Origin of the sequence: Flavobacterium sp. 120 (genome assembly GCF_003633605.1) — a bacterium.
In the GTDB taxonomy this organism is placed as follows: domain Bacteria; phylum Bacteroidota; class Bacteroidia; order Flavobacteriales; family Flavobacteriaceae; genus Flavobacterium; species Flavobacterium algoritolerans.
Map to the genome: position 1 here is coordinate 1,903,162 of NZ_RBKZ01000001.1, position 115,343 is coordinate 2,018,504.

The 115,343-nt window shown below is 34.9% G+C and carries 78 protein-coding genes, 2 tRNA genes and 1 riboswitch (1 of these 81 running past the window's edge); of the genes, 42 read left to right on the forward strand and 38 right to left on the reverse strand.

What is annotated here, in order from left to right; translation table 11 throughout:
• The first annotated feature begins 91 nt into the window (after window positions 1–91).
• The 6 genes from C8C87_RS08220 (at window position 92) to C8C87_RS08245 (ending at window position 8,225) form a co-directional block, all read left to right on the forward strand.
• Window positions 92–1,813, forward strand: a complete 1,722-nt coding sequence (locus C8C87_RS08220) for a hypothetical protein (protein WP_233550018.1) — start codon at window positions 92–94, stop codon at window positions 1,811–1,813.
• A gap of 190 nt (window positions 1,814–2,003) precedes the next feature.
• Entirely contained in the window at window positions 2,004–2,321 is a 318-nt protein-coding gene (locus tag C8C87_RS08225; protein WP_121342253.1) for a hypothetical protein, read from the forward strand.
• 176 nt (window positions 2,322–2,497) lie between these two features.
• Complete coding sequence (locus C8C87_RS08230; RefSeq protein WP_121342254.1) at window positions 2,498–3,001, forward strand: hypothetical protein; 504 nt, start codon at window positions 2,498–2,500, stop codon at window positions 2,999–3,001.
• A gap of 179 nt (window positions 3,002–3,180) precedes the next feature.
• Window positions 3,181–3,708 (forward strand): hypothetical protein, encoded by a 528-nt coding sequence (locus tag C8C87_RS08235; RefSeq protein ID WP_121342255.1) that lies wholly within the window; start codon window positions 3,181–3,183, stop codon window positions 3,706–3,708.
• 138 nt (window positions 3,709–3,846) lie between these two features.
• A complete protein-coding gene (locus C8C87_RS08240) occupies window positions 3,847–6,378 on the forward strand; it encodes a PIG-L family deacetylase (protein WP_121342256.1) in 2,532 nt (843 codons plus the stop codon).
• A gap of 122 nt (window positions 6,379–6,500) precedes the next feature.
• The gene (locus C8C87_RS08245) at window positions 6,501–8,225 is read left to right on the forward strand and encodes a sodium:solute symporter (protein WP_121342257.1); all 1,725 of its coding nucleotides are present in this window, start codon (window positions 6,501–6,503) and stop codon (window positions 8,223–8,225) included.
• A gap of 308 nt (window positions 8,226–8,533) precedes the next feature.
• Here C8C87_RS08245 and C8C87_RS08250 read toward each other — a convergent pair whose 3' ends face one another.
• From C8C87_RS08250 to C8C87_RS08270, 5 genes are all read right to left on the reverse strand, one after another.
• Window positions 8,534–9,379 carry a DUF2911 domain-containing protein gene (locus tag C8C87_RS08250; RefSeq protein WP_099715261.1) on the reverse strand — a complete coding sequence of 282 codons (846 nt, stop codon included), beginning with the start codon at window positions 9,377–9,379 and terminating at the stop codon, window positions 8,534–8,536.
• A gap of 51 nt (window positions 9,380–9,430) precedes the next feature.
• Entirely contained in the window at window positions 9,431–10,105 is a 675-nt protein-coding gene (locus tag C8C87_RS08255; protein WP_099715260.1) for an HAD family phosphatase, read from the reverse strand.
• A 66-nt stretch (window positions 10,106–10,171) separates the two neighbouring features.
• A complete protein-coding gene (locus C8C87_RS08260; RefSeq protein ID WP_099715259.1) occupies window positions 10,172–10,885 on the reverse strand; it encodes a ThiF family adenylyltransferase in 714 nt (237 codons plus the stop codon).
• Window positions 10,886–10,910: 25 nt separating this feature from the next.
• The gene (locus C8C87_RS08265) at window positions 10,911–11,567 is read right to left on the reverse strand and encodes a TatD family hydrolase (RefSeq protein WP_121342258.1); all 657 of its coding nucleotides are present in this window, start codon (window positions 11,565–11,567) and stop codon (window positions 10,911–10,913) included.
• On the reverse strand, window positions 11,567–12,169 hold the full coding sequence (locus C8C87_RS08270) for a DUF1684 domain-containing protein (RefSeq protein ID WP_121342259.1): 603 nt from the start codon (window positions 12,167–12,169) through the stop codon (window positions 11,567–11,569). Before C8C87_RS08270 ends, C8C87_RS08265 begins: the two co-directional genes overlap by 1 nt.
• Before the next feature lie 282 nt (window positions 12,170–12,451).
• On the opposite strand from C8C87_RS08270, the gene C8C87_RS08275 reads away from it, so the two are divergent.
• From C8C87_RS08275 to C8C87_RS08290, 4 genes are all read left to right on the forward strand, one after another.
• Window positions 12,452–13,669 (forward strand): MFS transporter, encoded by a 1,218-nt coding sequence (locus C8C87_RS08275; RefSeq protein ID WP_121342260.1) that lies wholly within the window; start codon window positions 12,452–12,454, stop codon window positions 13,667–13,669.
• Window positions 13,670–13,814: 145 nt separating this feature from the next.
• Complete coding sequence (locus tag C8C87_RS08280) at window positions 13,815–14,183, forward strand: BlaI/MecI/CopY family transcriptional regulator (protein ID WP_099715255.1); 369 nt, start codon at window positions 13,815–13,817, stop codon at window positions 14,181–14,183.
• 43 nt (window positions 14,184–14,226) lie between these two features.
• Entirely contained in the window at window positions 14,227–15,954 is a 1,728-nt protein-coding gene (locus C8C87_RS08285; RefSeq protein WP_121342261.1) for a M56 family metallopeptidase, read from the forward strand.
• A gap of 75 nt (window positions 15,955–16,029) precedes the next feature.
• Window positions 16,030–16,170 (forward strand): SsrA-binding protein, encoded by a 141-nt coding sequence (locus C8C87_RS08290; RefSeq protein WP_091170625.1) that lies wholly within the window; start codon window positions 16,030–16,032, stop codon window positions 16,168–16,170.
• Here the strand turns inward: C8C87_RS08290 and C8C87_RS08295 are convergent.
• Window positions 16,167–16,679: an adenine phosphoribosyltransferase gene (locus C8C87_RS08295; protein WP_099715253.1), complete on the reverse strand. Its 513-nt coding sequence runs from the start codon at window positions 16,677–16,679 to the stop codon at window positions 16,167–16,169. The genes C8C87_RS08290 and C8C87_RS08295 overlap by 4 nt on opposite strands.
• Before the next feature lie 70 nt (window positions 16,680–16,749).
• Between C8C87_RS08295 and C8C87_RS08300 the strand changes: the two genes are divergently transcribed.
• Window positions 16,750–16,823, forward strand: a tRNA-Arg gene (locus tag C8C87_RS08300).
• Between the two features lie 74 nt (window positions 16,824–16,897).
• Here the strand turns inward: C8C87_RS08300 and C8C87_RS08305 are convergent.
• From C8C87_RS08305 to C8C87_RS08420, 24 genes are all read right to left on the reverse strand, one after another.
• Window positions 16,898–18,394, reverse strand: coding sequence for an aminotransferase class V-fold PLP-dependent enzyme (locus tag C8C87_RS08305; protein WP_121342262.1), 1,497 nt, complete (start codon window positions 18,392–18,394; stop codon window positions 16,898–16,900).
• 21 nt (window positions 18,395–18,415) lie between these two features.
• The gene (locus tag C8C87_RS08310) at window positions 18,416–20,590 is read right to left on the reverse strand and encodes a S9 family peptidase (protein ID WP_121342263.1); all 2,175 of its coding nucleotides are present in this window, start codon (window positions 20,588–20,590) and stop codon (window positions 18,416–18,418) included.
• 12 nt (window positions 20,591–20,602) lie between these two features.
• On the reverse strand, window positions 20,603–21,847 hold the full coding sequence (locus C8C87_RS08315; protein ID WP_121342264.1) for a M14 family metallopeptidase: 1,245 nt from the start codon (window positions 21,845–21,847) through the stop codon (window positions 20,603–20,605).
• A gap of 61 nt (window positions 21,848–21,908) precedes the next feature.
• On the reverse strand, window positions 21,909–22,895 hold the full coding sequence (locus tag C8C87_RS08320) for a TlpA disulfide reductase family protein (protein WP_121342265.1): 987 nt from the start codon (window positions 22,893–22,895) through the stop codon (window positions 21,909–21,911).
• 63 nt (window positions 22,896–22,958) lie between these two features.
• Window positions 22,959–24,416, reverse strand: a complete 1,458-nt coding sequence (locus C8C87_RS08325) for a RagB/SusD family nutrient uptake outer membrane protein (RefSeq protein WP_121342266.1) — start codon at window positions 24,414–24,416, stop codon at window positions 22,959–22,961.
• 18 nt (window positions 24,417–24,434) lie between these two features.
• Entirely contained in the window at window positions 24,435–27,605 is a 3,171-nt protein-coding gene (locus C8C87_RS08330; RefSeq protein ID WP_199716374.1) for a SusC/RagA family TonB-linked outer membrane protein, read from the reverse strand.
• Window positions 27,606–27,853: 248 nt separating this feature from the next.
• Window positions 27,854–27,953, reverse strand: a riboswitch (SAM riboswitch).
• A gap of 664 nt (window positions 27,954–28,617) precedes the next feature.
• Window positions 28,618–29,955, reverse strand: coding sequence for a vanadium-dependent haloperoxidase (locus C8C87_RS08335; RefSeq protein WP_199716375.1), 1,338 nt, complete (start codon window positions 29,953–29,955; stop codon window positions 28,618–28,620).
• An 11-nt stretch (window positions 29,956–29,966) separates the two neighbouring features.
• Window positions 29,967–33,260: a VCBS repeat-containing protein gene (locus C8C87_RS08340; RefSeq protein WP_121342268.1), complete on the reverse strand. Its 3,294-nt coding sequence runs from the start codon at window positions 33,258–33,260 to the stop codon at window positions 29,967–29,969.
• Window positions 33,261–33,431: 171 nt separating this feature from the next.
• Entirely contained in the window at window positions 33,432–34,478 is a 1,047-nt protein-coding gene (locus C8C87_RS08345; RefSeq protein ID WP_121342269.1) for an exo-alpha-sialidase, read from the reverse strand.
• A gap of 41 nt (window positions 34,479–34,519) precedes the next feature.
• A complete protein-coding gene (locus C8C87_RS08350; protein WP_121342270.1) occupies window positions 34,520–35,851 on the reverse strand; it encodes a sugar MFS transporter in 1,332 nt (443 codons plus the stop codon).
• 433 nt (window positions 35,852–36,284) lie between these two features.
• A complete protein-coding gene (locus tag C8C87_RS08355; RefSeq protein ID WP_121342271.1) occupies window positions 36,285–37,880 on the reverse strand; it encodes a SusD/RagB family nutrient-binding outer membrane lipoprotein in 1,596 nt (531 codons plus the stop codon).
• 2 nt (window positions 37,881–37,882) lie between these two features.
• Window positions 37,883–40,957, reverse strand: a complete 3,075-nt coding sequence (locus C8C87_RS08360; RefSeq protein ID WP_121342272.1) for a SusC/RagA family TonB-linked outer membrane protein — start codon at window positions 40,955–40,957, stop codon at window positions 37,883–37,885.
• A gap of 334 nt (window positions 40,958–41,291) precedes the next feature.
• Entirely contained in the window at window positions 41,292–43,937 is a 2,646-nt protein-coding gene (locus C8C87_RS08365) for a glycoside hydrolase family 3 protein (RefSeq protein WP_121342273.1), read from the reverse strand.
• Window positions 43,938–43,967: 30 nt separating this feature from the next.
• Entirely contained in the window at window positions 43,968–46,190 is a 2,223-nt protein-coding gene (locus C8C87_RS08370) for a GH92 family glycosyl hydrolase (RefSeq protein WP_233550019.1), read from the reverse strand.
• A 38-nt stretch (window positions 46,191–46,228) separates the two neighbouring features.
• On the reverse strand, window positions 46,229–47,713 hold the full coding sequence (locus tag C8C87_RS08375) for an alpha-L-fucosidase (protein ID WP_121342275.1): 1,485 nt from the start codon (window positions 47,711–47,713) through the stop codon (window positions 46,229–46,231).
• Between the two features lie 49 nt (window positions 47,714–47,762).
• Window positions 47,763–50,084, reverse strand: a complete 2,322-nt coding sequence (locus C8C87_RS08380) for a GH92 family glycosyl hydrolase (protein WP_121342276.1) — start codon at window positions 50,082–50,084, stop codon at window positions 47,763–47,765.
• 3 nt (window positions 50,085–50,087) lie between these two features.
• Window positions 50,088–52,403: a beta-N-acetylhexosaminidase gene (locus C8C87_RS08385; RefSeq protein ID WP_121342277.1), complete on the reverse strand. Its 2,316-nt coding sequence runs from the start codon at window positions 52,401–52,403 to the stop codon at window positions 50,088–50,090.
• A gap of 5 nt (window positions 52,404–52,408) precedes the next feature.
• Entirely contained in the window at window positions 52,409–55,555 is a 3,147-nt protein-coding gene (locus C8C87_RS08390; RefSeq protein ID WP_121342278.1) for a glycoside hydrolase family 2 TIM barrel-domain containing protein, read from the reverse strand.
• 9 nt (window positions 55,556–55,564) lie between these two features.
• On the reverse strand, window positions 55,565–57,808 hold the full coding sequence (locus C8C87_RS08395) for a GH92 family glycosyl hydrolase (RefSeq protein WP_121342279.1): 2,244 nt from the start codon (window positions 57,806–57,808) through the stop codon (window positions 55,565–55,567).
• 3 nt (window positions 57,809–57,811) lie between these two features.
• Entirely contained in the window at window positions 57,812–58,930 is a 1,119-nt protein-coding gene (locus C8C87_RS08400; protein WP_121343333.1) for a putative glycoside hydrolase, read from the reverse strand.
• Window positions 58,931–58,937: 7 nt separating this feature from the next.
• A complete protein-coding gene (locus tag C8C87_RS08405; RefSeq protein ID WP_121342280.1) occupies window positions 58,938–60,005 on the reverse strand; it encodes a carbohydrate-binding family 9-like protein in 1,068 nt (355 codons plus the stop codon).
• A 7-nt stretch (window positions 60,006–60,012) separates the two neighbouring features.
• Window positions 60,013–60,978, reverse strand: a complete 966-nt coding sequence (locus C8C87_RS08410) for a glycoside hydrolase family 130 protein (protein WP_121342281.1) — start codon at window positions 60,976–60,978, stop codon at window positions 60,013–60,015.
• Between the two features lie 92 nt (window positions 60,979–61,070).
• Entirely contained in the window at window positions 61,071–62,948 is a 1,878-nt protein-coding gene (locus C8C87_RS08415; RefSeq protein ID WP_121342282.1) for a sodium:solute symporter family protein, read from the reverse strand.
• 44 nt (window positions 62,949–62,992) lie between these two features.
• Window positions 62,993–65,236: a GH92 family glycosyl hydrolase gene (locus C8C87_RS08420; protein WP_121342283.1), complete on the reverse strand. Its 2,244-nt coding sequence runs from the start codon at window positions 65,234–65,236 to the stop codon at window positions 62,993–62,995.
• A 128-nt stretch (window positions 65,237–65,364) separates the two neighbouring features.
• Here C8C87_RS08420 and C8C87_RS08425 point away from each other — a divergent pair, with 128 nt between their 5' ends.
• Together C8C87_RS08425 and C8C87_RS08430 are read left to right on the forward strand one after the other, a co-directional pair.
• The gene (locus C8C87_RS08425; RefSeq protein WP_121342284.1) at window positions 65,365–66,423 is read left to right on the forward strand and encodes a sensor histidine kinase; all 1,059 of its coding nucleotides are present in this window, start codon (window positions 65,365–65,367) and stop codon (window positions 66,421–66,423) included.
• Between the two features lie 65 nt (window positions 66,424–66,488).
• Window positions 66,489–67,202, forward strand: coding sequence for a LytTR family DNA-binding domain-containing protein (locus C8C87_RS08430; protein WP_121342285.1), 714 nt, complete (start codon window positions 66,489–66,491; stop codon window positions 67,200–67,202).
• 162 nt (window positions 67,203–67,364) lie between these two features.
• Here C8C87_RS08430 and nagB read toward each other — a convergent pair whose 3' ends face one another.
• Window positions 67,365–69,278, reverse strand: a complete 1,914-nt coding sequence (gene nagB, locus C8C87_RS08435) for a glucosamine-6-phosphate deaminase (RefSeq protein WP_121342286.1) — start codon at window positions 69,276–69,278, stop codon at window positions 67,365–67,367.
• Window positions 69,279–69,430: 152 nt separating this feature from the next.
• Window positions 69,431–71,524 (reverse strand): alpha-L-fucosidase, encoded by a 2,094-nt coding sequence (locus C8C87_RS08440; RefSeq protein ID WP_121342287.1) that lies wholly within the window; start codon window positions 71,522–71,524, stop codon window positions 69,431–69,433.
• Between the two features lie 319 nt (window positions 71,525–71,843).
• Here C8C87_RS08440 and C8C87_RS08445 point away from each other — a divergent pair, with 319 nt between their 5' ends.
• Window positions 71,844–72,692: an EamA family transporter gene (locus C8C87_RS08445; RefSeq protein WP_121342288.1), complete on the forward strand. Its 849-nt coding sequence runs from the start codon at window positions 71,844–71,846 to the stop codon at window positions 72,690–72,692.
• 130 nt (window positions 72,693–72,822) lie between these two features.
• Here C8C87_RS08445 and C8C87_RS08450 read toward each other — a convergent pair whose 3' ends face one another.
• Both C8C87_RS08450 and C8C87_RS08455 read right to left on the reverse strand, forming a co-directional pair.
• Window positions 72,823–74,754, reverse strand: coding sequence for an amino acid permease (locus C8C87_RS08450; RefSeq protein ID WP_121342289.1), 1,932 nt, complete (start codon window positions 74,752–74,754; stop codon window positions 72,823–72,825).
• 274 nt (window positions 74,755–75,028) lie between these two features.
• Window positions 75,029–77,944: an FAD-binding and (Fe-S)-binding domain-containing protein gene (locus C8C87_RS08455; protein ID WP_121342290.1), complete on the reverse strand. Its 2,916-nt coding sequence runs from the start codon at window positions 77,942–77,944 to the stop codon at window positions 75,029–75,031.
• 247 nt (window positions 77,945–78,191) lie between these two features.
• Here C8C87_RS08455 and C8C87_RS08460 point away from each other — a divergent pair, with 247 nt between their 5' ends.
• The 13 genes from C8C87_RS08460 (at window position 78,192) to C8C87_RS08520 (ending at window position 91,302) form a co-directional block, all read left to right on the forward strand.
• Window positions 78,192–79,724 carry a glycoside hydrolase family 10 protein gene (locus C8C87_RS08460; RefSeq protein WP_121342291.1) on the forward strand — a complete coding sequence of 511 codons (1,533 nt, stop codon included), beginning with the start codon at window positions 78,192–78,194 and terminating at the stop codon, window positions 79,722–79,724.
• Window positions 79,725–79,751: 27 nt separating this feature from the next.
• Complete coding sequence (locus C8C87_RS08465; protein WP_121342292.1) at window positions 79,752–81,023, forward strand: MFS transporter; 1,272 nt, start codon at window positions 79,752–79,754, stop codon at window positions 81,021–81,023.
• 25 nt (window positions 81,024–81,048) lie between these two features.
• Window positions 81,049–82,659: a glycoside hydrolase family 3 protein gene (locus C8C87_RS08470; protein ID WP_121342293.1), complete on the forward strand. Its 1,611-nt coding sequence runs from the start codon at window positions 81,049–81,051 to the stop codon at window positions 82,657–82,659.
• Window positions 82,660–82,800: 141 nt separating this feature from the next.
• Complete coding sequence (locus C8C87_RS08475; protein WP_121342294.1) at window positions 82,801–83,439, forward strand: peroxiredoxin; 639 nt, start codon at window positions 82,801–82,803, stop codon at window positions 83,437–83,439.
• Between the two features lie 86 nt (window positions 83,440–83,525).
• Complete coding sequence (locus tag C8C87_RS08480) at window positions 83,526–83,834, forward strand: co-chaperone YbbN (protein WP_121342295.1); 309 nt, start codon at window positions 83,526–83,528, stop codon at window positions 83,832–83,834.
• A 151-nt stretch (window positions 83,835–83,985) separates the two neighbouring features.
• Window positions 83,986–84,243 carry a hypothetical protein gene (locus C8C87_RS08485; protein WP_091172168.1) on the forward strand — a complete coding sequence of 86 codons (258 nt, stop codon included), beginning with the start codon at window positions 83,986–83,988 and terminating at the stop codon, window positions 84,241–84,243.
• 177 nt (window positions 84,244–84,420) lie between these two features.
• Window positions 84,421–84,918 (forward strand): thiol peroxidase, encoded by a 498-nt coding sequence (gene tpx, locus C8C87_RS08490; protein WP_099715179.1) that lies wholly within the window; start codon window positions 84,421–84,423, stop codon window positions 84,916–84,918.
• A gap of 10 nt (window positions 84,919–84,928) precedes the next feature.
• Window positions 84,929–85,303, forward strand: coding sequence for a diacylglycerol kinase family protein (locus C8C87_RS08495; RefSeq protein WP_099715178.1), 375 nt, complete (start codon window positions 84,929–84,931; stop codon window positions 85,301–85,303).
• Between the two features lie 18 nt (window positions 85,304–85,321).
• Entirely contained in the window at window positions 85,322–87,769 is a 2,448-nt protein-coding gene (locus tag C8C87_RS08500) for a DNA translocase FtsK (RefSeq protein ID WP_121342296.1), read from the forward strand.
• Window positions 87,770–87,773: 4 nt separating this feature from the next.
• A complete protein-coding gene (locus tag C8C87_RS08505) occupies window positions 87,774–88,463 on the forward strand; it encodes an outer membrane lipoprotein carrier protein LolA (RefSeq protein WP_099716312.1) in 690 nt (229 codons plus the stop codon).
• Between the two features lie 8 nt (window positions 88,464–88,471).
• Window positions 88,472–89,905 carry an LptF/LptG family permease gene (locus C8C87_RS08510; protein ID WP_121342297.1) on the forward strand — a complete coding sequence of 478 codons (1,434 nt, stop codon included), beginning with the start codon at window positions 88,472–88,474 and terminating at the stop codon, window positions 89,903–89,905.
• An 8-nt stretch (window positions 89,906–89,913) separates the two neighbouring features.
• On the forward strand, window positions 89,914–91,047 hold the full coding sequence (gene ribB / locus C8C87_RS08515) for a 3,4-dihydroxy-2-butanone-4-phosphate synthase (RefSeq protein ID WP_099715175.1): 1,134 nt from the start codon (window positions 89,914–89,916) through the stop codon (window positions 91,045–91,047).
• Between the two features lie 167 nt (window positions 91,048–91,214).
• Window positions 91,215–91,302, forward strand: a tRNA-Ser gene (locus tag C8C87_RS08520).
• A gap of 320 nt (window positions 91,303–91,622) precedes the next feature.
• Here the strand turns inward: C8C87_RS08520 and C8C87_RS08525 are convergent.
• Window positions 91,623–92,534: an AraC family transcriptional regulator gene (locus C8C87_RS08525; protein WP_121342298.1), complete on the reverse strand. Its 912-nt coding sequence runs from the start codon at window positions 92,532–92,534 to the stop codon at window positions 91,623–91,625.
• Window positions 92,535–92,730: 196 nt separating this feature from the next.
• On the opposite strand from C8C87_RS08525, the gene C8C87_RS08530 reads away from it, so the two are divergent.
• The 15 genes from C8C87_RS08530 (at window position 92,731) to C8C87_RS08605 (ending at window position 110,686) form a co-directional block, all read left to right on the forward strand.
• Window positions 92,731–93,582 (forward strand): aldo/keto reductase, encoded by an 852-nt coding sequence (locus C8C87_RS08530; RefSeq protein WP_121342299.1) that lies wholly within the window; start codon window positions 92,731–92,733, stop codon window positions 93,580–93,582.
• 10 nt (window positions 93,583–93,592) lie between these two features.
• Complete coding sequence (locus C8C87_RS08535) at window positions 93,593–94,744, forward strand: aldo/keto reductase (protein ID WP_121342300.1); 1,152 nt, start codon at window positions 93,593–93,595, stop codon at window positions 94,742–94,744.
• A gap of 40 nt (window positions 94,745–94,784) precedes the next feature.
• Window positions 94,785–95,264, forward strand: coding sequence for a nuclear transport factor 2 family protein (locus C8C87_RS08540; protein WP_121342301.1), 480 nt, complete (start codon window positions 94,785–94,787; stop codon window positions 95,262–95,264).
• A gap of 40 nt (window positions 95,265–95,304) precedes the next feature.
• On the forward strand, window positions 95,305–95,751 hold the full coding sequence (locus C8C87_RS08545) for a nuclear transport factor 2 family protein (RefSeq protein ID WP_099715170.1): 447 nt from the start codon (window positions 95,305–95,307) through the stop codon (window positions 95,749–95,751).
• 10 nt (window positions 95,752–95,761) lie between these two features.
• Window positions 95,762–97,369 carry a carboxylesterase/lipase family protein gene (locus tag C8C87_RS08550; protein ID WP_121342302.1) on the forward strand — a complete coding sequence of 536 codons (1,608 nt, stop codon included), beginning with the start codon at window positions 95,762–95,764 and terminating at the stop codon, window positions 97,367–97,369.
• A gap of 47 nt (window positions 97,370–97,416) precedes the next feature.
• Complete coding sequence (locus C8C87_RS08555; RefSeq protein ID WP_121342303.1) at window positions 97,417–98,496, forward strand: alpha/beta fold hydrolase; 1,080 nt, start codon at window positions 97,417–97,419, stop codon at window positions 98,494–98,496.
• A 69-nt stretch (window positions 98,497–98,565) separates the two neighbouring features.
• Window positions 98,566–99,168, forward strand: a complete 603-nt coding sequence (locus C8C87_RS08560; RefSeq protein WP_121342304.1) for a flavodoxin — start codon at window positions 98,566–98,568, stop codon at window positions 99,166–99,168.
• Window positions 99,169–99,199: 31 nt separating this feature from the next.
• Entirely contained in the window at window positions 99,200–99,946 is a 747-nt protein-coding gene (locus C8C87_RS08565) for a carboxymuconolactone decarboxylase family protein (protein WP_121342305.1), read from the forward strand.
• An 11-nt stretch (window positions 99,947–99,957) separates the two neighbouring features.
• The gene (locus C8C87_RS08570; RefSeq protein WP_121342306.1) at window positions 99,958–101,019 is read left to right on the forward strand and encodes an alpha/beta hydrolase; all 1,062 of its coding nucleotides are present in this window, start codon (window positions 99,958–99,960) and stop codon (window positions 101,017–101,019) included.
• Window positions 101,020–101,030: 11 nt separating this feature from the next.
• Entirely contained in the window at window positions 101,031–101,513 is a 483-nt protein-coding gene (locus C8C87_RS08575; RefSeq protein ID WP_121342307.1) for a cupin domain-containing protein, read from the forward strand.
• A 235-nt stretch (window positions 101,514–101,748) separates the two neighbouring features.
• Entirely contained in the window at window positions 101,749–102,327 is a 579-nt protein-coding gene (locus C8C87_RS08580) for a TetR/AcrR family transcriptional regulator (RefSeq protein ID WP_099715164.1), read from the forward strand.
• A gap of 216 nt (window positions 102,328–102,543) precedes the next feature.
• Window positions 102,544–103,686, forward strand: a complete 1,143-nt coding sequence (locus C8C87_RS08590) for an efflux RND transporter periplasmic adaptor subunit (RefSeq protein WP_121342309.1) — start codon at window positions 102,544–102,546, stop codon at window positions 103,684–103,686.
• A 12-nt stretch (window positions 103,687–103,698) separates the two neighbouring features.
• Window positions 103,699–106,863 carry an efflux RND transporter permease subunit gene (locus tag C8C87_RS08595; RefSeq protein WP_121342310.1) on the forward strand — a complete coding sequence of 1,055 codons (3,165 nt, stop codon included), beginning with the start codon at window positions 103,699–103,701 and terminating at the stop codon, window positions 106,861–106,863.
• A gap of 130 nt (window positions 106,864–106,993) precedes the next feature.
• Window positions 106,994–108,412, forward strand: a complete 1,419-nt coding sequence (locus tag C8C87_RS08600) for a TolC family protein (protein WP_121342311.1) — start codon at window positions 106,994–106,996, stop codon at window positions 108,410–108,412.
• A gap of 354 nt (window positions 108,413–108,766) precedes the next feature.
• Window positions 108,767–110,686, forward strand: coding sequence for a metallophosphoesterase (locus tag C8C87_RS08605; protein ID WP_121342312.1), 1,920 nt, complete (start codon window positions 108,767–108,769; stop codon window positions 110,684–110,686).
• A 68-nt stretch (window positions 110,687–110,754) separates the two neighbouring features.
• Here the strand turns inward: C8C87_RS08605 and C8C87_RS08610 are convergent, their stop codons facing one another.
• The 3 genes from C8C87_RS08610 to C8C87_RS08620 form a co-directional block, all read right to left on the reverse strand.
• The gene (locus C8C87_RS08610) at window positions 110,755–112,554 is read right to left on the reverse strand and encodes an alkaline phosphatase (RefSeq protein ID WP_121342313.1); all 1,800 of its coding nucleotides are present in this window, start codon (window positions 112,552–112,554) and stop codon (window positions 110,755–110,757) included.
• Window positions 112,555–112,731: 177 nt separating this feature from the next.
• The gene (locus tag C8C87_RS08615) at window positions 112,732–114,426 is read right to left on the reverse strand and encodes a RagB/SusD family nutrient uptake outer membrane protein (RefSeq protein WP_121342314.1); all 1,695 of its coding nucleotides are present in this window, start codon (window positions 114,424–114,426) and stop codon (window positions 112,732–112,734) included.
• Between the two features lie 15 nt (window positions 114,427–114,441).
• A protein-coding gene (locus tag C8C87_RS08620; RefSeq protein WP_121342315.1) for a TonB-dependent receptor crosses the window boundary here: on the reverse strand, window positions 114,442–115,343 show its final stretch. 2,050 nt of this gene lie beyond the right edge of the window; 902 of the gene's 2,952 nt are visible here — the last part of the coding sequence; its start codon lies beyond the right edge, outside the window; the stop codon is at window positions 114,442–114,444.

Consider the following 115,343-nt stretch of genomic DNA (forward strand, 5'->3'; position numbering starts at 1 on the left):
AAAACAAAGACTGGTTCTAATTATTTTGATTTTCTGCTGCTATCAGATTTCTTTTTCTCAAGTAGACAAAAAGGAAAAAGATTCTTCAGGGATGTATAAACAAATCCAGACCTATTCCAAGAAAAATAAATTTACTAAACTTCTTCATAAATTAGTTTTCAGACCTGTTAATGTAAAAACCAAAAAGAAAAAAATAGTTCCGAAAAAATTCAAAGACTTTGAAGGGAAAATTATCCGAAACATCAATATTGTCACTTTAGACCCTTTTGGTTATTCCGAAATTGACACTACAAAAAAAGCTAGAAATTGGGCTGAGCGAACCGGAAACAGAATTCACATTAAAACGAACAGACTTGCCATTAAGAATTTATTGCTTATCAAAAAAAACAAGCCTTTAGATTCCTTATTGGTAAAAGAATCTGAGCGTTTAATACGAACACAACGCTATATCAGCCGTGTGGATGTAAGCCCGCAATTGATTCAAAACAATAAGGATTCCGTAGATATTTACATTCGGGTTTTAGATTCTTGGAGTATAATTCCAAAAGGTTCCATATCAAGTTCCAGAAGCAGTTTTGAACTGAACGACAGAAACATTCTGGGTTCCGGTCATGAATTTAATAATGAATTCAGAAACAGATTCAGTGATGGAAAAAATGCTTATCGCGTAGCCTACACGATTCCAAATTTCAAAAATACATTCATTAAAACCACTGTAAATTATCGTATAGATTTCGACGATTATTATGGTAAAAGTATCAATATTGAACGCCTGTTCTATTCTCCATTTACAAAATGGGCTGGCGGAATCTATTTTGACAAACAGTTTAGAAAAGATACACTTCCTGATAGTAATGCCGCTTTTGCTTACCAAAATTTCAAATACAACTCACAGGATGTATGGTTTGGTCGTGCCTTTAGGATTTTTAAAAGTAATACGGAGAGTGACAGAACTACAAATTTAGTAGTTGCCGGTCGGTTTTTGAATGTAAAATATCTGGAGAGTCCAACAATTGATTACGATCCCAATGATTTTTATTCTGATGAAAAATTTTCGCTAATCGGAATTGGAATCACCTCCCGAAAGTTCGTTCAAGACAGCTATATTTTCAAGAATGGAATTATAGAAGATGTACCCATTGGAAAAATATTTGGAATAACTTCGGGCTATCAACATAAAAACAATCAAGGACGTTACTATCTAGGAGCTCGGGCAGCTTTTGGAAATTTTTACAAATGGGGATTTCTAAGTGCCAATTTTGAACTGGGTACTTTTTTTGAAAAATCAAACACGAAACAGAATGCTTTTTCTTTTCAAGCTAATTACTTTACTAATTTGATGAGCATTGGGAAATGGAAATTGCGACAATTTGTTAAACCTCAATTAATTATTGGTTCCAATCGCGTAAATGTTATAGGTGACCAACTTAATATTAATGAAAATTACGGAATTCAAGGATTTAATAGTGCAAATTATGGAACTGAAAAAGCAATCCTAACGTTGCAAACTCAAGCCTATGCACCATGGAATCTTTGGGGATTTCGATTAAACCCTTATTTTAACTATTCAATTGCTATGCTGGGAAATCCTGAAAAAGGATTATTGGAAAATAAAGCATATTCCAAAATTGGGATTGGGTTAATAATAAACAATGATTTTTTAGTATTTAGCTCTTTCCAAATTTCACTTTCGTACTATCCCTCCATACCGGGTAATGGTGAAAATATTTTCAAAACCAACTCTTTTGAAACTACTGATTTTGGCTTTCAGGATTTTGAATTAGGCAAGCCACGTACGGTTATTTTCAAATAACAAACGTTAATCCGGTAATCTTAATTTTGAACAAAACCAATCTAAAGGCTTAACTTTAAAAACATTAAAGTAAAAAAATAATTCAATAGTGTAAATTATATAATTTAATATCATAATTATATAAGATTACATCTGTTAATTTTACTTACTTTTATATTATAATAAATTAATAACTAAAACTCTAAAAGAAATGAAAAAAGTCACCTTTTATTTAATGATGATGGTATTATCATTAAGTGTTGTTCCAACTCAAATGTTAGCTGTAGAAAAAAATCCAACTTCGGTTTCAAACAACCCAAAAGAAGTTCCTGCTGAAGTTAAAGTATTGCTTAATCGTCTAGACGAAATAAAAGCAATGGATAAATCTTCTTTGAATTCTTCAGAGAAAAAAGAATTAAGAAAAGAAGTACGTGCCATTAAAGCCGAATTAAAATCTACAGGAAATGGTGTATACTTATCTGTAGGTGCAATTATAATAGTTATCCTTTTATTGATCCTTTTATTGTAAATAAATTTATAACTGTAGAAAAAGGAAACGAGCCTTCGTTTCCTTTTTTTATGAAGTAAAATAACACAATAAAATGTTAAATATATGATATTGGCACAATTGTTGGCTTTATCATAAAGAGATAAAATAGTAACTAAAAATTACTATCTATTAATTACTAATTAAAATTTTGAAAAATGAAAACATTAAAATTAATCATCGCAGGAATTATACTTTTTGCATCCACAAATACGATGCAAGCACAAGTTTCGGTAAATGTAAATATAGGTACTCCACCAGCTTGGGGTCCCGCTGGTTATTCAGCTGTAGATTATTATTATTTACCGGATATTCAAGCTTATTATGATATCAGAGCCACACAGTTTATTTATTTTGGTGGAGGAAAATGGATTCGTTCCAGAAATCTACCTAATCAATACAGAAACTATAACTTGTACAATGGTTACAAAGTAGTCTTAAACGATTATCATGGTTCAAGACCATACAGTAACTTTAATACCCATAAAGTAAAATATTACAAAGGATACAAAGGTAAACCACAAAAATCTATCGGTTCTAATCGTGGGAATAATAACAAAGTATACCAAAGTAACTGGAATAAAGGGAACGGAAACGGAAATAATGGGAACGGAAACGGGAACAAAGGTGGAAAAGGGAATAATGGAAATGGAAAACATTAATACCGATTTCATATCATTAATAAAGAGAGTCTCAGCAATGAGGCTCTCTTTTTTTTAGCACGTTAATCCTTAATTAAATGTTAACTTTTTCGTTTTGGCACAGTTGTTGATTTTATTCAAAAAGCATCGTAATAACGAGCTATTATAAAAAAATTATTACTAATTAAATATTTGAAAAAATGAGAACATTAAAACTAATCGCCGTAGGAATTATCCTTTTTGCATCAAGTACTATACATGCACAAGTCTCAGTAAGTTTAAACATAGGCACAGCTCCATCTTGGGGACCGGTAGGATATGCAGAAGCAGAATATTATTATTTACCAGATGTAGAAGCTTATTATGACGTAAGAGCCACACAGTTTATTTATTTTGGTGGAGGAAGATGGATACGTTCAAGATACCTACCAAACCAATATAGAAACTATGATTTATATGGTGGATACAAAGTAGTATTAAACGATTATCATGGTTCAAGACCTTACAACCATTTCAAAAGTCATAAAGTAAAATATTACAGAGGATATCATGGAAGAGAACAAAGAAATATAGGATATAACAATAACCGTAGAGTATATGTAAACCAAAGAGGAAATGATAATCATAGAAGATATGATAATGATAACCGTAGAGAATATAAAAAACATGATAACCGAAATGGACATGGAAATGGTCGTGGTAACGGAAACGGACGTGATAGAGATTAATCACAATATTATTTAAAAGAGAGAGGGAACCTAAATGGGTTTTCTCTCTTTTTTTTATTATTAAAGAAAACCCAAAACATTTCAGAAGAAATTATTTAATTCCTACATTTGAAGTTACTGCAAATTAAATTTTAAAAAATGCAAAAAAAATACGTATCAGCTATTCTAATCTTTCTTTTATGTTGCCAAATAACAATTGCGCAACAACCCCAAAAACCAAATTCTGTTGAAATTTACAATCAAATCCAAAAGCTTAATTTTCTTGGTTCGGTACTTTATATAGCAGCACATCCTGATGATGAAAATACCCGATTAATTTCTTATTTATCCAATGAGCAAAAAGCCCGAACGGGATATTTGTCTTTGACTCGCGGTGATGGTGGTCAAAACTTAATAGGCACACAATTGCGGGAATTATTAGGTGTAATAAGAACCCAAGAACTTATTGAAGCTAGAAAAGTTGATGGAGGAGAACAATTTTTTTCTCGTGCCAATGATTTTGGATTTTCGAAAAACCCAACAGAAACATTAGCCATTTGGGATAAAGAAAAAGTATTGGCAGACGTTATTTGGGCCATCCGAAAATTTCAACCCGATGTAATTGTCAACAGGTTTGATCATCGATCTCCAGGAACTACACACGGTCATCATACTTCATCGGCAATGTTGAGTGTAGAAAGCTTTGAACTGGCCAACGATCCAACTATTTTTCCGGAACAATTACAATTTGTAAAACCTTGGCAAACCAAACGCCAGTTTTTTAATACTTCTTGGTGGTTTTATGGAACTATCGAAAAATTTAATGCTGCCGATAAAAAGAATTTAATTGCCCTGCAAACTGGAGTTTATTATGCCGGATTAGGAAAATCAAATCAAGAAATAGCAGCATTAAGCCGCAGCCGTCATCAATCGCAAGGTTTTGGAAGCACAGGAGCGCGTGGTGAAGAAACAGAATATTTAGAGTTTATAAATGGAGATGCTTTAAAAGAAAAAAAATCTCTTTTTGAAGGAATTGACACCTCTTGGAACCGAGTAAAAGGAGGAAAAGCTATAGGAGAATTATTAACAACTATTGCAGCGGAGTTCAACCACAATAATCCTTCGGCAAGTATTCCAAATTTGGCGAAAGCCTACGCTATGATGAAAGCTTTGGATGAAAATCACTGGGCACCATTGAAATCCGCAGCCATAAAAGAAATTATAGCAGCCTGTTCCGGTTTGTATCTTGAAGCCGTAGCCCAAAATCAGGAAGCGACTCCCGGTAGCACTATAAAACTGAAACTTGAAGCCATTAACCGAAGTTCAGCGCCAATACAATTAGTGAGTGTGACCACTTTACCCGAACAAATAAGCACTCCTCAAAACCGCGAATTAAAAAATAATGTTCTAAACAACATCAACTTAGATTTAAAGTTACCCGAATCAATTAACTACACACAACCGTATTGGTTAAGAGAAAACGGAACCGTGGGAATGTATGCCGTAAATCAGCAACAAAATATAGGAATTCCGGATATTATTCGGGAAGCTAAAGTGGTCTTTAACGTTCAAATCAACGGAATAGAAATACCATTTGAGCGAACTGTAATTTATAAATACAATGATGATGTAAAAGGCGAAGTGTATAATTATCTCGACATCGTTCCTGATGTTACCACTTCAATTCTGGACAAAGTATTGCTTTTTAAAGATACCAAAATCAAGTATGTAGGTGTAAAAATCAAAGCTGGTAAAGATGCCGTAAAGGGAAATCTGCAGCTTGAACTTCCTCAAAACTGGGGTGTTTCTCCAAAATCGATTCCTTTTAACATCCAAAAAAAGGGAACGGAACAAGTTGTTTATTTTGAGGTAACTGCGCCAAATAAATCTGAAGAAGCCGTGGCCAAAAGCGTGGCGATAATTGACAATAAACGATTTGACAAAGAACAAATCATCATTAATTATGACCACATCACCAAACAGCAAGTTTTAAAATCAGCTGAAGCCAAATGCATCAAAACAGATTTAAAAACGAATGAAGAACGAATTGCATATATTATGGGTGCCGGAGACGAAGTTCCTAGTAGCTTGACTCAGTTGGGATACACCGTTACACTGCTTAAACCTGAAGAAATAACTCCTGAGAAATTAGAAAATTTTGATGTAGTTATGACTGGTGTTCGTGCTTATAATACCGTTGCTGCATTAGCGAATAAGCAAAATATTCTTTTTGATTTTGTAAAAGGAGGAAAAACAATGCTCGTTCAATACAATACTGCTGGTGATCTCGTAACCGAAAATATCGCGCCTTATCCATTAAAACTGTCCCGCGACCGTGTAACGGAAGAAGATGCCGAAGTCCGATTTTTAGCACCAAACCATCCCGTTTTGAATTTTCCTAACAAAATCACTTCTAAAGATTTTCAAGGTTGGAAACAAGAGCAAGGATTGTATTACCCAAGTGAATATGACAAAGCCTTCACTCCTATTCTATCATCCAATGATAAAGGAGAAACTCCAAAAAATGGGGCTTTACTAATTGCTCCTTACGGAAAAGGACACTATATTTATACGGGCTTAAGCTTTTTTAGAGAATTACCCGAAGGCGTTACCGGTGCGTATAAATTAATTTCCAATATCATTTCACTAAAATCATCTGAAACTATTCCTCCACAAAAAATCAAGCCTTAACCCAATCTAAAATGGAAACAAAAAAAATAAAAACCTGGAAGAAAAATTATACCTGGGTACTTGTAGCCAATGCAATATACATCCTGATCTTTTGTCTCATCATGAAATTATACTCTTAAATTATGCAATTATTTGATTGGGTTATACTCATAGTTACTTTATTGTTCATCGTAATTTACGGTGCTTGGAAAACTAAAGGAAGTAAAAATGTTGAAGACTTTATTCTGGGTAGTAATGAAACACCTTGGCACATTGTGGGACTTTCTGTTATGGCAACACAAGCCAGTGCAATTACATTTCTTTCCACTCCAGGACAAGCCTATCATGACGGAATGGGATTTGTACAATTCTACTTTGGATTGCCAATTGCTATGGTGGTAATTTGCGTCACCTTTATCCCTTTATACCACAAATACAAAGTATATACGGCTTATGAATACCTCGAAAAAAGATTTGATTTAAAAACCCGTTCCCTTGCTGCCATTCTTTTCTTGTTCCAAAGAGGTTTAGGAACTGGATTGACCATTTATGCGCCAGCAATTATTTTGTCAGCAATATTAGGTTGGAATCTTACGTACATGAATATTATTATTGGTGTATTGGTTATCATTTATACTTTTTCGGGAGGAACAAAAGCGGTCAATGTAACTCAGAAACAACAAATGTTTGTGATTATGTCGGGAATGCTAATCACCTTTTTTCTGATATTGCATTATTTACCTAATGATATGACATTTACCAGTGCGTTGCATATCGCTGGCGCAAATGACAAAATGAATATTGTCAATTTTTCTTTTGATCCGGAAGAAAAATATACTTTTTGGAGCGGAATTACAGGAGGTTTTTTCCTAGCATTAGCTTATTTTGGAACTGACCAATCGCAGGTAGGGCGTTATTTATCAGGGAAATCAGTTCGGGAAAGTCAAATGGGGCTAATTATGAACGGACTTTTAAAAGTACCAATGCAGTTTTTCATATTACTTACCGGAGTTATGGTTTTTGTTTTTTTCCAATTCAATCCTGTTCCGTTAAATTTTAATCCAAACAACAAAGCCATGATTGAAAAATCGGCTTACAAAGGTGAATACAATGCTTTGGAGAAAAAATTAGGCGATTTATCCGAAGATAAAAAAGTAATTAATCTGTTGTATATTGATCAGCTCAATCAAGATTATGACAATCCAATCCTTCGAAAAGAATTAGTGGCTTTGTCCAATAAAGAAAAAGATTTAAGAGATCGGGCTAAAGAAATAATCCTGAAAGCCGATAGCAACAGTGAAACCAATGATAAAGATTATGTGTTTTTCCATTTTATCCTTAATTATTTACCCAAAGGACTTATTGGTTTGTTGTTGGCCGTTATCATTTCAGCCGCCATGTCTTCTACCGCTTCAGGACTGAATGCATTGGCATCTACAACCGCAATTGATATTTACAAACGGAATGTAAAAGAAGAAAAATCAGAAAGACATTATCTGTATGCTACAAAATTCTTCACCTTATTGTGGGGAGTTATTGCAATACTTTTTGCGTGTATTGGAACGTTGTTTGAAAATTTAATTCAATTGGTAAACATCATTGGATCCATATTTTACGGAACTGTATTGGGAATCTTTTTAGTTGGTTTTTACATACACAAGGTACAATCCAAAGCTATTTTTTACAGTGCCGTAGTAAGTCAGATTACTATTTTCATCATATATTATTACGCCATTTATATTTTCCCAAGCGGAGAAGAAAAATTGGGTTATTTATGGCTTAATTTCATTGGAGCAATGTTAACGATTGTTATTTCGTTGCTGTTACAATGGACTATTTTCAGAAAACAGAAAGCAATTGCAGCCTAAATAAAAATTGTAAAACAAATTATTGTTTTAGTTTTTAAAAACTATTAACCTCAGATTCACAGACTTTTATATTGATAATCTGTGATTCTGCGGTTATTTTTTTAGCTTATGAATGTTGCTTATTTAACTTCTTCTATTGAGAAAATGTCACCTACCTCGGAAACGAGCGATAGCGAACTGGCGAAGCAATGATAATTCTATGAATACTTTATTCGCAACCATTTAATAAATTATACAGTCCAAAAATTTCAAAAAAAATCCCGTCTCGATAATCAAGACGGGATTTTTTTGTAAAACAGTTAGAATAATTAGTTTTTACTCCACTCTGCAATACTGTCTTTATTCATTTTTACGTAATCTTGGTTTTTAGCAATTTCAGCCGCTGCAAGAGATAATTTAGCCGTTTCGATAGCGCCTTTTTTATCTCCAAGTTTTGCTTGAATCAGTGACTTCAATCTGTTGTACCAAAATGGTTTGTCTTTAGACATATCCAACGCTTTGTTTACATAAACCAATGCTTTTGCATTGTCACCATTTGATTGAAACAAAAATTGAGCAGCAGAAAAATAATCTGCTCCAGTTGGTCCCGCTAATGCTTTCTCGATATTAGCCGTTGCTTTTTGTTGTGTAGGTACTTCAAATTTTACAGCTGCATATGAGTTCTCCCAGTATATTTCTAAAAATGCAAAATTGTTGTCTAAACCTCCAATTCCAATAGTGAAAGTTTCCACACTTTTATTCAAAGTTTCTGGTTTAACAGTAGCTCTAAGCGCCACATTTTCTTCTTTCCACTCTTCTGGATTCCCCCAGTTATCAGTAGTTTTATAAAATATTATTTCCCAGCTTTCTATTTTTGGAATAGTGTACAAAGAATATTTTCCTTTTTTCAAGGTTTTACCATCAATAACAACATCGTCGCTAAAAGATACGGTTGTATTTTCATTAGCTCCAGTTCTCCATACTTTTCCAAAAGGAATCAAGTTACCAAAAACAGCTCTTCCTTTTGCGCTTGGTCTTGAATAATTAATCTCAACATCTGTCAAACCTACGGCTTGCATGATTGTCGATTTTGGACTTGACTGAGGTGTTTTTACTTGTGCCTCAATGGTGAAATTTGCTATAATAATGGCAAATACAATGATTATTTTTTTCATGTTTTAAATTTTTATGATTTCCAAATTTACAAATTCAGTGGCTTTCAAATGTTAATTATTCCTTAATTTAGAATCAATATTCTTAACAGCATCAAAACCTAATTCATTAAAATGATTAATAACAAAATCTGCTTCTGATAAATCTTGCGCCTCAGAGTGAATACTGTTGTAACCTACACACAAAATTCCAGCAGCTTTAGCCGCTTTTATCCCATTCGTGCTGTCTTCAATGACGATACAGCTTTCTTTTGGTGCAATTGATAAACTTGCTGCATGTTCAAAAATAGCAGGATGTGGTTTCGATTTAGGAAAATCTTCCCCGCTTACCACGTGCGTAAAATAGTCATGTAACTTAAATCTGGAAAACACACGTTCAATAGTAACTTTGGATGCCGAAGAAGCCAGAATCAACTGCATGCCATTTTGATGCAATTCTTTAATAAGATTTTCAACACCTTGCAGTAATTCTAAATCAGCTTTACTATCAAAAGCATCATTAAAGATGTTCCGTTTTCTTTGAATTAAATCTTCTACTTCCTGTTCAATCACAAAAACCTCTTTCAATTTCTGAAACGTATTTCGAGTAGAAAAACCGGTAAATGAAGTATACATTTCCTCTGTAACAGTAATATTTAATTCCTCGAATTGTTTGAAATAAGCATAACGGTGTACGGGTTCAGTGTCGACAATTACACCATCCATGTCAAAAATTACGGTTTGTATCATTTTTTTTAGATTATTAAACTTTTTAGATTTTAAGACTGTTTATTTTTTAGAACTGAACACTGACCTCTATTTTTTAAGTAAATAGCGAATCACGGTTTCTGCGGCATACAAACCAAATAACCCTGGCATGTAACTATTGGTTCCATAAAATGATTTTTTAAAATTGGATCCATCAGTCATTTTCAAACTCGTTTCGTCCTGAATCTCAGAAGAAAAAACCACTTTCAATTTATCAATTTTCACTTCTTTCAATCGTCTTCTGATGGTTTTAGCAAAGTAACAATTCACGGTATTGGTAATATCCGTCACTTTCACTTTTGAAGCTTCCATTTTTCCGCCAGCGCCCATACTGCTGATGATTTTTACTCTTTTTCGCTTGGCACCAATAATCAAATTCAACTTTGGAGTCACACTATCAATGCAATCCAAAACATAATCAAATTCCTCTGAAACAATCTCGAAAGCACGCTCAGGCGAAAGAAATTCCTGTACGCGAGTCAATTTTAATTCTGGATTGATGTCCATTAATCGATCACCGACAATAGTCACTTTGGGTTGCCCTACTGTCGAATGTAAAGCGGGCAATTGTCGGTTTATGTTTGTAATATCAACTACATCGCCATCAACAATAGTCATGGTACCCACTCCTGCTCTTGCCAAAAATTCGGCAGCGAAAGAACCAACACCGCCCAATCCTACAACCAATACATTTGCATTTTTCAAATTATCTAAACCTTCTTTTTTGAATAAAAGTTCGGCTCTTTCTGTCCACTCTGCCATAATAAAAGTTTATTTGTTTATTTGGTTATCTGTTTATTTGATTAAAAACAGTGTTAAAATTACTACTCACTAGTTTCTGTATTTCTTTGACTGAAATTCCTTTGTATTTTGCTGCCAATTCATAAACTGCCTCAATTCCCTCTTCAACCGTATCCGTTTCCAGAAAAAATCGATTATCAGGAACGCTTTTAAAAACCGTTTCTAATTCCTTATTTAGCAATAAATATTTTCCAAACGAAATATAAAATCCATTGTCCAGTAATTGTTTAGCAACTTGAGCATTTTTTGAAAACCCATGAATCAGCATTGGAACCGTAATATTCATCTTTTTCTTAATGGCAATCAATTCCTGAAAAGCCGCAACACAATGTATCACCACTGGTTTTTGATATTGCTGCGCCAAAAGCAAATGCTTTTCGAAAACCATTTGTTGCAATTCCATTGGAATATCGATGCGTTTATCCAATCCACATTCGCCTACAGCGAGACAATTTGCCTCTTGTAATTTACTTTCGATTATAGCCAAATCAGCTTCTAGTCGTTCTTCAACGATAAACCACGGATGAATCCCGATAGAATAATACGGAATTGTGGCATCAAATTCCTGTGGATATTGATTCACTAATTCCAACACATTGGGCTGATTAGTCCATTTATGCGTATGCAGATTAAAGAATTCCATTAGTCGTGAAACTTTTTAACCCCAGCTTTTATTTCAATATTCAAATCGTTTTCCAATGGTACTTTTGGACAGGAATATTTATGATTATAAGCGCAATACGGATTGTATGATGTATTGAAATCAATCACAATCGTATCTCCTTTTGGGATTCTTAAATCGATATATTTACCGCCAATGTAGCTTTCCTTGCCTGAAGTCAAATCTGAAAACGGCAGAAATAAATAGTCTTTATATTCTTCTTTTTTCGAAAGCTCGATATTCTTGTACACATTCAGTTTCAAATCCCGACCATCAATTGTAAAAGAAAGTTCGCCATATTTTACATACAATGGTTTTCTGTCTGTTGACGTTTTCATTTCAAAAGGTTTCTCGTTTTCTGTTCTAACAAATGTAGCTGTCACAAAAAACTTCCCGTCAACAGGATAAAAATCAAGTGTTTTGAATTCCGCTAAATCTTCTGCAGTCAAAGGACTTGTCTTTGCATCCGCATATTCTGTATTTAATTCCTTTTGAAATTTGGCCACAGCCGAAACGTCAAATTGTTCTTGGCCAAAGCCAAAATTCAATTGTACCAAAAGCAATAAAGTAAATAGCGTTCTCATATTTATAATTTTTTGACTATCCGTTATTAATAACAATCGAAATTTTGTTGGTCTTAAAAAAATAAAGTTATTTTCTCTTGAACCATTAAGAAGTTAAGCTTCATTAAGGATAAAAAACTTAATTTTCTTAATCTCTTAATGGTTAAAAAAATAAAATAAAAATTTTTGTCTGCTTAGCGGACAATCATATATAATTTTATGCAAAAATAGTTTAAAAGTTACTAGGACACAAAGACGCATCGGTACAAAGTTTTCTACCTTTGTGAAATTATAACTTTAGATATGCTCAAAACTGCTTTTCAACGCTACATAAATAATTTCAGAGGATTTACAAGAGAAGTTTGGATTCTTACGCTGATTACATTTATCAATCGTGCCGGTACGATGGTTTTGCCTTTTTTATCCAAATATTTAAAAGAAGATTTAAATTTTTCCTATGCACAAGTCGGATGGATTATGGTCGCTTTTGGTTTTGGTTCTATGTTAGGATCTTGGCTTGGCGGGAAATTATCCGATAAAATAGGTTTTTATAGAATCATGGTTTTCAGCTTATTCACCAGCGGAATATTGCTGTTTTTAGTACAATACGTACGAACTTTTTGGGGATTGTGCTTTGCAATGTTCTTCATTATGACCGTTGCCGATATGTTTCGTCCCGCCATGTTTGTATCTCTGGGCACGTATGCGAAACCTGAAAACCGTACCAGAGCATTGACTTTAGTTCGATTAGCAGTTAATTTAGGATTTACTGCAGGACCAGCTTTGGGAGGATTAATCATTATGAATTTAGGCTACAGCGGATTATTTTGGGTAGATGGAAGTTCCTGTATTGTATCTATTTTGATTTTTACATTATTCGTAAAAGAACGCAAAAAACCAGCCGATTTGAATACGGCAGATAGCGAAACCGAAATACCTGCTTCCGTTTTCAAAGACAAGATATTCTGGATTTTTCTCTTTATCTGTTTTATAACGGCAATGCTTTTCTTTCAACTTTTTACCACTTTACCATTGTATCACAATGAAAAATTTGGACTGACTGAATTTCAAAGCGGACTTTTATTATCATTAAACGGAATGTTGATTTTCTTTTTGGAAATGCCAATCGTGAGTATCAGCCAAAGAAAAAACATCGATAAACTCAAAATTATTCTTTGGGGTTCGCTGCTAATGTCTATTAGTTTCTATGTTTTAATGATTAATATTTGGGCTGGAATATTAATTGTGAGTATACTTTTTATCACTTTTGGAGAAATGTTCATCTTCCCTTTTTCCAATTCTTTCGCTTTAAGCCGAGCACCAAAAGGTCACGAAGGTCGCTATATGGCTTTGTTTACAATGAGTTTCAGCTTAGCGCATATTGCGAGTTCCAAAACCGGACTGGAAATCATTGCAGTATTTGGCTACCAAACCAATTGGTTTGTCATGGGAAGTTTAGGAATTCTTTCGGTTGTCGGTTGCATTTGGTTGCAAAAATTAATCCAACAGGAAAACAAATAGTTTCCTATTTACAGGTATGATTTTGATGATTTTATGCTAAAAAAAATTGATTTTGGCATGAAACCTGTTTTTTTATTTAATTAACTATATTTTTAGTTGTGTAACTAAAAATATAGTTGTAAGTTTGATTCAAATAAAAAAAATCATGCAAAAACTGACGAACAAAGAAGAAGAAATCATGCACATTTTATGGAAGCTCAAAAAAGCATTCGTAAAAGAAGTCATGGCAGAAATCACAGAAGAGCAACCTCATTATAACACGCTTTCTACTATTGTGCGCAATCTGGAAGAAAAAGGTTTTGTATCTCACAATGCCTTTGGGAACACGCACCAATACTATCCTATCGTGAGTTTAGAAGACTATAGAAAACGCTTCATGAACACGGCAATCGATAATTATTTCAACAGCTCCTATAAAAACATGGTCTCCCATTTTGCCAAAGAAGAGAAAATTTCTGCGGCCGAATTACGTGAGATTTTGGCAATGATAGAAACTCAAAAAGAAGAAAAATAATCCTTCTTTAAAAAAACAACTCCAGAATAAAATCAAGAATCGTATGGAAGCATTATACATTTACCTTATCAAATCCAGTGGATTAATCGCACTGTTTTATTTGGCTTATTATTTTATGTTGCGAAAAGAAACCTTTTTCACCAGTAATCGTTGGTTTCTCTTATTGGGTTTATTCACTTCTGTGGTTTTGCCTTTAATCGTTTATACCAAAATAATAATGGTAGAATCAAGCTCCAAGAATATTGATTGGTCAAGAATTCCAATAACAAATAGCATCGAAAACGAAGCTTTTGAAATCAATTGGTATATAGTTTTTGGAATTACATACGCAATTGGAATAATTTTATTTCTGGGAAAATTTGCTTTCGATTTTTATAGTTTAAATACCGTTTTGAAAGGAAAAACGATCCAAAATCAAGCTGATTTTAAATTTATCGATACCACAGAAAACGTTGCTCCATTTTCTTATTTTAATACTATCGTTTACAACTCGTCCTTATACAGCAGCTCCGAATTAGAGAATATTTTGGAACACGAAAAAGTGCATAGCGATCAAAATCATACTGTAGACGTATTGATTTCAAGACTATTTTGTATTCTTTTTTGGTTCAATCCGTTAATTTGGTTGTATAAAAAAGCGATTTTACAAAACCTGGAATTCATTGCCGATAACGAAGCCACAAAAAATATATCCGACAAAAAAGCGTATCAGTTTACGCTTTTAAAAATAACAACACACGAGAATTGTGTTGCCATTACTAATCATTTTTATCAATCATTAATCAAAAAACGAATCGTTATGTTAAACAAAAATCAATCAAAAAAATCGAATTCTTGGAAGTACGCGCTTGTACTTCCTGCATTAATTGCCTTTGTCCTTTTATTTCAAATAAAAACTATTGCACAAGAAAAAAATGAAATTAAAATAGAAAAATATTCGGTAAAAACAGAATTTCATATTACATCAAAATCTACGACTGAAGAACTTAACTCAATAAAAAAATTCTTTAAAGATGAAAATGATTTAGAAATAAGTTTTTCAGGGATCAAAACAAACAAGAATGACGAAATTATTGCCATAAAAGTTAAACTAAAAGACAAAAAAGGATCTCAAAAAATATATCAAACTTCAGAAGAAACTCCTATAAAGTCATTTACCATTTTTGCAGAAAATGATATAAATAATAATTTAAACTTCGGTTTTAGTGCTAATCTAAAAGACAATGCACATTTAAAAAATCATTTTGATCATATAAATGCTCTCAATACTCCTAAAGATGAAGTAGCACCCAATACTGAAGTTAAAGAAATTCCAGTTCCCCCAACACCACCAAACGCAAAAGAAATATTTATCAACGGCAAAAAAGCAAGTCAAAAAGAAGTCGACGCATTAGACCCAAATAAAATTGAAAGTGTAAATGTTAAAAAAGACGACAATACGATTTCGATTGTGATTAAAAATAAAACATCGGATGCTTCTGATGATTCACAATTGATGATATCCGGAGTTAATATGACCGAATTAAACTTAGAAAAAATTGACCCTAACAATATCAATAACAAGCAAACTACAAAAACAACTAGAACTATTAAAATAATCAACAACAAAACGAGCGGAATTTCCGATGATACTGAAATTTATATCGATGGTGTAAAATCAGATAAAACAGAATTGGACAAAATAAATCCCAATTTGATTGAAAGAATGGATGTAAGTAAGTCTGCTACTGAGAAAAACACAATCAAAATAACAACAAAAAAAGAAAAATAATATCCTCATAAAACCAAAAAAGACGGTCCTAATCAAGACCGTCTTTTTTTATATCTTTGTCCAAAACAAAACGGTATGTATAAAATCCTGGCACAAATCAACAAAGTCATTTTACCTAGTTTTACCAAACAGCGGTTGGATTTGGCGAAAGCCAAGAAATGGCAAATGGCAATTATTGGTTTTAGGTATTATGTAACCACACGTGCGCTGGATTAATACGTAATCGCAGCAAAAATTTCATTCCCTTTGATTTTCGCCCTTCCATTCAAGAAAGCTAATTCCATCAGGAAATTGCATTGCACGATTTCGCCCCCCAATCGTTCCACCAATTCACAAACTGCTTTCGCTGTTCCTCCAGTTGCCAAAACATCATCGTGAATTAGAATTCGGTCTCCTTTTTGAATCGCATCGGTATGAATTTCTAAAGTATCCGTTCCATATTCCAAATCATACGTTGCCGAAATTGTTTCGTAAGGCAACTTGTTAGGTTTTCTAACAGGAATAAAACCAACATTTAATTCCTGTGCAATCAACATCCCAAAGAAAAATCCACGGCTCTCTACTCCTATTACCTTGTCAATTTTTTTATCTTTTAAGGATGAAACCAATATTTCAAGGCATTTATTCCTTGCTTCAGGCTCAATTAGCAACGGAGTTATGTCTTTAAACAAAATTCCTTCTTTAGGAAATCCCTGAATATCACGTATATAATTCTTTAGTGGCATATTTTTTTATTTTTTTATAAATTTAGACTTGCAAATTACACAATTATACCTATATTTGCACCCGCATAAAGGCCTTGTGGCGCAACTGAATAGCGCACTTGATTACGGCTCAAGAGGTTACTGGTTTGAATCCAGTCAAGGTCACAAAATTTAAAAGCCCATTTTGTAAAAACTGGGCTTTTTATTGATTTTTTCCTTCTATGGTTTTTACTTTTTTTCTATTTGATTTGAAACCACTCTTCTACATCTTTTGCTATACTTTCGCCTTTTATTAAACTTTCAAATTCATTTGTTGAACTATTATAAAGATAATCTTTCTCCCATTTTTTATGATTCATTGCAACTTTCTGTATGGCGTCACAAATAAACAAAACTTCATCATTTGTCATTATAGGATGCAATGACAAACGTACCCAGCCTGGTTTGTTACTTTGATTCTTTTGAAAAAGTTCCTCTGTTATCGCTTTGGATTTGTTCTCATCAATATGAAATAAATAATGCGCATAAGTACTGGCACAAGACCATCCTCCACGAACCTGTATTCCGAAACGGTCGTTTAGTAGCCGAACAATTAAATTGTAATGGGTATCTTCAATTATAAAAGAAACACAGCCAATTCTATCTACTTGAGTATCTTCTAAAATAGTCAGTCCTTTTATTTTTTGAAATTCATTAAAACACAAATCAAGTAATTCTTTTTCTCTGTTATGAATATTTTCAACCCCCATTTGCTCTTTCAGTTCCAAAGACAAAGCAGTCCTGATTACTTGTAAAAAACCCGGAGTTCCGCCATCTTCTCTGACTTCTGTAACATCACTGTATTGATAACCACCCCATGGATTAGTATATTTTACATTTCCACCGCCTGGATTATCAGGGAAATCAGATTTGTATAACTTCTCATTGAAAACCAAAATACCACAGGTCCCCGGACCTCCCAAAAATTTATGAGGCGAGAAGAAAATAGCATCTAATTGTTGTTCCGGATCCTGAGGATGCATATCAATTTTTACATAAGGTGCCGAAGCTGCAAAATCAACAAAACAAAAGCCATCATGCTGATGCATTATTTTTGCCAGTTCATGATAAGGCGTAATAATTCCGGTAACATTGGAACAGGCAGTAAAGGAACCAATTTTCAAGGTCCTGTCGGCATATTTTTCCATGGCTGCAGTCAATTTTTCTGGATCTACCAAATTATTTTCATCAGGGGGCAAAACTACTACATCGGCAATGGTTTCATACCATGAAACCTGATTGGAGTGATGCTCCATATGGGTAATAAAAACAACTGGGCGGTTATTATCATAATTTGGTTTAAAATTTTTATAGTTATCTGTTTTTCGTAAACCAATAATGCGCTGTAGCTTCGAAAGAACCGCAGTCATTCCTGTCCCTGAAGTTACCAAAACATCTTTTTCATTAGCATTTACATGTTTTTTGATCAATTCTCTTGCGTGATTGTAAGCATGTGTAGAAGTCTTTCCTGTCTGACTTGAATAGGAATGCGTATTGGCAATCATCGGACCTATTTTATTTAGCATAATGTCTTCGATAGGAACATATAATCTTCCGCTGGCTACCCAATCTGCATAAAGCAGTTTTTGTTTTCCATATACCGATTCAAAACTATGATTTACACCTAATGTATTTTGTCTAAATTTAGAAAAGTAACATTCTAATTCAATTGGTTTCGTTGTTTCAATAGCATTCATATCCTAATCATTTAAATTTAACTAATTTTCTTTTTGATTGAATCTTTCAAAAAATTCATACGTTCGAAGCAGCTGATCAATTCTCTGGCGATTGTCTCCGCTTCTGGTCAATTCATGGCTTGCTCCGGGCTGTCTCACATATTCTACAGGTTTCCCTAAAACTTTGAGGCTTTTGTAAAGCATTTGGCTTTGCGTAACTCCAGTACGGTTATCATTATCTCCGTGAAAAATCAAAAATGGAGTATTAATATTCTCTACATAATTAATTGGTGATTCCCGTTGCAAAATTGCCTTGGTTTTTTCTTCCCATGGGTAGCCTCCAAAATATCTTGGAACCATTCGCCAAACATTTGCCTCTCCGAAGAAAGTATTAAAATCATACACACCACGCTGACTTGATGCTGCCTTAAATCTTTGATCATGACTGATAATCCAGGTGGTTAAATATCCGGCGTAAGATCCTCCGGTAATAAAAAGTCGGTTTTGATCAGCCCAGCCTTGTGCAACAGTTTTATCTAATGCCGTAAGTACATCACTTGCAGGTCCGGTTCCCCAATCGTTGATATTTGATCGTAAGAACTTTTCACCATACCCCGAAGAACCTCTTGGATTACTATATACTACCCCGTAACCCTGAGCCGTGAAAAACTGATATTCGAGCCACATACTTCCGTCGCCCGGGCCAAACATCGAAGCCGGTCCTCCGTGAATTTCAGTCAGTAACGAGTATTTTTTGCCTTGTTCGAACTGAGTTGGTTTCATTACCCAATATTCTACTTCAAGACCTTTTTCGTTGATAAAAGTTCCTTTTTCCGGAAGGCTTATTGCTTTGTTTTTTAACCAATTGGTATTGAAATCAGATACTAATCTTGGCTCTTTTAATTTCAAATCGGAAACATATAATTCTGATGGATTTTTGATATCTGTTTTAGCAAAAACCACTACTCCATTGTTGATGTCATAATCGGTGATTCCCTGATCAAAAGAAGTAAGCGCCTGAACTTTTAAAGTATTTAACTGCACACTGCAAATTGCTGATCCTCCATTACTTGACGAAGTAAAATAAAGCTGTTTTTCATCTTTAGAAAATCGAACATTATTATTATTTCTGTCGTATTCAATTGTTTGGTTTTTCGCGGAAGGATTTTCTAAGTTGAAGATTTTCAGTACCGGAACCGATAAATTATTGATGATACTTTCCTGATAAGCCAATTGTTTTCCTGAAGGAGAAACGGCTAAAAGCTGGAAAACAAGATTTTCGGCACCCAGTAATTCGGTTACATTCGTTCCATCTGTATTAATTGTGTAAATTTTAGATTCTAAAACTCTGTCCGGATGTCTTTTTTCATTGATATTTCCGGTAAAAGCAATTTTATTGTTACCTACGAAAGACGGATTTGAATAGGAATAAAATCCTTTTGTAATAGCGCGTTCTTTTGATCCCGCTTTTGGATCAACAATAAAAATATGCGAAAAACGAAGCTCACTGCTAATTCCGGTTTCGGTTTGAAACTGCAGTTTGTCTACTACTTTTGCTTTCTTGTCTTTTTCGTTATTGTCCAAATAGGCTCTGATAGCTTCTATGTTTCCGTTTGGATCTGCTTTTGTTTTATTGACTCTCAGATTTTCATTCGCAGCAAATCCCGGTTTTTCAAAACTCCAAACTGGTAATTCTTTTTTCGGATTTAAAACAGAATCTTTTACCAGTTCGTTAATTTGTAGTGAAGCTGTAAACAAAAGCTGTTTACCGTCCGGACTCCATTTTGGGTTTCCTGCTCCGTATTTTGATTCGGTTAACTGAATGGCTTCTCCGCCTTCATCAACGGTAAAAAGAAATATTTGAGATTTTCCTTTGATGCTTCTCGTAAAAGCAATCTGTTTGCCATCCGGACTAAAAACAGGCGAACCTGAACTTTCTTTCCCGAAAGTTAATTGTCTTGGAGTACTATTTTTTGAAGTTTTAGTAATCCAAAGCTGTGTATCATAATCATAATCTGACGGGTTTTCGGTACTTTTAATGATACTTTTTACGGTAAAAACTGCATTCTGACCATCTTTACTTACTTCTACATCACCAACCGTTCTGATTTTTAAAAGATCGGTAACCTGAATTAATTCTTTTTTCTGCTGGCTGAAACAACAGACCGATGCGATCAGTGCCAGAACGATGCAAATTTTATTTTTGATTTTGTTCATCTCAATATTTTTTTAATTTTTAGTGCTTTCTAAGATCAGTTTCATGAATTCTTCTCCAGAAACTTCGCCTTTCTTTTTGATGAAATCTTTTGGTGTGTTGTCTCCAATTTCAAAAACCAACGCTTCTGTTTTATAGGTTTCAAACAAATAACTGAATAAGGTAAATGTTGGCGGTTTAAAATATAAAGGCTTTACGTGCGGAGTGTAACCCGGAATTTCCTGTTTTACTTTGTTGAGCCAATTCGGCACAAACCCCGGAATGTTTCCTTTCAGATTTGGATCTACTGTATAATAAATATCATCATGAGTGGAGTGAAAATCAATCGAAAACAATAGTTTATTGTCCTGTTTAATTTCCTTTTTCAGGAAATCACGAACTGCTCTTGTTTCCGGCTGATTGAAATCATTATAATCCCGGTTTAAATCAATTCCTCCCGAATTATGTCTCCAAAAACCCCCATCAACGCCATCGGGATTCAGAAGAGGAATGACGTACACTTCAAATTTCTTCCTGAACTTTTTTGCCAATGGCGTATCGGCTGTTAAACTTTCAACAAAAGCCTCCAGGGCATAATGTCCCGTTACTTCAGGCGGGTGGTTTCTTCCCGAAATCAGGATTTTATTTTTTGCAGCAGGATTCCCGATACTGAAAACCGGAATCTTTCGTCCTTCTGCAGTTAAACCAATGGAAGCTTCGCCAGTATTGTTTTTATTTTTTAATACCGAAATCCATTCGCTGATATCTTTTGAAGTTTTAAGTTCCTGCGCGGCAATCCAGGTTGTGTCTTTGCTGACTTTTACTTTCAAAACATAATTAGAATCTTTTTCTCTTTTTACAAAACTTCCGTTTTCAGAGGCTGTCCATTTTTTACCATCCGAACTAATTTTGGCATTGTATCGGTGTTTTACATTCTGAGGATAATCAAAACGAATTTGGATTTCCTTATCTGTTTTTGACCAGACTTTAAACGCATACCACGGACTTCCGTTTATTGGAGTATTTTCCGGCGTAATCAAAACGCTGAATGTATTGTCATCAATTTTGACAACGCCGTTTAATCTCGCTCCGGCAAAATCATTTCCGAAGAAAACTTCATCACCTGTTTTATCAAATACACCTTTCCATTGTTTCTGAACCGGGCGTGTTACGGTTGAAACTGCAGTAATGGGATCTTGCCCTTTAAAAGTACTTTTGACCTGCGCATTTGCTGAAATCGCAATTAAAGCTGCTGCTGCAAAAAATAAATTACATTTCATTTGTTACCTTTTAGAATTTACACCTGCAAGCTTTAAAATCTTGCAAGTGTAAAAAATTTATCTATTTATTTAAAAGTGTTTGAAGAGTGGTTTGAAGCTCTTCTCCGCGAAGATTTCTGGCAACGATTATTCCTTTTGAATCTACCAGATAATTCGCCGGAATTGCTCTTACCCCGTATAATTTGGCGATTTCGCTGTTCCAGTAAATTAATTCTGAAACTTGCTGCCAATCTAAATGATCGTCGTTAATTCCTTTGATCCAGTTTTCTTTCTTTTTATCCAAAGAAATTCCGAAAACATTAAATCCTTTCTCGTGAAATTCTTTGTAAGCCGCTACGATGTTTGGATTTTCTTTTCGACAAGGCGCACACCATGAAGCCCAGAAATCTACCAAAGTATAGCCTTTTAGATTTTCAGAAAAACGAACCGGTTTTCCGTCAGGATTATTTGCTACAAAATCCGGCGCTTTTTTTCCAATCACCAATCCGTTTAAAACGGTTACCAGCTCCTTTAATTCTTTCACGTAAGTGCTATTTTGCTGGCTTTTATCCAACAAAGCAATATTTTGCGTGATCTGATCCGGAGTCAGTCTGTAGGACCAGTTTCTGTATAAAACATAAGCTGAAACGATAGAAGCCGGATGTTCTGTGATGAATTTGCTGATTTCTACGTTTTTTGTTTTTCTGTAAATATCAAATAGATCCTGAGACGCAGAACCTTCAACAACCGAAGTGCTGTAATTTTTTAGCGGACTTAATTTTACCGTAATCGGGCTTTTTTCAAGGAAAATATACAGCGGAATATTAGCTGTATTTACGCTCAAACCGTACAATTCTGGTATTTTAACTTTGGTTTTAAAACTAAAATTTCCATCTGTAACTTTTACAGAATCTATGGTGGTAAACATTTTGTTGTGGAATTTCTGTAAATACACATATTTAGCAACAGTATCTGTCACTGTTCCTTTTAACTGTAAATTAGTTTCTTGTTGGGCTTGGGCGCCGGTAGCTCCAAGAAATAAAGCAAAACCTAATAGTAACTTTTTCATATTAATTAATTTTAAATTAAACTTTGTCAAAGTTTTGAAGTTTGACAAAGTTGCTTGTTGTGTTTAGTATAATTTATTTGCTGCTAATTCTGTATTTGGAGCCGGGAAAATGTAATTTGCATCTGAAGTAGAAACTGCTGGCGTCTGTAATTTACTGTCTCCTTTTGACGGAAGAGTCTGAAGATTTCTAAGCAAATCCGGTCCACGGAAACCTTCTCCTAATAATTCAATTCTGCGTTCTTTCCAGATTGCCTCAATTAATTGCGTCTGATCTGAAGTTACAGTTGTAGCAAAAGTATAAGTTGCATCAGAACGCTGGTGAACAGCTCTTAAAAGATTGGCGGCTAATGTCAGATTTCCTGTTTTGGCTGCTGCTTCTGCATAATTCAACAACACTTCAGAATATCGGATAACCGGGATATAATCCAGAAATGGTGATGGTTTTGCAAACTTTTTAAAGTATTGTTTTCCAGAAACTGTTCTCGTTAAGTCGCGTCGTTTATCAGTAGTTCTCCATTGTGCATCACCCAGAATACCGGTTGGATTTAAGTAATATTCTAAATTGGTATTGTAGATATAAGCAATAGAAGATTGTCCTGTGTAAGAATCCAAAGAACTCATCGGAATACTAAAAATAGATTCTGTAGTCGAATAATTCGAAGAAAACAGAACTGTAATATCGGCCTGTAAAGCATGTTTTACTTCTGATACGGTGGTAGAAAACGGCGCTTGTGTCTGCGGTGCTAATTTTGCAGCTTCTTCAATAACCTTTGCCCAGTTGTTCATGGAAAGATACACTCTTGTTTTTGCTGCAATAGCAGTGCTGACATGCGCTCTGGTCGTATTAAGATCTGCACTTGAGTAACTTTGCGGTAATCCGGCTTCGGCTTCATTTAAATCTTTTAAGATTTGGGCATAAATTTCTGCAACAGAGCTTCTTGCCAAATCATTATTGGCAGCACCCGTTTCTGCTTTTAAACGCAATGGAACTCCTTTCGAGGCGCCTGCATCTTTATTATAGGGCTGTCCGAAATTGATAACCAAACTGTAATACGCTAATGCTCTTACCAATTTTGCTTCGGCGATGTATTCTTTCGCTTTCTGCTCTGTAATTACGCCTTGATTTACAGCAAGTCCTGCAATTAAAATATTAGCATTATTAATAGCGGAATAGGCTGATCCCCAAAGATTATTAACATCATTTGAACCTGAACTGTAGGAGTTATTCCAGCTTTCATAACCGGTAAAATTGTTTGCCGTGATGTTGATAAAATCCTCACCTCGCTGATCCTGATATAAAAGGATACGGCCGCCATATAAACTCGCGCCTTTAAACGCTTTGTAAATTCCGTTTACCAAACCTTCGATTCTTGCCGGAGTTTTAAAAATATCCTGATCAGAAACGGTAGTTTCCGGTGCAATGTTCAAATCTTCATTATTTTCACAAGAAGTAAATAATATTCCAGAAAGCAGTAAAACGGTTGCAATTGATTTTCCGTGTGATTTTATATATGTTTTCATTGTATTTTTTATTAGTGATTAAAATCCGACGTTAAGACCAAATGTGAAAGTTCGTCCCTGTCCTACAGAGTTTTTTTCTACTCCCATAGAAGTTGTTGAATCTCCGTTTGAAGAAGTTTCCGGATCAGATCCCGTATACGAAGTAATCAGGAAAAGATTCGTTGCCTGCAGATAAAATCGAACCGATGATAATTCTGCTTTTTCCAAAATATTTTTTGGAAGTGAAAAACCAATCGCCAATTGTTGTAATCTTAAAAAATCTGCTTTTTCTGCATTATCAGAAATGGCATAACCGCTTGAACCATTCGAAATAACGTCGTTGTAAACTAATTTCGGAATATCAGTAACCTGTCCAGGCGTTGTCCAGCGGTCTAAAACCTCGGTTGAGTTATTGTAAAAACGCTGGTCTAAAAGGGTTCCTCTCGTATTATTCATCACTTTATTACCGCCAGAATAGGTTAAACCAACAGTAAAATCAAACGCTTTGTATTGAAAGTTATTCGTTAAACCTCCGTACCAAACTGGTAGCGCATTACCCAAAACCTGATAATCTGAAACTGTAATAGCAGCAGCCGTTGTTCCGTCTAAATACGTCCAATTGCTTTGTCCTGACGGAACTGCAGCACTATATTGTACTTTTTCTCCATTTTTATTGATGAAAATTCGGCGTCCGTTATCCGGGTTTACACCGTCGGTAACGGCTCCGTAGAGACTTCCGGCAGAATAACCTACTCTTGTAATATTGTTCGCTTCTGTCGTAACCTGTGTATACCCAATAATATCTGTGTTTCCTTCGGCAAGAGCCGTAACTTTATTCTTTACGTGGGTGTAATTGAAGGAAGCTTTCCATTGAAAATCTTCTGAATTTGCTATTGTCGCACTCAATCCCAATTCGATACCTCTATTGTACATTGAACCAACATTAGAAAGAATAGCATCTCCGGGAATTCCTTTTGAAGGCGCTTGAGGGGTACTTAAAATCAATCCGTTTACATCATTATTGAAATAATCAGCGGTCAATTGCAGTCTGTCTTTAAAGAAACCTGCTTCAAGACCAATATTCGTCTGATCACTGGTTTCCCATCCTAAATCCTGGTTTCCTGCCTGAGAAATTGCCCAGGTTGCAGCTGTCCCGTAAATTGAAGCACCATATAAATTTTGTGAGGCATACGCTGATGAAAGATTTCCGTTACCCACTCTTCCCCAACTTCCTTTTAATTTAAGTGAACTTATGTAATCTGTAATTTTACTGTTTTTAAAGAAAGATTCTTCACTTACCAGCCATCCAGCAGATAAACCTCCAAAATTTCCGTATTTGCTGCTAACACCCAATGCAGAATTTCCGTCTTTTCTGAAATTTCCTGTAATGAAATATTTTCCGCCGTAATCATAAGATAATCTGAAGAAAGAAGAAAGAAAAAGTCTTTCTGACAAACTGTTGCCGGATGACCTGATCGTTCCCCAAGTTCCCTGATAATTTTCAAAGAAAGGATCTGAAACGTTGGTTTGATTCGCTCCCCAGGAAGAGTTTTCGAATTTCTGAACATCATATCCTGCCAATGCTGCAATGTGATGATTTTCTCCAAAACGTTTGTCAAAAGAGAAACTATTCGTAAAATTGTAATTGTTTCTTAAAGCTGAGATATTAGTTGCAGAACCTCCTGTAGCAAATGCCGAAGATCCTAAATTTGGACTTAAATAGGTAATATTCTCTGCTCTTAATCTGTCGATTCCGTAATTACTGTCGAATTTAAAACCTTCAAAAAAGTTAATTGTTGCGTGTACATTCCCAACAAAATGATCGTTAGAACTGGTGTATTTACTGTTTTCAAACAAAGCTCCAGGATGCCATAACGTATTGGTAAATAAGTTGTTGCCTGGACTTGCTGTTCCTGTTGAACTTAAATTATAAGAACCGTCTTCTTTATAAGGAGAAACGTTTGGAGCCAGTACCAGAGCCAGACGCGCCGCACCAATTAACAGCAATCCGCTGCCACTTAATGAACCTGTACTTTGAGATTGATTGAAAGTATTGTTATACGAAAGATTACCGCCTAATTTTAACCAGCTGTTTACATCGTGATCAATGTTGAATCTTGCTCCTTTTCTTTCGAAATTATTGTCTTTTGTAATTCCTTCCTGTTTGGAATAATTGGTTGAGAAAAAATATCTTGTTTTGTCTGTTCCTCCTGAAACACTAATATTATGATTTTGAGAAACAGCATCACGATATACCTGATCCTGCCAATTGGTGTCCACTCTTGAACCATCAGCTTTAAAAGACGGAAAGAAAAGTGCCGATGCTACAGCAGTATTATTTTCGTTCCCGCTTAATATTTTACTGTTTAAAACAGCTTCATTTTTTATAGTTTCAAATTGTGTACTGTTTAGTAGATTAGGCAGTCTGGTAGCTCTTGTAATTCCAACCCAAGTGTCGTAGGTTACTTTTGCTTTTCCTGCTTTTCCTTTTTTAGTCGTGACCAAAATAACTCCTCCCGCAGCACGCGAACCGTAAATAGAAGTTGAAGCGGCATCTTTTAAAATATCAATCGATTCAATATCTGAAGGATTGATATCTGCAAGCGGATTATTTGCAACAGCACTTGTTGTGGATACATCTCCGGAATTAACCGGAATTCCGTCAATAACCACTAAAGGAGCTGTACTTAATGAAATGGAATTTACCCCGCGAATTCTAATTACCGGAGTATCATTTAAAACTCCGCTCGGAGTAGAAACATTCACTCCTGAGGCCTTACCAATTAACGCCTGCTGAAAACTCTGCACAGGAATATCCTTAATTGTTTTAGATGTTACTCTTGTAGCGGCACCGGTAAATTCTTTTTTACTTTGCGTACCATAACCTACGACAAGTACTTCTTTTAAAGTAGTATTGGAAGGAACCAGTTTAATATCATTAAAAGACGAACCTGCATTTTTTTCGAGCGTTTCGTATCCAATATAATTGACAGACACTAACTTGTCTTGTTTTGTAATGGATAATGAAAATTTTCCATTAACATCTGTAACTACAGATTTTCCGCTTTCTGCAGCAATAATTGTAGCTCCCGGTAAAGGCTCGCCGTTATCAGAACCTGTGACGGTACCGCTGATCGTTCGTTCCTGTGCGCTCAGTATTCCAGGAAGTATACTGAACATAAAAATTAATACAAGTAAGATTTTTTTCATTGAGTTTGGTTTTAAAAAATTGGACATAAATATTCCCGGGCCGATGTCGAAATGGCCTATCAATAATGCTGATAAACAGGAATTGGTTTAAAAAAGACTAACGACTTTGCATTCGGAAAACTTTGGAATGTTTTTCTTTTGAGGGCATTTTAATTTGTTCGGAATTGACATGTAATTCTAGCTCAGTTTTCATTTTTAATTATAAAAGATTTTAATACTAATGAGCTTATTCAGATTTTATGAAATCTTTCTTATCTGTCCACCGAAGCGGAAGGATTTAGCACCTTATTTGGCAACAGGTTGCTAAGACATCACAGGGCCTACTCCCTCAGTCTTTCTGGATAAGTCATGTAGAAATTTTCTACCCGACAAATATATATATATTAATTCTATATAATTAGTAGAATTTAAAATTATTTTTTAAAATTATTTATTTACAAAATAAAATTATCCATAATTAACTGTATAACAAAAACTTATTAATTGTAAAGAAATTTAAGTAATGTTGATTTTATGAAGAAAATTCATTCTTATCATTAAAAAGAACAAATTAATAAATAATTCAATCATTTTTTTTGTAATTAGTTAGTTTATTAAATTCTTCAATTGTTTATTGTTCAAAGCCGAATTCCTTCTTTTTTTATTGTACAAATTTCGATGTATTCAAAAATTTCAAGTTTCGTATTTTCTCTAAAAATTAATTTACTGCCATATACCAATTTAGTTTTTATAATTTTTCCATCAATCCCCAACAGGACATCCAAACCAAATTCATAAAGCCAATGAAAGACAGCTACTAAATGTAGTAAGCCAATTTCTTTAAATCTTCCATAAAATTTATAGAAATTTGTCCCGTAGAGGTCACAAATTTAAATAAAAAAATAACGCAATACCCAATAAATAAAGGTGTTGCGTTTTTTTATGCTTTATAAAATCCCTACTATATCCATCAAGCCAAAATGAAATCTAATCTATAATTTGATTTTGACAAAGGATATAAATAGTATACTAATTAATTTTTAAAGGTAAAACTCCCATCATTGGATTTTAATATTTTTTGACCAATGTAGTTCCCTATTTGTTCTCCCTGTAAAACGCCGTTTTCAATAGCATCCCTGTAATGAATTCCTCCATATAATCTGGAAATGGCAGCTTCTTGTGATGCTTGCAAAAAGGATTTGAATTTTCGTTCAGGTAAACCAAATTCAATCTCAGTTTTGTCTGTAAAAGAAAAATTATCACCTAAAATTTGAGTGAGTATTGTAGCGGCAGCAGTTGAGATTACGCTGTGCCCAGAAGTATATTCGGGAAAAGGAGGCGTTTGCAATAATGATCGCCATCGAATATCAATCCATTTATTGATTGCTGTTTCGGGCCTTATTCTATTACTTCTATACTTTTCATCCCAACAAGAAATAAATGCATCAGACAACGTTAAAGCAACCGCTGTATGAATAAAAACAGTTTGTTGTAAAGTGGTTTCCTTTTTTAAACAAGCAATACCGGTAATTCCTATCCAGTGTCCTCCGGGAGAAATCTTTTTCAAACCAAATTCAACATGCCCAATCTGCTGTAAAGTAAAAGGGTTACAATCCCAAAAACTGGCAATTGCTTTTTCTTTTTTTGTCAACTGGTTTACAATGGTATAAACCTCAAACATTTGTTTGTAAAAAGAAGACGTCTTGTTAATATCAAAAGCAGCGGGTGCTTTTGGCTTAAATTGCTGTGACGAATCTAGTAAAAAGGTTCTCACTCGATACCATTGTGGCTCCAAAGCCTGCATGTATCCGGGAGCTGTAGGTTGCCAATGACCATCTCCGACTAAAGGAGTGTATTTTTTATAACTGCTGAGCTTAATGAAACCATCAGCTTTTACATACTGCATCATTTGATTGACTGCAATTTGAACCAACTTAGAGGTATTTTCGACCTGAGCTTTAGGAATTCCTTTTTTTATGGCCAAATGCGTTAAAGAATCGGCATCGATAGCGAACTTAGAACCCGATGGCAACAATTTTTCCGCCATTTTAAAAACGGTAAATATGGTGGCAAAAGAAGCATTACTTTTGGCAATTAGCGTATCTGAAACTTGCAGTTTTTGATAGTGTCGGAGCGATTTAGAAAAAGAATTTGCAGGTACTTGAAACAATGACGTCACTTCATTTGAAGCAAGAGTAACATAAGCATAATACCTTGCTGCTGCTACCGGTGACGCAACATCATTGACCATCAAATCGGTTACTTTTTTTAAAGAAGAAACATAGTCTTTTGAAGTGAATTGCGCTGAATTTTGGGAATATAATATACTCCCTGTAAAAATGACAAATAGAACGATATAGATTTTTCTCATAGGGATTTGTATTAATAATTATATACCGCAGGACGCTGGTTATTTACAGAAAAAAGAACTCTTTTTTTACCTTTATAGGGTAAAGAAATAATATCCTTTACGCATCCGTTAACATTCAAACCTGAACTTAACTGTGGATTATAATTGAAATTTCCTTTTCCGTCTCCAGTCAATAAAACACCATAATTAGCGTCTATCTTGCCTATTTTTATTCTTGTTTTCTCTATATTACCACCCAATAAAATATCTGCTTTACCATCATTATTGTAATCTTCAATTCCAATGGCGTATACAGGAGCATAATTGGCCTGAACAGGCAAAATATGTTTAATAAAGACACCATTTTTATTTTCGAACCAAACCGTTTCAAACGTACTCGCTTTTAAATGCTTTGCTGACTGCATTTGATCTGGGGATAAAATTTCATTAATAGTCACTTCTGAATACGATTCGTAGTTAGGGAATCGTTGTCTCAAACTAACAATTTGGTCTGTTAATTCATCTCTGCTGGCCATAGGATATGATTTTCCCTGAACGTAACAGGAAACAAAAGGATCTATGGAACCATTTTTATCAAAATCGCCATAGCAAAGCGTTACAGGTTCTTTCGCACTGACTTGAATTTGGCTATTTGTTCCCCAATTGGCAGCAACCAAATCAAGATCTCCGTCATTATCTAAATCAGCGGCAGCCAATCGGTTCCACCAACCTTCCAAGGAATCTGGAAAATATTTTGAAGTGGCATCTGTAAGTATTCCTTTTTTATTTTCGAAACAACTCACTTTCATCCATTCGCCACAAACAATCAATTCCGGTTGACCGTCTTTGTTAATATCCATCCACAAAGCATCAGTAACCATTCCTATTTGTTGCAATGCAGGAGCTAATGTAGCGGTACGATTGGTAAAAATTCCTTTCCCGTTATTGATGAGCAACATACTCTCCGGAGTTTCAGGATATTTCCCCGGAATCACACGACTTCCTATAAATAAGTCAATATTTCCGTCTCCATTCACATCGGCAGCTTTAACACATGATCCACTTTTAGTTTCTATTGGTAATGCATCCAAACTTTTTTCAAAAACCCCATTGGTATTGATATAAAGTCGGTCTTGTAAGGCAGCATCATTTTCGTCAAAAGCATATCCGCCACTGACTACATACAAATCCGTATCGGCATCATTATCCGCATCAAAAAACAACGCATCAACATCTTCAGAAGCAAGGTCCTGCTCGAATGCTTTTTGGACAGAAGGAACAAAATCACCATTGGCTTGCTGCAGCAAAAGTTGACCTGCTTGCCCTCTGGAGCCACCAATGAAAATATCTTCCAATCCATCTTTGTTCACATCCGCTTTTGCAATATGTGGTCCGCTGTAAGAAAGCATATTGGTCATTAAAGGTTGTACCTTGAAATCATTCGTTTCTTCTTCTACATGTCGAAACGGAATCGCAGTCGTAGCCGAAGAAAAAACGGTTTTTTTACTAGCCTCTGGAGCAATTGAACCAACATTGGCTTTTTCGTACAGCACTTTAATCGATTTATTAACCGTAAGATTCTTTTTTATTATCTCCATTTTCCCATCAGGCCAATACACTGCAATCGAATCAATCGTTGCTGAAGGCAAACCAAAATGCATGGGTTGCTGCATGGAACTTTGAAAACCATGAACGGGATAATTTTCCAGAGTAACGATACCTTTAGGAGTAAATACTTTTACTTTAGCTCCCAAAGCATTTTTATTTTGTCCTGGCATTTGTAATTCCAGATTGATATAATTGCCTCCATTCCCCATCTCAACGGCATTATTCTTATAGACAGCCGCAACCTGATTCATTCGGTTGATTACCAAATCAAGATCGCCGTCATTATCCAAATCAGTATAAACAGATCCATGCGAAAAGTTTTCATCTTCGAGTCCCCAATCCATTGAAGAATCCTTAAACTGAAGATTTCCTTTGTTTTCAAAAATATAATTATGAAGTGGTGTCGAAGGAATACCCTGCAACATTGTGAACATCTTGTCTTCGGTTTCGCCACGCAAATGCTTCAATCGTTCACTAGCATAGAATTTGACAAAATCGCGATTAATCATGTCTCTTGCATACCCATTGGAAACAAATAAATCTTTGTTACCATCATTGTTAAAATCAGCAAATAAGGCAGACCAACTCCAATCCGTATTAGAGATTCCGCTTAACTGTCCGGTTTCACTAAAGGTATCGTTGCCGTTATTTACCTGCAACATATTGCGCATCAACTGATGGTAAAATCCGTTATTTAAAGTATTATTATAGAGTTCATAATTATCTGGGGCATACAATAATTTTTGTCTTTTGTTATCGGCAGGAAGCATATCAAGCGTATAAATATCAGGCCAGCCATCATTGTTAATATCCGCAATATCGGCTCCCATAGAAAAATTAGAAATATGCCCTATTTGCTCTTGTAAATTATCTGTAAAAGTTCCGTCTCCGTTATTGGTATAGAGATAATCTTCTTCGACATAATCATTAGAAACATATAAATCTGCCCAACCATCATTATTTAAATCGCTCACAATAACTGATAAACCATATCCAAGAGGATTAGAAATAATACCCGCTTGCACGGTAACATCGGTAAAATGGTTGTCATCATTGCGATAAAGACGGTCTCCCGCATCAGGATCTACCATTTTTTTTACAAAAGAAGCATCAAAATTACGAAGTGCTTTGATATTATGATTCAACACAAAAAGATCCAAGTCTCCGTCATTATCATAATCAAAAAAAGCCGATTGTGTAGAGTATCCTTCATCGGCAACTCCCATTTCCACCGCTTTATCTTTGAATGTAATTTCGCCCGATGAGGAAGGCCCATTATTAATGAACAACTGGTTTCTTCTTTTTTCTGGTTCAATATCTCCGGAATAACAAACATAAATATCCAGCCAACCATCACCATTTATGTCGACAACACTTACCCCAGTTTTCCATCCTCGACGCCCTTCTGTACCTGATTTTTTTGTGATATCTTCAAAAGCTAGGTTTCCTTTATTAAGATACAGTTTATTAGGTTGAAGATTTGAAGTAAAATACAAATCGATCAATCCGTCATTATTAAAATCCCCAGATGCCACTCCGCCACCATTATAAAAATATTCGTAAGTAATAATATTAAGCTGAGGAGATTCCGGAAGCCGATTATTGAAAGTAATTCCCGTTTTTTCAGCAGGCAGCATAGAAAATAATTTTGTCTGTTGCGAAAAAACAGGTAAAAAAACCAATAAACTCAACCCAATAAACAACCAAACTCTTTTCATATTTTTTGTGTATTAAAAATGAATTCCCATGACAGGCATCAATGTCTTCTTAAATTATAAAACTACAAAAACTAAACATAAAAGTTTAAGCCAATTTCACATTCTGCGCAATGAATCTAAAAAAGCATTTTTTTAATTGCTACTATAAATGTCTTAGAAATTCTCAATTAATTATACACTAAAAGCCACATGCTTAATGTATTTTCGATTGTAAGTATATAAAACATGAATTTTCCCGTCTAAAGTCTGAATGATAGCCGGATAACTAAATTCTCCTTCGCTTTGATTTTCAAGATCCAAAAGCTTTTCCCAATGCACTCCATCATTAGAGTGTTCTACATCCAGAACATTACGGCCATTGAACCAGTCTTTGCCTTGCGGCAATGGATTATTGACCAATAAAAAAGATTTTTTGGATAAAGATATTGCATCAATTCCTGAGTTTGAGTTGACCACATTCAGGCTGTCAGTGTGATTCCATTGTTTGCCTTTATCAGCAGACCAACTACTGATGACTTTATTATGCTTACTTCTGGATAACATTTGAATAGTATTCGCAGAATGAACAAGAAATGTGGGCTGAATGATATCAAATCCCTTTTCATTTTCAACGGCAATCTTCTCCCAGCTATCAGTTGCTTCCGTGTACATTTCTACATGTACGCGCCATTCCTTATTATCGATACTTTCAGTGCTGCTCCCGCACAAAATCACACCCGGAGTTACCTCAATAGGTTTGTTTTTTATGGGACCAAGGATTCCTTTAGGCAAGTATTTGGGAGTGCTCCAAGTAGTTCCATTATCTTTTGATACTGTCATGGCTCCAAACCATTCTCTGGGATTTTTCCCAACCTTGTAAAACAAATACAAACGCTGGCTTTTACTTTTGAACAATACCGGATTCCAGCAAGGCAACGTGTCTCCTTGAGTAACTAAGGGTTTAATAAGATTATAAGGGGCAGACCAAACTTTTCCATTGTAAACTGCTGCATAAATCCCTACATCTTTAGCGCCTTCATATTTACCGCCAAACCATGCTGCCATAAGTTGGTTTGGCTTCAACTCAACCAATGTTGCCGCATGACTACTGCTGGTTATGGGTTTGTCAATTATAAAAGCAGAAGTGATATTACTTGCTTTTGGCTTCTTTGAAACCGAAGAGCAAGAAAAACACATTAAAACCAATATAATTCCGAGATGCTTTAGTTTTAAATTCATCGTTTATTATAAATTGCTATTTAGCTTGTTTTTACAGACAATTATTTTTTCTTTAATCCTAACTTATGTCCTGCAATGGCGTAGTATAATATTATGATATAACACGGTAATAAAATCCAATATCCTTTGGTGGAAGCATTTGCTGTTGCCAATGCATCACTCATTCCTTGGGCAATATAATCTGCTTTATTAGAATCTACCAATTTCCCATATAAAGGCGGAATTACTGCTCCTCCAGAAATAGCCATAATCAACAATGCAGAAGCTGTTTTAGTAAATTTGCCTAGTCCTTTTAAAGTGAGAGGCCATATTGCCGGCCATACCAAAGCATTTGAAATACCCAACGCAGCTACAAATAAAACAGAGGTAAATCCGGAAGAAAAAACAATACAAAACGACAATACAATTCCTAAAGCCGCACTTGCTTTTAAGGCAAAGGCTTGGGTTATGTATTTTGGAATTAAAAATACTCCAAGACCATAAGTTGCTACCATTGCCATTAATGTAAATGTGGTGAAAAATTTAGCTTCGGCTACAGGAAAGTTTAGAGCAATACCATACGCTATGATGGTGTCTCCTGCAATAACTTCAACCCCAACATACATAAAAAGAGTTAGTACACCTAACCACAAATGTGGGAATTGAAAAATACTTGTTTTTGTTGTTTCACCTTCTTTTGGTACTTCAATAGGTTCAGCTTCTACGTCTGGTAAAGGTGCTTTTAGAATTAAAAGACCTAAAACAAATAAAACAATTGCCATGATTACATACGGAGCCACTACACTGTCTGCCATAGTATCTAACAATTGTACTTTTTCGGCAGCATCAACAACATCTAATTTTTCTTTAATTTCATCTATTCCAGATAATAAAAGGGCTCCAAAAATAAGAGATCCTAAAGCTCCGGCTATCTTATTAGCAATTCCCATAATTGCGATACGCTTAGCCGCACTGTCAATAGGTCCTAAAATAGTAATATACGGATTGGATGCTGTTTGCAATAAGGTCATCCCGGTTCCTTGAATAAAAATTCCGGTTAAAAACATCCAATAGGTTCTTGCCTCGGCGGCAGGTATAAAAACTAAAGCTCCTATTCCCATTATAAACAATCCCAAAGACATTCCTTTTTTATAGCCAATTTTTGCTAAAATATAAGATGCTGGCAAGGCCATTACCACAAAAGAGATATAGGATGCTGATGCTACTAAAAGCGATTGAGCCGATGTTAATTCGTTTATGGTTTTCATAAACGGAATTAATGCCCCGTTAATCCAAGTTACAAATCCGAAAATAAAAAATAGTCCTCCAATTATCATAATTGGAATTAATGTGGTGTTTTTTTCCTGTGCTACTGATTGGTTACTGCTAGCCATAATAATAATTTTATAATTTAAATTTTAGGTGTTTGATTATTTAGATTTTATTTTTCAATTCTTTAGTGCTTCCATTTTCTAAAAGAAATAGCATCATTACTGCCTGACAACCAACTCTATATATTAAAAACTGTTTTTTAATGTTTAAACAAAATAGTATGAAGATTTCATATCGCTACTACAGAACATAACTTGATACAATATGCATCTGCATTTTGTAAATGAAGAGCAGATTGATATGAAGAAGAACCTATTTATAGCTGAATATTTTTTTAAAACAATAGTAATAGACACAAATTAGTGCTATCTAATTTCCAACAGATTAAATAAAAAGAGAGTAATTGTTTATTTTTTTGACAATGAAATTGGAAAAAAAGTTAAAAGGAGAGTTTCCCCTCCTTTTAACAGAATTATTAATCAAAAAATCAATTTATTATTTATCCCACCAGATTTTTGTAATCCAAGTGTCTCCACCCATATTAGAGACTGCCGCATTATAACTAGCAGTATTATTACTTCCTTCAGTAGACGGATAAACTTGTCTTGTAGGAATTTGACCTGAACTAAAGTTTCCAGAGTAATTTACCGGAGTAAGTACAGGGAAATCAGATCTTTTCCAGTTGTTCCAAGCTTCAACCCAGTTACCGGTTAAACCAGTAGTTGCCCATATTTGCTCGTTGATCATTTTCAAAGAAGCAGTAGTTGAAGTTACATTCAAAGGATGTGCAGCAGCATAAAAAACAGCATTTGCATTAGTGATTTGTGTTCCACCAAATTTATTTAAAGTTACCATTGCTCCTACTAATCCATTGTTAAAGTATTGAGCTGCAGTTCCTGATACAGAATATCCTCTTACCGCTGCCTCAGCCATCAATAATTGTACTTGTGCATACGTAAGAATAAAAACTGGTGTCGTTCTATTTCTATACATTGGTGTAGGTCTAGAGTAATTACCGATAGCAGCAACATCACTACCTGATCCAGTTGAACCTGGATAATTAGGCTCTAAACTTACATCTCTAGCGCCTCCTTTAGTATCATACCCATTAGGGAATCCTATTTGAGCAGCTGTACTTGTATTACCACCAGTATATAAATAATTTGCAGCAAGTCCAGCACCTGGAACTTCAGCAACAACAGGCAAACGTAAATCATTGTTAGATTTTAAATAATCAATCAATGTTTTAGACCAACGTACTTCATAAACATCAGCAGAAACTGTGAATGAAGCTCCATTACCATTGTCAAAACCATTAGCATCATCAGTAGGAGAAATAGCTTCATCAGCAACCGAAGCAAAAACTCCACCTGCAGCCGCTTTTTCAGCATACTTTTTAGCATTAGCAGCATCAGCAACTGTTAATCTCATTGCCATTTTCAACATCAATGAATAACCAAAAGAACGCCATTTAGCAATATCTCCACCATAGTAAATATCACTTGTTGGTTTATCTTTAGAAGCATCTAAAGTTAATATTGCAGCATCTAAATCAGCTAACATTTGAGGATATAAATCTTGTTGTTTGTCGTATTTAGGTTGAGAAATACTTTGATCCAACATTAAAGCCTCAGAATAAGGAACATCACCATATACATCTGAAATATAAGAAATAGACATGATTTTTACAATTGTTCCAATAGCAGCTAAATTTGGCATGTTTTTTTGATTTGCCAATTTAGACATTTGATTCGCTGTTGAAGCAGCTGTGTAAACACCATTCCAAATTCTTTGAACATAATCATAAGTACCACCAGTAGTAACATATTTATCTCCACCATCATAATAATTAGCTCCTCCAGTTGAAGGCGATGCTAAAAGTTGTACCCACATACTTTGAAATAAGATTGGGCCTTCGTAACCTACAGTTCTTTGTCCATAATCATAAAGAGCTCTTGGTAAAAGTAAATTTGGATCAAATATTTCAGATCCTGCTTTAGTTGGATCGGTATTAATTTCTTCGAAATCACTATCGCATGAAATTAGCAAACCACTAACAACAACGAACAATATTTTAATATATTTAGTCATAATTATTTTATTTTAAAGTTAACATTTAGACCAAAAGACCTTGTTGAAGGTAAACTAGTCCCTTCAATTCCATAATATTTCACATTAGAACCAAAACTACTTTCTGGATCAATATTATCCGCTTTACGCATTAGGATAGCAAGATTTCTAGCTACAAATGAAATATCAATTCCTTCTAAGAATGAGATTTTACCCATTACGCTTTTAGGGAAAGAATATCCAAATGATAATTGTCTAAGTTTGATAAAATCTCCGCTAACAACACTTGTACTTGTAATGTTACGAGCTTCTGCTTGATAATAATTTTCAGCTGTAGCAGTAATTCCACTATTTGTAACACCTGTTTCTCTACCTACTAATGTAGCTTGATTCAATCCTCTTAGACGAGAATAGTATTCCGTAGCAGAAATTACTTTATTACCGTAATTAAAGTCAACTAAGAACGCAAGATTAAAGTTTTTGTATTTGAATTCATTGTTCCATCCACCATAAAAAGTTGGTAAAACAGAACCGAAGTTTTTAAACTCTCCTCTTACCGGTAAACCAGCAGCATCAACTTGAATACTTCCATCTGTATTATAAGCATAATCATATGCTCTAATTTGTGGACCAGCTTCACCTACTACATAAGCAGTAACAGCATTTCCTAAAGTTCCACGGTTACTTCCTAAAACAATTGGAGTTTCATCTGCATTGGTAGCCAATACTTTGTTTTTAAAATTTGTTGTATTTAAACTAGTTGTCCAAGTAAAATTATCCGTTTTAACAGGAATACCTGTTACAGCAATTTCTAAACCTTTATTTTGGATAGAAGCACTTGCAACAACACCTGTAGCAAACCCAGTTGATCTACTATACTCAGCATTTAAAATCTCATCATGTGATGTTTTCTCATAGTATGATAAATCAAATGTCAATCTGCTTTTGAAAAATCTAAGATCTAAACCTAATTCAACCTCGTCTACCGTAAATGGTTTTAAAAGAGTTGGAAGCGTTGAAGGAATTGAACCCGTAGCATAACTTACACCATTTCTTACTAATGAATTTCCTGAATTGAAATATAAAGAGTTTGTATAAGGAGTAGCCTCACCACTTGTTACAGCATAAGACAATCTTACTTTAGCAAAATCTAACGCATCGATATGTAATAAATCATTGAAAACAAACGCTCCAGAAACTGAAGGTGTAAATACTGCATTATCAGAAGAAGCTGCAGAAGACAATGAAGAATAAACATCGTAACGGCCTGTTGTAGATAATGTTAAGTATTTTTTATATCCAAAATCAAAAGAGTAAAATGCAGAGTGGCTTTCACTTCCTGTATAATTATACTCTCTATTGATATTAACTACATTGTTTGGAGTATATAAATAAGGTAAAACGAATGGACCACCACCTATTTTAATTCTTTCATATTTATTTTGTCTAATGTTACCACCCGCTAATGCATCTACTGAGAAATCAGTACCAATTTTAAATTTAGCTCCAAAAAGTCCATCAAGATTTAACTCAGAACGAGTTGATTGTCCTTTACTGTCTAAGCTTCCACGTTTATTAGTAGTATAATCTAATCCCCAAGGATTAACACTAAATTCTGTATCATTAGAAACATCATTTCCTAATCTTACCATTGCATAGATATCATCTGTAAAGCTATATTTAGTTGATAATACTGAAATAGTTCTTTTTCTTGTAGGATCTTCAACCCCTTGATTTACTATAAAATAAGGATTTGTAACATAATTATCATCACTGAAAACAACTTCAGCACCAGTTATAGGATCATAACCAGGAGCAAAAATATTATGGTCTACATTGGGAGCCAATAATAAAAAGTTATTTGGGTTTTTAGGACCATCACTTAAAAAAGGTCTGTTATTTGATCTTTCATCTGTGTAATTTACAGAAGCAGCCACATTTAATTTATCAGTAATATTTTGATCTGCGCTCAAATTTATCGTAGTACGTTTAAGACCGCTATTTGGCACAATCGATTTAGAATCTAAATTAGAGAATGACAAACGAAATGCTCCATCTCCAAGACCTTTAGATACAGAAACAGTATTGGTAAGGTTAGTTCCTGTTTTATAAAAATCGATGTAACTTTCTTTAGCTTTACTGTATGAATATTGTTGACCGTCAAAGCCAATTACTGAGCTACCGTCTAATTTTCCTCCCCAAGAATTTCTGTTTGTTGCTAATGCAGCACCAGTAGTTAAAGGTTTTGAACCACCTGTACCTTGACCATATTGATCTTGAAAATCAGTATAATCAACTGGTGCGTCAGCCATGAAATTAGAATTAAAAGTAATAGCGTAATCGCCACCTTTTTTACCTTTTTTAGTAGTAATAATAATAACCCCATTTACAGCTCTGGCTCCATAAAGAGCAGATGCTGACTGACCTTTAAGTACTGTCATTTTCTCAATATCGTCCGGATTGATATTACCGATACCATCACCTTGATCCGCTCCACCCCATTCTCCAGCAGAACCTCTTTGTGTATTATCAATTGGAATACCGTCAATAACAAATAATGGAGAACCTCCACTAGTAATACCAGATATACCTCTCAAAAGCACTTTTGAAGTTCCACCAGCACCACTATTAGTTCCTCTTACTACAAGACCCGAAACACGACCTGCTAAACCATTAGCTACGTTCGTTTCTCTAGCTTTGTCTAAGTTATCCCCACCTACAGTAGTTACGGCATAACCTAATTTTCTTTGATCTTTAGAAATCCCCAAAGCTGTTACTACAACTTCTCCTAACTGATTTGCATTTTCTGTCAAAGAAACATTTAAAGTAGTTGCCCCGGTAAAAGCAATTTCTTTTTCAGCATAACCTACAAAAGAAAATACTAAAATCGCTGATCGACTTGGAACATTGATACTGTACTTCCCTTCAAAATCAGTTGAAACTCCATTTGTTGTCCCCTTAACAACAACGTTTACCCCTGGTAATGACATACCAGTACTTCCATCGGTAATTTTTCCTGATACTGTGGTTTGTGCCTTAGCTAATTGAAAGCTGAATAAGCAAAACACAAACAGTAACTTAAATACTTTTTGAATCATAATTTGGTTTTTGTGTTAATAATTTATTTTTTAATTGGTTAACCTAACGTTAATAATTTCTTAAATTTAAAACTATGCCGCATTACCCGAAAATTATTTCGACCAATAACAAATTTGAATAGGTGTTTGTCAATTTTATCTTTTTTTTGACAATTATTGCTTTTTTTTAGTACGTAATTACCAATGAATTATACAAATTAGCAACTATTTAATAAGCTCCTATTCTTGTATAAAAAAAGAAAAACATCAATCTTAAATTTAAGATTAATGTTTTTCTATTATTGCTGGAATGTGATGAAAAAAATTAACAATTTCTTTTATAAAATACATTCAATTAGTCCAAAACCTTGAAATTTGTCTTAAGTAAATCAACCGAATTACCTCCAACCATTACTTCAAAATCTCCTGGCTCTACCACTCTTTTCATTTCTCGGTTCCAAATAGCCAATTCATCAGGTGTTAATGTAAACGTTACATTTTTGGTTTCGCCTTTCTTAATGAATATTCTTTTAAAACCTTTTAAAGTTTTCAATGGTGTCGTAACACTACTATAAACATCATTGATATACAATTGCACCACTTCATCACCGTCATAATTTCCTGTATTTTTAACATCTACACTAACTTTTAATTCACCGTCAGCCTTAATTGCTGCGGTACTTAAGGCTAGATTTGAATATTCAAATGTGGTATAACTCAATCCATACCCAAAAGTGTACAATGGATTTTCACTTTCAGTCACATATCTATGAATAGCAGAAGGTTTTTGGTTGTAATAAATAGGCAACTGCCCAACTGATTTAGGAAAGGTAATAGGAAGTTTTCCTCCTGGATTGTAATCCCCAAATAGAACATCGGCAACTGCTTTTCCTCCTGCTTCTCCCGGAAACCAAGCTTCAACAACAGCAGGAATATTTTCATTGATCCAATTTACAGAAAGCGGACGACCGTTTAACAACACACAAACTACAGGAGTTCCTGTTTTCTGGATGGCTTCTATCAATTCTTGTTGCATACCATGTAAATCTAAAGTAGCCACATCTCTGTTTTCTTCAACCAATTCATTCGATTCCCCTAAAACTACAATAGCAACATCAGCTTTTTTAGCAATATCAATCGCTGGTTGGAAATTTACTTTTTCTAAGTTCCAACGCAAGTGTGCTCTGGCTCCCCAGCCTCCCTCCCACATTTCTATGCGAACTTTATATTTTTTACCTGCTTCAATATTCTTTGGAGTTGTAACCATATTAGTGGCACCTTTTGTCCAATTGTCGATAACCAACTGATCGTCAATCCACATTCTGATTCCATCATCAGAACTTAAACCAAACCAACCATCAAATGCCTTGTCTGATTTTATATAACCAGTCCAACGAATAGAAAAATCATCATCACTAACTCCATCACCCGGTGACCATGGCCAATCGAATTCTAATTGACTGTCAATACGTGTCAATACTGGATTTCCTTCTACATTTCTATTGTTAAAATATTCTCCTTTTAATCCGTTTTGTGCTTCATCTGGCGTAAACAAAAATTTTGATGGAATAACCTGTCCTTTCACTATAAGAGAAACACCTTCTTCATAAAGCACATTTGTTTTTGTACCGACAACTTGTTTAATTCCTTCCAAAACTGTCGTTCCAACTTTATTTTTTACCGAATATCCGCCCAATCTTGACGCATCCGCATTTGGACCAATAACCGCAATGGTTTGAATATCTTTCTTTAAAGGCAAAATATTGTTTTCATTTTTCAATAAAACAATAGATTTATGTCCTGCTTCTAATGCTAAATCCTGATTTTCTTTGGTATGAAAACGCTCTTTAATCAAATTCTTATCGGTGTATGGATTTTCAAATAAACCCAATAAAAATTTAAGTCTCAAAACTCCGCCCGCAGCACGGTCTATTTGTTCCATTGTCAATTTTTTCTCATTCACCAATTCAATGATAGTTTGTTGCCAAAACTCATTTGTAAAATCATAAAATTGCATATCAACTCCGGCAGCAATGGCTTGTCTGATACTTTCTTTTGGAGAATCGGTAACGTAATGTGTCGTTTGAAGGTATTTAATAGCACCTAAATCCGAAACTACAATTCCTTTGAAACCCCATTCTTTTCTAAGTACATCAGTCAATAACCAATGATTGGCAGCACAAGGAATTCCATCTAATTCTGAATACGCACACATTGTTCCTAATGCGCCTCCTTTTCTAAATGCTTTTTCAAATGAAGGTAAAAAATCTTCACGCGCTGAACGCTCTCCCACCAATACCGGTGATGAGTTCCCTCCTGCTTGCGGAATACCGTGAACGGCGAAATGTTTTGGTTCAGCAATAATAGAACGATCAGAAGTTAAATCATCACCTTGCATTCCTTTAATCATCGATAAACCTAGTTCTCCCGTTAAATAAACGTCTTCGCCAAAGGTTTCTGCAACTCTTCCCCAGCGTGGTTCGCGGCCTACATCAAGATTGGGTCCTAAACCAAAATGAACACCGTGAGCTCTGGCTTCGGTTCCAATTACCTTACCCACTTTATCCATAAGATTCGTATCCCAAGTTGCACCTAAACCAATACTCATTGGGAAAGCCGTACTTTCGTCATCTAAATAACCATGAAGCATTTCGCACATGATAAGTGCAGGAATTCCCCATTTGTTCTTTTTTATAACTTCATTTTGAAGGTCATTAATCATTTTTGCCGAACGCGGATAAATGTCATGAATAGCGCCTATTCCAAGATTTCCAATTTTAACATCCGATTTCGTTTTAGAAAAATTTTCTTTTTCCTTAAAGTATTCGCCTTTGTACATATCCATTTGACGTACTTTTTCCTCCAGACTCATTCTGCTCAACAAGTCAGTTAGTCTGTCTTCGACGGGTAATTTAGGGTTTTGATACGGATATTTTTTTTGCGCAAAGCCTTGGCTAAAAAAACCAAGAAACAGTACTAAAACAAGGGTTATTTTTTTCATTCTTAAGTGGTATTTTTGGTAGTGTATTAATTAATTTTGAATCACTTTTAATGTTGTTCCGTTCACAAAATCATCATGAGAAATAAAATAACTATTAAGTGCTTTTCCGTCTAATTGTATTTGCTTGATTTTACCGTCATTGTTGACTTCGCGTTCAATTACAATACTTTTCTTTTTATAGTATTTTGGGTCTAATTGAATGGTTACTTTATCAAACATTGGTGTGGTAATGGTATAAATTGGGTCTCCGGGAGCAATAGGATATATTCCCATCATAGAATACACCAACCAAGCAGACATGGTTCCGGTGTCATCATTTCCAGGCAATCCATTTGGCTTATTTTGAAAATAGGTTCCCACTAATTTTTTAACCAATTCCTGACTTTTCCATTCGTCTCCTTTTATGTAATTAAACAAATAAGGATACGCAATATCCGGCTCGTTTGCCATATCAAATTGCTTGATATCAAATACTTTTTGTAATTGGTTTGAAAACGCTTTATCACCGCCCATGAGTTTTATAAGTCCTTTGATATCGTGAGGCGCCATAAAGGCATATTGCCAAGCATTCCCTTCGATAAAACCAACATTTTCTTCAAAGTTAGCTCCCGAAACCGGGTCGAATGGTTCGTACCATTTTCCATTAGCTAATCTCGGACGAAGTAATTTTAAATCTTTATCAAATAATTTTCGATAGGATAACGAACGGTTTTTAAAACGCAAATAATCTTCCTTTTTGCCTAAAGCTTTCGCCAAAAGTGAAATAGAGTAATCTGATGCGTTGTACTCTTGCGTTGTAGAAACTGGTCCTCGATCATTGGTTGTCAAAAACCCTTTTTCGATATAATCTTTTAATCCCGGACGCAACGGATTATTTTCGATTTGGTCCGCACCTTTCAGCATGGCTTTATAGGCTTTATGCACATCAAAATCCTGAATTCCTTTTAAATACGTATCCGCAATAACAATGCTGGCGGGATCACCAACCATTGTGAATGTTTCAGTAGAATTTAATTCCCACTTGGGTAACCAGCCGTTTTCATCATACATTTCCAACATGCTTTTAACCATATTCGATTGTTGCTGCGGATAAGCCAATGACATTAACTGATGTAAATTTCTGTACGTATCCCAAAGCGAAAATACCGTATATCGGGTTCCTGTTGTTGTACCTATTTTCCCTGTTTTTATTTCAGGATATTCTCCGTTGAAATCATTTAAGGTGTTCGGATGAATTAAAGTATGATACAAAGCTGTGTAAAAAATAGTCTTCTCTTCTTTGGAACCGCCTTCAACCAAAATTTTAGAAAGTGCTTCGTTCCATTCGTTGTAAGTCTCTTTATAAACTGCATCAAAGGTTTTGTTTCCAGTTTCTTTTTCTAAATTTTCTCGGGCATTTGCGATACTTACATAAGAAACTCCAACTTTCACTTCAACCGTTTCTTCTTTATCGAAATCATAGGAAAAATAAGTTCCAATGCTGTCACCAACAACCATTTTGGTGGAATTATCCATCATTCTGGTTTTGCCGTTATACGTCATCCATTGGGCTTCGACTCCTTCATATTTTGATGGTTTTTTCCAAACTCCAAACTTCGCTGCCGGTTTTGAAAATTTGGCAACAAAATATACCGGATAAGCCGCTTCCGGACTATTGTAACAAAACGAACCTACGGAACGCATTCCTTCAATTTCGGTTGAAGACACTATTTTTACCATAGCGCCTTCTTCATTGGTTAAACCTAAACCAAGATTTAATAAAACATTAGATTGTCCTTTTGGAAAAGTAAATTTACTAACTCCTACTCTTTTGGATGCCGTAAACGCTGCTTTTACATTATACTTATCAATATTTACACTATAATACGCCGTTTTTGCCACTTCATCAGAATAAGTGGAACCATACTTTAAATGATTGGTTTCAACAGCTCCCGTGGTTGGCATCAATAAAATAACGCCTAATTCCGGACAACCCACGCCACTTAAATTGACTTGACTAAATCCTGTTAGAAATTTATTCTCATTTACGTATGGATTCGATAACCAACGGCTGTCTTTTTCTAATGGTAAATTTTGAGGTCCCGCTACATTAAACGGACTGATACTTGCCATTCCTCTTGGTGCAATGGGACCTGGATAGGCAGCACCATAATTTGAAGTTCCAATAAACGGATTTACAAAATCTGCTGGTTGTTGCGCATACAGCATTCCTGCGCTACAAAACAGCATCAAAGAAAAAAGCGTCGCTCGCATTGTTATCCTGTTATTTAAAAACATACTTTTTAATTTTTCTATCTGTTAATCGCTTCAACTTTTAATGTCCAAGCTTCTTTTGACGGCAAATTATTTCTTAATTGTTCTGGAATTATAACTTTAAAACCGTTATCCACTTTGGTCCATTTTAATGAGGTCCCAGAACCTAACATGGTGATTTTTGTTCCTTTTTTTGGACTGATAGATTGTACAACAACTTCAGAAGGAATTTTATTTTCTCCTTTTTTAGCCAAATAAAATAAGAAAACATTCCCCGCTTTATTTTGAGTCATACAGATATTATCCTCTTTGTAAGGCGCTATTGGTTTGGTATTGTAAATAGCAGTACTATTTACTTTCATCCAAGCACCATATTCTGCCAATAAATCATAAGCGCCTTGTTGCCATTCTCCATCAGGTCCCGGAGCGACATTCAACAACAAGTTTCCTCCTTTAGCTACAACATCTACAAGCATGTGAATTCCTTGTCTGCCGGTCATGTAATTAGCATCTGGAGTGTAAGACCACCCGCCACCAGAGGTAATACAAGATTCCCAAGGATAAGGCAATGTTTTTTCAGGAACACGATTTTCCGGAGTTAAATAATTTTGATTTTTTCCATGAACAGCTCTGTCCACCACAATTAATCCGGGTTGTTTTTGACGTGCTTCTACAACCAAATCATCCATTTTAATGTCTTGGTCAACTACTCTATGCTTAATAAATCCATTCCCTGATTCATTCTCTGCAAACTTCTCATTATACCCTTTTTTTACATCACTTTGAGCTGTTTTTGCAACCCAACCACCATCTAACCATAAAATATCTACTTTACCATAATCCGTAAGCAATTCTAAGATTTGGTTGTGTGTAAAGTTTACATACTTTTTCCATTTTTCAGGATAAGCAATAGGATCGTAATTTACATTTCTGTCAAAAGGCGGAAAATAAGGATTCCAATAATTCTCATTATGCCAATCCGGTTTAGAAAAATAAGCGCCTATCCATAGTTTTTCATTTCTAAAAGCGTTGAAAACTTCTTTAGCAATATTTGCTCTCGGATTGCTGCTAAAAGCACATTCTTCATCTGTCACTTTATAATCAGAATATTTAGTATCAAACATAGAAAATCCATCATGGTGTTTTGTGGTAAATACCATGTATTTCATTCCAGCATTTTTAGCCGCTTTCGCCCATTTCTCCGGGTTGAATTTTACCGGATTGAATGTTTTTTTCAGTCCTTCGTAATCCTTTACATACTGATTATAATTAGTTGGATCGCTTCCTTGTCTTCGTTCACACCAACCATAATCTTCAGGGCAGATTGACCAAGATTCTACAATTCCCCATTGACTATAGGTTCCCCAGTGCATTAGCAAACCAAACTTTTTACCTTGCCATTCATCTATTTTTTTTAGTACTAACGGGTCTGTTTCCGGCACATAACGTTCATCTTCATAAATGGCTTGTGAAAACATTTGAACCGAAAATAATAGTGCGATTATGAATATTCCTTTTTTCATTTTAATTGATTTATAATTTTTAATATGCTTGTATTTTCTATGCTAATGCCTAATTTTTTAATTCATTACTTAAAGAATAAGGAACGTTTTCAGGTTTGCTTCCCCAATCTTTGTTTGGAGTATCTCCCAAATTAAACTCTAATTTTCCTCCTTTTTGAATGTCATCAAAATTTAAAAAACTGTTGGAATATCCTTTTCCGTTTAAGCTTGCGGATTGAATGTAAAAGTTACTTTTCGAATTGTTTTTGGCACCAATTTCAAACGTATTTCCGTTTTCTAAATGAATAGTGGCTTTTTTAAATAACGGGCTTCCTATCACATATTGATTTACTCCTGGCGTAACAGGGTAAAAACCTAACGAACTAAACACATACCAAGCCGATGTTTGTCCGTTATCCTCATCTCCACAATACCCATCTGGAGTGGCAGCATATAATTTAGTCAGTACTTCGCGTATTCTTGATTGTGCTTTATACGGTTGATTGGCATAATTGTACAAATAGATCATGTGCTGAATTGGTTGATTTCCATGTGCATAATTCCCCATGTTTGCCACTTGCATTTCTCTAATTTCATGAATGGTTTGACCGTAATAAGAATTGTCAAAAGTTGGTGGCATTTGAAATACTTCATCTAATTTTGAAGCAAATTTCTCTTTCCCACCCATCAAATCCATTAACCCTTGAATATCATGAAATACAGACCATGTGTAATGCAAACTGTTGCCTTCGGTAAAGGCATCACCCCATTTCAAAGGATTAAAAGGACTTTGAAAATCACCTTCTTTATTTTTTCCTCGCATCAAATTAGTTGATGAATCAAATACGTTTTTATAGTTTAACGACTTCTTGAGGTAAGTATCAGCGATGCTTGTTTTTCCTAATTTCTGGGCCATTTTCGCAATGGTGAAATCAGCATATGCATACTCTAAAGTTCGCGCTACATTTTCATTAACCCCAACATTATAAGGAACATAACCTAAACTATTGTAATAACTTAAACCAGCTCTACCTACAGAACTTACAGGTCTTCCCTCTTCAATAGTAGCGTTTTTCAACATGGCTTCCAATAACAATTCAGCATCTTTATTTTTAGAACCTTTCAAAAAAGCATCTGCAATTATGGGAGCCGAATTTGAACCCACCATACAATCTCTATGTCCAGGGCTTGCCCATTCCGGCAACCAACCAGATTCTTTATAGGTATTGGCAAGTCCGTCCATGATGTGACTGTTTAATTCTGGGTACATCATATTAAAAAATGGAAAAACAGCTCTAAAAGTGTCCCAAAACCCATTATCTGTAAACATATATCCAGCGCTTACTTTCCCGTTATAAGGGCTGTAATGCACCACATTATTGCTTTTGTCAAATTCATAAAACTTCCTTGGAAAAAGCAATACTCTGTATAAACTGGAATAAAAAGTTCTTAGATTGTCAACATTATCGTCTTCAACTTGAATTCGACTTAATTCTTTTTCCCAAGTTTGTTTTGCCTTTTCTTTTGTTTGTTCAAAAGAATCGGAGCCAATTTCTCTCGATAAATTTAATTGGGCTTGTTCCGGACTGATAAAAGATGACGCAATTTTTACATGTACAACTTCTCCTTTTTTAGTTTTAAAACCTATGATCGCGCCAACGTGTTTTCCTGTGCTGGAAGTTGAATTTTCTATTAATTTCCAACCATCTGTCCAAGTATGATTGATTTCAAAATCTTTATCAAACTCTGCGACAAAATAATTATGAAAATTCTCTGGAACGCCACCACTATTATTGCGACTGTATCCAATGATTTTTCGTTGCTCCGGAATAATTTTCACCATAGATCCTTTAAAAAAGGCATCCAACATGATATAGGATTTGTTTGCCTCCGGAAAAGTAAACTTAAATTGGGCCGCTCTTTCTGTTGGTGCAACTTCAGCAAGCACATCATAATCGGCTAAATATACCGAGTAATAATAGGGTTTCGCAATTTCGGCCTTATGAGAAAACCAAGATTCGCGCTCGTCTTCCTGAAACTTTAAATCACCTGTTACAGCCATCAATGAGAACGCAGCATAATCATTGATCCATGGACTTGGCTGATGCGTTTGCTTGATTCCTCTAATTTTATTGGCATCGTACTTGTATGCCCAACCATCTCCCATTTTAGAGGTCATTGGTGTCCAAAAATTCATGGCCCATGGCGTCGCAATCACTGGATAGGTATTCCCATTTGATAAACTATAATCAGAATCGGTGCCCATTAATGGATTCACATAATCAACAACATTTGTTGTTTTGTCTGCCGTTTTTATAAGTTCAATATTTTTATTGGAACACGAAAAACACAGTAGTCCCACAAAAACCAGTACAATTTTTAAATACTTCATTTCTTAATTAATTAAAATTTCATCAATAAACAACCAGGAATCTTCTCCTTTTGGGCTCTTTTTCAAATTAGTCGCGATTACTTTTACAAATCTGGTATTGAGTTTGTCAAATTTAATTTTAAAATCTTTCAACTCCGAATTTGAATTTATAGCAAATGGACGCAGCACTTGTTGCACTTCTTTATAAGTCACTCCATCAGCTGAAACCAACACTTTTACTGCCGTTGGAAAATAAATTCCGGCACCTTGATTTTCTATTGAACCAACTGTTACTTGACTTATAGTTTGCGTCTTTTCTAAATCAACAACCACTTCCATATCATTGACCAACCAAGCTTGCCATTGCCCATCATGAAAGTTTTTGCTTCCTCTGATGACATTAACCAAACTTAATGGTTCGTCACCTTTATAATTATCATCATACGGAGATTTAAACTTTAATTTACTTCCAAATGCTTTGTGAAATTGAATCGTATCTATAAACGTTTTACCTGTTGGTTTGTCATTTTCGAATAATGAAGCTTTTATAATAGTCGTTTCATTAATTGCTATAGCATCTGTAAATTTGGAAGCATTTTCAGCGACACTTTTATCACCCAAAACATAGCGAATATCTGTTTTTTGCAACTCATTGTTCAAAGCCACTTTGACTATTTTTTTATCTAAATCAGCGGTATATGAAGCCGTTACCAAGTAGGCACTTTTAGCATAATTAACTCCTAAATAATCATAACGTTCTAATAAAGAAGGTAATCTATCAATAAAATTATTCCAATTACGCGCTTCCTTTGGGCTCCATACGGCTTCCGCCAAAGCGGCTAATCTCGGGAAAATCATATACTCAGAATCATCGGGATTAGAAAGATATTCTGCCCATAAATTGGCTTGACCTCCCAAAACATGTTTGGCTTGATTAGGAGTCATCGAATCTACAATAGGATCAAAATCATATACTTTACGCAACGGAAGATAAGCGTCAAAAGCTAGAGGTTCTTCGTTTTGAGGCCCTTGATAAAAATTAAAATAACAATGAGAATCCGGAGTCATAATTACGTTGTGTCCTTGTTCTGTAGCTTCAATACCGCCTTTTGTCCCTCTCCAACTCATTACAGTTGCATCTGGAGCTAAACCGCCTTCTAAAATTTCATCCCAACCTATTACTTTTTTGCCTTTAGAATTGATATATTTTTCCATTCTTTTTACAAAATAGCTTTGCAATTCATTCACATCTTTCAAGCCTTCCTCTTTGATTCTTTTTTGACAATGAGGACATTTGCTCCAATTCGTTTTAGTGGCTTCGTCTCCTCCAATGTGAATGTATTTTGAAGGAAAGATAGTCATGACTTCATCCAATACATTTTGTAAAAATTCGAAAGTAGTTTCTTTTCCGGCACAATAAATATCAGTAATAGGCCAAACTCCGCCTGATGGCACTCCAATGCGTTGATTGAAACAAGCTAACTCAGGATAGGAAGCAATTGCAGAACTAACATGAGCAGGCATTTCTATTTCCGGAATGATTTCTATATTTTTTGATTGGGCATATTTTACAATTTCTTTCAATTCTTCTTGTGTCAAAAACCCTCCGTAAGTCCCTTTTTCATCCGGATTTACAGCAAGTCTCGAGTTCCAAATCAAGTTCTCCTGATTCACTCTCCAAGCACCAACTTCAGTCAATTTTGGGTATTTTTTAATTTCAATTCTCCAACCTTGATCGTCAACTAAATGCAAATGCAACACATTCATTTTAAGCATTGCCAAACGATCGATGGTTTCTTTTATGTAATTTTTATCGAAAAAATGACGCGATAAATCTAGCATTAATCCTCTCCATTGAAAACGAGGTTCGTCAGTGATTGTAATACTTGGAATCTCCCATTTAACATTAGACACCAGTTTTTTACTTTCAATAGCCGTAGGAAGTAATTGTCGTATGCTTTCTAATCCGTAAATAAAACCGGCATTTCCTTTGGCCGAAATCACAATACTTTTGGTTGTTACTTCCAGTTTGTAAGCTTCATTCTTAAGGCTTTCATTTACTTTGAATTGAATGTAATTACTTTTTGGAATCTTAGTAGAAATTTCCGGAATCCAACCTGCTGACTGTCCAAATTTACTGATTAAAGCAGTTGCTATTTCTTTTTGAGAATCATTATTTACTACAAATTTGGTGTTTTTAGAAAACTGAAAAACGCCTTCCTTAAGAACCAAATTTACTGGCTTTGGAAATAGATTAATATCTTTTTGTGCTACCATTTTTTGACTAAAACAGCAACTTATCAGTAAGACAGCGACAAGGATTGATTTTAATATTCTCATTTTAATTATTTTAAAGAAGGTGTTATTTTAAATTGATATTGGTAGTTTTTATCCAAAAGTCTGTATTTTTCCATAGGCCAAGACTGCCAGCTGTCAATCCCACCTACGCCCATTTGTTTGTAATCAATTTTCAGACTTGTTAAATCTCTTTCTTTGATATCAGCCGCATTTCTTTGATTTTTTTCTAATCCATCATCTAAATCTTCCGTTAGAATATGTAACGCTGTAATGCTCAATAAATCATCTGATTGAACATTTAGTTGTAGCTTTTCATTAGATAAATTCAACCATCTGACGGCTGTTTTATTTCCTGTTTCCTGCGGGCGGATATACGGATAATATTGCTCTGAAACCGTTTGATTGTAAAGACCAACTGGAGCGCTGTAATTTCTGTCAAGGTAATTTTCATGCGGTCCTTTACCATAATATTGCATCGCATTGAAGTCTTTTGGCAATACGATTTCCATTCCAAAACGGGGCAACATAGCCACTTCTTTCGTTTTATCAATGTTTAATACTTGTTGAACGCTGATTTCGCCATTGCTATTAATTTCATAGTTTAAAACCAATTCAGAAGAGACTTCGGGCAAACTATAGGTGGCTTTTACCAAAAATTTGTTGTCTTTTGTATTAGAGTAAGACCAACTTATTAATGTAGGGTTTTGCATGGCTGTTTTCCAAGGCAAAAGTCGATGCTGTAATCCAGCACCAAAATCATTATCATTTGGCGCTCTCCAAAAATTAGGACGCAATTGATACCCTTCTTTCAAAATAGGCTGATTGTGGAATGTATATCCGGATACAAAACCTGTTTTTTTATCGAAAGTGATTTCGGTATTGTCGCTTTTAAAAACAATGTTATTGGTAGATTTTTGCACCAGCATTTTGGCAACACCTTCAATTCGTATATCGTTTTTCCAATTTCCTTTATAGTGAAGTTGTTCTGTGGCAATTTCAAATCCTTGAGGCAAAAAAGGTTCTTCTTGTTTCAAATGATAACTCACATTTATAAAAGCTTCTTTATACTGTTTTCCTTCTAAATTAATCGGTAAAACATAGTTTTTAGATTGGTGAGGATTGATGTCTAAAGTATCAATCGTACCACTAATAGTTTCTACCCCATCAAGTACTAATTTCCAATGCAAGCTCACATTGTTTATATTTCTGAAGAAAAATTCGTTAAAAACTTTTATGGTTGCTGTTTCTGAAGACGCCCAAGACGTTAAAATGTTTTGATACACATTTCGCATTTCAAAAGCATGTGGATTGGGTTGTCGCTCCGGATTAAATATCCCATTATTCAAGAAGTTATTATCACTTGGGACATCTTTTGGACCAAAATCACCTCCATAGGCAAAAACAACAGTTCCGTCCTCTCTTCTCTTATAAATCGATTGGTCTATCATATCCCAAATAAAACCGCCTTGAAAATTGCCATGCGCTCTGATAACATCCCAATACTCTTTAAAATTCCCCAAAGAATTCCCCATCGCATGCGCGTATTCGCTTAGAATATAAGGTCTTTCCGGATTAGGATTGGCTTGAATATATTCTTCCATTGCAGTTGGAGCACTGTATTGTGGGTCGATAATGTCTGAATTCCAATCAAATTTTAAGTTTTTCCCATCCCATGCGGCATAAGAAGCTCTTTCATACTGAATAGGTCTGGATGCATCCCTATCTTTCAGCCATAAATACGCCCGATAAAAATTGTAGCCATTCCCGGCTTCATTCCCCATACTCCAAATAATAATCGATGGGTGATTTTTATCTCTTTCGACCATTCTGGTAATGCGTTGCAAATGTGCCAATTCCCAATTGGATTTATTACCCAATGTTTTGGCAATATCATACCCCATTCCATGCGATTCTAAATTGGCTTCATCCACAACATAAATCCCATATTTATCGCATAATTCATACATGTATTCATCATTAGGAAAGTGCGACATCCGGAGTGCATTGATGTTGTATTGCTTCATTACTTTAATATCTTCCTCCATTCGCTCTCTCGAAACCGTTTGTCCCGTGGTTGGATCTGTTTCTTGACGGTTGATGCCTTTGATATATACCGGCTGTCCGTTTACCAATAATTGTCCGCCTTTGATTTCTACTTTTCGAAAACCTACATTTTGAGGAATCACTTCTACTACATTTCCTTTTTTATCTTTTAAAATAAAATTGATTTGGTACAGATTCGGAATTTCAGCCGACCATTTTTTGGGATTATTGACAACCAAATCAAAAGCTAATTTCTTAGTCTCAGCATTAATTTTGAAACTTTTAGTGGCAATAAGTGTTTCGTTATCTTTTAGTTGTGTTTCTAAAGTATAGTTGTCTTTTTTATTTAAATCAGAAAACTGAGTTACAATTTTCAAAGTGCCATCTACATAAGAAGCATCTAAATCCGGAATGATTTCAAAATCTTTAAGATGTGCTTTATTTCTGGCATACAAATACGATTCTCTGGTAATACCGCTCATTCGCCAAAAATCCTGACATTCTAAATACGAACCATCACTCCATTTCATCACTTTTAAGGTAATGGTGTTTTTTCCCGTTTTTAAAAAAGCATTGAGGTTAAATTCCTGAGGCAATTTACCATCTTCGCCATAGCCGACATAAATGCCATTTACCCAAACGGTAAGATTTGATTTGGCCGAACCTACGTGAAGAAAAATATCTTTTCCTTCCCAACTTTTATCGATAGTGATTTCTCTTCTGTAGACTCCTGTGGGATTGTATTTTACAGGAACCAAAGGTGGATTTATCGTTATATATTTAGCAAAATCGTAAGTCGTATTGGTGTAAACCGGAAAACCATACCCGTTTACATCCCAAGTGGCAGGGATTTTAAAGGTATCCCAAGCAGTATCATCAAAAGTACTTTTCTCAAATCCGTTTGGTAAATCATTTGGGCTTTCTACATATTTAAACTTCCATAATCCATTTATATCCAGATAGTTTTCAGATTTTTTCCAATTATTTTTTGTTGCTAATGCTTCGTTTTCGAAAACAAAATAAGAAGCGTGCATTGGAACTCTGTTTTCCTCGTTGATTTTTTCATTTAACCAAAACGGAACACTTTCTTGCGCTTTAGAGGATGCTACAAAAGCCAGTATAAATGTCAATATGAATGCCGTTTTTTTCATTACTTTTTTTTAATTGAACACTTCCGAAGATAATGCCATGGTACTCTTATCCTTATTTGGAAGTTTACCCATTGTGAAAATTAAGATTCCTCCTTGTGTAATCTCTTTGTGCGTAATGTAGTTTCTGTCTATTTTTTTGCCATTCAATTCAATAGATTGGATGTACATATTCTCATTGCTGTTGTTTTTTGTTTGAACAACAAATGTTTTATTATTTTCTAAAGTAATCGTAGCTGAGTCAAATAATGGCGAGCCAAAACTATAAATTCCTTGAGCTGGATTTACGGGATAAAAACCTAAAGAACTAAAAATATACCAAGACGACATTTGTCCGCAATCTTCGTTTCCACAATGTCCATTAGGAGTATTTTTATACTGACTTTCTAAAATTTCCCTAACTAATTTTTGCGTTTTCCAAGGTTCATTAATGTAATTATACAAGTAAGCCACGTGATGACTTGGCTCGTTTCCGTGTGCATATTGCCCAATCATTCCTGTACTAAATATAGGCAGTTTGTCTTCCGGCAATGGATTTAAGGTAAACATGGTATCTAGCTTTTTTTCAAAAGTTAGATTTCCGCCAACTGCTTTTATTAAACCTTCAATGTTTTGAGGCACGGACCAAAAATATTGCCATGCATTGCTTTCGCAGAAATAAGGCGTATATTCTTTTGGAATAAAGTCTTTTATAAATTCCCCATTTTTCGATTTTGGACGCATAAATGTACTTACAGAATCGTACATATTTCTCCAGTTCTCAGAACGTTTCAAGAAATAGTCGTAATCGCTTGATTTATCTAATGCTTTGGCAAATTGTGCCAAACACCAATCATCATAAGCATATTCCAGCGTTTTTGAAACTGACCAGTTTTCATTATGCTCATCAACTGGTACATAACCTAATGTTTTATAACTGTCCAATTGTCTTGAATTAACCATAGAACTTTCTATACACGCTTTATACGCTAATGCGGTGTCAAAATGTTCAATTCCTTTAAAATAAGCATCAACAATAACAGGTATTGCGTGATTGCCTATCATCATATTCGTTTCATTTCCTTGCATTGACCAAACGGGCAATAATCCTGTTTCCTTATAATGTGCCAATAAAGAATTGATCATACTCGAAGCACGTTTTGGATGCAAAATAGTATACAATGGATGCGCCGCTCTATAGGTGTCCCATAACGAAAATGTATCGTATCGATCAAAGCCTTTGGCATTTTCTATATTGCCATTCGCGCCTTTATAATCTCCGTTAGTATCACTTAACAACGTGGGTGCTAACATCGATTGATACATCATCGTGTAAAAGATTTTCTTTTTAGTCTCGTCCGGTGTTTCAATTTGAATTTTACGCAATTCTTTTTCCCAAATAGCCGAAGCTTTTGCTTTATAATTTTCAAAATTAAAATCGGAAGTTTCTACTGCTAAAGATTTATAAGCTCCCGCAATAGTTGCTGTAGAAAGTCCTGTTTTTAAAATTATTTCTTCGTCATCAACCGTATTGTAATTTAAAACAATCTTGGTTTTAACTGCTTTTGAAGGATTCGTTGTAAGCGAATCATTTTTGAAAATCTGATAGGATTTAAACGGTTTTGAAAGTTTTATTACAAAATACACGCGTTGCTCTTTGGCCCAGCCTGTAGATTTTCTATAGCCTTCAATAGTAGTTTTATTCACAACATTGATATAGGTTTCTGTAGGTGCATCCCAATTTAAGGCATAGCCCAAATCAATGTGGATTTGTGATGCATCGTCTTTAGGAAAAGTATATTTATGAATCCCTGTTCGTGCTGTTGTAGTGAGTTCTGCTTTGATTCCAAAATCTAATAAATCTACAGCATAATATCCTGGAATTGCTGTTTCTTTATCATGTGAAAATCTGGAAAACGGTATAAAGTTATTGTCTTTAATACGTTTTGAAAATCTGCTATTGGTGGGCATTACTAAAATATCGTATAAATCACCCGCGCCAGTTCCCGATAAATGCATGTGGGAAAATCCGGAAATAATGGAATCTTTATAATAATATCCAGCAATTCTGTCCCAACCTGGTATCCCAATATCCGGACTTAATTGAACCATTCCAAAAGGCACAGTTGCTCCGGGATATGTATTTCCGGGACCAGCTGTACCAATGAATGGGTTTACATAATCAGTTAATTTAGTTAATTGAACATGATTTTTATGTAGTCCGCAATTAGACAAAAGCAATACAAATAGTATATATTTCAGATACTGTTTCTTCATTATTTATTTTAAACTTGCTTTGGTTTCTTTAATCGTTTTTAATTGATCTGCTGTTAATGCCGGGCCATCAAAAAAAGTAACTCCTTTAGCGCCGTTTTCTTTGGCTAATAAAATAGCTGCTTTCAATTCTTCTCCCGTTTGAAAAGCCGGTAAATAAACGCCGGTATTAACCTTTGTTTGTTTTCCTTTTAAATCAGTAACACCTTGTTTTGTAGCATAACCAACCCAGTCCACTTCTTCATTATAAAAACCATGGTAAATCATTGGATACACTTCATCAATATCCCATTTATCCCAACGTTGACGCACCATATGATCTGCCATTTCAGGGTAAGGAAAAACGGCTGCTGTCAAGTTTTTGTTATACTTGTGTACAATTTTGTAAGCATCATCAACCACTGCTTTTATAGCATTCAATCTAAAGTTTTTCCATTCCATGTCAATAGAAGTATTGGGACTTTTTTTTGGATTTTTATGATGAATTTTTTCAAATTCTTTAATACAAACATCACAATAACAAAAATCAAATTGAGGCAATTCTACCTCTTGAACCAAATTATATTTAGGAAGTAAACCTATTGGCAAGAAAATATCGGAAAAACGAATGTAGTCTAAGTGTACGCTTTCGATACCATCAACTTTTGCCAATTCTTCGACCAAACCTAAGATGTGGTTTCTGGATTCTTTTCTTGTAGGACACAACCACTGATAGTAATCAACATACGGACGCGTGTCAAAACAAGATTTTCCCTCTTTACTAACCGCATACCAATCCGGGTGTTGAAGCGCTACTGGATCGCCCGGTCTGTTCATCGCCATAATCCAAGCATGTACTTTTAACCCATTTTGTTTGGCTATTGGCACTAATCTTTTTAAAAGTTTTGGATCTGTTCCCGTGTTTATTAAAACCTCATCAATCCCGGCGCTTTTGTATTTTTGAAATTCCTGAGTGTATTCCTCATTTGATCTTTTGGCATCGGCAGTAATCCAAACCCCAAATTCGAAAGGCGTTTTTGTAACTGCTGTTGTAGCAGCTAGATGCTCCTTGTTAGTTTCTTCTTTGCTTACCCAAGAAATGAACGTTAGTGCCAGTACAACACCAAATAATTTCGTTAGCTTCATAGCTGATTTAGTTTGATATAATTTTACCATCTTGTCTAATAATTAATGTTTTATTTGAAAAAGGACTTTTTACCGAAATAGTATAACCTGTTTTATGATTTTCCAGTATCGGTTTTAAAATTTTATTTTCAACACGAATGGATTCTTTAGTAAGGCTTTCTAAAGATGTCGCCCATGCTTTGTGTTTTTGATAATACTCTTTTTGAGCTCGGTACAAAGTAAACAATTCCCATTTTAGTTTATCTTCCTGTGGAATTGTAAAACTGTCTTTTCCTGCTTTGGAAGAAAAATAAATATAACCCCATTTTTCAGGTTCGTGCATGTTTATAACTCCCATGGGCGACCAAACCCAATTGTACTCCGGTAAAAATTTTCCAGCTGCGTCTTTCTTGCGTTCGTAATTTCCATTGGTTACCGTATGTTGCCAATTAACTCTGGAAAAATTGACTTTCCAAAAATTATCCTTTGGTACATTGTACTCTCCATAGGATTTTCTATAAGCTGCCCAAGGAATTGCCATTTCGAGTACCCAACCTTCATCGGTGTCATTGGGATTATTAAGGGTTCCATTGATTTTTACTGCCGATTTTAAACCCGTGATGTTCCAATCGTTTAAAACCACATTATCATTTTCACGATATGGTTTTGACAAAAATAAATCCCAAGCTGTATTTAAAGCATTGATTTCTAATTCATAATAATTAAAAGTATCACCATCCGGATCAATAAAAACCTCAAAATCATTGTTATAAAAAATAATTGTATCGCGTTGCTTCAGGTTTGCCCAAACGTGTGGTTCCTCAAGCTTTGCTAAAATATAAAAGTTGGTTTCGTCCCAAAGCATTTTTACTTTCGTACCATACTTTGGTTTTTGGATTCCTTCGATATCTATAAAAGGATCAGACCAATCTACTTTAGCCCATGAAGCATCAGATTCATCTCCATCGATTATCATTTTATCTGTCGTTTTATACGCCACATAACTTTTGGGCACAATTCCGTTTTTTGATTGTGAATAACCAATGATGGACAGAAATCCTAAAGCGACCGTTAACCATTTAAATTTTATACGCATGCTTTTTTTATAAACTATTATCTTTTGTGAACTGAATTACTTCACTTAATTTACCAAATGCCATAGCTACAACGGTATCTGCTGCGCCATAATATACAGCTAATTTATCTTCTTCTATACTATGTAAAGCGGCACAAGGAAACACAACATTACCAACATCTCCTACTTGCTCGTAAATTTCTGCTGGTCCTAATAAATACGGTTGCGTTCTGTATTTTACCTGATCTGGTGCATTTTCATCTAAAATAGCTGCTCCCATCGCATAACGGAAACCGTTACAAGTATTGATAACGCCGTGGTATAGCATCAACCAGCCTTCATTTGTAAGAATAGGGATTGGTCCTGCTCCAACTTTGGTACATTGCCACGCACTGTCTTCAAAAGGAGTTGGTTTCATCACACAACGGTGTTCACCCCAATATTTCATGTCCGGACTATAACTGATCCAAATATCGCCAAAAGGAGTGTGTCCATTATCACTTGGTCGACTTAACATGGCGTATTTTCCGTTTATTTTTTGTGGGAACAAAACTCCATTTCTGTTGAAAGGTAAAAAAGCATTTTCACATTGGAAAAATTCTTTGAAATCAAAGGTGTAACCAATACCAATTGTTGGTCCATTATAACCATTACACCAAGTTATCCAATAACGATCTTCAATAAAAACAACACGAGGATCATATTTATAAGCAGATTCAATCATTTCAGTATTACCGGACTGCATTACTATAGGCTCATGATTGATATCCCAATCGATACCGTTTTTACTAAAACCGGCAAAAATATTCATTTGAACTGCTTTGTTATCACATCTAAAAACACCTGCAAATCCATCTCCAAAAGGAACTACTGCACTATTAAAAATACTGTTTGATGATGGAATAGCATATCTGTCAATAATTGGATTATTAGAATATCTCCAAATTACTTCGTTACTGTCTGCGGGTCTGTCTTGCCAAGGAATTGTACTCATTATCTCTTTCTTAATTATTAAACTTTATTTTTTATTCTTTATTTTTTAAAGCTTTGTCAAAGTTCAAAATTTTGACAAAGTTGTGGTAATTCTTAGTCTGTTATTTTTCGAACTTTATCCAACCAGGTGAATTTTAGGATTGTTGTTGTCACTAAAAATACTATTAATGCTATAATAGCCTTTGGATAATCTTTGATAATGAAGAATATTGGAAGCAAAATCATACTGGACTGCCATACAATTCCGATTACACAATTCATCATATCTTTCCAGAAATCATTATTTTTTTCAAAAGTCTGATCCTCTTCTCTTAATAATTTATAAACCGGTTTCCACCATCCCCAAGGTCTTACATTGCTGTAGAAAGATTTCAGGACTTCAATATCTGTTGGTTTACTCAAGAAAGTTCCTAAAAGACAACCTAAAATGGAGAAACCAAATATCACTGGAAATAAATAAATCGCCTGCACTTCTGATAAATCGTATAAAAATGATCCCGGTGCAAAGTTTCCTTTATTTTGACCTAAAACAAACTGGAAAGAAGCTACAATTAATCCGGCAAACATTCCCCAGAAATAACCCCAACCGTTAAATCTCCACCAAATCCATTTTAAGAAATTGGCAGCCACATAACCTCCGTACAATGCACTAGTAATCCACAAGGTTAGTGAATTAATAGAATCAGCAAAGAATCCCATGAAAACACCTAAACCAACAACCAAGAAAGAAGAAATTTGGCTCACTTTGATATAATGTGCATTTGTAGCAACGGGTTTGAAGTATTTTTTATAAATATCATTTACAATATAAGCTGGTCCTGCATTTACAAAAGCGGAGAATCCAGACATAAAAGCGGCTAATAAACCGGCTAATAAAATTCCTTTAATCCCAACTGGAATGTATAAATTAACCACTTTAGGCATTAACAATTCTAAGTCTGCTCCCGTTAAATTAGTATTTGCATTTAATTCTGGTGCTAAATTCATTAAAGCGATTACCACGATTCCTGTAATTAATAAATACCTTGGAATGAATAAAATTAAGTTGGTAAAACCACTCATATAAGCTGCTTCTTTTACTGATTTTGTAGAAAGAATTCGTTGCAAATCGTAACTTGGCGTTGGTCCTGCAACACTGGCGAAGAAACCTTTGAATAAAGTCATTCCGATAAAGGCACCAAACATTTTGTATCCTTCAGAATCTATTAAACTATTGAACGTTTGAAATTTATCACTCCATTGGGTTTCAAACTGCCATCCGAAGAACACATTTTTCCATTCCTCGGTAATAACCGAATTAATCTGCATTTCTGAATAGTTGATAAAAGCGTAACCTGCAATTAAAACACCCGCAATAATCATAATGATGTATTGAACCACTTCTGTCGCCACTACAGAAAACATTCCGCCTTTAACGGTATAAATCGTAGTTAAAAGTATAATTATCAAAGCATAAGAGCGTTCTGAAGTCAATACAATTAAATCTCCATAATGAAGCGTTAAATCCCAAGGAAGAATGATGGTTACAAATTTCCCGATTCCTTCAAAAAAGTAAGCGATAAAACCAATGGTAGAAATGATGGCGAAAATGGCAACAATAATATGCGATGCTTTTCCGGCTCTGTCGCTTCCAAAACGAGTCAAAATCCATTCGGAACCTGTCATAACTTTCGATCTTCTTATCCAAACGGCCAGAAACATCATCACAAAAATCTGATTCCAAATGGGCCAAAGCCACATAAACATGAAACTTTTTACGCCGTATAAAAATAATACTCCAATCATCCAGGAAGTTCCTGAAACATCAAACATTCCTGATCCGTTGCTTAGACCTAAGAAATACCATTTGATTGTTTTTCCGCCAAGGAAATAATCATCTAATCCTTTTGATGCTTTTCTTGAAATCCAAATTCCTATTCCTACCGATAGTAGAATATAAGCTACGATGATTGATACGTCAATAATATCCATTAATATATTTATTTATTAGTTAATTAATTTGGTTAGTTGATTGGTTATTTTGTTAAACCCCAGTTTTTATTAGGTTCAGAGCCCATCACAAAATGTAAAATTCCACCTTGTACTATTTGCTGATGCGTAATGGCTGTTTTATTAAATGGAACACCGTTAAGCGTTGCTGACTGGATATAAAAGTTTTTATTTGAAACATTTTCGGCTTCAATTACAAACGTTTTTCCGTCTTGAAGATTGATTGTTGCTTTTTCGAAAATTGGACTTCCTATTTCGTATTCACCCGAAGCAGGATTCATAGGATACAATCCCATAGAACTAAATACATACCAAGCCGACATTTGTCCGCAATCTTCATTTCCGCTTAATCCGTTTGGTGTGGTATTGTATTGCGTATCTAAAATGTGGCGTACCCAATATTGTGTTCTCCAAGGTTGACCAGCGCGATTAAACATATAAGCAATGTGGTGACTTGGCTCGTTACCATGTGCATATTGCCCTATCAATCCTGAAATATCAGCTGATACATTACTACCTGTAATCTCTGAACTTTCAGTAAATAACTGTTCTAAACGTTTTGCAAAAACTTCATTACTACCGTGTAACGAAATAAAATCTTCTACATCTTGCGGTACAAACCAGCTGTGTTGCCATGCATTTCCTTCGGTATAGTCCGTTTGTTCTCTGTGGTTTGAATGTTTGGGATCAAAAGGTTCATTCCATGATTTTCCATCTGCTGATTTTCCTCTCATGAATCCCGTTTTTGGATCAAATAGATGTTGGTACGCTTTGGAACGGTTTAGAAAAAATTGATAATCTTCATTTTTCCCTAACGCTTTCGCCATTTGTGCTACACACCAGTCATCATAAGCATATTCTAACGTAATGGTAACCGATTCGTCTAACAAATTATAAGGAATAAATCCGTATTGTTTATACAAATTCAATCCACGTTCGTCTTGCATCATGGTTGTTTTCATCGCAGTGTAGGCTTTTTCGGAATCAAAACCTTTAATCCCTTTTTTATAAGCATCTACAATTACCGGAATTGAGTGATATCCTGTCATCGTATTGGTTTCGTTAGCATAAAGCGTCCAAACGGGTAATATCTTTTTAGTATCATAATACGCTAACATAGAATTCACAAGATCTGAAACCTTATCTGGAGCGACTAAAGTCAATAAAGGATTTTCGGCTCTAAAAGTGTCCCACAGCGACAAAGAAGAATAGGCAGTGTAATTTTTAGCCGTAACAATTTCGTCATTCTCTTTTCTGAATTGCCCATTTTTATCACTATACGTCACAGGTGCTAATTGCGTGTGATACATAGCCGTATAAAATATTGTTTTGAGTGAATCTACTGGAGTTTCTACAGTAATTTTATTTAAAGCCGTGTTCCAAGTAGTGGTTGCTTTTGCTTTCACATTTTCAAAATTGAAGTTCTCCGTTTCTAAATTGTCTTTTGCATTAGCGATACTAACAGAGGATAATGCGACTTTTACCAATACCTCATCACTGCCGGCAGCATCAAAAAACAATTGTGCTGTAGTATGTTCTCCTTCAGATGCAGTGCCTGAAACTATTTTTTGATTGGCTGTTAATACGGATTCGGAAATAGGTTTAGAAAATTTTGCCACAAAAAACACTTTTTGATTTTTTGCCCATCCGGTACTAAAACGATACCCACTAATGGTATACTTATCTTCAATTGTAAGAGCAGTTTTTAAGGCTTTGTCCCAGTTAATTGCAAAACCAAGATCAATGACAACAGCTTGTTTATCTTCTTTTGCAAAAGTATATTTATGAAAGGCAGTTCGCTGGGTCGATGTTAACTCTACATTAATTTTAGGATCTTCAAGGTAAACTTGGTAATAACCCGGAGAAGCTTTTTCGTTAGCATGGCTGTACGATGATTTATAAGGAAGTTGATCTCGAGAAGTTGTTTTTACAGTTAAATCAACTTTTTTATTTGTTGGCATAAATAATATGTCGGTCAAATCTCCAATACCGGTTCCGCTTAAATGCAAATGACTGAAACCTGCCACTATCGAATCTGAATAATGATAACCGGAGCACCAATCCCAACTCGAGACACCATTATCAGGGCTTACTTGCAACATCCCAAAAGGAACAGTTGCTCCCGGATACGTATGTCCATGACCTCCGGTACCTAAAAAAGGATTTACATGGTCAACAAAAATATCTTCTTGGAGGTTATTTTTATTTATCTTTATTTTACAACTTGTAATTAAAATTACAAACAAAATAAGCAAGGAAAAATTCTTCATATCAAACAATCTTAATTTAATTTTAAATTTATATAAATTTAACGTCTGCTAAAATTAATTTAGACGGATAACATATAAACTAACCTAAACATCAAAAAAATAGTAACAAACCATACTTTCCTCCCATCATGATTTTCAACAGCAGTAAACTATACCGAATACCATTACATTACCACATTATCTTTTGGCTAACCTATTTTTTATTCAACACATTTCGTTGGGGTAGCTATTTCAATGATTATTTATATTCCTTGAAAACAAATTTATTAGGCTTTCCTATTCACATGACCTTAACGTATTTGAATATTTTAGTTCTTATGCCGTATTTGGTTTATCGAAAAAGATACCTGTTATATATACTTGCTGTTTTATCGGCCATATTTATTATGGTCTTTATAAAATTCAACCTTACCTACTTACTCATAACCCATAATGTTTGGCCTGAAGGACCTGAAACTATTGATAAATTATCGCTGAACTATACTATTGATATGATGATGGGAGAACTTTATGTAATTACATTTGTTACGGCAATTAAGATTACATTAGACTTTTTGAAGGAACAAAAAAGAGTAACCGATCTTGAAAAATCACAATTAGAAACAGAGTTGCTTTTCTTAAAATCACAAATTTCTCCACACTTCTTTTTCAATACGCTGAACAACATTTATTCTTTATCGGTTGAAAAATCCACTAAAACACCCAAAATAATTTTAAAGCTTTCGGAGTTAATGCGTTATATGCTTTATGAAACTAAAAACAAGAGACAAACTTTAGAAAACGAAATACTCTGCATTCAAAACTACCTGGATTTAGAGCGAATCAGAAATGATGACCGATTAGAAGTAAACATAGCTATCTCCGGTGATATTCACGATAAGGAAATAGCTCCTATTTTATTGCTGACTTTTGTTGAAAATGCGTTTAAACATGGCGTAAATAAAAATACCGGAAAAGTAAAAATTGATATTAACTTTAACATTAAAGAGGATTTTCTTCATTTTACCATTTCAAACCCAATGCCTACCATTACAAAACATAAAGATAATTTAAACATATCAAGCGGTATTGGAATAGAAAATGTAAAAAAAAGAATTGCATTAGGGTATAATAAAAATGACTATAAGCTTTCTTTTAAGAATAAAAAGAATAATTTTGTCGTGAAGCTAATAATTAAAGTATCGTAATGTAGCTTATCTTTTTTTAAACTATCCCCACTCAATTATTTCGACCTAAAACTAATAAAATAGAAATGAAAATAAAGTGTTTGATTATTGATGATGAGCCATTGGCGATTAACGTTATTAAAAATTACATTGAGCAAATTGAAGATTTAGAATTAATAAACACCTTTAGTAATTCAATAGAAGGCTTAAATTTCTTAAAAAACAATACAATTGATGTGATTTTTCTAGACATTAATATGCCTGTTTTAGATGGTATAAATTTTATAAAAAGTTTAGAAAACCCACCTTTGCTAATTATTACCAGTGCATACGATCAATTTGCAATAGAAACTTACGAACTCGATGTTTTGGATTACTTAGTTAAACCTATTGAGTTTCCCCGATTGATGAAAGCGGTAAACAAGATTAACAAAAGACTCAACAATACCAGTAAAGTTATTCCGGAAAACAGCAAAGAAAACCCATTCATTTTTGTTAAAATAGACAAAAAGAAAATGAAAAAGATTTTTTTAAATGAAATTTTGGTTATCGAAAGCTTAAAAGATTACTTAAAAATAAATACTTTAACTGGAAAATACATCATTCACAGCACACTATCTGATTTTACCAACTTATTACCTGAAAGAGACTTTATAAGAATACACCGATCCTATACCATAGCTATTGATAAAATTGATGCGGTTGAAGGAAATAGTATTGAAATAGAAGGCCTTAGATATGTAATAGGAAGGTCTTATATTGATGATGTAAAACAAAAAATTTTAAATTCCTCTATTTAATATTTACTTCATTAAAAGGGATTGTACTCCACCTTGATTATCTGTATTTCACTACAATAAACAAAAAAAATGCAACCAAAAAGGTTGCATTTTCAACAAACAGGTGACCAACCAAACAAACCATATTAATAACTTACTGTTTGTACAAACAATAAAAACAAATTAAAAATAATATCGTTTAAACGCTTCAATAGCCGAATAATCTGCTAATCCTAAATCATGATATTTCTTTGCCGTTAATCGATTTCTATCTTCAACACGCACCCAGAACTCTCTACTGTCATCTCCTTGAAACATAACTCCATCTTTTTGAGATTGGTGATAAAAAATAGCATGACGTTTTTTAAGCACTTGATCTGGACTCATAGGAACTGCCATCTCGATTTGATATGATTCCCATTCATGCCAAGCTCCACGATATAACCATACCCAACAATCATCCATGTAACTGTTATGTTTTACTCGTTTTAAAGCCTCAAACAAACTATCCAAACAAACTTTATGCGTTCCATGCGGATCTGCTAAATCTCCTGCAGCGTATATTTGATGTGGTTTTATCCTTTCAATAATAGCACACATAATAGCAATATCAACTTCAGAAAGATTATTTTTCTTTACAGTACCCGTTTCATAAAAAGGGAGATCCAGAAAATTTACATTTGAATCCGATAAACCTAAATATCTGGTCGCTGCCAAAGATTCACTCCTTCTAATCAATCCTTTTAATTTTCTGACTTCTAATGAATCAATATCATTATTCGCTTTACTCTTCAAAAAGTTTATGATACTTTCTGCTTCACTGGAATTACTGTTTAATCCCATAGAAATTTCAGCAAACTTTAAAGCTTCTTCATTTGAAACTGCAATATTTCCTGAAGTTTGATAAGCAATATGCACATCATGTCCTTGTTCTACCAGTCTGTCAAAAGTTCCTCCCATAGAAATAACATCATCATCAGGATGTGGACTAAAAATAATAATTCTCTTTCTTTCCGGGGTGGAACGCTCCGGTCGGTAAGTATCATCTGCATTAGGTTTTCCTCCTGGCCAGCCGGTGATGGTCTGCTGCATTTTATTAAACATTTTAATATTTAAATCATATGCAGTTCCCTCTTCAGTTAAAAGACTGGACATACCGTTATCGTTATAATCTTTATCAGTTAATTTAAGGAAAGGTTTTTTAGTTAATTCACTCAACCATGCCACCGCTTTTAGTTTTAATTCATCTGACCATATACACGGCCTAACTAACCACGGTGTTTTTACTCTTGTTAATTCTGATGAAGCCTCAGTATCTAAAACAAATGTTGTGTTGCTATGTTCTTGTAAATAAGTGGCTGGTACTCGGGAAGAAATTTCTCCTTCGATGGTTTTTTTTATGATTCCCGCTTTACTGATTCCCCAACCAAGAAGCACAATTCTTTTAGCATTTCTTACCGTGCCAATACCCATTGTGATTGCTTTTCTAGGCACATTGTCTATCCCTAAAAAGGAAGATGCCGCATCCATACGCGTCAAATGATCAAGGGTAATACTTCGTGTTCCAGAATTAACGTGAGATCCTGGCTCATTAAATCCTATATGTCCTGTTCTACCAATACCTAAAAGCTGAAAATCCAATCCTCCTAAGGATTTAATCTTCATTTCATAATCGATACAATATTGGTGTAAATCTTCATTACTAACTTTTCCGTCAGGAATATTAATATTTTCCGAAGGAATATTTACATGATTAAAAAGATGCTCATGCATAAATTGATAATAACTCTGAATGTTATCCTTATCCATCGGATAATATTCATCTAAATTAAAGGTCACTACATTAGAAAAATTCAGACCTTCTTCTTTGTGTAATCTAACCAGTTCTTCGTATACTTTTATTGGTGAAGATCCTGTTGCTAACCCTAAAACACAAGGTTCCTTTAATTCTTCTTTTCTTTGAATTATATTTGCTATTTCTTGTGCAACTAATACAGAAGCCTCTTGAGATGAATCGAAAATAACATTGTGAATTTTCTCAAAACGGGTTTCTTCAAACTTTCCTGCTTCTTTAAAACTTATACCTTCTTTAATCATTTGCCAGTTATTCTTTTAATTAATTAAAATAAAATTAAGTATTTATAAATCTTTAACTATCAAAAATTCGACTAACAGCTAGTAGCCTTCGGCAAAAGACATAATTATAAACTTAAAATTGTTTTTATATAATAATTCAGTCTAACGTAATGTTATTCAATAACATTTATTTCACCAATAGAAACAGTTTGTCCTTTTTCTACTGCTGATTTAGCCACAAAACGCAAGTATCTAGCCTTCACTCCGGCAAAAAATTTCAGCTGCTCTATAGGATTGTTTTTAATATTTGAGAACTCCCCTTCAGATTGTTTAGTCCAGTTTATAGTATCTGTACTGGTATAAAATTCGTAATTAGCAATTAAATTAAGAGTATTCCCTACTTGTTGCGGGACATAGGTAAATCCCTTTATTTGAAGTAAAACTCCCATATCAATAATTATTTCCTGAGGAAGTTTATTACTATCGCTTCCAAAACTCCAATCTGTATTTGGATTACCATCTATAGTTCGATTCACGGTATTCAAATCACCGCTTGAGGCAGTAACTATTTTCCATTTTTCTTTAGAAATCCCATACTTAGCTCTTGTTATGGAACTGCTTCTGTTTTCTGCTTTGTTTATCGCAACTGCCTTTATTTCAACTGCTTTATTGTATCTAAATGGTTCTGTATACAATAGGCTCTTCACTGATGGATTAGAGCCATCAAGAGTGTAATAAATATTGTTTCCTTCTTCAGATTTGATAGTAACCTCACCATTTTTATCTCGTTTTACCTCTGGAGTTCTCACAAAAGTAGGCGCGTTGAAGGCTTGAATATTCGATATAAGAATACACGCTTTAGAATCTGTAATATTTACTTTCAGTGACGAAGCTGTAACTCTATTGGTTCTTAGAATCCTTTTATAACCAATAGTAGTTTCAGTAGCAATAGTTTTCCATTGTCCATCAACTTTAGCTTCAACAGTAAATGCCTTAACCCGTTGTCCCAGTTTTATATATTCTTGAAGCAAGATTCGGTTAATGGGTGTTGGCTTATCAAATTCAAAGGTGATAGATGCTGTTTTTACGTTATCATCAGTGGCCCAATAGGTATTTTTATCTCCATCGATTACTGTTTTAGCTGCATATTTAGTGTCATTGCCTCGAATATTATCGGCTGAAACCTTTGTTTTCACTAATAATTCAGTTTTAAAATCAGCATTAATAATTGCAGAGAACTCTTTTAGCCTTGCGACATCATGTTCATTAATTAATCCTCTTTTATCTGGAGGAAGGTTTAACAAAAGATTTGAATTACGACCTATAGATTGATAATAAATATCGACCATTTTATCTATAGAATGAACCATATCATCTTCTACAGCATGATAAAACCAACCTGGACGTATGGATACATTTGTTTCTCCCGGCACCCATTTTTCACCATTTTCATGTCCAGACATAAATTCGGTATAATGAACTTTACCAGCCAACTCATCTTTTTGACGTAAAAGACTCCAATTTGTTTCATTAGCATACCCTTCTTCATTTCCAATCCATCGTGCTTCTGAAGGTCCAATTCCCCAAACTAATGTTTTGGGAGCTATACTATAGATTAATTTATACGTTTCGTCCCAATTGTAATATTCCAGTGTATTTATTTTTCTTGTTTCATTGGCTCCACCATAATATCCATCACCACCATTGGCACCATCAAACCACATTTCAAAAACATCCCCATAATTAGTCAACAATTCTTTTAGTTGATTTCTAAAGTAGGTAATGTAGGCTGGCTTGCCATATTCCGGATGATTTCTATCCCAAGGAGAAAGATACAATCCTAATTTCAGACCATACTCCTTACAAGCGGCTGCTAATTCTTTAACAACATCGCCTTTTCCCTTTTTCCAAGGAGAATTTTTCACGGAACGTTCTGTATATGCCGATGGCCATAAACAAAATCCGTCATGATGTTTAGCCACTAATATAATTCCTTTCAATCCCGCTTCCTTAGCCACTCGAGCCCATTGACGCACATCTAAAGCAGTAGGATTAAACAATTGTGGAGATTCATCGCCATAACCCCATTCTTTGTTAGTGAATGTGTTTAACGAAAAGTGGACAAAAGCATACGATTCCATTTCTTGCCAATCCAATTGTTTTTGTGTTGGTAACGGACCAAATGCTTCAGGAGATTTTACCAATTCCTGACCACTAATTATTGGTATTATGCAAAAAAAACTTAGTATGAGTAAAACATTTTTCATGGCAACTGTAATTAATATTCTGTTATCAAACTTGCAGCAGTACAATGTTAAACTAATTTATTATTCTAATTGTAACTTTTTCGACCAACACCTATTTTAAGAGAGTCTTGGGATAATCAGAGGCATTCACAAGATAAAAGAATTCTATAGAAATTATCTAACAACTTTGTTTACAATACAGTGCTCATACTACTTTACAGTTAGTAGTACCGATTTAAAAAAAAGTAACACAAAAAACAAATGCGATTCCTTTTTCATAGGATGGGATATGCAATCCAAACATATAAATAGTAATTTTGCAGCATAAATATATAAATCTATGTTATTTCTAATCTTAAGTATTATTTGCAGTGTTACCGTGGGTGTGATATTTAAAGTCGCCCGAAAATATACCATCAGCCACACCCAAATAGTCGCTTGGAATTATGTGTTTGCTGGAACACTTTGCTACCTATCATTCAGCCCTGACTTAAATACAATGGAATCTACTGCGCCTTGGTGGCTTTATATAACCATTGGCGTTTTATTGCCTTCTATATTCCTTTTTTTGGCGGCATCCATCAAACACATGGGAATTGTAAAAACTGATGCAGCCCAAAGACTGTCATTATTCATCCCTATTCTTGCGGCTTGGCTTCTATTCAAAGAAGAATTCAATATGTTGAAAATCTCGGCTTTCGTATTGGCAATCCCGGCACTGTTGCTTATTCTCACTAAAAACACCGAAAACACTAAAAATAAATGGGGTTATCCCGCTGTAGTCTTGATTGGCTTTGGAGTCATAGACATTCTCTTCAAACAAATTGCCACTTATACCAGTCTGCCTTACACCACTTCATTATTTGTCATCCTAGGAATAGCAATGTGTATCATGTTTACTGTGGTTGCCTATGAAGTGATTTTTAAACAAGTAACATTAAATATCCATAACATTCTTTTTGGTGCTTTAGTTGGTATTTTCAACTTTGGGAATATTCTTTTCTACCTTAAAGCACATCAGGAATTTTCAAAAAACCCTTCAACCGTTTTTGCGGGTATGAATATGGGAGTGATTATTATTGGCAGTCTTGTAGGCGTTCTAATTTTTAAAGAAAAACTGAGCAAAATGAATTTTATAGGGCTGTTTTTAGCTTTAATAGCGATTGTTTTAATTGTGCTCTCACAGTAGTAAAACCAATACATTTCTTAAGTCTAATAAATTAATTTTGGACACAATACCACTTAAATACTTCACTAAAAAACACAAAAAAAACCGTCCAGTTTTAACAAGACGGTTTTTATTATAAATGAGGTTATTTTTAAATTTCTACACTATTCAACTTGCTGTTTTTTCGGCTAAAGCTAAAATAGATTACCAATCCAATTAAAAGCCAAACTCCAAAATAAATCCAGTTCCAAACACTAAGTTCTGCCATCATATACAAACAACAAATCAAGCCTAATAGTGGAATTAAAGATAAATTTTCTTTGTATGACCAAACCATCAATCCAACTAAAACAACTAGGAAAATCCACATTGGAATTTTATGTTTGAACAAACCAAAACCACTTTCATATTTAACAGAATCGGCAATTGGTAAACCAGCAATAACTGACGCATATTTTGCATCATCTTGTTGGTACTGACTTAACAAATGTTCTAAATCCGGTGTTTCGGTCGTACTGTTTTTAGCGTCAATTGTTACTAAATAATCATACACTTTTTGAGTTTCTTCTTTATTCAACGATGTGATTATATCCGCAGCATTATTGATTTGAGTTTCATTGGTAATAAAATCCATCGTCGCTTTCTTATTGTATCCAAAAGCAAATACCAACCCGATAAGAAGCAAAACCGGCATAATAAATTTTGAATTTACATACGGTGTTTTGAACTTTCCTCTTGGAATATCAGTCTTATTTTGCAAAGCCAAAACTCCTGCACAAACCAATACAAAAGCGAATAAAGTCCCAATACTACACAAATCTGTAACCATAGTTAGATTCAAAAACAAAGCAGGAACCGCAACCACAAAACCGGTTACAATTGTTGCGTAAGATGGCGTTTTGTATTTTGGATGCACTTTTGAGAAACGCTTTGGTAACAACCCATCACGACTCATGCTCATCCAGATACGCGGTTGTCCCATTTGGAAAACCAATAAAACACTCGCCATAGCCACTACTGCACTTACTGCAATAATTCCTGACATCCATTTTAAGTCTAATTTTTCAAATACAAAAGCTAAAGGATCACCTACATTCAATTGGTCATAACTAACCATTCCAGTTAACACTAAAGCTATAGCAATATATAAAATGGTACATATAATAATGGCCCACATCATTCCTCTTGGCAAATCACGTTGCGGATCTTTACATTCTTCTGCTGTTGTTGAAATAGCATCAAATCCAATATAAGCAAAAAACACTGCTGAAACTCCTTTCAAAACTCCTGTAACTCCATTAGGTGCAAATGGATCCCAATTAGCAGTATCTACATAGAAAACACCAACGGCAATTACCAAAAGAACGATACACAGTTTAACAACCACCATGATATTACTCGCATTTCTGGACTCTTTCATCCCACGGTAAATCAATGCTGTGATTAAAACAATAATCAATAATGCCGGAAGATCGGCTACGAAATGAAACGACCCAATAACTGGTGAAGTTGTCCAGGCGACATAAGCATCTTGAATAGCAGGACTTAAGTTTTCGTATGTTTTTCCGCCTTGCATCAATGCTGTAGCTTCATCAAATCCTTTAGAAGCAGATAAATAATCCATTTGAACCCATTGTGGCAAGTGAAGACCTCCACTTTCGAGCAAACCAGTAAAATAATCACTCCACGATATAGCCACTGTTATATTACCTACGGAGTATTCCATAATCAATGCCCAACCAATAATCCAGGCAATAATTTCACCAAAAGCAACATACGAATAGGTATAAGCACTTCCGGAAACGGGAACCATCGAGGCAAATTCAGCATAAGCAAAAGCAGCAAAACTACAGGCTATAGCAGTAAACAAGAATAGAAAGATAACTGCAGGACCTCCATCGGCACTTGCTTTTCCAATGGTACTAAAAATACCGGCTCCTACAATTGCAGCGATTCCAAAAGCAGTCAAATCTCGTGCAGTCAAATGTTTACCTAAGGCATTATGTCCATCAGTATTATTTTTCTCAACTTGTTTTAAAATATCCTGTACTGTCTTTTTTCTGAATAAACCGTTTAACGCCATATTGTAAATTTTATCATTAAAAATTAATATACTGTAAATTATATGTTTTTATGTTAGATATTATGCAAATAATCTTCAAAAATCAAAAGTATAAAACAAATTGAACTAATGCCGTTTCTCCAACTATTTTTTTTTATTATTTTTCAATACGTTTAAAATGATTTATTTTTCAACTAAAAAAGTCAAATAAAATAATTTTAACATTAAAAAAGAAAATCTATTAAAATTGAAAAGTATTTTTCCGCCCTATTTAAAACGTATTCTGATTTGCTGATTATTTCAAACAACTTCTTAAAATTGTCACCGGATGCAATGCTTTTCTGCTAGTTCCGTCAAAAATCTGGTGGCGACAACTGGTTCCCGCCGCAGCAATAGTTGTTGTTGAGTCTGTTGTTCTAATTTTTGGAAACAATGTATCTTCACCCATTTGCATGCTGATTTCATAATGTTCTTTTTCATATCCAAAAGAACCTGCCATACCACAACAACCCGAATTATAAATGGTAACCGAACTGTTTTTTGGTACATTCAACATCGCAAAAGTCGCTTCAATCGTACTCAATGACTTTTGATGACAGTGTCCGTGAATTTTTATTGTTTTCGCCTCCTCAGAAAATTGCTCTGCATGAATTTTACCTGAAGTAATCTCATTTTTGAAAAACTCTTCAATCGTAAATACGTTTTTGGCTAATTTTTCAGCACCCTCTTTATCGTCAGCCAATCGAACATATTCGTCTCTAAAGGTTAATATCGCTGAAGGTTCAATTCCTATCAACGGACAATCAGCAGTAATATAATTCGAAAAAATGCCAACGTTTATATTCGCAATTGCTTTTGCTTCTTCGAGAAAACCTTTAGAAATAAACGCTCTTCCGCTTTCTTCATGATCCACCAGAATCACTTCATATCCTAATATTGTCAATAACTCGTACGCATCGATTCCAACCGAAACATCATAGAAATTAGTGAATTCATCACAAAACAAACATACTTTTCCGTTTACAAAAGAATCACTTGGCGCCTGATTCCAATTTTTCTCATACCATTTCCTAAAAGTTTGTGGAGCCAAAAACGGCACTTCTCTTTTTGGTGCAATTCCCATGCTTTTTTTTACCAAAGGCAAATTCACCATAAAATTAGTGAACCTTGGAGTGATACTTCCCAGTCCATTCAGTTTCGCATTAAAAGCAAAAACTTTATTTCGCCATGAAAATCCATTTGCTTTTTGATATTGATACAAAAACTCCGATTTTAAAGCTGCCACATCCACATTACTGGGACATTCGCTCGCGCACGCTTTACAACTTACGCACAAGTCAAATACTTTATATAATTCTTCGTGGTCGAATTTATTATCTTTTTCTGAATGCGTCAGGTATTCTCTCAACGCATTGGCTCTGGCACGAGTCGTATCTTTTTCATTTCGGGTAGCGCGGTAACTTGGACACAAAGTCCCACCGGCCGAAGGTAATTTTCTGCAATCACCGGAACCATTGCATTTTTCCGCGGCACGCAAAATCCCCAAACTATCAGAGAAATCCTGAATCGTTTGTATATCCGGTTCCACTCTGCCCGCTTCCACCCTAAGATTTTCATCCATTTTGAAAGCGTTCACAATTTTCCCCACATTCAAAATGGTATTCGGATCAAAAGCATGTTTGATTCTTTTCAACAATTCATAATTTTGGTCTCCAATCATAAAAGGCAAAAACTCACCTCTAACAATTCCGTCACCATGTTCCCCACTCAATGAACCTCTGTATTTTTTTACCAAAATAGCCACTTCGGTTGCAATGTTTCTAAATTGGTGCAATCCTTCTTTTGTTTTCAAATTTAAAACTGGTCGCAAATGAATTTCTCCAGCACCGGCATGAGCATAATAAATAGCACTCTGCCCGTGACGCTCCATCATCGCTGAGAATTCGGCAATATAATTGGGCAAATCACTCAACTCAACAGCGGTATCTTCAATGGAATCGGCCGCTTTATCATCGCCGACAATACTTCCTAAAAGTCCAAGACCAGCTTTTCGCAACTCATTTATTTTATCAATATCAGCTCCGTAAATTTTTGGCAAAGCATACCCAAAATTATTTCTTTCCAAATCGGCGATCAAATCATTCGCTTGTCTTTCGGCATCTTCCATACTAATATGCGAAGCTACTTCGAGCATGATAACCGCTTTTGGTTCGCCTTGAATAAAAAATCTGTTTTTGGCTTGCTCTCTGTTGGTTTTGGTACAATCCAATATCGTGTCATCCATCATTTCACACGTATACAAATGATGTTTCATCGCAGTAACTACAGCTTCTAAACTTTCCTGAATGGTATGAAAATGAGCCACTACCATAACATTATTTGTTGGTGGCAAATCGTCCACTTTCAATGTAATTTCTGTAGTAAACGCTAAAGTTCCTTCGCTTCCGCAAAGAAGTTTCCCTAAATTTATGGTATTTTCTGTTCCTCCAAAAAGTTCTGATTTCAATAATAAATCAATTGCGTAACCGGTATTTCTTCTATGAATTTCAGGTTTTGGAAATTCCTTTATAATCTCTTTTTGGTTTTCTGTATTCGAAAGTTCCTCATAAATGGTTTTATAAATTGAACTTTCAAGCGTGTTCCCTTTTGTTTTTTCAATGAATTCCGCCGAAGTCATTTCTTTAAATACTACCGAAGTTCCATCACTCAAAACCGCTTTAATTTCCACTATTTTATCTCGGGTAACCCCATAGCGTATCGACGTAGTTCCCGATGAATTATTCCCTACCATTCCTCCAAGCATACATCGATTTGAAGTTGAAGTATTGGGTCCAAAAAACAATCCGTGTTCTTTTAAATATAAATTCAGTTCATCCCGAATCACTCCCGGCTGTACAGTGACCGTTTTTTTTGCTGTATCAAAAGCGACAATCTTGGTAAAATGTTTCGAAACATCTACAATTATTCCATTCCCTACTGTTTGACCTGCCAAGGAAGTTCCAGCAGTTCTGGGCGTAATTGAAATTTTATTTTTTGCTGCAAAGCGAATAATTTTAACAATATCTTCCTCTGATTTTGGAATCGCTACCGCAACTGGCATAATCCGATACGCAGAAGCATCTGTGGCATACAATGTTTTATGGAGATCATCATATAAAAGAGTTGCTTCTAATGATTCAGATAATTGCTGTAATTGAGGCGTGATTGACATTTAGTGGAGTAAATTGCTATTATTTTCACAAATATAAATATATACCTTATTATAAGTTAAAAAATCAAATAAGAAAAATTCAAAATATTCAAATCCTTTTATGGTTTGTCAGAAAGTGCATTCAAACGGATTTAGAAAAAATTGGCAAAGAAATTGCGCTGTTAAAATAAGTCAAATTTTAAAACCATTTTAACTGGTAAATTTCACTAAAAAAACTATTTTTGAATACTTTATAAACAAGACTCTAATGAAAAATTACAAGCACACCCTTTTGCTTATTTCGTTCCTTTTACTTTCTTTTTGGAATGGTAACGCACAAGCAATGGCAACAAATCCAAAAAATGAATTTAGAGCCGTTTGGATTGCTACCGTGGTAAATATTGACTGGCCAAAAACCAGTACTGATAATGTAGCCAAACAAAAAGCAGATTATATTGAGATTTTAGACACGTATAAAAAACTAAATTATAATGCTGTAATTGTTCAGATTCGAAGTGTCGGTGATGCTTTTTATCCAACAAAATTAGCGCCTTGGTCCCGTTTTTTGACTGGAAAAGAAGGACAAGCTCCAAAACCCTATTTTGACACATTGGCTTGGATGATTGCTGAAACTCATGCCCGTGGATTTGAATTTCATGCTTGGTTAAATCCATATCGTGCTACAATGGATTACAATACCGCACTATTAAGTCCGGAACATGACTATTTCAAACATTCGGACTGGATGATTAAATACGGTGGAAAATATTATTACAATCCCGCATTACCAGAAGTTCAAAAACATTTATTGACCGTTGTGGAAGAAGTAGTTCAAAATTATGACATTGATGCCATACATTTTGACGACTATTTTTATCCGTACAGAATAAAAGGAGAAGTATTTAATGATACCGATTCTTTCAAAAAATATGGAAACGGAATGAGTATAGAGGATTGGAGACGTTCGAATGTAAATACTTTTGTGAAAGATGTTTCAGTTTCTATTAAAAACATCAAACCTTGGGTACAATTTGGTATCAGCCCGTTTGGAGTTTGGAGAAATAAATCTGTGGATCCAAAAGGTTCAGAAACAGAGGCCGGACAAACTAATTACGATGATTTATTCGCTGATCCGTTGGCTTGGATGGAAAACAAATGGATTGATTACCTTGTTCCTCAATTGTACTGGAGCATGGATCATCCAAAAGCTTCTTATTCAAAATTATTGCGTTGGTGGTCAGAAAATTCAACAAATACCGCAATCTACATTGGAAACGGAACGTATAAAATCAACACGGATTCTGATAAAAGATGGAATAATCCAAATGAAATTCCGAATCAAATAGACATCACCAGATCTTACAAGAACATTCAGGGAAATGCTTTTTTTAGTGCCAAATCGTTTTTGAATAAAAATCAAAGCGTGACTAAATTACTAACAGAAAACCAATACAAATATCCTGCTCTTCCTACTGTGGTTCCTAGTTCTGTGAAAAAAATGGCTATCGTACCCACAGCGAATAACATTTTGATAGATCCTATTTCATCAAGATTCAATGTTACGTATCCTTTGTACAGTAAAGTGCGTTATGTTATGGTTTATGGTGCCAAATTCAATTCAAAAATTGATGTCAACGATCCAAGCCAAATTCTTGATAAAATAGCATTCAAAGACAATGTTGATACTGTGGAAATTGTGATTCCAACATACAAATTAGACAAAAACACAACCTGCGCGATTACATTCATTGATTTTTATGGTAATGAAAGTGACCCAACTTTAGTGAACTTTACGCTATAAAATTTAATCGAATATAATACGCTAAAAATGAAAACAGACAATAGACCTTGGTATTGGATTCCCGTTTTAAACTTTGCTTCCGGATTGCCTTATGCCATTATTATTTCGGTATCGGTGATTATGTATAAAAACCTCGGAATCAACAATGAGGATATTGGAATTTATACCAGTTTACTGTATTTACCTTGGGTAATTAAACCGTTGTGGAGTCCGTTTATTGATCTTTATTCTACTAAGAGAAAGTGGTTTTTAGGTATGCAATTGCTCATTTCACTAGCTTTTTTGATTGTAGGTTTAACGATTCCTTTGAATAATTTTTTCGTTATCAGTTTAGCCGTTTTTTGGGTTGCCGCATTTGCATCTGCCTCTAATGATGTGGCGAGTGATGGCTTTTATATGTTGGCTTTAGAAAAAGACCAACAATCCTTTTTCCTAGGCATTAGAAGTACTTTTTACAGACTTTCCATGCTTACCGGAAATGGATTAATCGTGGTTATTGCCGGTTATTTGGAACAAGAATATGGTGATAAACAAAAAGCTTGGTCGTATACGATGGTAGTTGTAGGATTAATTATGACAGTAATTACCATTTATAATTATTTTTCGACTCCAAAAATTGAAGCAAAAATCTCAGAAACAAAAACAGAATCAGTTCCAAATAAGAGTTTCGGAGCTGTTTTTGCAACTTTTTTTCAAAAGAAACAAATTGGTTTAGTTTTGGCTTTCATTCTGTTATTCAGATTAGGGGAATCACAACTGTTAAAAATGCTGACTCCTTTTTTAATAGACCCAATAACTGCAGGCGGAATGGGTTTAACCACACAAGATGTTGGTGTAATTTATGGGACTTTTGGTGTGATTTCGCTTACTATTGGAGGAATTTTAGGAGGCATTGTTATTTCTAGAGATGGATTAGGAAAATGGATGTTACCCATGATTTTAGCGATGCACTTACCCATAATTGGATTCATTTTATTGTCACATTTTCACCCTGGTTCCGTTTTCTATATTTATGCAACGGTAATCGCGGAACAATTCGGCTATGGATTTGGTTTTGCCGCTTTCATGATGTATTTAATTTATGTGGCCGATGGAGAATCAAAAACGTCCCACTACTCCATTGCAACCGGATTTATGGCATTAGGGATGATGCTTCCGGGAATGATAAGCGGTTATATTCAGGAATATTTGGGGTATGGAAATTTCTTTATTTGGGTGTTTTTGGCAACCATACCGGGATTAATTTTATCACGATTTTTGATTTTTCCAGCCGATTTTGGAAAGAAATCAGATATTTAATTTTACCATTTAAAGTTGTTTCAGAATGACATTAGAACATAAAATAGGACAATTTTTCTTTCCAGCCGTTTTCATTAATGATACCGAGGAAAATATTCAGGCTACTGAACGATTAATTAGAGATTATAATATAGGTGGATTGACTTTTTTTCATAGCCGAGCCAGTGCCGCAACGAATTATGAAACCAAGAAAAAAGTAGTCCTGAATGATGATAGTTTTCAACGTTTAAAGGAACTCATTATCAGGTACCAGAATTGCGCTACAACTCCGTTATTAATGAGTATCGATGCCGAATGGGGATTAGCCATGCGCGTCGAAAAAACACCTCAATATCCATATGCAATTACTCTTGGCGCTTTGCCTGAAAGTGAAAAACATTTGGTTTACGAAGTAGGGAAACAAATAGGTTTAGACTTAAAATCCGTTGGGATTCATTATAATTTAGCGCCATTGGCGGACATCAATAACAACCCGAATAATCCGGTAATTGGGTACCGTTCTTTTGGTCAAAACAAAGAAAAAGTAGCTGATTTTGCGCTGGAATATCTTAGAGGAATGAATGATGTCGGGATTTTAGGATGCCTCAAACATTTTCCAGGACACGGAAATACTAATGTCGATTCACATTTAGGATTACCGGTTTTAAAAGAAACATTGGAAGAATTACTAGCCAATGAACTAGTTCCATTTATAAAAGGAATCGAGAATCATGTCGATTCAATTATGATTGGTCATTTAGCCGTTCCAGCTTTGAACGAAGGAAAAGATACTTCGGCGACGTTATCAAAATCCGTGATCGAAACGCTTTTGCGCAAGCAATTAGGCTATGATGGATTAGTGATTTCGGATGCGTTGAACATGCACAGCGTTTCTAAATTATACGATCAAAAAGGGCTATTGGAATGGGAAGCTTTCAATGCCGGAAATGATGTGTTATGCTTTGCCGAAAATGTTCCCGAAGGAATTCAGGAAATCCTAAAAAACGCAACTCCAGGGCGAATTGAAGCCAGTTTTCAACGCATTTGGAAATGCAAACAAAAAGCAGGAATTACAGATGGAAAACTAAGTTTGCCAAACCTTTCAGAAAAAGATTTTGATTTTGAAACCACTTCGAAATTAAACCTGAAAATTGCTCAAAACTCCATTACAAAAATAAAAGATAATCACAATACCGTGATCGTTTTTGATGCTAAAAACAGAGAAGATTTCGCCAAAATCAGCATTTATAAAAGTACCGACACTGTGTTTTTTAAAAGCTTGACAAACGCTTTGCCTTCCCCAGAATTTAGTTATGAAACTGGAGGTGAATCCGTTTTGAAGGAATTAGAAACAAATTTAAATAGATTTGACACACTAGTCATTTCTTTATTTGTTCCAAAGGCAAAACCTTTAAATAATTTTGACATTGAAGACTCCGTACTTCAATTTTTAGGCAACTTATTCACCACCAAAAAATGTGTTTTATATGTTTTTGGGAATCCGTATGCATTACAAATAATTCCAAATCTAGAACATGCTTTGGGAATTATAGAAATGTATCAAGATTTTGCAGAATTTCAAGAAGCCGCTGCAGAGCAACTTTTGGAAAACACAAAATGCAAAGGAACTCTTCCTGTGGAGGTTAACTTCCTATAATTAATACCTTAAATCTTTCGAAAATAACAGTATAGTAATTCCCTATTTTGAAATAAATATTTATAATCAACTGCTATTCCTATTTACTTTTAGTATAACTACTTTTGCACCATCAAAAAAATAACTAAAAAAGTAAATAAAATGTCATTAGTAGGTAAAAAATTTCCAAGTATTGCAGTAGACGCTATCTCTGAAATGGGTGATAATTTAAAAATCAACATTTTCGAAGAAGCTGTAAATAACAACAAAAAAGTACTTTTGTTTTGGTACCCAAAAGATTTTACATTCGTTTGCCCAACTGAATTACATGCTTTTCAAGCAGCTTTACCAGAATTTGAGCAAAGAAACACAATTGTAATAGGTGCTTCTTGTGATACTAATGAAGTGCATTTTGCATGGTTAAATACTGCAAAAAACAATGGTGGAATTGAAGGTGTTACTTACCCAATTCTTGCTGACACAAACAGAAACTTATCTAATATTTTAGGAATCCTTGATGTTGAATCAACTAGCTACAGCGAAGATACTGATTCTATCATTATTGAAGGTTCTAATGTAACGTACAGAGCAACTTACCTTATTGATGAAACTGGAAAAATTTTCCACGAAAGTGTAAACGATATGCCATTAGGTCGTAATGTAAATGAATATTTACGTATGGTTGATGCATACACACACATTCAAGAAAAAGGAGAAGTTTGTCCTGCAAACTGGGAAGCTGGAAAAGAAGCAATGAGTGCTGACAGAAAAAGCACTGCTGAATACTTAAGTTTAAACTAATTCAATAACAATGTCAATTGCAATACCAAATTTCAATTAAAACATTGAATATTGCTATTGCAATTGCATTTTGAAATTCAATAAATATGTTAATCGAATTAACCGAAGATACGTTACAGGATTTAATTGCAAAAGACGAGAAAGTAGTCGTTCAATTTTCGGCATCATGGTGCGGAAATTGCCGAATTATGAAGCCAAAATTCAAAAAATTAGCTTCAGAAAACGAAGCAATCACTTTTGCCCTTGTTGATGCTGAAAATTTTCCAGAATCCAGAAAATTAGCGAATGTGAGTAATTTACCAACTTTTGCCACTTTTGTAAATGGTAAATTGGTAAACGAAACACAAACCAATAAACAAGAAATACTAATTGAATTAGTAAACGAAATAGTTTAATCATTTCTTAGTTTAAAGTTTAAAGTTGCCTGACTTTATAAATAAGTTTAATGCTAAACTTACAGAGTATACTGCAACAGCAGCTCAAAAACCTTAAAACTTTAAAAACTTTAAAAACTTTAAAAACATTAAACTTTAAACTTTTAAAAATATGAAACTACCCGTAATTAAGCATTTAACGCAGTTTATAGAAGAAAATGATGAAGATTACATCATAGAAACAATCGAAGTTCTGGAAGCAATGACTGAAATTTCGTCATTGAAAGATGAAGAATTAGATGTTATAGGGGAATTAATTTCTAATATGTACGGCGCTTTAGAAGTTAACAAACTGGTAAAAACCGGAACTGATAAAAAAGAAGCTTTAAACACTTTTATGAAACGTGTTCTGGGTTCTATCGACAAATAAAGGAATTTTTAATTCAATATTTCTAAAACGCACTCCGCAACGAGTGCGTTTTTTTATTCAACACATTGGAATCTTGCAGTTGATAATTTGAACCCAAATGGTAAACTTATCACGACATTTGAGGACAAATTCTTAAATAATTTTCATACTTTTGAACCTCATTAAAAAACAAACACTATGGCTTCAATAACATTAGGGGGAAATCCAGTACAGACTTCAGGGGAATTACCAAAAGTAGGAACAAAAATCGCTGATTTTAAATTAGTTAAAACCGATCTTTCATACACTTCACTAGCTGACTTTGCTGGAAAAAAATTAGTTCTAAATATTTTTCCAAGTGTTGATACTGGAACTTGTGCTGCATCAGTTAGAAGATTTAATGAAAGTGCCAGTACTTTAGAGAATACTACTGTTTTATGTATTTCAAGAGATTTACCATTTGCTCAAAAACGTTTTTGTGGTGCGGAAGGACTTGAAAATGTAGTTAACTTATCTGATTTTTCAGAAGGAAGTTTTGGTAAAACAAATGGTTTAGAAATTACTGACGGACCTTTGGCTGGATTACATTCAAGAGTTATTATTGTTGTTGATGAAAACGGAACAATTACACATACGGAACAAGTTGCTGAAATTGCTGATGAACCAAACTACGAAGCTGCATTAGCGGTACTTTAACAGCATCCGAATGGAATTTCAAAAAGATAATACTTTCTTTACCGGGAGATTAAAAAGTGTCACTTATGCTTTTAAGGGTGCCTTAAAATTGATTACCACAGAGCACAGTATTATGGTACAATTTTCAATAGGAATATTGATGACCATTGCCGGGTTTTATTTTGGCATCTCTAAAACGGAATGGCTTTTTCAAACTTTAGCCATTGGTTTGGTGATGAGTATCGAAGGTTTAAATACAGCAATTGAAAAAGTAGCTGATTTTATTCATCCTAATTATCATGAAAGAATTGGATTCATTAAAGATATTGCGGCAGGAGCAGTATTTTTTGCTGCTTTAACAGCGATAGCAATCGGTTTAATCATATATATCCCAATATTACTTTAGATATTATTATAATCAAGAATGGCAAAAATAAAAAAAACAGCACCTTTAGATAAAAAAAACGATGCTAAAGCTGAGGGGAATAATCCATTAAGAATCACCAAACAACACAAAATTGTTTTTGGTTCTCTTTTGGTATTGTTTTCAATAGCTTTATTATTTGCGTTTATTTCCTTTTTCATTTACGGACAACAAGATCAAAGCGCTGTTAGAGAACTAACTAACAGGGCTGAAATAGTTCACAATTGGTTGGGGAAATTTGGCGCATTTTTAGCTGATTTACTTATTTACAGAGGTTTTGGAATTGCTGCATTTATATTTGTACGCTTATTTTTCCTAACTGGAATATACATGGTTCTTGGTATTTCTTTAGGAAAGCTCAAGAATATTTGGTTTTGGGATTTATTCGTGATTATTATTTTATCCGTTTTATTTGGATTTTTTGCCACTTCAGCACCTGAATTAGGCGGAACTGTTGGATATGAATTGAATTTATTTCTGCAGGATTACATCGGAAAAACAGGAACATTATTGATTTTGCTATTCGGACTAATCATCTACATAATTTTCAAAATCAAGCTTTCGCCGGAAAGTATTCAGTCCTTTTTTGATACTACCAAAAAAGAAATGAAGGTGATTCCAATCACTAATCCTCTAAATAATGGCAAAAGTGGTTATAACCTGGAAGAATTTGCTGTTGTTGAAGACGAACTAGATGACATTCATTTAAAAACGAATGGTTCACAATTCGAAATTAACAAAGAAGCATTGAAACCAACTATCAGTAATTCATCGGATATCAACAGAGATCCCGTTGCTAAACCGCTTGCCATGCAAGTTACACCGGTTGCAACTCCAGAAGTTATTTCGAATGCTGACGAATCTTTTGTAATAGAATCGGCTCCGGAAGAAGATATTATAGAAGAAAATCTAGCCTCTCGATTGGTTGCTGATTTTGGATTATTTGATCCAACTTTGGATTTATCCAATTACAAATTCCCTACGATTGATTTATTAAAAGAATATTCGACCGGAGGAATTACCATCAACCAAGAAGAATTAGAAGAAAATAAGAACCGAATTGTTGATACGCTTCGCAATTACAAAATAGAAATTGCACAGATAAAAGCGACCGTTGGACCATCGGTTACGTTATATGAAATTGTACCGGAAGCGGGAATTCGTATTTCAAAAATCAAGAGTCTGGAGGATGATATCGCCTTATCACTTTCCGCATTAGGAATTCGTATCATCGCTCCTATTCCTGGAAAAGGAACGATAGGAATCGAGGTTCCGAATAAGAATCCAACGATGGTTTCGATGAAAAGTGTTATTGGCTCTGCCAAATTTCAGGAAGCTGAAATGGAATTACCAATCGCTCTTGGAAAAACAATTTCGAACGAAACATTTGTCGTGGATTTAGCCAAAATGCCTCACTTATTGATGGCGGGAGCTACCGGACAAGGAAAATCTGTTGGTTTGAATGCTGTTCTGACTTCTCTTTTGTACAAAAAACATCCAGCCGAAGTTAAGTTTGTTTTGGTAGACCCTAAAAAAGTTGAACTAACACTTTTTAATAAAATTGAAAGACATTATTTAGCCAAGCTTCCTGACATGGATGATGCTATTATTACGGATAATGCAAAAGTGGTCAACACATTAAATTCACTTTGTGTGGAAATGGACAACCGTTATTCTTTATTGAAAGATGCGATGGTGCGTAACATCAAAGAATACAACGATAAATTTAAAGCTCGAAAACTGAATCCTGAAAACGGACACCGATTTTTGCCATACATCGTTCTTGTAGTGGATGAGTTTGCCGATTTAATTATGACTGCCGGTAAAGAAGTCGAAGTTCCTATTGCACGTTTGGCACAACTGGCGCGAGCTATTGGAATTCACTTAATTATAGCGACACAGAGACCGTCTGTGAATGTAATTACAGGTTTAATAAAAGCCAATTTTCCTGCGAGAATAGCTTTTAGAGTTACTTCAAAAATTGATTCCCGAACCATTCTAGATACTCAAGGTGCCGATCAATTAATAGGACGTGGTGATATGCTTTATACTAACGGAAATGATGTGGTACGGGTACAATGTGCCTTTATCGACACTCCCGAAGTGGAGAAAATCACTGATTTCATTGGTTCACAAAAAGCATATGCAACAGCTTATTTACTTCCTGAGTTCGTTGGGGAGGAAAGTGGCATTAATCTTGATATGGATATCTCCGATAGAGATACTTTGTTTAGAGAAGCTGCCGAAATCATTGTAAATGCACAACAAGGTTCGGCTTCATTGTTACAAAGAAAACTAAAACTAGGCTACAACAGAGCAGGTCGATTGATTGATCAACTCGAAGCTGCAGGAATTGTAGGCCCTTTTGAAGGAAGTAAAGCACGCAGTGTAAACATTCTGGACATGAGTTCTCTTGATCAATTTTTCAACAATGAACAAAACAACTAATACCATGAAATCAAAAATTCAAGAATCTAAAAAAAACAATACAGAAAATATGGGGAAAAAATTTCTTTTAATTGCAGCATTATTATTTTTTAGTTTCTCAATACAAGCACAAGACAAAAAAGCAAAAGAACTTTTAGATCAAGTTACCGCCAAAGTAAAAAGCTACAATACAATCGTAATCGATTTCAAGTATTCTTTGAATAACGCTAAAGAAAACATCAATCAGGACAGTAAAGGAAATGTAACCATGAAGGGAAATCAATATGTCTTGAATTTCATGGGAGTGACTAAAATTTTTGATGGTAAAAAAACATACACTATTGTTCCGGAAGATGAGGAAATTACTATTTCTAAAGTCAACGAAAAAGACGATAATGCTATTACACCTTCAAAAATGTTAACTTTTTTCAATACGGGTTATAAATACAATATGGATATTTTACAGAACGTAAAAGGCCGAAAAATTCAGTATATAAAATTGGTTCCTACCAATTCTAAAGATCAGAGAAAAGAAGTATTACTAGGGATTGATATCCAAACCAAACACATCTATAACTTAATAGAAGTGGGTAAAAAAGGTACAAAAACAACTTTAACGGTTAATTCTTTCAAAACCAACCAACCTTTGTCAAAAAATCAATTTACATTTGCGGAAAGTAAATATCCAAATTACTACATCAACAAATTAGATTAATCTATTCGGTGAAAATTCTTGACAAATACTTATTAAAAACATTCTTGACTACATTTACTACGGTATTTGTAATCCTATTTTTCATTTTTATACTTCAAACCGTCTGGTTATTCATATCAGAATTGGCTGGAAAAGATTTAGATTTATTAATGATTATTAAATTCCTGGCATTTTCCATGCCTAGAATTGTACCATTGGTATTGCCTCTTTCTATACTATTGGCTTCCATAATGACCTTTGGTAATTTAGCTGAGAATTATGAATTCGCAGCGATGAAATCTTCTGGAATTTCGTTGCAAAGAGCCATGAGAAGTCTGACTGTATTCATCGTTTTATTAAGTATTGTTGCCTTTTTCTTTTCGAATAATGTGATTCCGTATGCTGAATACAAATTCATCAATTTCAGAAAAAACATTGCGCAGGTAAAACCGGCATTGGCTATAGCCGAAGGTCAGTTTAACGATGTGGGTTTTTACAACATTAAGGTAAATAAAAAATCCGGTGAACAAGGCAATATTCTTACTGGTGTGACAATTCACAAAAAATCAAACATTGGTGACGGAAGTAAAACCGTAATTAAAGCAAAAGATGGTGAGTTAATCAGCAGTGAACAATCCAGTATTTTACAATTGGTGCTTAACGACGGATACTACTACGAGGATATTGTTCCTAAAAAGTATGAAGATCGCATTAAAATGCCTTTTGCCAAAAGCTCCTTTAAAAAACACATCATAAACATCGATTTATCTGAATTAAACAAGACCGATGTAACCGATGAAAGTGTGGCAAATACGAACACAATGCTGACTGTTAATGAATTAAAATACACTTTGGATTCATTGAACAAAAACATAAAAAATGACATTATTTCATTTTCTGAAAATAGCAACATGCGAGTTGGTATTCCTTTAAATAAAAAACTGGAAAAAGCACCAAAAAGAAAACCGCTTCCTAAAGATATTTTGTCATTGTATACTTTAGAACAAAAATCGGATATTTTAAAAATAGCGGTCAGTAATCTTGCCAGCACAACCTACTCCATCGATACTACTAAAGCAGAACTAGACAATAAACAAAAAAATATCAATAAACATTTATTGGCTTTTTACGATAAATTTGTAATTGTATTTGCATGTTTTCTAATGTTTTTCATTGGAGCACCATTGGGAGCAATCATCAGAAAAGGTGGTTTAGGACTTCCAATTGTTTTTGCAATTTTAATCTTTATTACATTTCACTTTATAAATACTTTTGGCAAAAGAATAGCACAGGAAAACGGAATGACTCCTTTTATGGGAGCTTGGTTATCCTCTTTTATCCTGACTCCATTAGCGGTTTTATTAACATATAGAGCCACAAACGATATTGGATTAATAAATATGGACGTTATTCTGGCTCCATTCCAAAAAATAATAAAAAAAATACTACCATCACAAAATTAACAACACAAATGGTTACAAATAACATACAACTCAACACAATTGAAGAAGCGATAGAAGATATTCGCCAAGGAAAAATAATCATTGTTGTTGACGATGAGGACCGCGAAAATGAAGGAGATTTTTTGGCTGCAGCCGAAAAAGTGACACCAGAAATGATAAATTTCATGGCAACACACGGTAGAGGATTAATTTGCGCTCCACTGACAGAAAGCCGTTGTAAAGAATTAGGTCTTCATGTAATGGTAAGCAACAATACGGATCCAATGGAAACCGCTTTTACTGTTTCGGTAGATTTAAGAGGCAATGGAGTAACTACAGGAATCTCTGCCGGAGACAGAGCAAAAACTATTTTATCATTAGTTGATTCTAAAACTAAACCACATGATTTAGCACGTCCGGGACATATATTCCCTCTTATTGCAAAACAAGGTGGCGTATTAAGAAGAACTGGACATACCGAAGCCGCTATAGATTTCGCAAGACTAGCTGGATTTAAATCCGCAGGTGTGATTGTAGAAATCATGAACGAAGATGGTTCGATGGCTCGTTTACCACAATTAGTAGAAGTGGCTAAAAAATTCGATTTGAAATTAGTGTCCATCGAAGCATTAGTGGCCTATAGAATGCAACACGATAGTTTGATCGTTAAAAAAGAAGATTTTGACATTGAGACTCGTTTTGGTACTTTTAGACTAAGAGCATACCAACAAACGACTAATAAGCAAATACATATTGCTTTAACTAAAGGAACTTGGAATTTGGGTGAATCGATTTTAACCAGAATCAATTCGTCACAGGTGAATAATGATTTGTTAGGCACATTGACCAATAATGCAGACCAACAACTGGATGATATGTTTCAAGTAATAAACGAAGCCGGAAAAGGTGCAGTTATTTTCATCAATCAGGACATGCAATCCGTAAATTTGTTGAATCGTATCGCCGAACTTAAATCATTACAAGCACAAGGTGAAATGAAAGCTCCTAAAATTGTTATTGACAGCAAAGATTTTGGTATCGGAGCGCAAATATTACATGATATTGACATCTCAAAAATTAGATTAGTATCCAATACTGAAGGAACAAAACGGGTAGGAATGATTGGATATGGGCTAGAAATAACTGAATATGTAAAGTATTAACCCCATTCATTACTATTTTATAAAAATAAGTTTCATCTAAAGTAAAGAAAATGAAACCTTTAAAAATTAGCCCTAAAAATAGATGCTTTTTTTCTAAAAATAGATTTGCATAACCAAAAAAGGTTCTTATATTTGCACTCGCAATCAGATAATGAAAGCGACATACTGGAGAAATGGCAGAGCGGTCGAATGCGGCAGTCTTGAAAACTGTTGACTGTAACAGGTCCGGGGGTTCGAATCCCTCTTTCTCCGCCAGTATAACCCGAAACGAAAGTTTCGGGTTTTTTGTTTGTATCATTCTACTATACAGAATCAACAGAGTTATTCTCTTTCTACACAGTAAAACACTAAAAAAGACTTCTCCCTTTCCTCTCCTCCTTTTCCAAAAGAATTAATTCTGAAATATGCCAATCACACTTAAAAATGCAAGCAAAATAATGGAGTATAAAAAGCGTAACAAGCATATAAAAATAGGATTAAATGCTTGAATAAAAATGTGAGTGAGAAAATGAAAACAGTAAGAAATAATTTTTCTGTTGAAAAGAGTTCCATTGACAAAAGCCGAAAAAATTTAATTAGTTCAAACTTCTGTATTCATTAGGTGTATACCCTACTCGTTGTTTAAACAATCTGGAAAAATGCTGAGGATATTTAAAGCCCAACTGATAAGCGACTTCGTTTACAGTTAAATGGTCTACCAGAATTTTATCTTTTGCAACATCAATTATTTTATTTTGGATGTATTCCTGAGCAGATTTACCGGTTTCCTTTTTTATCAAATCACCAAAATAGTTGGCTGATAAATGTAGTTCATCCGCACAATAAGCAACAGATGGTAATCCGATAGTGTTGGGTTTATCAGTTGTGAAATAACTGTTTAATACCTCTTCAAATTTTTCTAAAATTCCTTTATTAACATTTTCTCTAGTTATAAATTGCCTGTCATAAAACCGTTCACAATAATTTAAAAACAATTCAATATTTGAAGCTATAAGTTTCTTACTATGCTTGTCTACCCCGAGTTGCAATTCTAACTGAATTTTTGAAAAAGAGTCTAAAACAATTTGTCTTTCGCGTTCTGATAAATGCAAGGCTTCGTTGGCATTATAACTGAAAAAATTATAATCATTTATACTTTTAAAAAGAGAAGTGCCATGTATCAAATCAGGATGAAACACTAAGGCATGTCCTTTTGGTTGATATACTTTACCATCCGTTTCTACTTCCATCACTTGCCCTGGCGCAACAAAAACCAATGTGCCTTCCTGGTAGTCATAGTAATTACATCCATATCGCAAATCACCACATTTTATATCTTTCAAAAAGATGCAATAAAAGCCATAATAAATTCTAACAGTCTTCTCTCCTTCCCAAGATCTTTCGTCGGCTTTTGAAAAATCAATAACACTTATTAATGGATGTAAAGTTTCGTTATTGTTAAATACATTATATTCAGTAATGGTATTAAACTTGACTATTTTATTCATACTAATTTTCATTTTATAATACAAATTTAGGTATTTAGAGATAGCAATTATCATATAGTAAGTCCAATAAGTAATATTGGTAGAACAATCAGTAATCCATATACCAACAACCTCATTTTCAGGTCGGAAATTTGCAAAGTACTATAAGTTATCCTAATTGCCAGGAAAATTTATAGTAACTTTAAATTAAAAAATCATGCAAAATATAAAATTAAACAACGGAGTAGAAATGCCAATTTTAGGATTCGGTGTTTTCCAAATTCCGGATGCTACTGAATGTGAAAAAGTAGTATTAGAAGCGATCGATTGTGGTTATCGTTTAATCGATACAGCGGCTTCGTATAGGAATGAAGCTGCCGTAGGTAATGCCATTAAGAAAAGTGGTGTGCTTAGAGAAGAATTGTTTATTACAACAAAAGTATGGGTCCAAGATGCTGGTTATGAAAAAACAAAAGCTGCTTTTCAAAAATCATTAGACCTGTTGCAACTAGACTATCTAGATTTATATCTTATTCATCAACCCTATGGAGATATTTTTGGATCTTGGAGGGCTATGCAAGAATTATATGCTGAAGGTAAAATCAGAGCAATTGGTGTTGCGAATTTTCATCCGGACAGAATGATGGATTTGATTGCTAATAGTGGTTTTACACCTGCTGTTAACCAAATTGAAACACATCCATTTCATCAACAAATTAGTACTCAAGAATTTCTTCAGAATAACAACGTACAAATTCAATCTTGGGGACCCTTTGCAGAAGGAAAAAATAACATATTCCATAATGACTTGTTAATTTCAATTGGCAATAAACATGATAAAAGCATTGCGCAAATTATTCTTCGTTGGTTAATCCAAAGAGGCGTGGTTACTATTCCAAAATCAGTACGAAAAGAAAGAATGAGGGAGAACTTCAACATTTTCGATTTTGAATTATCAGCAGATGATATGCAAATGATTCAGACACTGGACACGAAAGAAAGTTTGTTTTTTGACCACAGAGATCCAGATATGGTAAAATGGTTAAGCGAGTATAAAATAGAATTATAAAAAAATAATTATGAATCGTAGAAATCTTTTAAAAACCGCAGGATTAGCATTGGCTGGAAGTGCTATACTCCCTTTTGATTCATTAGCTCAATCTATAAAATCAGAAGATAATCATTTAAAAAATGACAATTTTCAACCCTTGTCTAACAAGCGAAAACTGGGAGCTTCACTTGAAGTCTCTAGCATTGGTCTCGGGGTTCAAAACATGAGTCGTACGTATCAGACTATAATTCCCTCTCGGCCAGAAATGCTCAACATCATTCGAACAGCCTTTGATAAAGGGGTTACGCTATTTGATGCTGCTGAGGCTTACGGCCCTTTTGAAGTGGAACGAATTCTTGGAGAAGGTGTAGCATCTTTTCGCGACAAAATAGTCATCGAAACGAAATTTGGATGGAATATTGACCAAGAAACAGGCAAGCGATTACCTGGCCTAAACAGCCGCCCTGAACACATCAAAATGGTAGTGGAAGGAATGCTGAAACGTCTTCGTACAGACCGAATTGATTTATTGTATCAACATCGTGTTGATCCGCAAGTGCCAATTGAAGATGTAGTTGGAGCAATTCAGGACTTAATAAAAGAAGGTAAAATATTGCATTACGGATTGTCCGAACCGGGAACTCAAACCGTAAGAAGAGCACATGCGATTCATCCTATTACTGCGATTCAAAACGAATATTCTTTACTATGGCGTGGCCCAGAAAAAGAAATTATTCCACTTTGTGAGGAACTCGGTATTGGTTTCGTCCCATGGAGTCCACTTGGTGTGGGTTTTCTTACTGGAGCCATTGATACCGATACACACTTCGCTCAAGGCGATATTCGAGCTAATGAGACTCGTTTCTCGCCAGAGAATTTACCTAATAACTTGAAAATAGTACATCTATTAAAAAACTGGGGGACACAAAAACAGGCTACTCCTGCCCAAATTTCATTGGCTTGGTTATTGGCACAAAAACCTTGGATTGTTCCAATACCAGGTACTACACAGATGGCCCACATGCTGGAAAATATAGGTGCAGATGATGTAAAATTTACCACAGATGAATTAAAAGAATTCAACAAACAATTGGATGAAATTCCAATTTTGGGTGAACGATTACCTGCCTTTGTTCAAGCTTTTTCTGATGTGGAAGCACCGTCAAAAAAAAATAATTAATTAGAAAATAGAATATTTTAAACCAAATAAATTATTTAAAATGAAAAAATTATTATTAGGATTATTATTCTTTACAAGCATGCAATGGTCATATGCACAAACAAGTACACCAAACATCAAATCTAAAAGCGTCCAAAAAACGGAACAGGAATTATTGGACTTGTCAAAACAAAAATGGCTATGGATGGCTGATAAAGATGTAGACAAACTTGAATCACTCTTTGACAACAAATCAAAATTTGTTCATATGAGTGGTACTTGGAAAAAAGACGAGGAACTCGACATTATTAAAACGGGTAGGATTTGGTATAAAAATGCTAAGGTTCATGATGCAACAGTAGAAATTTTCGAAAAAACGGCAATCGTTTGGAACAGAATTACCCTTCAGGCTGTTGTACGAGGAAGTGAAGTCACAACTGAATTTACGGTAACAGAAGTCTATCAAAAACAAGGGAAAAATTGGAAACTTTTAGCCTTAACATTCAGCAGTGTACGAGACACGCATCAAATTCAGAAATAGAAAAAAAGAAAAAATATACTAATTAAAAATTAATCGCATTATGAAAAAGTCAATTTTCGGACTACTGATACTCATTCTATTGGCAAACAAGTCCTTTGCACAAACTGCTACTGCCGCTGAACAGGAAGTGATTCAACTTTCAAAACAAAAATGGGAATGGATGGCCGATAAAAATGTCGATAAACTTACCCCTTTGTTTGATGATAAATCGGTCTTTGTCCATATGGGCGGAAGTTGGGGAAAAACCCAAGAAATCAATGTGATTAAAAGTGGAGGAATTCATTACAAGAAAGCAGATATTCACGAAGTATCAGTAAACATTATTGGTAATACCGCGATCCTTTTAAATAGAATTACACTATTGGCAGTCGTTGGAGGAAATGAAGTTACCAATCCATTTATGGTTACGGAGGTATATATAAAAGACAACAATGGTTGGAAACTTGGCTCATTGTCGTTCACTAAGCTAATGACACCTGGACAATAAAATTTAAAAAATGGGGAAAATATTGATCGCAATTGCATTATTTTATTGTACTACTTGCGTAAACGCACAACAACCAGTCTCACTAAGTCTTACAAAGGAAATTCGTACGACTTCAGGAACTGTTCGCGGTCTAACAGAAGGAGATATCTCCATATTCAGAGGTATTCCTTATGCCGCACCACCAGTGGGTGCAAATCGTTGGAGGTCTCCACAGCCAGTGGTTGCTTGGAAGGAAGTACGGGATGTAAGTAAATTTTGCGCTGATTGTCCGCAGGCGAGTTGGCCTCGTGGTGCCGGCATGTCACCAAATTCAGCTGAAGATTGCTTGTTTCTCAATATCTGGACACCTGCTACAGTAACAAAAAAATCAAAATTGCCAGTTATGGTTTGGATTCACGGAGGCGGATTTGTAGGTGGCAGTGGCGGTGGAAATGACTTTACAGGAGCAGCATTTGCAAAGCAGGATGTCATACTTGTTTCTTTCAATTATCGGTTAGGACGTCTTGGTTTTTTTGCGTTTCCCGCTTTAAGTAAAGAAAACCCAAATGAATATAAAGGCAATTATGGCTACATGGATCAGATTGCTGCATTAGAGTGGGTTAAAAAAAATATCGCTGAGTTTGGAGGCGATTCCAAAAATGTAACCATTTTTGGTGAGTCCGCCGGTGGCGTATCTGTACATTCGCTTTTAACAATACCCGCAGCAAAAGGCTTATTTAAGAAAGCAATTATTGAATCAGGAGGCGGACGAGATGGTGTACTAACTGGGCGTCCAATTGACAAAGAAAATGCAGATATTCATTATCCGGTATCGGCTGAAACCATCGGACTTAACTTTGCCAAAAGATACAATATCGAAGGTGATAATAACGAAGCGCTCAACAAGCTAAGAGCATTAAGTGCTGCTGAAATTGTTGATGGTGGAGAAGAAACAGCCGGACAAGGTGGTCCTACAACTTATCCAGGACCGATACTAGATGGCCGTTTGGTAACGGAGACTGCCGAGAGTGCTTATAAGGCAGGCAGACAACCAAAGGTTCCTATTATTATTGGATCAAATAGTGCAGAGGTTCCTGCAGGGTTTGTCAATGCGAAGTCAAAGGAGGAATTATTATCATTGTTTGGCAACTACAAGAAGGAAGCCACAGCGGCCTACGATGCTGATGGTAATACTGATTTTGCTCAGATGTTAGCCTTTGTTAATACCGATAAAGTTTGGGCAGAGCCTGCCCGATTCACTGCCAGAGCATTTACTTCTAAATCAATACCTGCTTATTTGTACCTTTTCTCTTATGTACCTGTCTCCATGAAAGATTGGATGCGATATGGTGCCTCTCATGCCTCTGAGATTGCTTATGTATTTGATAATCTGGTGGAACGAAATGGCATTACTTTTACTGCAAAAGATAAAGAAGTCGGTAAAATAATGAATGCCTATTGGGTTAACTTTGCTAAAACGGGTAATCCAAATGGAAAAGGACTACCGCTTTGGCCTGAATATGATAGTAATAAAAATGAGGTATTTGAGTTTAGGCAAGATGGGGCGGCGGGTAATTTTTTCGATCATAGAAAAGCTAGACTAGATGTGATAGAAAAAGCATTTGAGAGTACTAAATAAAAAGAAGTAGATTGCAAACTTGAAAAAATAAATTAAAACACATTACAATGGAAAAGAAAGTAATTCAATTGTGGAGCATACTTTGTTTGTTATTGATGATCCATTCATCATTTTACGCACAAAAAAGCACAAAACAAAAAGCGTTACTAATTGAAGAGCAAGGAAGTTTTGCTGTTGGAGGAACTATCATTACCAATCCAGGCACATTCGATCCGTACAAACCTACTCCTGAAGGACAAACGTTTCGTGGAGATCACGCCTATGTTTTTTATCAAATTCCAGCAAAAGCTCGCAAATATCCATTAGTGATGTGGCATGGCATAGGTCAGTTTTCTAAAACATGGGAAAGCACGCCCGACGGACGAGAAGGATATCAAAATATTTTTCTACGCAGAAACTTTCCTGTTTATGTGATTGATCAACCAAGAAGAGGAAATGCGGGCAGAAGTACTGTAGTAGCTACGATTAATCCAACTCCAGATGAACAACAATGGTTTGATGTCTTCCGTGTAGGTGTATGGCCCAATTATTTTGAAGGCGTTCAATTTGCTCAAGATTCCAATACACTCAATCAATATTTTCGCTCGATGGTTCCAAACATTGGTACTATTGATAGTAATGTTAATTCGGATGCGGTTTCAGCGTTATTCAACAAAATTGGTGCTGCAATTTTGGTTACACATTCCCATTCTGGTGGTATGGGATGGATTACAGCTGTAAAAAATCAAAACGTAAAAGCTATAGTGTCTTACGAACCAGGTAGTGGATTCTTATTTCCTGAAGGTGAAGTGCCATCCCCTTTAACGAGTTCGGCAGGTTCACTGGAAGCAAGTTCGATTCCTATGAAAGAATTCATGAAACTTACTAAAATACCGATTGTCATTTATTATGGTGATAATATTCCTGAAAGCCTCTCCAACAATCCTGGGGCAGACGGATGGAGAGTACGACTACAGATGGCGAGATTATGGCGAGATGTAGTAAACAAATACGGTGGTGATGTAACCGTAGTACATCTTCCTGAAGCAGGTCTCAAAGGAAATACACACTTTCCGTTTTCAGATTTAAATAATATACAAGTAGCTGATTTAATGAGTAAATGGTTAAAAAGCAAAAAATTGGATTAATTAAATACAGCCGATATATAATCCTAAATAATAATTCAATTGAAAATAGTAACCACATATTGTTTAATAATGATAATAACAGCTAGTTTATTTTCGAGCTGTTCCAAAGCACAAACTATTGTTAAGCAAGAAAAAGATATTTTGAATACAAATAGTATTCTAATTGTCTATCTGACTCGAACAAAGAACACGAAAACAGTTGCCCAAATAATTCATAAACAAACAGGAGGCAAATTAGTTGAACTAGAACTTCAAAATCCCTACCCTGAAAATTACAAAGCAATTGTTGATCAAGTCGCCAAGGAAAATGAAACTGGTTTTTTACCCGCACTTAAAACCAAAATTGACAGTATTGAAAAGTATGATACTGTCTTTATAGGTTTTCCAACTTGGGGGATGCAATTACCGCCGCCAATGAAAAGTCTTTTAAGTCAATACAATTTAAAAGGTAAAACTATTATTCCGTTTAACACTAATGCTGGTTATGGTATTGGAAGTAGTTTTGATAAGATTAAAGAACTATGCACTGAATGCAAAATATTGGAAGGATTTTCCATTAAAGGAGGTAAAGAAAGAGATGGAATTTTATTTGTAATGGAAGGTAAAAAGAAAACTGAAGCCGAAAAAGAAATACAAAAATGGTTAAAAAAAATAGCAATTCTGAAGAATTGAAATATTTGAAAGAATAGTAAATAAAATAAATATGAAGGATTTTAAAATTTTCAGTTCAATAGTGATGATTCTAAGCATTACATTGTTTCCTAACAACGTTAAAGCAAATCAGTTGACAGCTACCGAAAGTAATTTAAGCGCAAAAGAAAAAAGCATTATTACCATTGCGTCACTTACAGCTAAAGGCGATTTAGTCACTCTAAAATCAGAGTTAAACAAAGGTCTTGAAGCGGGACTTACCGTCAATGAAGTAAAAGAAATATTGATTCATACCTATGCCTATTGCGGTTTTCCGAGAAGTATCAGAGGATTGCAAACTTTTATGGAAGTACTTAACGAACGAAAAACAAAAGGGATTAACGATCAATCTGGCAAAGAAGCTTCTCCTATCAAAGAGGATGGCAATAAATACCAACGAGGCAAAACCATTTTAGAACAACTTACCAAAACACAACAACCGGATACGCTTACAGGATATTCAGCTTTTGCACCTGTAATAGATACCTTTTTAAAAGAACATTTGTTTTCCGATATTTTCGAAAGAGATGTTTTAACCTATGCTCAAAGAGAATTGGTTACGATTTCTGTTATCAGTGCGATTGGGGATGCTGAACCAATGCTAAAGGGCCATTTGTCAATTTCTCTCAATGTAGGTATATCACCTGAACAATTGAAAGAATTTATAGGCGTAATCCAACCAATCATTGGAAGAAAGAAAACTAAAGCAGTAAAAGAAACAGTAAACGAAGTGTTGAAAAGTAGACAGAAAAATAATTAATAAAGAAAAAAATGAAAAAAATAGCATTAATAATCACAATAGCAATTTCAATAGTAATCGTACAGATGTCAAGTGCTCAAATTACCCAAAAGGAAAAAAAGCAAATCCCATACACTCTTGTATATGAGGGAGCAATTACCGAAAATGTAAAGGGAAAAGTAAACATTTATCCTGTTACTTATACAATTAAAGAGATTACAATAGTAGCTAATGTCTACACTCCTGCCAACTACGATGCTTCAAAAAAATATCCTACGGTAGTTATTGCCCATCCTAATGGTGGTGTAAAAGAACAAGTGGCAGGTTTATACGCACAACGATTAGCTGAACAGGGCTATATCACTATCACGGCAGATGCTGCATACCAAGGAGGTAGCGGTGGAGAGCCTCGTAATGTGGATAAACCGGCAAACCGAATTGAAGACGTACACGCAATGGCCGATTTTATTTCTCAATACAAAGGAGTTGATACTTCAAGACTTGGATTATTAGGAATTTGTGGTGGCGGCGGTTATTCTTTAAAGGCAGCCCAATCTGACAAACGATTTAAAGCATTAGCCACAGTGAGTATGTTCAATTCAGGTGTAGTAAGACGTAACGGTTTTATGAACTCACAATTTTCAACAATTCAGCAACGATTAAAAGAAGCTTCTGATGCCCGTGCCCAAGAAGCAGCAGGCGGTACAATTATGTATGTAGGCGATACGCAACTAACTGATAAACAAATAGCAGCACTACCGTTTGATTTATATCGTGAAGGATTTGAGTATTACGGTAAAACACATGCTCATCCAAATTCAACATTTAAATACACAAAGAGTAGTCTGATGGATTTAATGACGTTTGATGCCAGTACCAATATGGACTTGATAAACCAACCTTTGTTAATGATAGCAGGTAGTAAAGCCGATACTTTTTATATGACTGATGATGCTTTTAACAAAGCTACCAATGCAAAAAACAAAGAACTATTTCTTATTAATGGCGCTACTCATATAGAAACCTATTGGAAACCTGATTATGTGTCGCAAGCGGTAAATAAATTGGTGAATTTTTATCAAATTAACCTTTAAAATTTAAAAGGATGAAACTTAAAAATATTGCAGGACTACTTCTTTTTGGAGTATTCGCTTTTTCTTGTAAAGCACAAAAAAAAGCAATACTTTCAACAGAAACAGCATCACAAAAATCAATCCTTTTTGGCAAAGGAGAAAAAATCACCAATAGTAATTTTACAGGTACAGCTTATTTACAAATGCTGATAGCTGCTGATAGTCTTAATCCAACCTCAGTGGGTAATGTGACTTTTGAACCTGGAGCAAGAACAAAATGGCATCTTCATCCTGGCGGACAAATTTTGTTGGTAAGTGATGGAGTTGGATATTATCAGGAAAAAGGGCAACCTAAAAAAATACTTCGCAAAGGAGATGTAATCAAATGTCCACCCAATATTCAACATTGGCACGGTGCCAGTGTTGACACCTATTTTGTTCAAGTCGCAATAACAAATACTCAAAACGGCGTGCCTGTTTGGTTAGAGGCTGTAACTGATGAAGAGTACAAATAAATTTAAATAAATAGAAACAGAAAAGAATTTTTTTTTTTCTAAATATGCTTTTCAATGCTATATTACGAGCGGTTTCAACCGATTGATAAGCTAAATAATAATCTCAAAAACCTATAGTAAAATAAATATTTTTACGCTTCTAAAAACTAAATAGAACTGAAATTAAAAATAAAATTGCATTCTGAAACGCTTGTTCCAAAAAAAATTATATATTTGCACTTTAAATTAAAACTTAATGGCTCGCTGCGTAGAATTTAACGAAGTTGAAAAAATTGAAAAAGCAATGAATGTCTTTTGGGAAAAAGGATATAATGCTACTTCAATGCAAGACCTCGTGGATGCAATGCAAATCAATAGAAGTAGTTTATATAATACAATTGGTGACAAGCATCAATTATTTATGAAATGCATCAGCAATTATTTTGATACAGCAATGTGTGAAGTAAAGCAAAAAGTAGCCAAAGAAAAATCTGCTAAGCAAGCTCTTATCAACATTATTAATGATAAAGCATCCTGGATAGTAGATTGTGAAAAAGGTTGTCTTGGTATTAAAACTATTTTTGAATTAGCACCTGAAGACCTTGAAGTTCGCAACCTGATGAGTAAAAACAATGATATTTTTATTGATTTTTTAGCTGAAACGGTTCAAAAAGCGATGGACAATAAGGAAATGGATGATACTGAAGATGCTGATTTAATGGCAGAGTATATTATGACATCATTTACAGGTTGGAAACAATCTTACATTCTCCATAGAAATCCTATAAAAATTAAAAAAATGTCAGAATACCTGATTAAAAATATATTCAAATAATTTTTTTTTACACTAATTCTGAAACGTTTATTTCAGATAACATTATTTATTAAGCATACGCATTTTTTTAAACTACAGCATTGATTCTGAAACGATTGTTCCAGAATTATTGCTACACTAAAACCATAATCTTTAAATAAAAACAGCATGAATTCTGAAACGTTTATTCCAAAAACAATTGCAATACCTAAGACCCAATTAAATCCAATTTCAATCATGAAAAAAATTACATTATTAAGCATAATGGCTGTGTTTATAATCAGCTGTGCAGATAAATCACAAGCGCCTGCTGCAGCTGCAGCACCTACTCTTCCTGTAATGAGTATTAGCTATCAGGCAGCCTCAACAGAAACCGAATATCCAGCTGCTCTACAAGGAACTGTAGATGTAGAAATTCGCCCGCAAGTATCCGGAAACCTAGAAAGAATATATGTAGACGAAGGTACTTATGTTAACAAAGGTCAGACACTTTTTAAAATAAACGAACGCCCTTTTCGTGAGCAATTAAACAATGCTTTGGCTAATCTTCACGCGGCAGAAGCGGCTTATTTAAACGCTCAATTAGAAGTCGATAAATTGATGCCTTTGGTTCAGAACAAAGTAGTTTCGGAATATCAGTTGAAAACGGCTAAAGCTTCGCAAAAAATAGCAGCTGCCAATATCGAACAAGCAAAAGCAATGGTAGGTTCCGCTAGAATTAATTTAGGATATACAAATGTTACAGCTCCTGTTAGCGGTTATATTGGAAGATTGCCTAAAAAACAAGGAAGTTTAGTTGCCTCAACTGATGTTGAGCCGTTAACCAGCTTATCAGATGTGCATGAAGTGTATGCTTATTTCTCATTAGGTGAAACCGATTTTATCAAATTCAAATCGCTTTATACAGGAAATACCCTTGGCGATAAAATCAAAAAAATTCCTCCGGTTACTTTAATTCTTGCTGATAATTCGGATTATCCACAATTAGGTAAAATCGATATGGTCGACGGACAATTTGATAAAAACACAGGGGCAATCACACTTAGAGCAACTTTTCCTAATGTAGGCGGAACGCTACGTTCAGGAAATACAGGGAAAATTCGTTTGGGAATCCAACACAATGATGCCATTTTGGTTCCGCAGTCGGCCACAGTAGAAATGCAGGATAAAATATTCGTTTTTACACTAAACAAAGCAAACAAGGTTAACAAAATGCCTATCACAATTATTGGTAAAAGTGGTACTGACTATCTTATCAAAGACGGTGTAAAATCTGGGGATCAAATCGTATTAAGCGGTATCGACAAACTTCAGGAAGGACAGGTAATTCAACCAGAAAAAACAACGGCTAAAGTTGCCCAAATAATTAACAAAAAATAATTTATATAAAAAATGTTCAAAATATTTATACAAAGACCCGTACTGGCAACTGTTATTTCCATTTTATTGGTGATATTAGGTATACTTGGTCTGACGAAGTTGCCTTTACAACAGTTTCCAGATATTGCTCCACCATCGGTTTTAGTGACGGCAGTTTATCCGGGAGCTAATGCAGAAACGGTTTTGCGTTCTGTTGCCCCTTCTCTGGAAGAATCTATAAACGGTGTTGAAAACATGACGTACATGAGCTCAACAGCCAGTAATGATGGTACTCTTGCTATTACTGTTTTCTTTAAACTGGGGACTGATGCTGATCAGGCAGCGGTTAACGTTCAAAACAGGGTGGCACAAGCTACAAGTCAGTTGCCGGCAGAAGTTGTTCAGCAAGGTGTAACCACTGCAAAACAACAAAACAGTTTCATCATGGCGATTGGTATGTATACCGATGATGAGTCAAAATACGATCAGACTTTTGTTGCCAATTATGCTCAAATTAATATTATTCCTGAAATCAAACGTATTCCGGGTGTAGGATCTGCCAGTATTTTTGGTGGAGTCAAAGATTATTCGATGAGAGTTTGGTTAAATCCAACTCAAATGTCAACCTATCAGGTTACACCAAATGAAGTAATGGCAGCTATTCAGGACAAAAGTTTAGAAGCTGCTCCAGGTAAATTTGGTGAAAGAAGTAAAGAGGTTTTTGAATATGTAATTAAATATAAAGGGAAACTTACTAAACCAGAGGATTATCAAAATATTGCCATTCGTTCGAATGCAGATGGTTCTGTCCTGCGCTTAAAAGATGTTGCCAGAGTAGAACTTGGTGCCTATTCTTATAACAGCTTAACGCGTTTAAACGGAAAAAAGGGAATTGTAATTGGTGTTATTCAGTTGGCGGGTTCTAACTCAAATGACATTCAAGTTGCTATTAATAAGCTAATTGTAAAAGCCTCAAAAGATTTTCCTCCAGGCATAAAACACAATATTTTCTATAGTACAAAGGTTTCGTTAGACCAATCTATCGATCAGGTGAAACAAACTTTGATAGAAGCGTTTATATTAGTATTTATCGTTGTATTTATCTTCTTGCAGGATTTCAGATCGACTTTAATTCCGGCAATTGCAGTTCCTGTGGCCATTCTAGGTACGTTCTTCTTCATGCAGTTATTCGGATTTTCGATTAATTTATTGACATTATTCGCTTTAATCTTAGCGATTGGTATTGTAGTCGATGATGCGATTGTGGTGGTCGAAGCCGTGCATGCTAAAATGGAACATAAACATTTGTCTCCAAAAATTGCAACACATGAAGCTATGCACGAAATTACCGGTGCGATTATTTCGATTACATTGGTAATGGCGGCGGTATTCTTGCCGGTTGGTTTTATGGAAGGCTCAACTGGGGTTTTCTATCGTCAGTTTGCTTTTACAATGGCGATTGCAATTGTAATTTCGGCAGTAAACGCTTTAACGTTAAGTCCTGCTCTTGCGGCTTTATTCTTAAAAGATAATCATACAGGTGAAGAAGGAAATAAGCCATATGCTAAACAAGGTTTTAAAGAGAAATTTTTTATCGGATTCAACAATAGTTTCAACTCTCTTACCAACCGTTATGTTGGTGGATTAAAATTCTTGATTCGTAACAAATGGGTAAGCTTAGGCGGATTGGCTTTAATTACTTTTGCTACAATTGTTATGGTAAAAACGACTCCTTCAGGATTTATCCCAACAGAAGATCAAGGATTTATTGCCATTGCGGTAAACACTCCTTCTGGAACCTCTTTAGACGGAACTCAAAAAGTAATGACTGAAGCTGAAAATATACTAAGCAAATTAGATGCATCAAGAGACGTTACTGCGATTTCAGGTTTCAACTTATTGACAAATTCTACAAGTCCATCTTCTGCAGTTGTTTTTGTATTGCTTAAACCAAATGACGAACGTGGTGATGTTAAAAATATTGACGAAATAATGAATCAGGTTCGTGGCAAATTAGGTGCGATTTCAGGAGGTAGTTTCTTCGTATTTAGTTTCCCAACCGTTCCGGGATTTAGTAACGTAGAAGCTTTAGACTTAGTGTTGCAGGATAAAACCGGTGGCAAACTGGATAAATTTAGTGGTATCTCTCAAAACTTTATTGGAGAATTGATGAAACGCCCTGAAATTGCTGTAGCATTTACCAGTTTCAAAGCCGATTATCCTCAATTACAATTGGATATTAATGATGCAAAAGCAGATCAATTAGGTGTAAAAGTCAAAGATATTTTGCAAACGATGCAAGCGTATTTCGGTTCAGCACAAGCATCTGACTTTAACCGATTTGGTAAATATTACAGAGTGGTTGTTCAGGCTGATGTTGATGACAGAGCAGATCCTTCTGCCATAGACCGAGTTTTTGTGAAAAACAAAAATGGAGAAATGGTGCCAATAAATACTTTAGTAAAACTGACTCGTATTTATGGTTCTGAAACTGCCTCGAGATACAATTTATTCAACTCCATTTCGATTAATGCAATTCCGAAACCTGGATTTAGTTCCGGAGACGCCATAAAAGCCATTGAAGAAGTGGCAGCACAGCAATTGCCAGCAGGTTACAGCTATGAATTCTCAGGACAAACCCGTGAGGAAATTTCTTCCGGAGGTCAATCAGCAACTATTTTCTTACTGTGTCTGATATTCATTTATTTCCTACTTGCTGCACAGTACGAAAGTTACATTTTACCATTGGCCGTAATCTTATCCATACCCGCAGGTATATTTGGAGTATTTGTAGCCATTGGATTAACAGGAATTGAAAACAACATTTATGTACAAGTTGCATTGGTAATGTTAATTGGGCTTCTCGCCAAAAATGCCATCTTGATTGTAGAGTTTGCCGTCCAAAAACGAAAATCCGGTCAGGCATTAGTCAAAGCGTCAATCGATGCAGCAAAACTACGTTTACGACCAATTATCATGACATCATTAGCTTTTGTTGTGGGATTAATCCCGATGATGAGTGCCAAAGGACCATCTGCACAAGGTAATCACTCCATTAGTATTGGTGCTGCCGGAGGTATGATTTCAGGAGTAATTCTAGGGTTGTTAATCATCCCGGTTTTATTCATCGTATTCCAACATTTACAAGAAAAGGTTTCCGGGAAACCAGTAGCCGTAATTCATAACGAAGAAAAATAAAAATGGAAAATTATATAACGACAATTCTGGTGACCATTCTAATTGGCATCGGATACATATCCTACAAAGTTTCGAAAGATCTCGAAACCAGAAAAGATACTTGTACAGAAATTTAATGACAACATATAAAATGAAAAAATATATAACCAAAATCGTGATGGTCGTTATTATGATCACCACAATAATATCCTGTAACGTTTCGAAGAATATAGAAACCCCAAAAGATGCATTTCCTGAGAATTTCAGGAATGCATCGGTTTCAACTGATACTACAAGTATTGGTGACTTGGAGTGGAAAAATTTCTTTACAGAAGAAGACATTACCCAATTGATTGACAGCGCTATTACCAGAAACAACAATTTGCAAATCGCGACTAAAAACATTGAAATTGCACAATTCAGGTTCACACAATCGAAATGGGGAAATGTCCCTCAAGCCAATTTATTTGTGAATGCAAGTACCAGCAATCCATCAGACAATAGTTTTACCGGAAAGAATTTAAGTCAGGCTTTAGGTCAAAACCATATCGATGATTATTCTGCGGGAATTTCTCTTTCATGGGAAGCAGACATCTGGGGTAAAATTCGCAATCAGAAAAAAGGCGCTTTTGCGGAATACCTTCAATCAGAAGAAGTAAAAAAAGCGTTGCAAACTACTATTGTAGCTAATGTTTCAAGCGGCTATTACAATCTTTTGATGTTGGATGCGCAACTGCAAATTGCCAGACAAAACCTGAAACTAAATGATAGTACAACCAAAATCATTAAATTAAAGTACGACGCAGGTCAGGTAACTTCATTGGCGATTCAACAATCTGAGGCACAGAAATTAAACGCTGCGCAATTGATTCCTTTATTGGAACAAAATATTGCCATTCAGGAAAATGCGTTGAGTGTTTTGACAGGCTCATTTCCAAATTCAAAACAAAGAAACATTCGTTTGAGTTCAATTGAAGTGAAAAATAATGCGTCTATTGGAATTCCGTCTTCACTAGTAAGCAGAAGGCCTGATGTAAGAAGCGCGGAATTAGCCTTAAAAGTAGCTAATGCAAATGTTGGAATCACAAAAGCCGACTTGTATCCTTCTCTTAAAATTACAGCGCAAGGTGGTGTGAATTCATTCGAAACCAGCAATTGGTTCAATATTCCGGCTTCACTATTCGGAACTATTGCCGGAGGTTTAACACAACCTTTACTGAACAATAAAAAAGTGAGAACACAATACAATATTGCGGTCGCCGAAAGAGAAAAAGCTGTTTTGAGTTTCAGACAAGCTGTTTTAGTGGCTGTTAGTGAAGTCTCAAATGCTTTGGTAAAAGTCGAAAAATTAGCGCTGCAAGAAGCTTTTTTACAAGAACGCGTAAAAACGTTGCAACAAGCCACTAAAAATTCTAATTTGTTATTCAAAAACGGAATGGCAGAATACCTTGAAGTACTTTCTGCTCAGGCTAATATATTGCAAAGTGAATTGGAATTGGCTAATATGAAGCGAGAGCAATTAATCGCAAATATTGAATTGTATCGATCATTAGGCGGAGGTTGGAAATAATAGTATTCTAAAAACAGCATCATTTCAAATATAAGAAATGATGCTGTTTTAAAATAACACCATAAGATTCTAAATTACTATTTTAAGTACTCACTAATCAAAAATTTATTCCTTACTATTCAGGTGGATTGCGTTTTGACACTATTATTGGAAAACAGCATAACAACCTCATCTGAATATATTGATAAAATAAACAAATCATCAGTATTCCCTATTATTGCTGCCTAAAAACGAAATCAATAAAAAAAGAGCCCTTAAAAAAACACATAACATTCCCTTAAATGAATTGTATTCTTTTTTTTCTATCCTTGTACCCTTTGAAAAACATAAAATACAACTAATTTAAAATTTGCAATGAATCGAATACTTGTTTATTTCTCCCTTTTTCTATGCTTTTTTACATCAATATCAAAAGGACAATCTTCTCTTGACGAATTAAAAATTGCTTTTCTGGCAGATGTTCATTTTCAGGATTTATATGGAACCTTACAAGACAGCGACTACAAAGGAATCATTAATCCTAAGAACGGAAAGCATACTTTATTAAGAACGATGGAATCGCAGTTACATTCTACACGGATTTTTAATGAAAACTATTTTGCCTTTCTCGCAGCTCTGGATGATATTGTAAAACGTGGTATAAAAATCGTGGCTCTTCCCGGTGATTACAGTGATGACGGGCAACCACTTCACATTCGGGGATTAAAGCAAATCCTTACTGATTATACTAAAAAACACGGTATCCAGTTCTTTATTACCACAGGCAATCACGATCCTGCAGGGCCTTTTGCTCAGGAATCCGGTAAAAATGATTTTTTAGGTAACGAAGGAAAACGCCAACCTATTTTCAGTAAAAAGGGATTATACCAACCCAAAAGCAACGATGAATACGCGGTAGTAGTAACCCAAGATATTGCCAAAATGGGATATCTCGGTATTACCACAGAACTGAAAGATTTTGGTTTTTTTCCAAAAGAAAACAATGCATTCTGGTCCACTCCTTTCAGTACGTATTCATTTGATACTTATAATTATACAAAAGCAACAGAAGCCGCTTCATTTACTAATAGAATGTATTCTGTAGCGCCAGGATATTCAGTACCTGATGTGAGTTATGTGGTAGAACCCGTTCCCGGGCTTTGGTTACTGGCCATTGATGGAAATGTTTATATTCCAAAAAAAGAGGCTGCTGAAAATTCAAAAGATTCAAAAGAATATTCTGATGCCAGTTTAGGTTATAACAATGTATTATCCCATAAAAAACACCTGATAAAGTGGGTTGGAGAAATAACTGCTGAGGCAAAAAAAAGAGGTAAAACCCTAATCGCATTCAGCCACTTCCCGATGGTGGAATTTAATGATGATGCTTCCCCAGAAATTGAAAAATTAATGGGTAAAGGAAAATGGCAATTAGACCGTGTTCCCAAAGAAGAAGTGGCACAAACCTTTGCTGATGCCGGATTGAAAATACATTTTGGAGGACACATGCACATCAATGATACCGGAGTTCGAAAAACCAATAAAGGAAACACATTGGTCAACATTCAAACCCCTTCTTTGGCAGCCTACATTCCTGCTTACAAACTTCTCACTATCAAAGAAAATGAGGTAATGGAAATAGAAACCATAGCAATCAATGAAGTTCCTCGATTTAATGAATTGTTTGATCTTTATAAAATGGAATATGATTTTTTGAAAAGTCAGCACACAGCAAACATTTGGAATACCGCTATTTTAGAAACAAAAAACTACCATGATTTTACCGATTTTCATTTGAAAGAATTAGTTCGGTTACGCTTTTTACCGGAAGATTGGCCTGAATTATTTAAGAATTTTATGTTGAATGTTTCCGGCGAAGACTTACTGATACTCGCTGATATGGAGTCTAAAGTTGATGATAATACCATCATAAATCACAAAAACGATTTTGAAAAAGAGTGGAAAAAAGCAGAAAAGAAAGTAAAGCAACAATTAAAAAAGAATCAGTTCGCTCAAAGTGATTTTTATTGGTCTGGTTTGGAGCTTATCACCGATTTTTATCGCATTCGAAGTGCCGATGAACTGGCTATTGCCGACATTGGCAAAGAAAGAATAAAACAATATCAATTTATTATCACTTCGTATCTTGATCATCAAAAGGAAAGAAAATTAAATCCCGAAAATCAAACAACAAAAAATACAATTCTTTTTTTGACTATTCTGAATAAGTTCTTAAACGGAGCTCCGGCAGATCATTTTTTTATTGATTTAAAATCAGGTGCTATTCAAAAATAAAAAAAGAGATACCTTTTATTGATATCTCTTTTTCTCTTTAGATTTAATTTTAAGATAATAACATCTAATTATTTAAGATCCAACACTTGCTTGATTTTATGAAAAACTTCATTGTTTTCATACACTCCCGAAAAAATATCCGATTGGGGTCCATAACTAAATATCGGTACCATAATTCCGGTATGGTCGTAAGTTGTAAAATCGCCTTCAATCATTTTTTCTTTTACATTTCCTTGCGGTAGTGTAAACCCCGAAGTCTCATGATCTGCGGTAACAATGACCAAAGTGTTGCCCGTTTTATCTGCAAATTTAATCGCTTCGGTTATGGCTCTGTCAAAATCAATTCCTTCCGAAACAATTCCGGGTACATTATTCGCATGACCGTAGGAATCAATTTGGGCACCTTCAACCATAAGGAAGAACGGTTTATTCTTGGCATTCAAAAACTCCAATCCATTTTTTGTGGCTTCCGCCAATAGATTGCCTCGTCCTTTTAAAACACTCGGAACCGTATTTTCAGAGAAAAAAAGACCCACTTGATCCTTATTGCTTTTGGCAACATCTGCAATGGAGTTCAAAATTGAGAAATCAGTTTTAGAAAAACCATCAGCAAAATTTCGGCTTCCGCCACCCATAAAAAGAGATAATTTACTATTCGTAAGATCATTAGCGATTGCTGCTGTCAAATCTCGTTCTTTTTGATGCGCATAAAACGAAGCTGGTGTCGCTCCTGTAATGTGGTCTGTAGTGATGCAAGCCGTACTAAATCCCTTTTTGGTAAGGAGTTCCATAATGCTTTCGATAGGTTTCCCGAAAGAATCCACCCCAATAGCTCTGTTATATGTTTTTTGACCAGTGGCAAGAGCTGTTCCTCCCGCAGCTGAATCGGTAGTGAAATCATCTGAAGACTGCGTTTTTAAAAACCCGATAGCTTTTAATTGAGTCAGTGTCAGTTGACCGCCATTAGCCAAAACAGCACTGGAAATCTGAGCAAGTCCGTTACCGTCGCCTATAAGCAAAATAACATTTTGTATGGGAGTGTTTTTCTTGTCAGACAAATAAGTTGGGGTGTAAACCGGCGAATCAATTGTATTGTAAAAAATTCTGCTGTCTAATGTGTTCAAGTAGCGGGAACTCTCGTAAGGCATGTCGGTGTTTATAAAATCGACTCCAAGATCCTTGAAGGTTTTCCATGCGGTTTTAGAATCTGGACAACCCCAAAAACGGAATGGCTTTCCAAAACTATGCGCCTTATTGATCGCTTCGGATACCTTTTTGTAATCTTCGGCAGTAAGTCGTCCTTTTCCGTTCCAAGATGAAAATTCACTGAAACTTTTACTGATTAGCGCTACCTTTTCCCATTGTTCTTTTTCGGGAATACCCGCTAAACTTTGATAATCAAATTGAATGTAATTTGGGTATTGTGTATATGTTTTTGCTTCTGGTCGGTTTCCCGATATGACAATGGAGAAATTTTTATTGTTTATTACGTTCGGATAGCTTTCTAAAACAGCAATCAGTTTTTTTAGCGTTGCAACAGACTCGGTTTTAATATCAATTAGTAATTGTATGGATTGCTGATTGCCCAGTTGAAGCGCCATTACTTGTTGCAAAGGGTCTAAGTACAACTTTTCAAGAGTACGTTCTTTTTTGATATCGGCCTCAGCGTGGCTTACATACAAGTTGTTATCCTTTAAAAAAATATCCGCTTCAATAGAATTTAAACCATTGGCGTAAGCACTCCAAAACGGAATATTTTGCTCATAATCATTATGAGAATGTATTTTATATTTTTGAACGTCTTGCGCCTGAATGAACTGCAAAGAAAATAACAAGACAAGGACTGAAATTTTAAATGATTGGGACATACTATAAATTGTAAAAAAAAGTAATGTTAATAAACGTATTTAATTATGTAGACCTTTCGGGTATCATAACAATACACCGAAAGGTCTTTAATAAAATGATAATTAATGAAGTGAATTCATGTGATACTGTTTGGTTTTTATTTTAAAACTGTACCAATAATTCTCTTTTTAATCCAATTAATATCCTGCGTTTTGAACCAAATACCCAGGTTTGTCTGAAGCTCCGTCAATAGCAGATTGTGGAATTGGGAAAAGACGTTTCTGAACATTACTATCGGTTTTTTCAGTCCAAGTTCCTTCGTATTTTCCAAAACGAATCATATCCGTACGTCTAAGCGTTTCCCAGTAAAATTCAAATCCACGTTCTCTATACAAAATATCAAGTGTCATAGATGTTAATGCTGGTGCAGCAATTCTAGCAGTTCTTGAAGCTCTTACCACATTCACATCTGCAAGTGCACCACCCATATCGTTTGATTTACGCAATTTTGCCTCGGCACGCATCATGTAAATATCAGCCAAACGCATGATAACAATATCCGCATCTCCTTTGTTTCTTCCGGTATCTGATTTTTTACTGAACTCATATTTCAAAACTCTATAACCGGTACTATATCCACTTCCTGCAGCTGTAAAATCGATAAACTGCGTATGGTTTACTAACTTGGTTTTATCCGATCTTGTAATATTGCGAAGCTTACTTATTTTATAACCAACACCATCCGCACAACGCGCAAATGGCTGTCCGTTTGCAGTGGTAATTAATCCGTATTGTTGTCCTCTTAATATACCTCGATTCACTTCAAAGTCTTTTGCAGCGATACAGGAATCAGCGGGTATTCTAAGATTCTCTTTAAAAAATCGAGGATCGGCAGTTGCAGGATCTTTAGCTCCATAGGCCGAAACCCATGTCTGATAAAAATCAGGGGTAATTGCTGGTCCGTCAGTTCCGTTTGCTCTAGGAAATGCAGGACTAGGGAACATATCACCAGACAAAGAGAAATAAGCCAAACGATTGTGTCCGTTTAATTCAGCACGTTGATCGACTGCAAAAATTAATTCTTTATTGGTATGATTTTCATCGTCAAAAATTTCAAAATATTCCGAAGAAAGATTGTACTGACCAGATGCTATAATTTTATCGGTATACGAAATAACCTTATCCATATCGTCTGATTTAAAATCAAAATTAGTGGCATACGGCTCACGGTAAACCGCAGCATTCAAATACAAACGAGACAAAAGTCCCCATACGGCACCTTTAGTAATACGGCCAGGTCCAGCTGTTGTACTCACTTCATTCTCAATTGCTACTAATTCTTTTGCAATGTATTCTACCGCATCATTACCACGGACTATAGTGGAAACCTCCGCCGGATTTTCTTTTACAAAAATCAATCCGAATAAGTCCAAACTCAACATCGAATAGTAAGCTCTCAATCCTCGGGCTTCCGCTAAGTAAATTTTAGCTGTTGGGTTTGTTTCTGCCAATGGAGCCAGCGCATTTATTGCCGTTACTGATCGGGAGATACCTTGAGTAATAGATCCCCAAGTATCTTTTATACGAATATGAGAGCTAGAATAGGTATGACGGTGCATATCAATAAAGATTCCGTTGTCACCCCAATCTGTTCCGCCTCTATACGGTAAAATAGCTTCATCTGTTGATATTTCCTGAATTGTAAAATAACTGGTATGCAAAAACAAGTTGGGTAAAACTGCATAAGCCGGAGAAATACTTCCATCTGCAACCGCATCCATTTTTGCTCCTCCAGTCAAGGATTCATCCAATACCTCTTCCTCTAGATCAGAACACCCAAATTGCATAAAAGTGGATAATACTGTAAGTGCTATTAAAAATTTATTTTTCATGTGAATTGTCTTTTATTAAAATGAAACATTGAATCCGAATAGAAATGTTCTTGCTTTTGGGTAACTCAAATAATCAATACCATAAGAAGTAACACCATCTACTGATCTATCTGTATTAACCTCAGGATCGTAACCGTCATAATCCGTAATAACAAATAAATTTTGTCCTGTTAAAGAAAACCTCATCGAACTAACCCAGTCTTGAATACCTATCATTTTAGGATTTAAATTGTATCCTAATGAAAGGTTGTTCAAGCGAAGAAAAGCACCATTTTTCAAGTATCGTGTTGAAATCGAGGCCGGATTTGTTATTGATTCTGATGGATATTGAGCTGCAGCAGCAGTTGTATTCAACGATTTGGCTAATCTAGCTTTGTAAAAATTTGAATTGGCAGTATTATCATAGATTTTATTCCCTGATACACCATTGAAATTAAAGTTCAAATCAAATCCTTTGTATGCGATGTTGCCATAAAAACTGTATAATTTGTCTGGTAATGCACTACCGGCAACTACTCTGTCTGCATCAGTATCTAAACCATCACCGTTAACATCTCTAAACATGCTCATTCCTTGATCATTAACACCAATGAATTCTTTCATGTAGAAGGTACCAATTGGTTGTCCGTTCACATATCCGTTAATAGTAGCTGACGAAAGACCTGAACCTGATGCACTTCCTGTTGTTAAAACAGTAAAAGGAGAATTTTCGATTTTGTTGTCTATGAACGATACATTACCACCTAAACCAAATGAAACACCATTTTCATTTTTGTATTCGTAAGCAAGCGCTAATTCTAAACCTTTATTAGTGATGGTCATATCCTTCACATTCGTCCAATACGTTGAAGCAGCTTGAATAGGGTCTGACGGTACTACTTCAAGTAAAATATTATCCGAAACTTTGTTAAAATAAT

Coding starts and splice junctions, on each gene's coding strand:
- C8C87_RS08475 (WP_121342294.1), top strand. CDS start 82,801: ATGTCATTAGTAGGTAAAAAATTTCCAAGTATTGCAGTAGACGCTATC.
- C8C87_RS08320 (WP_121342265.1), bottom strand. CDS start 22,895: ATGAAAAAGTTACTATTAGGTTTTGCTTTATTTCTTGGAGCTACCGGC.
- C8C87_RS08400 (WP_121343333.1), bottom strand. CDS start 58,930: ATGAAGCTAACGAAATTATTTGGTGTTGTACTGGCACTAACGTTCATT.
- C8C87_RS08575 (WP_121342307.1), top strand. CDS start 101,031: ATGAAACTTAAAAATATTGCAGGACTACTTCTTTTTGGAGTATTCGCT.
- C8C87_RS08440 (WP_121342287.1), bottom strand. CDS start 71,524: ATGAAAAATGTTTTACTCATACTAAGTTTTTTTTGCATAATACCAATA.
- C8C87_RS08260 (WP_099715259.1), bottom strand. CDS start 10,885: ATGGCAGAGTGGACAGAAAGAGCCGAACTTTTATTCAAAAAAGAAGGT.
- C8C87_RS08545 (WP_099715170.1), top strand. CDS start 95,305: ATGAAAAAGTCAATTTTCGGACTACTGATACTCATTCTATTGGCAAAC.
- C8C87_RS08395 (WP_121342279.1), bottom strand. CDS start 57,808: ATGAAGAAACAGTATCTGAAATATATACTATTTGTATTGCTTTTGTCT.
- C8C87_RS08460 (WP_121342291.1), top strand. CDS start 78,192: ATGAAAAATTACAAGCACACCCTTTTGCTTATTTCGTTCCTTTTACTT.
- C8C87_RS08350 (WP_121342270.1), bottom strand. CDS start 35,851: ATGGCTAGCAGTAACCAATCAGTAGCACAGGAAAAAAACACCACATTA.
- C8C87_RS08365 (WP_121342273.1), bottom strand. CDS start 43,937: ATGAAAAAAATAACCCTTGTTTTAGTACTGTTTCTTGGTTTTTTTAGC.
- C8C87_RS08555 (WP_121342303.1), top strand. CDS start 97,417: ATGGAAAAGAAAGTAATTCAATTGTGGAGCATACTTTGTTTGTTATTG.
- C8C87_RS08370 (WP_233550019.1), bottom strand. CDS start 46,190: ATGCGAGCGACGCTTTTTTCTTTGATGCTGTTTTGTAGCGCAGGAATG.
- C8C87_RS08290 (WP_091170625.1), top strand. CDS start 16,030: ATGTATAAAATCCTGGCACAAATCAACAAAGTCATTTTACCTAGTTTT.
- C8C87_RS08385 (WP_121342277.1), bottom strand. CDS start 52,403: ATGAGAATATTAAAATCAATCCTTGTCGCTGTCTTACTGATAAGTTGC.
- C8C87_RS08375 (WP_121342275.1), bottom strand. CDS start 47,713: ATGAAAAAAGGAATATTCATAATCGCACTATTATTTTCGGTTCAAATG.
- C8C87_RS08245 (WP_121342257.1), top strand. CDS start 6,501: ATGCAATTATTTGATTGGGTTATACTCATAGTTACTTTATTGTTCATC.
- C8C87_RS08285 (WP_121342261.1), top strand. CDS start 14,227: ATGGAAGCATTATACATTTACCTTATCAAATCCAGTGGATTAATCGCA.
- C8C87_RS08445 (WP_121342288.1), top strand. CDS start 71,844: ATGTTATTTCTAATCTTAAGTATTATTTGCAGTGTTACCGTGGGTGTG.
- C8C87_RS08605 (WP_121342312.1), top strand. CDS start 108,767: ATGAATCGAATACTTGTTTATTTCTCCCTTTTTCTATGCTTTTTTACA.
- C8C87_RS08425 (WP_121342284.1), top strand. CDS start 65,365: ATGATTTTCAACAGCAGTAAACTATACCGAATACCATTACATTACCAC.
- C8C87_RS08560 (WP_121342304.1), top strand. CDS start 98,566: ATGATAATAACAGCTAGTTTATTTTCGAGCTGTTCCAAAGCACAAACT.
- C8C87_RS08265 (WP_121342258.1), bottom strand. CDS start 11,567: ATGGAATTCTTTAATCTGCATACGCATAAATGGACTAATCAGCCCAAT.
- C8C87_RS08390 (WP_121342278.1), bottom strand. CDS start 55,555: ATGAAAAAAACGGCATTCATATTGACATTTATACTGGCTTTTGTAGCA.
- C8C87_RS08600 (WP_121342311.1), top strand. CDS start 106,994: ATGAAAAAATATATAACCAAAATCGTGATGGTCGTTATTATGATCACC.
- C8C87_RS08325 (WP_121342266.1), bottom strand. CDS start 24,416: ATGAAAACATATATAAAATCACACGGAAAATCAATTGCAACCGTTTTA.
- C8C87_RS08330 (WP_199716374.1), bottom strand. CDS start 27,605: ATGAAAAAAATCTTACTTGTATTAATTTTTATGTTCAGTATACTTCCT.
- C8C87_RS08235 (WP_121342255.1), top strand. CDS start 3,181: ATGAGAACATTAAAACTAATCGCCGTAGGAATTATCCTTTTTGCATCA.
- C8C87_RS08280 (WP_099715255.1), top strand. CDS start 13,815: ATGCAAAAACTGACGAACAAAGAAGAAGAAATCATGCACATTTTATGG.
- C8C87_RS08530 (WP_121342299.1), top strand. CDS start 92,731: ATGCAAAATATAAAATTAAACAACGGAGTAGAAATGCCAATTTTAGGA.
- C8C87_RS08240 (WP_121342256.1), top strand. CDS start 3,847: ATGCAAAAAAAATACGTATCAGCTATTCTAATCTTTCTTTTATGTTGC.
- C8C87_RS08305 (WP_121342262.1), bottom strand. CDS start 18,394: ATGAATGCTATTGAAACAACGAAACCAATTGAATTAGAATGTTACTTT.
- C8C87_RS08345 (WP_121342269.1), bottom strand. CDS start 34,478: ATGAATTTAAAACTAAAGCATCTCGGAATTATATTGGTTTTAATGTGT.
- C8C87_RS08225 (WP_121342253.1), top strand. CDS start 2,004: ATGAAAAAAGTCACCTTTTATTTAATGATGATGGTATTATCATTAAGT.
- C8C87_RS08525 (WP_121342298.1), bottom strand. CDS start 92,534: ATGAATAAAATAGTCAAGTTTAATACCATTACTGAATATAATGTATTT.
- C8C87_RS08495 (WP_099715178.1), top strand. CDS start 84,929: ATGGAATTTCAAAAAGATAATACTTTCTTTACCGGGAGATTAAAAAGT.
- C8C87_RS08310 (WP_121342263.1), bottom strand. CDS start 20,590: ATGAACAAAATCAAAAATAAAATTTGCATCGTTCTGGCACTGATCGCA.
- C8C87_RS08570 (WP_121342306.1), top strand. CDS start 99,958: ATGAAAAAAATAGCATTAATAATCACAATAGCAATTTCAATAGTAATC.
- C8C87_RS08465 (WP_121342292.1), top strand. CDS start 79,752: ATGAAAACAGACAATAGACCTTGGTATTGGATTCCCGTTTTAAACTTT.
- C8C87_RS08590 (WP_121342309.1), top strand. CDS start 102,544: ATGAAAAAAATTACATTATTAAGCATAATGGCTGTGTTTATAATCAGC.
- C8C87_RS08220 (WP_233550018.1), top strand. CDS start 92: ATGTATAAACAAATCCAGACCTATTCCAAGAAAAATAAATTTACTAAA.
- C8C87_RS08565 (WP_121342305.1), top strand. CDS start 99,200: ATGAAGGATTTTAAAATTTTCAGTTCAATAGTGATGATTCTAAGCATT.
- C8C87_RS08455 (WP_121342290.1), bottom strand. CDS start 77,944: ATGTCAATCACGCCTCAATTACAGCAATTATCTGAATCATTAGAAGCA.
- C8C87_RS08415 (WP_121342282.1), bottom strand. CDS start 62,948: ATGGATATTATTGACGTATCAATCATCGTAGCTTATATTCTACTATCG.
- C8C87_RS08505 (WP_099716312.1), top strand. CDS start 87,774: ATGAAATCAAAAATTCAAGAATCTAAAAAAAACAATACAGAAAATATG.
- C8C87_RS08270 (WP_121342259.1), bottom strand. CDS start 12,169: ATGAGAACGCTATTTACTTTATTGCTTTTGGTACAATTGAATTTTGGC.
- ribB (WP_099715175.1), top strand. CDS start 89,914: ATGGTTACAAATAACATACAACTCAACACAATTGAAGAAGCGATAGAA.
- C8C87_RS08450 (WP_121342289.1), bottom strand. CDS start 74,754: ATGGCGTTAAACGGTTTATTCAGAAAAAAGACAGTACAGGATATTTTA.
- C8C87_RS08355 (WP_121342271.1), bottom strand. CDS start 37,880: ATGACTAAATATATTAAAATATTGTTCGTTGTTGTTAGTGGTTTGCTA.
- C8C87_RS08615 (WP_121342314.1), bottom strand. CDS start 114,426: ATGAAAAATAAATTTTTAATAGCACTTACAGTATTATCCACTTTTATG.
- C8C87_RS08430 (WP_121342285.1), top strand. CDS start 66,489: ATGAAAATAAAGTGTTTGATTATTGATGATGAGCCATTGGCGATTAAC.
- C8C87_RS08540 (WP_121342301.1), top strand. CDS start 94,785: ATGAAAAAATTATTATTAGGATTATTATTCTTTACAAGCATGCAATGG.
- C8C87_RS08405 (WP_121342280.1), bottom strand. CDS start 60,005: ATGCGTATAAAATTTAAATGGTTAACGGTCGCTTTAGGATTTCTGTCC.
- C8C87_RS08250 (WP_099715261.1), bottom strand. CDS start 9,379: ATGAAAAAAATAATCATTGTATTTGCCATTATTATAGCAAATTTCACC.
- C8C87_RS08550 (WP_121342302.1), top strand. CDS start 95,762: ATGGGGAAAATATTGATCGCAATTGCATTATTTTATTGTACTACTTGC.
- C8C87_RS08255 (WP_099715260.1), bottom strand. CDS start 10,105: ATGATACAAACCGTAATTTTTGACATGGATGGTGTAATTGTCGACACT.
- C8C87_RS08535 (WP_121342300.1), top strand. CDS start 93,593: ATGAATCGTAGAAATCTTTTAAAAACCGCAGGATTAGCATTGGCTGGA.
- tpx (WP_099715179.1), top strand. CDS start 84,421: ATGGCTTCAATAACATTAGGGGGAAATCCAGTACAGACTTCAGGGGAA.
- C8C87_RS08410 (WP_121342281.1), bottom strand. CDS start 60,978: ATGAGTACAATTCCTTGGCAAGACAGACCCGCAGACAGTAACGAAGTA.
- nagB (WP_121342286.1), bottom strand. CDS start 69,278: ATGATTAAAGAAGGTATAAGTTTTAAAGAAGCAGGAAAGTTTGAAGAA.
- C8C87_RS08230 (WP_121342254.1), top strand. CDS start 2,498: ATGAAAACATTAAAATTAATCATCGCAGGAATTATACTTTTTGCATCC.
- C8C87_RS08335 (WP_199716375.1), bottom strand. CDS start 29,955: ATGAGAAAAATCTATATCGTTCTATTTGTCATTTTTACAGGGAGTATA.
- C8C87_RS08470 (WP_121342293.1), top strand. CDS start 81,049: ATGACATTAGAACATAAAATAGGACAATTTTTCTTTCCAGCCGTTTTC.
- C8C87_RS08380 (WP_121342276.1), bottom strand. CDS start 50,084: ATGAAGTATTTAAAAATTGTACTGGTTTTTGTGGGACTACTGTGTTTT.
- C8C87_RS08480 (WP_121342295.1), top strand. CDS start 83,526: ATGTTAATCGAATTAACCGAAGATACGTTACAGGATTTAATTGCAAAA.
- C8C87_RS08420 (WP_121342283.1), bottom strand. CDS start 65,236: ATGAAGAATTTTTCCTTGCTTATTTTGTTTGTAATTTTAATTACAAGT.
- C8C87_RS08360 (WP_121342272.1), bottom strand. CDS start 40,957: ATGATTCAAAAAGTATTTAAGTTACTGTTTGTGTTTTGCTTATTCAGC.
- C8C87_RS08500 (WP_121342296.1), top strand. CDS start 85,322: ATGGCAAAAATAAAAAAAACAGCACCTTTAGATAAAAAAAACGATGCT.
- C8C87_RS08485 (WP_091172168.1), top strand. CDS start 83,986: ATGAAACTACCCGTAATTAAGCATTTAACGCAGTTTATAGAAGAAAAT.
- C8C87_RS08295 (WP_099715253.1), bottom strand. CDS start 16,679: ATGCCACTAAAGAATTATATACGTGATATTCAGGGATTTCCTAAAGAA.
- C8C87_RS08595 (WP_121342310.1), top strand. CDS start 103,699: ATGTTCAAAATATTTATACAAAGACCCGTACTGGCAACTGTTATTTCC.
- C8C87_RS08340 (WP_121342268.1), bottom strand. CDS start 33,260: ATGAAAAGAGTTTGGTTGTTTATTGGGTTGAGTTTATTGGTTTTTTTA.
- C8C87_RS08610 (WP_121342313.1), bottom strand. CDS start 112,554: ATGTCCCAATCATTTAAAATTTCAGTCCTTGTCTTGTTATTTTCTTTG.
- C8C87_RS08275 (WP_121342260.1), top strand. CDS start 12,452: ATGCTCAAAACTGCTTTTCAACGCTACATAAATAATTTCAGAGGATTT.
- C8C87_RS08580 (WP_099715164.1), top strand. CDS start 101,749: ATGGCTCGCTGCGTAGAATTTAACGAAGTTGAAAAAATTGAAAAAGCA.
- C8C87_RS08315 (WP_121342264.1), bottom strand. CDS start 21,847: ATGAAATGTAATTTATTTTTTGCAGCAGCAGCTTTAATTGCGATTTCA.